Origin of the sequence: Clostridium sp. DFI.1.208 (assembly GCF_024463855.1) — a bacterium.
In the GTDB taxonomy this organism is placed as follows: domain Bacteria; phylum Bacillota_I; class Bacilli_A; order Erysipelotrichales; family Erysipelotrichaceae; genus Clostridium_AQ.
Window position 1 is genome coordinate 1 of the sequence record NZ_JANGCA010000002.1, and the last position, 115,343, is coordinate 115,343.

At 44.0% G+C, this 115,343-nt stretch carries 116 protein-coding genes, 5 tRNA genes and 1 riboswitch (1 of these 122 running past the window's edge); of the genes, 88 read left to right on the forward strand and 33 right to left on the reverse strand.

What is annotated here, in order from left to right:
* The first annotated feature begins 1,468 nt into the window (after positions 1-1,468).
* From NE665_RS01395 to NE665_RS01430, 8 genes are all read left to right on the forward strand, one after another.
* Positions 1,469-1,774, forward strand: a complete 306-nt coding sequence (locus tag NE665_RS01395) for a hypothetical protein (RefSeq protein ID WP_117444395.1) — start codon at positions 1,469-1,471, stop codon at positions 1,772-1,774.
* Positions 1,775-2,012: 238 nt separating this feature from the next.
* On the forward strand, positions 2,013-2,666 hold the full coding sequence (locus NE665_RS01400; protein WP_117444394.1) for a hypothetical protein: 654 nt from the start codon (positions 2,013-2,015) through the stop codon (positions 2,664-2,666).
* A gap of 418 nt (positions 2,667-3,084) precedes the next feature.
* Entirely contained in the window at positions 3,085-3,489 is a 405-nt protein-coding gene (locus tag NE665_RS01405; RefSeq protein ID WP_117444400.1) for a hypothetical protein, read from the forward strand.
* 71 nt (positions 3,490-3,560) lie between these two features.
* Positions 3,561-4,124, forward strand: coding sequence for a DUF5714 domain-containing protein (locus tag NE665_RS01410; RefSeq protein ID WP_117444393.1), 564 nt, complete (start codon positions 3,561-3,563; stop codon positions 4,122-4,124).
* Positions 4,117-4,518: an arsenate reductase ArsC gene (locus tag NE665_RS01415; RefSeq protein WP_117444392.1), complete on the forward strand. Its 402-nt coding sequence runs from the start codon at positions 4,117-4,119 to the stop codon at positions 4,516-4,518. The genes NE665_RS01410 and NE665_RS01415 overlap by 8 nt, the downstream gene beginning before the upstream one ends.
* Before the next feature lie 589 nt (positions 4,519-5,107).
* Positions 5,108-6,220 carry a C45 family peptidase gene (locus NE665_RS01420; protein WP_117444391.1) on the forward strand — a complete coding sequence of 371 codons (1,113 nt, stop codon included), beginning with the start codon at positions 5,108-5,110 and terminating at the stop codon, positions 6,218-6,220.
* 13 nt (positions 6,221-6,233) lie between these two features.
* Positions 6,234-7,100, forward strand: coding sequence for an AraC family transcriptional regulator (locus NE665_RS01425; protein ID WP_117444390.1), 867 nt, complete (start codon positions 6,234-6,236; stop codon positions 7,098-7,100).
* Positions 7,101-7,200: 100 nt separating this feature from the next.
* Positions 7,201-7,740 carry a methylated-DNA--[protein]-cysteine S-methyltransferase gene (locus NE665_RS01430; RefSeq protein WP_117444389.1) on the forward strand — a complete coding sequence of 180 codons (540 nt, stop codon included), beginning with the start codon at positions 7,201-7,203 and terminating at the stop codon, positions 7,738-7,740.
* Between the two features lie 416 nt (positions 7,741-8,156).
* Here NE665_RS01430 and tgt read toward each other — a convergent pair whose 3' ends face one another.
* Both tgt and NE665_RS01440 read right to left on the reverse strand, forming a co-directional pair.
* Complete coding sequence (gene tgt, locus NE665_RS01435; protein ID WP_117444388.1) at positions 8,157-9,377, reverse strand: tRNA guanosine(34) transglycosylase Tgt; 1,221 nt, start codon at positions 9,375-9,377, stop codon at positions 8,157-8,159.
* Positions 9,364-10,008, reverse strand: a complete 645-nt coding sequence (locus NE665_RS01440) for a queuosine precursor transporter (RefSeq protein ID WP_117444387.1) — start codon at positions 10,006-10,008, stop codon at positions 9,364-9,366. The genes tgt and NE665_RS01440 overlap by 14 nt, the downstream gene beginning before the upstream one ends.
* Before the next feature lie 396 nt (positions 10,009-10,404).
* Here NE665_RS01440 and NE665_RS01445 point away from each other — a divergent pair, with 396 nt between their 5' ends.
* Both NE665_RS01445 and NE665_RS01450 read left to right on the forward strand, forming a co-directional pair.
* Positions 10,405-10,776, forward strand: a complete 372-nt coding sequence (locus NE665_RS01445) for a molecular chaperone Hsp90 (protein WP_117444399.1) — start codon at positions 10,405-10,407, stop codon at positions 10,774-10,776.
* Positions 10,777-11,031: 255 nt separating this feature from the next.
* The gene (locus NE665_RS01450) at positions 11,032-11,352 is read left to right on the forward strand and encodes a hypothetical protein (RefSeq protein ID WP_117444386.1); all 321 of its coding nucleotides are present in this window, start codon (positions 11,032-11,034) and stop codon (positions 11,350-11,352) included.
* Between the two features lie 87 nt (positions 11,353-11,439).
* On the opposite strand, the gene NE665_RS01455 is transcribed toward NE665_RS01450, so the two are convergent.
* Both NE665_RS01455 and NE665_RS01460 read right to left on the reverse strand, forming a co-directional pair.
* On the reverse strand, positions 11,440-13,056 hold the full coding sequence (locus NE665_RS01455) for an exosporium protein (protein ID WP_233104520.1): 1,617 nt from the start codon (positions 13,054-13,056) through the stop codon (positions 11,440-11,442).
* 289 nt (positions 13,057-13,345) lie between these two features.
* On the reverse strand, positions 13,346-15,601 hold the full coding sequence (locus NE665_RS01460) for an excinuclease ABC subunit UvrA (RefSeq protein ID WP_117444397.1): 2,256 nt from the start codon (positions 15,599-15,601) through the stop codon (positions 13,346-13,348).
* Positions 15,602-16,051: 450 nt separating this feature from the next.
* On the opposite strand from NE665_RS01460, the gene NE665_RS01465 reads away from it, so the two are divergent.
* Positions 16,052-17,152, forward strand: coding sequence for a glycerol dehydrogenase (locus NE665_RS01465; protein WP_117444385.1), 1,101 nt, complete (start codon positions 16,052-16,054; stop codon positions 17,150-17,152).
* A gap of 119 nt (positions 17,153-17,271) precedes the next feature.
* On the opposite strand, the gene NE665_RS01470 is transcribed toward NE665_RS01465, so the two are convergent.
* The gene (locus NE665_RS01470; protein WP_117444384.1) at positions 17,272-19,056 is read right to left on the reverse strand and encodes a diguanylate cyclase; all 1,785 of its coding nucleotides are present in this window, start codon (positions 19,054-19,056) and stop codon (positions 17,272-17,274) included.
* 274 nt (positions 19,057-19,330) lie between these two features.
* On the opposite strand from NE665_RS01470, the gene NE665_RS01475 reads away from it, so the two are divergent.
* The gene (locus tag NE665_RS01475; RefSeq protein WP_117444383.1) at positions 19,331-19,861 is read left to right on the forward strand and encodes a dihydrofolate reductase family protein; all 531 of its coding nucleotides are present in this window, start codon (positions 19,331-19,333) and stop codon (positions 19,859-19,861) included.
* 43 nt (positions 19,862-19,904) lie between these two features.
* On the opposite strand, the gene NE665_RS01480 is transcribed toward NE665_RS01475, so the two are convergent.
* Positions 19,905-20,501 (reverse strand): S24 family peptidase, encoded by a 597-nt coding sequence (locus NE665_RS01480; protein ID WP_117444382.1) that lies wholly within the window; start codon positions 20,499-20,501, stop codon positions 19,905-19,907.
* 164 nt (positions 20,502-20,665) lie between these two features.
* On the opposite strand from NE665_RS01480, the gene NE665_RS01485 reads away from it, so the two are divergent.
* From NE665_RS01485 to NE665_RS01495, 3 genes are all read left to right on the forward strand, one after another.
* Positions 20,666-21,919, forward strand: a complete 1,254-nt coding sequence (locus NE665_RS01485) for a DNA repair protein (protein WP_347285916.1) — start codon at positions 20,666-20,668, stop codon at positions 21,917-21,919.
* A complete protein-coding gene (locus tag NE665_RS01490) occupies positions 21,909-22,256 on the forward strand; it encodes a YolD-like family protein (protein WP_117444380.1) in 348 nt (115 codons plus the stop codon). The genes NE665_RS01485 and NE665_RS01490 overlap by 11 nt, the downstream gene beginning before the upstream one ends.
* 477 nt (positions 22,257-22,733) lie before the next feature.
* A complete protein-coding gene (locus NE665_RS01495) occupies positions 22,734-24,203 on the forward strand; it encodes a GntR family transcriptional regulator (protein WP_117444379.1) in 1,470 nt (489 codons plus the stop codon).
* A 223-nt stretch (positions 24,204-24,426) separates the two neighbouring features.
* On the opposite strand, the gene NE665_RS01500 is transcribed toward NE665_RS01495, so the two are convergent.
* The gene (locus NE665_RS01500; RefSeq protein ID WP_117444378.1) at positions 24,427-26,373 is read right to left on the reverse strand and encodes an FAD-dependent oxidoreductase; all 1,947 of its coding nucleotides are present in this window, start codon (positions 26,371-26,373) and stop codon (positions 24,427-24,429) included.
* Between the two features lie 139 nt (positions 26,374-26,512).
* Entirely contained in the window at positions 26,513-27,580 is a 1,068-nt protein-coding gene (locus NE665_RS01505; RefSeq protein WP_117444377.1) for a helix-turn-helix transcriptional regulator, read from the reverse strand.
* A 204-nt stretch (positions 27,581-27,784) separates the two neighbouring features.
* Between NE665_RS01505 and NE665_RS01510 the strand changes: the two genes are divergently transcribed.
* The 14 genes from NE665_RS01510 (at position 27,785) to NE665_RS01575 (ending at position 40,379) form a co-directional block, all read left to right on the forward strand.
* Positions 27,785-28,198 (forward strand): peptide deformylase, encoded by a 414-nt coding sequence (locus NE665_RS01510; RefSeq protein WP_117444396.1) that lies wholly within the window; start codon positions 27,785-27,787, stop codon positions 28,196-28,198.
* A 327-nt stretch (positions 28,199-28,525) separates the two neighbouring features.
* Positions 28,526-29,524 (forward strand): diguanylate cyclase, encoded by a 999-nt coding sequence (locus NE665_RS01515; protein WP_117444376.1) that lies wholly within the window; start codon positions 28,526-28,528, stop codon positions 29,522-29,524.
* 147 nt (positions 29,525-29,671) lie between these two features.
* Positions 29,672-29,853, forward strand: a riboswitch (cobalamin riboswitch).
* Positions 29,854-29,928: 75 nt separating this feature from the next.
* Positions 29,929-30,420 carry an ATP:cob(I)alamin adenosyltransferase gene (locus NE665_RS01520; RefSeq protein ID WP_117444375.1) on the forward strand — a complete coding sequence of 164 codons (492 nt, stop codon included), beginning with the start codon at positions 29,929-29,931 and terminating at the stop codon, positions 30,418-30,420.
* Positions 30,417-30,929, forward strand: coding sequence for a hypothetical protein (locus tag NE665_RS01525; RefSeq protein ID WP_008818658.1), 513 nt, complete (start codon positions 30,417-30,419; stop codon positions 30,927-30,929). Before NE665_RS01520 ends, NE665_RS01525 begins: the two co-directional genes overlap by 4 nt.
* On the forward strand, positions 30,913-31,347 hold the full coding sequence (locus NE665_RS01530) for a DUF4430 domain-containing protein (protein ID WP_117444374.1): 435 nt from the start codon (positions 30,913-30,915) through the stop codon (positions 31,345-31,347). Before NE665_RS01525 ends, NE665_RS01530 begins: the two co-directional genes overlap by 17 nt.
* A gap of 121 nt (positions 31,348-31,468) precedes the next feature.
* A complete protein-coding gene (locus NE665_RS01535; RefSeq protein WP_117444373.1) occupies positions 31,469-31,651 on the forward strand; it encodes a hypothetical protein in 183 nt (60 codons plus the stop codon).
* A 113-nt stretch (positions 31,652-31,764) separates the two neighbouring features.
* Complete coding sequence (gene vanR, locus NE665_RS01540) at positions 31,765-32,460, forward strand: VanR-ABDEGLN family response regulator transcription factor (protein WP_220431410.1); 696 nt, start codon at positions 31,765-31,767, stop codon at positions 32,458-32,460.
* Positions 32,457-33,653, forward strand: a complete 1,197-nt coding sequence (locus tag NE665_RS01545) for a HAMP domain-containing sensor histidine kinase (protein ID WP_117444371.1) — start codon at positions 32,457-32,459, stop codon at positions 33,651-33,653. Before vanR ends, NE665_RS01545 begins: the two co-directional genes overlap by 4 nt.
* A 416-nt stretch (positions 33,654-34,069) precedes the next feature.
* Positions 34,070-34,990 (forward strand): D-alanyl-D-alanine carboxypeptidase, encoded by a 921-nt coding sequence (locus NE665_RS01550; RefSeq protein ID WP_117444370.1) that lies wholly within the window; start codon positions 34,070-34,072, stop codon positions 34,988-34,990.
* 904 nt (positions 34,991-35,894) lie between these two features.
* Entirely contained in the window at positions 35,895-36,266 is a 372-nt protein-coding gene (locus NE665_RS01555; RefSeq protein WP_117444369.1) for a GntR family transcriptional regulator, read from the forward strand.
* A 2-nt stretch (positions 36,267-36,268) separates the two neighbouring features.
* Positions 36,269-37,120: an ABC transporter ATP-binding protein gene (locus NE665_RS01560; protein ID WP_178760228.1), complete on the forward strand. Its 852-nt coding sequence runs from the start codon at positions 36,269-36,271 to the stop codon at positions 37,118-37,120.
* On the forward strand, positions 37,117-37,773 hold the full coding sequence (locus tag NE665_RS01565; protein ID WP_117444367.1) for an ABC-2 transporter permease: 657 nt from the start codon (positions 37,117-37,119) through the stop codon (positions 37,771-37,773). The genes NE665_RS01560 and NE665_RS01565 overlap by 4 nt, the downstream gene beginning before the upstream one ends.
* Before the next feature lie 348 nt (positions 37,774-38,121).
* Positions 38,122-39,075 carry a helix-turn-helix transcriptional regulator gene (locus tag NE665_RS01570; protein WP_117444366.1) on the forward strand — a complete coding sequence of 318 codons (954 nt, stop codon included), beginning with the start codon at positions 38,122-38,124 and terminating at the stop codon, positions 39,073-39,075.
* A gap of 146 nt (positions 39,076-39,221) precedes the next feature.
* Positions 39,222-40,379, forward strand: coding sequence for a GGDEF domain-containing protein (locus NE665_RS01575; RefSeq protein ID WP_117444365.1), 1,158 nt, complete (start codon positions 39,222-39,224; stop codon positions 40,377-40,379).
* A 38-nt stretch (positions 40,380-40,417) separates the two neighbouring features.
* Here NE665_RS01575 and NE665_RS01580 read toward each other — a convergent pair whose 3' ends face one another.
* Entirely contained in the window at positions 40,418-41,488 is a 1,071-nt protein-coding gene (locus NE665_RS01580) for a peptidoglycan-binding protein (RefSeq protein ID WP_117444364.1), read from the reverse strand.
* A complete protein-coding gene (locus tag NE665_RS01585) occupies positions 41,482-41,862 on the reverse strand; it encodes a carboxypeptidase-like regulatory domain-containing protein (protein ID WP_117444363.1) in 381 nt (126 codons plus the stop codon). The genes NE665_RS01580 and NE665_RS01585 overlap by 7 nt, the downstream gene beginning before the upstream one ends.
* 162 nt (positions 41,863-42,024) lie before the next feature.
* Here NE665_RS01585 and NE665_RS01590 point away from each other — a divergent pair, with 162 nt between their 5' ends.
* A complete protein-coding gene (locus NE665_RS01590; RefSeq protein WP_233104521.1) occupies positions 42,025-42,711 on the forward strand; it encodes an N-acetylmuramoyl-L-alanine amidase in 687 nt (228 codons plus the stop codon).
* A gap of 187 nt (positions 42,712-42,898) precedes the next feature.
* On the opposite strand, the gene NE665_RS01595 is transcribed toward NE665_RS01590, so the two are convergent.
* Both NE665_RS01595 and NE665_RS01600 read right to left on the reverse strand, forming a co-directional pair.
* Complete coding sequence (locus NE665_RS01595; RefSeq protein WP_233104522.1) at positions 42,899-43,150, reverse strand: hypothetical protein; 252 nt, start codon at positions 43,148-43,150, stop codon at positions 42,899-42,901.
* Between the two features lie 425 nt (positions 43,151-43,575).
* Positions 43,576-44,424, reverse strand: coding sequence for a tyrosine-type recombinase/integrase (locus tag NE665_RS01600; protein WP_117444360.1), 849 nt, complete (start codon positions 44,422-44,424; stop codon positions 43,576-43,578).
* A 334-nt stretch (positions 44,425-44,758) separates the two neighbouring features.
* On the opposite strand from NE665_RS01600, the gene NE665_RS01605 reads away from it, so the two are divergent.
* The 5 genes from NE665_RS01605 to NE665_RS01625 all read left to right on the forward strand — a co-directional run bounded on the left by NE665_RS01605 (position 44,759) and on the right by NE665_RS01625 (position 45,650).
* Positions 44,759-44,835, forward strand: a tRNA-Ile gene (locus NE665_RS01605).
* Between the two features lie 18 nt (positions 44,836-44,853).
* Positions 44,854-44,929 (forward strand) — tRNA-Ala (locus NE665_RS01610).
* A 235-nt stretch (positions 44,930-45,164) separates the two neighbouring features.
* Entirely contained in the window at positions 45,165-45,374 is a 210-nt protein-coding gene (locus NE665_RS01615; protein WP_117444359.1) for a hypothetical protein, read from the forward strand.
* A gap of 105 nt (positions 45,375-45,479) precedes the next feature.
* Positions 45,480-45,556 (forward strand) — tRNA-Ile (locus NE665_RS01620).
* An 18-nt stretch (positions 45,557-45,574) separates the two neighbouring features.
* Positions 45,575-45,650, forward strand: a tRNA-Ala gene (locus NE665_RS01625).
* 107 nt (positions 45,651-45,757) lie between these two features.
* On the opposite strand, the gene NE665_RS01630 is transcribed toward NE665_RS01625, so the two are convergent.
* A complete protein-coding gene (locus tag NE665_RS01630) occupies positions 45,758-46,267 on the reverse strand; it encodes a hypothetical protein (protein ID WP_117443247.1) in 510 nt (169 codons plus the stop codon).
* 105 nt (positions 46,268-46,372) lie between these two features.
* Here NE665_RS01630 and NE665_RS01635 point away from each other — a divergent pair, with 105 nt between their 5' ends.
* The 4 genes from NE665_RS01635 (at position 46,373) to NE665_RS01650 (ending at position 51,236) form a co-directional block, all read left to right on the forward strand.
* The gene (locus NE665_RS01635; RefSeq protein ID WP_178760229.1) at positions 46,373-47,017 is read left to right on the forward strand and encodes a hypothetical protein; all 645 of its coding nucleotides are present in this window, start codon (positions 46,373-46,375) and stop codon (positions 47,015-47,017) included.
* 213 nt (positions 47,018-47,230) lie between these two features.
* Positions 47,231-48,169 (forward strand): MoxR family ATPase, encoded by a 939-nt coding sequence (locus tag NE665_RS01640; protein WP_117443246.1) that lies wholly within the window; start codon positions 47,231-47,233, stop codon positions 48,167-48,169.
* On the forward strand, positions 48,166-49,098 hold the full coding sequence (locus NE665_RS01645) for a DUF58 domain-containing protein (protein ID WP_117443245.1): 933 nt from the start codon (positions 48,166-48,168) through the stop codon (positions 49,096-49,098). Before NE665_RS01640 ends, NE665_RS01645 begins: the two co-directional genes overlap by 4 nt.
* Positions 49,095-51,236 (forward strand): transglutaminase-like domain-containing protein, encoded by a 2,142-nt coding sequence (locus NE665_RS01650; protein ID WP_117443244.1) that lies wholly within the window; start codon positions 49,095-49,097, stop codon positions 51,234-51,236. Before NE665_RS01645 ends, NE665_RS01650 begins: the two co-directional genes overlap by 4 nt.
* Before the next feature lie 214 nt (positions 51,237-51,450).
* On the opposite strand, the gene NE665_RS01655 is transcribed toward NE665_RS01650, so the two are convergent.
* Positions 51,451-51,849 (reverse strand): thioesterase family protein, encoded by a 399-nt coding sequence (locus tag NE665_RS01655; RefSeq protein WP_117443243.1) that lies wholly within the window; start codon positions 51,847-51,849, stop codon positions 51,451-51,453.
* An 86-nt stretch (positions 51,850-51,935) separates the two neighbouring features.
* Here NE665_RS01655 and NE665_RS01660 point away from each other — a divergent pair, with 86 nt between their 5' ends.
* The 7 genes from NE665_RS01660 to NE665_RS01690 all read left to right on the forward strand — a co-directional run bounded on the left by NE665_RS01660 (position 51,936) and on the right by NE665_RS01690 (position 58,701).
* Positions 51,936-52,622 (forward strand): manganese catalase family protein, encoded by a 687-nt coding sequence (locus NE665_RS01660; protein WP_117443242.1) that lies wholly within the window; start codon positions 51,936-51,938, stop codon positions 52,620-52,622.
* A 266-nt stretch (positions 52,623-52,888) separates the two neighbouring features.
* Positions 52,889-53,896, forward strand: a complete 1,008-nt coding sequence (locus NE665_RS01665; protein ID WP_233104523.1) for a hypothetical protein — start codon at positions 52,889-52,891, stop codon at positions 53,894-53,896.
* Positions 53,897-53,984: 88 nt separating this feature from the next.
* The gene (gene deoC / locus NE665_RS01670; RefSeq protein WP_117443240.1) at positions 53,985-54,647 is read left to right on the forward strand and encodes a deoxyribose-phosphate aldolase; all 663 of its coding nucleotides are present in this window, start codon (positions 53,985-53,987) and stop codon (positions 54,645-54,647) included.
* A 254-nt stretch (positions 54,648-54,901) separates the two neighbouring features.
* Positions 54,902-54,977: transfer RNA gene (locus NE665_RS01675), tRNA-Asn, on the forward strand.
* 473 nt (positions 54,978-55,450) lie between these two features.
* A complete protein-coding gene (locus NE665_RS01680) occupies positions 55,451-56,065 on the forward strand; it encodes a DJ-1/PfpI family protein (protein WP_117443239.1) in 615 nt (204 codons plus the stop codon).
* A 68-nt stretch (positions 56,066-56,133) separates the two neighbouring features.
* Positions 56,134-57,201: a M42 family peptidase gene (locus NE665_RS01685; protein WP_117443238.1), complete on the forward strand. Its 1,068-nt coding sequence runs from the start codon at positions 56,134-56,136 to the stop codon at positions 57,199-57,201.
* A gap of 159 nt (positions 57,202-57,360) precedes the next feature.
* Positions 57,361-58,701, forward strand: a complete 1,341-nt coding sequence (locus NE665_RS01690; protein WP_117443237.1) for a hemolysin family protein — start codon at positions 57,361-57,363, stop codon at positions 58,699-58,701.
* A gap of 176 nt (positions 58,702-58,877) precedes the next feature.
* On the opposite strand, the gene NE665_RS01695 is transcribed toward NE665_RS01690, so the two are convergent.
* Positions 58,878-59,420: a CDP-alcohol phosphatidyltransferase family protein gene (locus tag NE665_RS01695; RefSeq protein WP_117443236.1), complete on the reverse strand. Its 543-nt coding sequence runs from the start codon at positions 59,418-59,420 to the stop codon at positions 58,878-58,880.
* A 322-nt stretch (positions 59,421-59,742) separates the two neighbouring features.
* On the opposite strand from NE665_RS01695, the gene NE665_RS01700 reads away from it, so the two are divergent.
* Together NE665_RS01700 and NE665_RS01705 are read left to right on the forward strand one after the other, a co-directional pair.
* Complete coding sequence (locus NE665_RS01700) at positions 59,743-60,150, forward strand: DUF6323 family protein (protein ID WP_117443235.1); 408 nt, start codon at positions 59,743-59,745, stop codon at positions 60,148-60,150.
* A gap of 2 nt (positions 60,151-60,152) precedes the next feature.
* On the forward strand, positions 60,153-61,508 hold the full coding sequence (locus tag NE665_RS01705; RefSeq protein ID WP_233104524.1) for a DUF6179 domain-containing protein: 1,356 nt from the start codon (positions 60,153-60,155) through the stop codon (positions 61,506-61,508).
* A gap of 207 nt (positions 61,509-61,715) precedes the next feature.
* Here NE665_RS01705 and NE665_RS01710 read toward each other — a convergent pair whose 3' ends face one another.
* Positions 61,716-62,600: a PHP domain-containing protein gene (locus NE665_RS01710; protein WP_117443233.1), complete on the reverse strand. Its 885-nt coding sequence runs from the start codon at positions 62,598-62,600 to the stop codon at positions 61,716-61,718.
* 210 nt (positions 62,601-62,810) lie between these two features.
* Between NE665_RS01710 and NE665_RS01715 the strand changes: the two genes are divergently transcribed.
* From NE665_RS01715 to NE665_RS01750, 8 genes are all read left to right on the forward strand, one after another.
* Positions 62,811-63,575 carry a DeoR/GlpR family DNA-binding transcription regulator gene (locus tag NE665_RS01715; RefSeq protein WP_117443232.1) on the forward strand — a complete coding sequence of 255 codons (765 nt, stop codon included), beginning with the start codon at positions 62,811-62,813 and terminating at the stop codon, positions 63,573-63,575.
* Between the two features lie 4 nt (positions 63,576-63,579).
* Positions 63,580-64,206, forward strand: a complete 627-nt coding sequence (hxlA, locus tag NE665_RS01720) for a 3-hexulose-6-phosphate synthase (RefSeq protein ID WP_009270525.1) — start codon at positions 63,580-63,582, stop codon at positions 64,204-64,206.
* 13 nt (positions 64,207-64,219) lie between these two features.
* Positions 64,220-64,780: a 6-phospho-3-hexuloisomerase gene (gene hxlB / locus NE665_RS01725; protein WP_117443231.1), complete on the forward strand. Its 561-nt coding sequence runs from the start codon at positions 64,220-64,222 to the stop codon at positions 64,778-64,780.
* Positions 64,781-64,959: 179 nt separating this feature from the next.
* Positions 64,960-66,114: an MFS transporter gene (locus NE665_RS01730; protein ID WP_009270523.1), complete on the forward strand. Its 1,155-nt coding sequence runs from the start codon at positions 64,960-64,962 to the stop codon at positions 66,112-66,114.
* Between the two features lie 84 nt (positions 66,115-66,198).
* Positions 66,199-66,732 carry a hypothetical protein gene (locus tag NE665_RS01735; RefSeq protein WP_117443230.1) on the forward strand — a complete coding sequence of 178 codons (534 nt, stop codon included), beginning with the start codon at positions 66,199-66,201 and terminating at the stop codon, positions 66,730-66,732.
* A gap of 21 nt (positions 66,733-66,753) precedes the next feature.
* Complete coding sequence (locus tag NE665_RS01740) at positions 66,754-67,575, forward strand: HAD family hydrolase (protein WP_117443229.1); 822 nt, start codon at positions 66,754-66,756, stop codon at positions 67,573-67,575.
* Positions 67,553-68,359: an HAD-IIB family hydrolase gene (locus NE665_RS01745; protein ID WP_233104525.1), complete on the forward strand. Its 807-nt coding sequence runs from the start codon at positions 67,553-67,555 to the stop codon at positions 68,357-68,359. The genes NE665_RS01740 and NE665_RS01745 overlap by 23 nt, the downstream gene beginning before the upstream one ends.
* Positions 68,360-68,406: 47 nt before the next feature.
* Positions 68,407-68,733, forward strand: a complete 327-nt coding sequence (locus tag NE665_RS01750) for a hypothetical protein (protein WP_117443227.1) — start codon at positions 68,407-68,409, stop codon at positions 68,731-68,733.
* 139 nt (positions 68,734-68,872) lie between these two features.
* On the opposite strand, the gene NE665_RS01755 is transcribed toward NE665_RS01750, so the two are convergent.
* Positions 68,873-69,766, reverse strand: a complete 894-nt coding sequence (locus tag NE665_RS01755; protein ID WP_117443226.1) for a sugar phosphate isomerase/epimerase family protein — start codon at positions 69,764-69,766, stop codon at positions 68,873-68,875.
* 157 nt (positions 69,767-69,923) lie between these two features.
* Here NE665_RS01755 and NE665_RS01760 point away from each other — a divergent pair, with 157 nt between their 5' ends.
* From NE665_RS01760 to NE665_RS01785, 6 genes are all read left to right on the forward strand, one after another.
* Positions 69,924-70,865, forward strand: a complete 942-nt coding sequence (locus NE665_RS01760; RefSeq protein WP_117443225.1) for a type I phosphomannose isomerase catalytic subunit — start codon at positions 69,924-69,926, stop codon at positions 70,863-70,865.
* A gap of 496 nt (positions 70,866-71,361) precedes the next feature.
* Positions 71,362-71,790, forward strand: a complete 429-nt coding sequence (locus tag NE665_RS01765; protein ID WP_002611084.1) for a PTS fructose transporter subunit IIA — start codon at positions 71,362-71,364, stop codon at positions 71,788-71,790.
* Positions 71,791-71,823: 33 nt separating this feature from the next.
* Entirely contained in the window at positions 71,824-72,315 is a 492-nt protein-coding gene (locus tag NE665_RS01770; protein WP_055200532.1) for a PTS sugar transporter subunit IIB, read from the forward strand.
* Between the two features lie 64 nt (positions 72,316-72,379).
* Complete coding sequence (locus NE665_RS01775) at positions 72,380-73,219, forward strand: PTS sugar transporter subunit IIC (RefSeq protein WP_117443224.1); 840 nt, start codon at positions 72,380-72,382, stop codon at positions 73,217-73,219.
* A 2-nt stretch (positions 73,220-73,221) separates the two neighbouring features.
* Entirely contained in the window at positions 73,222-74,112 is an 891-nt protein-coding gene (locus tag NE665_RS01780; protein ID WP_117443223.1) for a PTS system mannose/fructose/sorbose family transporter subunit IID, read from the forward strand.
* 73 nt (positions 74,113-74,185) lie between these two features.
* Positions 74,186-74,497 carry a hypothetical protein gene (locus NE665_RS01785; RefSeq protein ID WP_117443222.1) on the forward strand — a complete coding sequence of 104 codons (312 nt, stop codon included), beginning with the start codon at positions 74,186-74,188 and terminating at the stop codon, positions 74,495-74,497.
* A 429-nt stretch (positions 74,498-74,926) separates the two neighbouring features.
* On the opposite strand, the gene NE665_RS01790 is transcribed toward NE665_RS01785, so the two are convergent.
* From NE665_RS01790 to deoC (NE665_RS01800), 3 genes are all read right to left on the reverse strand, one after another.
* A complete protein-coding gene (locus NE665_RS01790) occupies positions 74,927-75,802 on the reverse strand; it encodes a beta-1,6-N-acetylglucosaminyltransferase (protein WP_117443221.1) in 876 nt (291 codons plus the stop codon).
* A 608-nt stretch (positions 75,803-76,410) separates the two neighbouring features.
* Positions 76,411-77,280 (reverse strand): sugar nucleotide-binding protein, encoded by an 870-nt coding sequence (locus NE665_RS01795; RefSeq protein WP_117443220.1) that lies wholly within the window; start codon positions 77,278-77,280, stop codon positions 76,411-76,413.
* A gap of 2 nt (positions 77,281-77,282) precedes the next feature.
* Positions 77,283-77,978 carry a deoxyribose-phosphate aldolase gene (gene deoC / locus NE665_RS01800; protein ID WP_117443219.1) on the reverse strand — a complete coding sequence of 232 codons (696 nt, stop codon included), beginning with the start codon at positions 77,976-77,978 and terminating at the stop codon, positions 77,283-77,285.
* Between the two features lie 106 nt (positions 77,979-78,084).
* Here deoC (NE665_RS01800) and NE665_RS01805 point away from each other — a divergent pair, with 106 nt between their 5' ends.
* The 6 genes from NE665_RS01805 to NE665_RS01830 all read left to right on the forward strand — a co-directional run bounded on the left by NE665_RS01805 (position 78,085) and on the right by NE665_RS01830 (position 83,587).
* Positions 78,085-78,843, forward strand: a complete 759-nt coding sequence (locus NE665_RS01805; RefSeq protein ID WP_117443218.1) for a GntR family transcriptional regulator — start codon at positions 78,085-78,087, stop codon at positions 78,841-78,843.
* Positions 78,844-79,011: 168 nt separating this feature from the next.
* Positions 79,012-79,788, forward strand: a complete 777-nt coding sequence (locus NE665_RS01810) for a glucose-6-phosphate isomerase family protein (RefSeq protein WP_117443217.1) — start codon at positions 79,012-79,014, stop codon at positions 79,786-79,788.
* Positions 79,785-80,339, forward strand: a complete 555-nt coding sequence (locus NE665_RS01815) for a glucose-6-phosphate isomerase family protein (RefSeq protein WP_117443216.1) — start codon at positions 79,785-79,787, stop codon at positions 80,337-80,339. The genes NE665_RS01810 and NE665_RS01815 overlap by 4 nt, the downstream gene beginning before the upstream one ends.
* Positions 80,340-80,341: 2 nt before the next feature.
* Complete coding sequence (locus tag NE665_RS01820) at positions 80,342-82,081, forward strand: class I mannose-6-phosphate isomerase (protein WP_117443215.1); 1,740 nt, start codon at positions 80,342-80,344, stop codon at positions 82,079-82,081.
* A gap of 43 nt (positions 82,082-82,124) precedes the next feature.
* Positions 82,125-82,856, forward strand: a complete 732-nt coding sequence (locus NE665_RS01825) for a GntR family transcriptional regulator (protein ID WP_117443214.1) — start codon at positions 82,125-82,127, stop codon at positions 82,854-82,856.
* A 128-nt stretch (positions 82,857-82,984) separates the two neighbouring features.
* Entirely contained in the window at positions 82,985-83,587 is a 603-nt protein-coding gene (locus tag NE665_RS01830; RefSeq protein WP_117443213.1) for a GNAT family N-acetyltransferase, read from the forward strand.
* A gap of 267 nt (positions 83,588-83,854) precedes the next feature.
* On the opposite strand, the gene NE665_RS01835 is transcribed toward NE665_RS01830, so the two are convergent.
* Positions 83,855-85,081 carry an EAL domain-containing protein gene (locus NE665_RS01835; protein ID WP_117443211.1) on the reverse strand — a complete coding sequence of 409 codons (1,227 nt, stop codon included), beginning with the start codon at positions 85,079-85,081 and terminating at the stop codon, positions 83,855-83,857.
* Positions 85,082-85,214: 133 nt separating this feature from the next.
* A complete protein-coding gene (locus NE665_RS01840) occupies positions 85,215-86,327 on the reverse strand; it encodes a hypothetical protein (protein WP_256302444.1) in 1,113 nt (370 codons plus the stop codon).
* A gap of 135 nt (positions 86,328-86,462) precedes the next feature.
* Here NE665_RS01840 and NE665_RS01845 point away from each other — a divergent pair, with 135 nt between their 5' ends.
* From NE665_RS01845 to NE665_RS01885, 9 genes are all read left to right on the forward strand, one after another.
* Complete coding sequence (locus NE665_RS01845; protein ID WP_117443210.1) at positions 86,463-89,174, forward strand: sigma 54-interacting transcriptional regulator; 2,712 nt, start codon at positions 86,463-86,465, stop codon at positions 89,172-89,174.
* A gap of 576 nt (positions 89,175-89,750) precedes the next feature.
* Entirely contained in the window at positions 89,751-90,161 is a 411-nt protein-coding gene (locus NE665_RS01850; RefSeq protein WP_117443209.1) for a PTS sugar transporter subunit IIA, read from the forward strand.
* A gap of 16 nt (positions 90,162-90,177) precedes the next feature.
* Positions 90,178-90,921: a BtpA/SgcQ family protein gene (locus NE665_RS01855; RefSeq protein WP_117443208.1), complete on the forward strand. Its 744-nt coding sequence runs from the start codon at positions 90,178-90,180 to the stop codon at positions 90,919-90,921.
* Position 90,922: 1 nt separating this feature from the next.
* The gene (locus NE665_RS01860) at positions 90,923-91,393 is read left to right on the forward strand and encodes a PTS sugar transporter subunit IIB (RefSeq protein ID WP_117443207.1); all 471 of its coding nucleotides are present in this window, start codon (positions 90,923-90,925) and stop codon (positions 91,391-91,393) included.
* Positions 91,394-91,409: 16 nt separating this feature from the next.
* Positions 91,410-92,186: a PTS sugar transporter subunit IIC gene (locus NE665_RS01865; protein ID WP_178760230.1), complete on the forward strand. Its 777-nt coding sequence runs from the start codon at positions 91,410-91,412 to the stop codon at positions 92,184-92,186.
* A complete protein-coding gene (locus tag NE665_RS01870; protein ID WP_117443205.1) occupies positions 92,170-92,991 on the forward strand; it encodes a PTS system mannose/fructose/sorbose family transporter subunit IID in 822 nt (273 codons plus the stop codon). The genes NE665_RS01865 and NE665_RS01870 overlap by 17 nt, the downstream gene beginning before the upstream one ends.
* A gap of 1 nt (position 92,992) precedes the next feature.
* A complete protein-coding gene (locus tag NE665_RS01875; RefSeq protein ID WP_178760231.1) occupies positions 92,993-93,628 on the forward strand; it encodes an HAD family phosphatase in 636 nt (211 codons plus the stop codon).
* Positions 93,629-93,742: 114 nt separating this feature from the next.
* Positions 93,743-94,045 (forward strand): hypothetical protein, encoded by a 303-nt coding sequence (locus NE665_RS01880; protein WP_002607780.1) that lies wholly within the window; start codon positions 93,743-93,745, stop codon positions 94,043-94,045.
* A 197-nt stretch (positions 94,046-94,242) separates the two neighbouring features.
* Positions 94,243-95,166 carry a patatin family protein gene (locus NE665_RS01885; protein WP_178760232.1) on the forward strand — a complete coding sequence of 308 codons (924 nt, stop codon included), beginning with the start codon at positions 94,243-94,245 and terminating at the stop codon, positions 95,164-95,166.
* A gap of 87 nt (positions 95,167-95,253) precedes the next feature.
* Here NE665_RS01885 and NE665_RS01890 read toward each other — a convergent pair whose 3' ends face one another.
* From NE665_RS01890 to NE665_RS01915, 6 genes are all read right to left on the reverse strand, one after another.
* Positions 95,254-95,613, reverse strand: coding sequence for a hypothetical protein (locus NE665_RS01890; RefSeq protein ID WP_178760233.1), 360 nt, complete (start codon positions 95,611-95,613; stop codon positions 95,254-95,256).
* Complete coding sequence (locus NE665_RS01895; protein ID WP_117443201.1) at positions 95,610-95,870, reverse strand: hypothetical protein; 261 nt, start codon at positions 95,868-95,870, stop codon at positions 95,610-95,612. Before NE665_RS01895 ends, NE665_RS01890 begins: the two co-directional genes overlap by 4 nt.
* Entirely contained in the window at positions 95,860-96,489 is a 630-nt protein-coding gene (locus tag NE665_RS01900; protein WP_178760234.1) for an ABC transporter ATP-binding protein, read from the reverse strand. The genes NE665_RS01895 and NE665_RS01900 overlap by 11 nt, the downstream gene beginning before the upstream one ends.
* Before the next feature lie 11 nt (positions 96,490-96,500).
* Positions 96,501-97,940, reverse strand: a complete 1,440-nt coding sequence (locus tag NE665_RS01905; RefSeq protein WP_178760235.1) for an FtsX-like permease family protein — start codon at positions 97,938-97,940, stop codon at positions 96,501-96,503.
* A 216-nt stretch (positions 97,941-98,156) separates the two neighbouring features.
* Positions 98,157-99,641, reverse strand: coding sequence for an ATP-binding protein (locus NE665_RS01910; protein ID WP_178760236.1), 1,485 nt, complete (start codon positions 99,639-99,641; stop codon positions 98,157-98,159).
* Positions 99,638-100,303 carry a response regulator transcription factor gene (locus tag NE665_RS01915; RefSeq protein WP_117443197.1) on the reverse strand — a complete coding sequence of 222 codons (666 nt, stop codon included), beginning with the start codon at positions 100,301-100,303 and terminating at the stop codon, positions 99,638-99,640. Before NE665_RS01915 ends, NE665_RS01910 begins: the two co-directional genes overlap by 4 nt.
* 349 nt (positions 100,304-100,652) lie before the next feature.
* Between NE665_RS01915 and NE665_RS01920 the strand changes: the two genes are divergently transcribed.
* Positions 100,653-101,312 (forward strand): CPBP family intramembrane glutamic endopeptidase, encoded by a 660-nt coding sequence (locus NE665_RS01920; protein WP_178760237.1) that lies wholly within the window; start codon positions 100,653-100,655, stop codon positions 101,310-101,312.
* 123 nt (positions 101,313-101,435) lie between these two features.
* On the opposite strand, the gene NE665_RS01925 is transcribed toward NE665_RS01920, so the two are convergent.
* The 3 genes from NE665_RS01925 to NE665_RS01935 are packed head-to-tail and all read right to left on the reverse strand — an operon-like array spanning position 101,436 to position 103,108.
* The gene (locus NE665_RS01925; RefSeq protein WP_178760238.1) at positions 101,436-102,215 is read right to left on the reverse strand and encodes an HAD hydrolase family protein; all 780 of its coding nucleotides are present in this window, start codon (positions 102,213-102,215) and stop codon (positions 101,436-101,438) included.
* Positions 102,190-102,312: a hypothetical protein gene (locus NE665_RS01930; protein ID WP_256302445.1), complete on the reverse strand. Its 123-nt coding sequence runs from the start codon at positions 102,310-102,312 to the stop codon at positions 102,190-102,192. The genes NE665_RS01925 and NE665_RS01930 overlap by 26 nt, the downstream gene beginning before the upstream one ends.
* Before the next feature lie 16 nt (positions 102,313-102,328).
* Entirely contained in the window at positions 102,329-103,108 is a 780-nt protein-coding gene (locus tag NE665_RS01935; protein WP_178760239.1) for an HAD family hydrolase, read from the reverse strand.
* Between the two features lie 1,002 nt (positions 103,109-104,110).
* Here NE665_RS01935 and NE665_RS01940 point away from each other — a divergent pair.
* The 8 genes from NE665_RS01940 (at position 104,111) to NE665_RS01975 (ending at position 112,174) form a co-directional block, all read left to right on the forward strand.
* Positions 104,111-104,911, forward strand: a complete 801-nt coding sequence (locus NE665_RS01940; RefSeq protein ID WP_178760240.1) for a Cof-type HAD-IIB family hydrolase — start codon at positions 104,111-104,113, stop codon at positions 104,909-104,911.
* A gap of 1 nt (position 104,912) precedes the next feature.
* Complete coding sequence (locus NE665_RS01945) at positions 104,913-105,875, forward strand: type I phosphomannose isomerase catalytic subunit (RefSeq protein ID WP_178760241.1); 963 nt, start codon at positions 104,913-104,915, stop codon at positions 105,873-105,875.
* Between the two features lie 515 nt (positions 105,876-106,390).
* Positions 106,391-107,140, forward strand: a complete 750-nt coding sequence (locus NE665_RS01950; protein ID WP_117443190.1) for a DeoR/GlpR family DNA-binding transcription regulator — start codon at positions 106,391-106,393, stop codon at positions 107,138-107,140.
* The gene (gene pfkB / locus NE665_RS01955; RefSeq protein WP_178760242.1) at positions 107,137-108,054 is read left to right on the forward strand and encodes a 1-phosphofructokinase; all 918 of its coding nucleotides are present in this window, start codon (positions 107,137-107,139) and stop codon (positions 108,052-108,054) included. The genes NE665_RS01950 and pfkB overlap by 4 nt, the downstream gene beginning before the upstream one ends.
* An 87-nt stretch (positions 108,055-108,141) precedes the next feature.
* On the forward strand, positions 108,142-108,816 hold the full coding sequence (rpiA, locus tag NE665_RS01960; protein WP_256302446.1) for a ribose 5-phosphate isomerase A: 675 nt from the start codon (positions 108,142-108,144) through the stop codon (positions 108,814-108,816).
* A gap of 67 nt (positions 108,817-108,883) precedes the next feature.
* Entirely contained in the window at positions 108,884-109,864 is a 981-nt protein-coding gene (locus tag NE665_RS01965) for a Gfo/Idh/MocA family oxidoreductase (protein ID WP_178760267.1), read from the forward strand.
* A gap of 367 nt (positions 109,865-110,231) precedes the next feature.
* Complete coding sequence (locus NE665_RS01970; protein ID WP_178760243.1) at positions 110,232-111,347, forward strand: radical SAM protein; 1,116 nt, start codon at positions 110,232-110,234, stop codon at positions 111,345-111,347.
* Positions 111,344-112,174, forward strand: a complete 831-nt coding sequence (locus NE665_RS01975) for a hypothetical protein (RefSeq protein WP_178760244.1) — start codon at positions 111,344-111,346, stop codon at positions 112,172-112,174. The genes NE665_RS01970 and NE665_RS01975 overlap by 4 nt, the downstream gene beginning before the upstream one ends.
* A 16-nt stretch (positions 112,175-112,190) precedes the next feature.
* On the opposite strand, the gene NE665_RS01980 is transcribed toward NE665_RS01975, so the two are convergent.
* Positions 112,191-112,751: a manganese efflux pump gene (locus NE665_RS01980; RefSeq protein WP_233104527.1), complete on the reverse strand. Its 561-nt coding sequence runs from the start codon at positions 112,749-112,751 to the stop codon at positions 112,191-112,193.
* A 132-nt stretch (positions 112,752-112,883) separates the two neighbouring features.
* A complete protein-coding gene (locus NE665_RS01985; protein ID WP_178760245.1) occupies positions 112,884-113,651 on the reverse strand; it encodes a DeoR/GlpR family DNA-binding transcription regulator in 768 nt (255 codons plus the stop codon).
* Positions 113,652-114,285: 634 nt separating this feature from the next.
* On the opposite strand from NE665_RS01985, the gene NE665_RS01990 reads away from it, so the two are divergent.
* Both NE665_RS01990 and NE665_RS01995 read left to right on the forward strand, forming a co-directional pair.
* Entirely contained in the window at positions 114,286-114,717 is a 432-nt protein-coding gene (locus tag NE665_RS01990; protein ID WP_178760246.1) for a PaaI family thioesterase, read from the forward strand.
* A gap of 47 nt (positions 114,718-114,764) precedes the next feature.
* Positions 114,765-115,343: the 5' portion of an alpha/beta hydrolase gene (locus NE665_RS01995; protein WP_178760247.1), read on the forward strand. 237 nt of this gene lie beyond the right edge of the window; 579 of the gene's 816 nt are visible here — the first part of the coding sequence; the start codon lies at positions 114,765-114,767; its stop codon lies off the right edge, out of view.

Below are 115,343 nucleotides of genomic sequence, written 5' to 3' on the forward strand. Positions count from 1 at the left end.
ATTTTATCGTCATATCAAGGCTCGTTCAATCGTGGTATATTCGTGGTAAAATGAGTGTTTTTCTATACTTCGAAATGCTTGAAAGTGTAATATTTATAGGGATAATCAAAAATCAGATATAAAGTTTAATATAAAACTTCTATATTTATTGGGAGGTGGTTAACTCCTCTTGAGAGAGTTTATTCATGGTAATTCTATTTTAAAATGAAATATGTATGTGGACGATTTCACCCAGTAACAGCCTATTAGAATTATTGGAAGAATAGATTATTTACGCAATCTTAGAAAATTAATCTTTGAAATAGCGTATTGTATTTTGTTTCTCTTAAATATATTATTGTTTGCTAGTTAGAAATGAGTGTGTGTAGTTGGAAATAAGCGCTGCAGAGGTTCTAGTTAGGTTCTAAAATTGAAGGAATTCCTTTGTTTATAGGGGCTTGCAACTAACAAAACGTTAGTAATAATTGTTGTGAGAAGATTAGAGAAGTATTTAGACTTTGTGAGAAGTTTAGATGCTTCTTTTTTTTATAAAATACAGGACATATAAAATTTGTTCAAGTAATATGATATCTATAGATTTTATGAACTTTGCTTTGATGAAATAAGAGGAAGTTGATGATATAGTGATTTAATCAATAAAACTATAAATAAAGAAAGTGACATTATGAACGATACAGTAGAAAGAAATGAAGTTGTTCAATTTAAGGAGTGAGATTTTGTATGATGTACTGTTTCACCTAATAATGAAACAGTATGGTTAAATTAAAAGCAAATAGCTAGTTTGTTTGGGATTGATAGAGGTGTCGTTACGAGACATATTAAAATATTTTTAAATCAGGTGAACTAGTTGAAAATAGCATATGTGCAATTTTGCACATATGGGGAAGCTTGGTGTTTAAGAATATAATGTAAAATACTATAATTTGGACGTTATTTAGCTGTTGGCTATAGAACAAATTCAACTAAAAATATTCTTTTTAGAAAATGGGCTAATACTATATTAAAACAATACTTATAAAAAGGGTATGTTATTCTGATAGACACTTTCAAGATATTAAATATGTTACAAAAATGTTGGAGCAATACAAAGAAGCTGGTGGTCAATTACCAACAAGTGATTCTATATTAGAATTTTTAAAAGCTTATTAAGGAGGATTTAAAATTTCAAGATCGAAAGATAAAGATATCATGATGCAGCTTATTAAGACAATTCTTAAAGAAGACTAATACCTTTAGTGTTTTTTTGTGACATAAAATCTGACGTAAGTTTTTGTGTATAATATAGGATGTTTTCATAGGAATTTATTTGGTATCCGATTTAAACATATAGTTAATCAGATAGAAATAAGTATTAACAAACGAATATATCTGTAGAAGTATGTGAAAGATAATAAGTAGTGAAAGTGAAGATAGCATATGGTATAATATCGATAAAGAATTGATAAATTAAAGAGGATGGTGAGAAAAGATGGAATTCAGATTAATGAATAAAGATACAGCGGTCTTGGATTTTTTATATGATAAAGAAACGCATAATATAGATAAAGTAACTAATTTGATCCATCCTGAATATGCACCTTTAGGTATTATAGACTATAAGACTGGAATCTCAAGAAAGTCTTTCAATAACTGGTGGAGAGATAGAGCTATTCCTGCGTCACGCAGCAAATTTAAAGACGTGTTGGAAGAGTTAGATATCACCAATTCGATTGAGTTATTAGAGAGATGTTTTGGTTTGAGTTTGAGTGATCAGTATTGGATAAAAGAAAAGTAGTCATCTGCAACATGGGAAAAAGTGAATTTCTTTACGAATGATTTCAGTGAAGATATGGGAAAACTTTTGATGGGTGAAATTGAATATACCGATAGCCTTGATATGTTCAGTCCGGATAATTCAAGCGATGGGAATCTAAGAAAAAAAATGGAAAATAATCAATGGCAAGAGATGCCTGATTAAGAGCGGAAATACACTAAACAATCAGGAGCCTTATAATGAAGTCATTGCAACCAAATTGTATGAGCGAATTCTAGATGAAGATGAGTTTGTACCTTATTGGTTGATAGAAGAAAAGGGAATCGCTTATTCCTGTTGTGAAACGATGGTTAGTGAAAACGAAGAATTAGTACCTGCCTTTTATATTGATGCCACGCATAAATTACGAGGAAGTGAGTCCTTGTATGAGCATTATATAAATGTGTGTTGTGAACTTGGAATTCCTGATGCAAGAATAAAAGTTAATAAGATGCTGGTATGTGATTATATACTTGGAAACTATGATCGCCATTACCGAAATTTTGGTGCAATCAGAAATGTCCTTGATTTAAAATGGGAAAGAATAGCACCTATATACGACAGTGGTAGTTCATTATGGGCAACTACACCTACACAGTTGATCGGTACAACATATAAGAGTAAGCCATTCAAAGCAAAGGCAGAAGAACAGCTGCATTTGGTAGAGGAGCTGTCTTGGCTGAATAAAGATAAGTTAATTGATTTTGATAAAACGGTTTATGAAATGCTTGATAAAAATCCTTTCGTGGATGAAGAGAGAAAGTCAGCAATCTCTATTCAGGTCAAAGGTAGAATTGAAAAAGTTATTGAAAGACAGGCAAGCTTAAATAGAATAAATGAAATGGGCTTGCAGGAGCTACTATTTAGATTATAATGATAGGAGATATTTTATTTTTCTATCATTATCTTTTTGTGCTAAATTGCTTAATAGGAGCTTATGAGTTATTTATAAATCCTTTATGAAGTAAGGGATAGAAAACTATGGATTCAATGCGTATGTGCAACTATGTACACACATGAAAGCCCATTTTATGGTTTTTTTTGTGTTTCCAGGTGAGGTATTGGAGTATGTGTTTAAACAGGTAATAGGCAACGAACGTTAGCCTAAGTAGTATAAGATACTTACAGCTCTATATAGGAAATTGCAAAAGATTCACCTTAAATTGATTGGTAATCTTATAGAAAGAAGCTGTATTATTATTGATCTGGTGAAAATACATTTTACGAAATAAGCCATTCTGTTATAATGAAAGTAGATGAAACTAGAATTCGATAAGGGAGAAAAGCAGATAATGAACAATAAAGTAAAGCCCAAAAAGGTAACTAAAATTGTATATAATTGTTTGATTTTCTTTATCGCTATACTAGCCTTCATACGTTGGATGAGTGCCTTTGATAAAAGCATCGTGGTTATAAATGCAGAAATAAATTCTCATATTTCAAACTTTGCATTAAGCTTGGTGTTCTATTTGGGTGTTGGCTTTCCTTGGATTTTACAAAAAAAGCCATTTAATAAGATAATATTATTGGGCTTGTTTATTATTATCGCAAATGTTATATGCGAAACAGTAATGGGCTTTATGAACACAACTGATATCCTGGATGCTATATATGGGATAGCCGGAACTTTCATAGGCTTTTGTTACTTCTTCGTGATAAACAAATACGGACTAGAAGATATTCATGAGGAAAGGTAAGCACATATAAATCCATGTTTATGAGATTGGTATAGAGCGTAATAAAAATTGGAATTTTATGAGGTAATTATATGGACGAAGAATATACGTTAATAAAAAGTGAATGTTTGAAATCAAATACGAGAAATCCTATTGAATTGATAGTAAGCATAATGGAAAAGGATTATATAAATATACATGGACCTGAACATCATGTTTTAGATGGTTCCTGCTTTTTGACTGCTATGCATAATGCAGGTGTTGAATTTGAGTTAGATCAAGCATTAGACGAAATGATAGTCAGAGGTAAAAAAATGCCAGGAGCCACCTGTGGTCAATGGGGGATGTGTGGTTCTTCTGCTTCTGTTGGAGCAGCACTAGCAATTATTCATGAAACTGGACCTTTAAGCAATACTCAATATTACAAAGATAACTTAAGCTATGTATCAAAAGCATTAGGAAAACTTGCTGATGTAGGTGGACCAAGGTGTTGTAAGAGAAATGCATTCTTATCTATATTAACAGCTATTGATTTTGTTAATGAACGATATGGGATTGCATTAGCGAAACAAGAAGTCGAATGCACATTTTTTGATAAAAACAAGCAATGCATCGGTATGAGGTGTCCATTTTATAAGGGGGTAGCTAATGATTAAAAAATTAAAAGTCGCATTTGTATGTGTTCATAATTCTTGTAGAAGTCAAGTTGCAGAAGCATTAGGAAAGTTATTAGCTTCTGATATATTTGAATGCTATTCAGCAGGAACTGAAACAAAGCCACAAATCAATCAGGATGCTGTAAGATTAGTTAAGGAAATTTATAATGTTGATATGGAAAAAGCACAATATCCTAAATTATTAAGTGATATTCCTAAAGTGGATATCGTGATAACTATGGGATGTAATGTTGATTGTCCTTATCTTCCTTGTTCGCATAGAGAAGATTGGGGATTAGAAGACCCTACTGGTAAAAAGGATGAGGAATTCATTAAAGCTATCAAAACGATCGAAACAAAAATCTATGCTTTAAAAGCAAGCTTCAAGTGTTAAATTCCAGTTTATATATTCCACATAGCTAGCATCCGATAAGAGGTTACAGACGATTACCTGAAGCTTTCTAATAGCATATCAGAAAACTTCTGAGATATAACTTTTATTGTATTATCATTTCATGAATACTCTCTCCAGCTTTTCTTGAAATGGAGAGCACGAAAAAGCCTTTGTGTATAACCTTTACAAGTGATCCGATTTTCTATTCACACAAGCATATATGTCATTGTTGCGAACCATCTTAAACTGATCATGGGAAATATGAAAGCTACTCCTATCTCAATAGATTTGCCGCCTACGTGTCCCCTTGCCAGAACCTGCCCACACGCGCTTCAGCTGCCACGATACGCTCTATAGAATTTAAGATTCCTTCGTTTAAAGAATCAGTATACATCTAATACTTATCATCTTCAGATAAAACAGACAGTGCTGGGGACTATCGCCTCCTGTCCTCAAATAGAAAAAGGAAACGATAAGATCTGGAATCATGAAGTATTCTCATACGTAGAATAGCATAAAATATCATGCATGAAAATGAAAATACTGTTAAACTTTTTCTATAAGAAACTTTGAAAAAGGAAGGGATTCTATGAAGTATACAAAAGCAACAGCACGCATTTTAAATTTAGCCGGTTCAAGCTATGAAATTGGCTATCGTCTTGGAAAGGTGATTTCAAAAGACAATGTATGGCGGGAAAGGTGTGTATCTCACCATTACACAATGAATCAGAATAGGTTTGAAAACATAAATCGTCTATTGGATATCTGGTGTCCGGGGCTACGTGATGAATTAAGAGGAATTGCAGATGCACTTCACATGGAAGCCAAGGAATTATATTTCTATCATATGACACATCTCGTACCGAATTGTTCACAAATCGCGGTATGCTCCACTGTCACAAAGGATAAAAAGCCTCTGCTTGGACGCAATTTTGAGTTTTCCAACGAAATTGAGGATTTTACTTTCATGAAAACCTGTGTAGCTGGCAAATACCGGCATATGGGTACCTCAATTTTGGCATCAGGGCGAGATGATGGCATGAATGAGCATGGATTGGCAGTTACCATGACCTCCTGTGGAATACCCGTTGTGGATTTGCCATATATGCAAAAGCCCAGCATAGAGGGCCTGCAATATTGGGTTGTTGTAAGAGCTCTTTTAGAAAACTGCCGCAATGTACAAGAAGCATTATCGTATATAAAGGATATGCCAATCGCCTTTCACATGAATATGATTATTCTTGACCGGGAAGAGCATGCTGCTCTGGTTCAAACCTTTGCAGGTAAGAAAGCTATCCGCTGTATAACAGCAGAGGATGCGCTGTTGTTCACAACAAATCATGCAGTATTGGAGGATTTTAAGCATCTGGAATCAGGTGCCTTTAAGCACAGTCTGCATCGGTATCGCTATATTGAAGAGAAATTATCCGATCAAACGGATATCACACGAAATACCTTAAAGGAAATGCTGTTATCCGACTATCCTGAGGGGCTGTGCTTTCATCATTATAACGAAAGCTTTGGTACAACAAAAAGTATGATACTGTCTCCTTTTGATAACACGATTGAGTTATGCTGGGGCGGACTTGCCAGGAATACCTGGACATGCTATTCTTTAGATGCTATACAGGAGGAACAAAGGTGTATTTCCCTTGCTGTAGAAACGGATCATAAGGATATTTTGGAATGGATTCCCCTATAAAAAGGAGCAGCTTATGGACTATAAAAGAGTGCTGGAGCAGGCAGTGATTTATATAGAGCAGCATCTGAATGAAGCATTGAGTGTCGAAGAGGTCTCCAAAGTTACCGGCTATTCCTATTATCATTTGAATCGTCAGTTTATTGCTATCTTAGGGGAAAGTATAGGGAGCTATATAAAGAAGCGCAGACTGGCGAATGCTGCACAAAGGCTTCTTTATACAGATGATAAGATCATCACGATTGCTTTTGACAATAATTTTGAATCGGCTGAAGCATTTAGTCGTGCATTTAAAACGGTTTATAAAGTGAATCCATCAACGTATCGAAGAAATCGCATTCACACCTTCACCTCCGGAAAACAGCGATTGGATGACGAGAAAATAACGCACTTACTGGAGCATATCAACGTTCATCCAAATATTGTAGAGCTGCCGGAAATTGAGATTGCAGGCATACGCACTGAGGTATACCTTCATCAGGAAGAGCTGAAGGGGCATTGGGAAACCTTTTATAAGCTGCTTCCAGCACAATACAGAATGCGCAGAAGGTTTGGTATTTATGAATCCTTTGACAAACTGAACCATTATATGATTCATGAGGATATGCAGTTTCATGAAGTGTTCGGTTTCGAGGTAAACACAATAGACAGAATTGCAGATGACTTTGTGCGTAGCACGATTCAAAAAGGGCGTTACGCGGTATTTACGCATCACGGCAGTTTACATACACTTTCGCAGACGATTGATTATATCTGGGGAACATGGATTCTTTCAACGAAAGAGGTGCTTGATACCAGAGATTCTTTTGAGCTGTATGATGATCGGTTTCTCGGATATGATGAGCCAGATACAGAAATTGATATTTATGTAGCGATACGATAAATGCAATTATGCAGAATGAAGAGCGCAAACGTATGATGATGCTCTCTTGATAATAATTAAATATGGAAGAATTGTTGATTTAAAGAAAGGAGGATACCTAATGCTGTATACGGCAACATATCCATCACCTGTTGGAAAAATGATATTGGCTTCTGATGGTGATAGCATCATCGGATTGTGGATAGAGGGACAAAAGTATTATGGCAGTACTCTGTCAGAAAAGAGCATCATGCGGGAGGATATACCCGTATTGGTATCCGCAAAGAAGTGGCTGGACAGATACTTTGCGGGTGAAAGACCTTTGATAGAGGAACTGCCTTTGTCAATGAATGGTGGAAAATTTCGACAGAGCGTGTGGAAGCTTTTATGTCAGATTCCATACGGAGAGGTGGTCACCTATGGGGACATTGCAAGGAAAATGGCAGTTATCATGCAGAAGCCAGGGATGTCTGCGCAGGCAGTAGGCGGTGCTGTTAGCCACAACCCGATATCCATTATCATCCCCTGTCATCGCGTGGTTGGCACAAATGGCAGCTTGACTGGCTATGCAGGAGGAATCGATGTGAAGATCAAATTGCTTGCATTGGAGGGCGTTAATATGAAGAAGCTGTATATTCCAAAGAAGGGTACGGCTTTATAGCGGATAAATTTCTTATAGAAACAGCAATATGGTGATTATGATATGCATGCTGCAGCTTCTTACAGCTAGCACTTACATCACAAAAAAAACAGCTTCCTAAAGGATATGCTGCTGAAAAAACAGTGCAATTGATAACAGGAAGCGCTTTTGATTTAGGGCGAAGGAATCTAAGATGAGACAAGCGTTTCATATACTAAGTTGACATGACTGAAGATGTGCTATGTGAGAAACGCTAGCATGCTTTGAACAGCATGCTTCCAATCCTGATATGTACAAAAAAATAGTGGAAAGCAGGATGTTGTCATATGAGCAATGCAAAGATAAGCACATGTCTTGTATATGATTGATAAATCTCTATAGTAAAAGGAATGCATGCATGAACCTGTAAGAATGGATCAGCATATATTCCTTTTCGTTTATTTGTTTTTTTGCGGATAATAGCTTTTCAAGAAGGCTTCCTTAAATTCCGTAAATCGATCCTCTAAAATTGCCTGTCTTGTATCCTCCGTCAGGCGAATAATAAAGCGTAGATTATGTAGAGAGGCAAGGCGATAATATTTTCGCTTATCCTCAATATTACCAGATTTCCACAATGCACGAAGCTCTCCGCGAGTCCATCCGGCTTTACAGGTAGGACAGTCACAGTTCTCATCCAGCAGCAGCGGGCTGTCTGTAAACTTCGCCAGATTGAACGGACCGTGCTTCGTATACAGCTTCCCATGTCTTGCTTCACGGGTTGGTGCCACACAATCGAAGGTATCTGCCCCCATTTCTGTACCAATCAGAATATCGTCAGGGTGGGAAAGGCCAAGCAGATGCCGCGGCTTGTTTTCCGGGAGCTCTTCACAGCACCAGCGCAAAATTTCACCAAGGCTCTCCTTCAAAAATGCGCCACCAAGACCATAACCGTCAAAATCCATTTCGGCAAATTTTCTGGCAGTGGAGCGTCGCAGGTCCTCCCAGCGCCCTCCCTGTAGGACGCCATAAAGAGACTGATGATAGCCAAGCTCATCACAGTGCTTTTTATGTTCCTTTATACTGCGGATTGCCCAGCGCTCTGTACGAGCCAAAGCCTCTACGTTGTATTCGTAGCTATCCGCAAGGGATGTCAGCTCATCATAGGCCATGTGAATATCAGCACCGATTCGACATTGAATTTGCATGGATTCCTCAGGCCCGATGAAATCCTCCTGCTCTGTAAACGGATCATGGAAGTGAACGCCATCCTCTGTAACATGCGCAAGTCGATCCTTGGGGTCTGTATTGATCACATCATTTTCTCGTTTCATACTGACAACTTTTCCCATGCCGGATCCCAGCGACATCACCTGAAAGCCTCCGGAATCTGTCAGGGTAGGTCCGTTCCAGCCAGACCATGCCGCAAGTCCTCCATGCTCGGCAATCTCGAAGGAGGCATTGCGTAGGTGATATCCATTACTCAGCATAGCCTGTGCCTGAATCTGGTACATATCCTCCATAGCCACAAACTTTACTTCACCCTTTGTTCCAACACTCATAAATGCCGGGGTTTTGATATCCCCGTGCGGTGTATGAATGATGCCGGCACGACCAAGCTTACCGGGAATTCGCTTTGTTATTTCAAAGCTGAATGTATTGTTATTCTTATATTCTGCCATCTGTCATCCTACCTCGTAAATGTTTTGCTATGAATGCCTCTATCGGAGAGAATACGATTTCAAAGCCAATTCCCAGAACATAGGCAAATACTGCCTGTGCCAGAAATTCCTGAAAAGTAAGAACGCCGATAAATGCAATTGTCTCGAATATGACACAATCGATAATATGCGCAAAGGCAGAGGAGCCAAGTGCACGCGCGATAAAGCTGGAAGCGAAGAGTCCGTTTCCATTTTTTAATCTGGTGAATATATAGTTGTTCAGGAAATTCGAACAAACATACGCACTCAGAGAACCGATAATAATGCGGGGGGTAAACCCCAGAACGCTCGCCATTGCAGTTTGCATAGTCCAGCCTTCATAGGGAGGAAGTGCAATTACTATATAAAATACGATAATCGCAAGTACATTTATAAAGAATCCAGCTAGGATAATATTTTTGGCAATCTTTTTTCCATAAAATTCAACAATCAAATCTCCGATAATATATGTAATCGGAAATACTACGACACCTCCATCAACAGCGATACCAAAAAAATTCCATAGCTTTACTGCTGCCAGGTTGGAAATCAGCAGCGTACTCGCAGAAATCGTTGCGAAATAGATCAAAAGCTTTAGTTTAAAATTTGACATGGAAGTATTATAACATAAAATTTTTAGAATGCGAACTATTGAATACTGTTCTGTAAAGTGATAATCATTTATCGTATTTTTTATTCGTGACTGTCTGGCGTGTTGTAAGGATGATTAGGCTCAGTCTATAACTGTCTTGTCCTTGCGAAGTGCTGCTCGTGGAAAACCTGGAGGGAGTGTGAATCGGTTACTGTATGAATGCTGTATGCATTCATATTGAAGCCAGTTTTATAAGGGAAGGAGCAAGCGATGAATCTGGGTTGTGCACAGACCTTTGTATATGGCAGCATGCTTGATAATAGAGCTATTAGAAACATCAGAATTATAAACTTAGAAAATGACATTTATAAAGGAAGCATGTATAATGAAAATATACATAGGAAAGAAGGTAAGATTATGGATCAAAAATTGATGGATGCTATTACAGAAAAAACAAAGGAGCTTAGAGATGCAGTAACCTGCAGTGCAGAAGCAAAGGCAGCGGCGCAGGCATGGCTGGATGCGGTAGGAACCCAGCAAATCGAGTCAATGACACAGGCATATCTCAAAGAACTGGAGGAGGATATCGTTGCAATCGATGATTTGATAGCACTGGCCGAATCAGAGCAGGGAAAACAGATATTCGGTGAAGAAAAGGCTTCCCAGGTGGCGGAGCATGCAAGAAAAATCAAGCAGGAGGGAGCGGTTTATTGCGACTGTCCGGCGTGTGCAGCAGCGGCCTGTATTCTGGAAAAAAAGGAAGAGCTTCTTGAAGCTGTGAAAAGTTAAGAAGGAGCAGCTGGTCGATTCGTCTGTAACCCATAAGGATAGCAGGAAAAAAGGTTTCTGATTTCTATTGAGATAATGCAATAGAGCTGAAGCCTTTTTTATGCATAGATGTTTTGGTTTTACATGCTCTTTCGTGCATGCTGCGTATGTAACATAATGAATTATGAAATGGATGAATAAAAAAAAACAATAAAAAGCTGTCACAGGAAAAGGTATTTCCCGTCAAATAAGGTGTAGGAAAAATAAGGAGGATGTATGGAAAAATTTATTATAACCTGTATGATGGGAATTGTAATTGGAGCTGTCGATATTCTGCCAATGGTGAAAATGAAGCTGGATAAGTATTCGATAGCATCGGCGTTTGTATTTTATTTTACCTTGCCATTTATCATATTGAATACGGAGCTGTTCCATATGGTATGGTGGATAAAGGGAGGACTGCTTGGTGGAATACTTGCTCTTCCCATGATTATCATCGTATCCAAGGAGGATAAGAAATCTGGACTCCCCATGCTGATCATGTCAACCATGCTGGGAGAGGTTATCTCAATTCTGGCATATCTTTTCTCATGGTAGATGTAGTTGCTGTATAAAAAATCCCGGGCTGCTGTCAAAATGCACAGTGTCCGGGATTTTTAATAGCAAGGCTAAGGCTTTGGCGTGCTACTGCACCTGTAGTACACTGAAGACACCAGCCGGAGAGTTGGCAAGCAGGGAAGAGGTGTAAAGAAAGGACACCTGGACATCTGCGCTGATCAGTGTATTTACAAGAAATGTTCCGCTGACACTTACTGTCGGTGCAGTTAATGTGGCATTTGCACTTGTCGCAAAGCCTGTTTGGGAAACACCGTTAAGCTGTGGTATAACACTGATTGCTCCTGCTACTGTTACTGATGCTTTTACGAGAAAGGAAACCTGATAGACATGTCCAGCGGTAAGATTGATTGCGGTTGTGCTTGCTGCTGAAATCGTTGTTCCATTGATAAAGGCGGTGGAAAACGTGATGAGAGAATTGCTGGCTATGGATGATGCGTTGACAGGAAACTGTCCATTCTGCGCTGTTGCTGTCGCTCCCGTGCTGCCGGTTGCCCCTGTTGGCCCGGTTATTCCGTTTGCTCCGGTTACACCGATATTGCCTTGTGGCCCGGTTGCACCAGTGGCTCCGTTCATACCTGTTGGACCAGTATTTCCAGTAGATCCTGTCGCTCCTGTTGCCCCTGCTGGACCTATGCTTCCATTGGCACCGGTATTTCCAGTTGCACCTGTTGCCCCCTGCACGCCGGTAAGTCCGGTCGCTCCCGTGCTGCCGGTTGCTCCAGTTGGTCCTGTGATACCGTTTGCCCCTGTGCTGCCGGTGGCTCCGGTAGGTCCTGTTGCACCATCAGCACCAGTTGCACCGCTAGCACCGGTCGCTCCGGTTATTCCATCTGCTCCAGTTACACCAGTTGGACCGATTGGCCCTGTTGCTCCCTGTATACCGTCAGCGCCAGTATTTCCGGTTGCCCCCGTCGCCCCAGTATTCCCATCACTGCCGGTAGCGCCGGTATTCCCTGTAGGACCGGTATCACCGGTTGCCCCTGTCGCTCCGGTATTGCCAGCAGCACCTGTTGGTCCTGCTTCTCCATTTTGTCCCGTAGGTCCAGTTGCGCCTGTTCCGCCAATAGCTCCTGTAGGACCAGTATTACCGGTTGCCCCTGTGGGACCACTAACACCGTCAGCCCCTGTCGCGCCTGTCGCCCCGGTATTGCCAGCAGCACCTGTTACCCCAGTTGCACCTGTTACGCCATCACTTCCTGTCGGTCCTGTGCTTCCTGTCGCGCCTGTGGGGCCGCTTGCCCCTGGTAAGCCAGGCTCTCCGCTTGCTCCGGTAGGCCCCGTTGCTCCATTCTCTCCCGTGGCTCCTGTCGCTCCCTGTATGCCAGTATTTCCATCTGCTCCAGTTGGTCCAGTATTCCCTCTAGAGCCTGTCGGTCCTGTTATCCCGTTCGCGCCTGTTGGTCCTGTCGCACCGCTGATTCCTGTCGCTCCTGTTAAACCTGTTGCTCCGGTTGAGCCTTTCGGTCCTGTTTCTCCAGTTGCTCCATTCGCTCCTGTTGCACCTCTAGCTCCGGTAGGCCCTGTACTCCCGTTCGCACCGGTTGGTCCCGTCGCACCACTGATCCCGGTTGCTCCGTTTGCGCCAGTGCTTCCTGTAATGCCTCGCGGCCCTGTCGGTCCTGTGGGGCCTGTTGGCCCGGTTGGTCCTGTAATACCTGTTTCCTCTAGCATAGTTATCGGCATGCTGTTCACCTCCAGTCTATCTTATGTAGCTTTGCTTGAGTATCATAGGTATTCTGCTAGGTAAAGCGAAGGATTCCGCATGCTTAAAGCTGATTAAATTTGATTCTGTTATAAAGGGAAGCTCTTGTAATTACGTAAATAGCTTCAAGGTTGATGGCTCTGTGCCTTGCTGTAAGCAGGAGATGGACACAAAGACTTTATAAAGATGAAAAGAGAAGATCTCCTTCTCTTCTTTACAGTATGTATGGCATAGGTTCTTACTTTTCGTATGTGAAAACAATCACCTTGTTTATTCACAACAGGATTTTCTTAGGTAGCGTGCAGTAATCGTATCTGCATGTTCAAGCATCTGCTTTGGAGTTCCTGTGAATACGACCTCTCCACCTGCTGTACCGCCATCCGGCCCGATATCTATAATATAATCGGCCTGCTTCATCACATCCAGATTATGCTCGATGATAATAACTGTATTCCCTCGCTCTACAAAGCCTTCCAGCAGCTTCATGATGCTTTTGATATCTGATGCGTGAAGACCAGTGGTCGGCTCATCCAGTATAAAGATATTTCCTTTATTTTTGAGATGCTTTGCAAGCTTGATTCGCTGACGCTCGCCACCGGAAAGGGTTGAAAGAGGTTGTCCAAGAGATAGATAGGATAAGCCAACCTCATGCAGGGTACGTAATTTTCTATATATCTTTGGCTGCTCATTGAAGAATTCCAAGGCATCTTCTACAGTTAATTCCATAATATCGGCTATAGTATGACCACGATATTCATAAGATAATGCCTCCTCACTATAGCGCTTTCCTTCACACAGTTCACATACGGTTGTTACAGGATCCATAAAAACAAGCTCTGTGACCACAATTCCCTTTCCGTGGCAATGCGGACATGCGCCTTTGCTATTGAAGGAAAACATTCCGGCATCTATTTCATGCACGCTTGCCAGCAGCTTTCTGATATCATTACTGAAATCAAGAAAGGTTGCAGGTGTGGACCGACCGGTTGCAGTTATTGGCGTCTGATCCACAAGGACGACACGCTCTTCATATTGCTTTGCAAAAACATCGCGGATAAGGGAGCTTTTTCCGGAACCTGCCACACCGCTTACCACTGTAAGAATATGCAATGGTATATCCACGGATACATGCTTCAGGTTGTGCAGGGTTGCATCCGTTATGGAAAGATATTCGGTTGGAATTCTCGGCTGTTGTTTTATGCTGATTTGTTCACGCATTGCGTTTCCGGTGAGTGTATCCGAACATAAAAGCTGCTCATAGCTTCCCTGAAACATAATTTGTCCGCCATTTCTGCCTGCCAGTGGACCTACATCAATTACTTCATCTGCTATACTGATAACATCCTTATCATGCTCTACGACCAGAACAGTATTTCCCCTATCTCTTAGCTTGCGAAGCAGATTCGTCATTCTGTATACATCTCTTGGATGCATGCCTGTGCTCGGTTCATCAAATATATAGGTAAGACCTGTTAGGGAGCTTCCCATATAACGCACCAGCTTCAGTCTTTGTGCTTCTCCTCCTGAGAGTGTAGAGGATTCGCGGTTCATGCTTAGATACGGGAGTCCGATATCAATCATGCGGGTCAGAGATGCAGTTAGAGTCTCTATGATAGTGACTGCTCTTGCATCCTTGATTTCCCTGAGAATATCCCGTAATTTAAGAAATTCCATATCACAAAGATCGGCTATTGAATAGCCGTTGATTTTACAGGCCAGAGCATGCTCGTTTAAACGTTTACCGTGACATAGTGGACATTCTCTTTCCTGAATCATCTCTTCTAACCGCTTTTTTGAAACCTCAGAGGAACTCATATGATCACGATTGATAAGAAGACGTGAGAAATGATTGTGAATACCTTCAATGCGCTTATTCAGCCGTTTATCTCCACGGTTGTACGCACCGTATAAAAGAAGATTATATTCCCGCTCGCTATAATTTTTAAGCGGTTTTTCAAGATCAAATAAACCGGATTCTGTGTACTGGCGATAATACCAGTTTCCAGGATGGAAGGCAGGGAGATCGACCATTCCCTCCTTCCAGGATTTTTCGGGATCCAGAGCTTTGCTTATATCCAGTTCGATAACTTTGCCAAGTCCTGAGCATTCCGGGCACATACCACTTGGATCATTAAAGGAAAAACTGGAGGCACTACCGATATAGGGGGAGCCTATCCGGGAAAATAACAGTCGCATAGCAGAGTACAGATCACTGATAGTACCGACTGTTGATCTGGCATTTCCCTGCAGTCTGCTCTGGTCAATAATGACGGAAGCGCTCAAATGATCAATGTGATCCACTTTTGGTTTTTCGTATTTTGGAAGGCGCCCGCGAATGAAAGCGGTATAGGTTTCGTTCATCTGGCGTTGACTCTCTGCGGCTATCGTATCAAATACAATACTGGATTTTCCAGAACCGGAAACTCCGGTGAATACGACAATTTTATCTTTGGGTATGGTAAGAGATACATGCTTCAGGTTATTTTGGTGCAGTCCTTGAATCACAATGCTGTTATGTTTTGCCATTTTTAACTCCTTTGCTATTTCCATGACAGAAATATATGTCATAAATCATTATAAAGTCTCCCCTAATGGTAGAGTCAATAGGAGTTTTACAGTTTTTTTGATGCAGGTATCAACGAAAGCCATGGGATAGCATTACTGTGCTTTCTTTTGATTGAAAGACGTTATGATCGACTGCTTGACGCACGTTGATGCTCATTGTTTCAACATATTGCATTCGCATGACTGCTTTCTGATATGAAAATAACTATGATATTGGTAGATAGCAACATTTCATTTATATGGTGCTGTCTATTTTCTATAAGGATACTTCAATGTCCTGCATAATCGGTAATGCTTACAGAGGCAAATAAAACTGAAAATGTTTTTTACAGAAGATTCATTGACTTTGTGAAAACGCTATCTTACAATAGGTATTGAAGTAAATTGCCATAGAAAAAGGAAGGTGATAACATGGCAAAGATTTTAATTAGCCCTGGGAAATATGTGCAGGGTGCTGGTGAAATAAAAAAACTGGGAGCATACGCAGAAGGGTATGGAACAAAGGCACTAATCTTAATCAGTGAGGGTGGATATCGCAGAATTGGGAAAGATATTGAAAGCAGCTTTGCTGGTACTGGCTGCACGTTTGTTTTTGATTATTTTCATGGAGAGTGTTCAAAGAATGAAATAGAGCGATTACGTGGAGTAATGAAGAAAAACACATGTGATCTTGTAATTGGCGTTGGTGGAGGAAAAATTTTTGATACTGCCAAGGCGGTTGCATATTACGAGAAAACTGCTGTTTTGATTTGTCCAACCATAGCATCAACGGATGCTCCATGTAGTGCACTTTCTGTTATTTATACAGATGAGGGGGTTTTTGAGGAATATCTCTTTTTACCCGCTAATCCGAATCTGGTGTTGATGGATACAGATATTATTGCAAAGTCTCCTGTAAGGCTTACCGTAGCTGGAATGGGGGATGCACTTGCAACATATTTTGAAGCTCGAGCATGTGAGCAAAGCGATGCGGTGAGCTGCGCAGGTGGTAAGGTCACCGGAGCTGCAATGGCACTTGCAAAGCTGTGCTTTGAAACATTGATGGAGGAAGGTGTAAAGGCAAAGCTTGCCTTGGAGGCAGGTGTGTGTACACCTGCGGTTGAAAAGATTATAGAGGCCAATACACTGCTCAGTGGCATCGGTTTCGAGAGTGCTGGTCTTGCAGGTGCTCATGCGATTCATAATGGACTGACCGTATTGGAAGAATGCCACCACATGTATCATGGCGAAAAGGTGGCGTTTGGTACCATCGCACAACTTGTTTTAGAAAATGTTGAAGCTTCTGATCTGCAGGAGATCATTGAATTCTGTATTGAACTTGGATTACCGGTCACTCTGGAGGAACTCGGCGCTGCTAAAATCACAAAAGAGAAAATTATGGCTGTTGCAGAGGCGGCATGTGCGGAAAATGATACACTGCATAACATGCCGTTTGAGGTTACTCCTGATAAGGTATATGCAGCTATTATGGCAGCAGATGCATATGGACATTACTTCCTAGACGAAAGCTGATATACACCGTTTGGAAGCGGGAGTGAGATAATGGTATATAGAAAACAGATAGAACGGTTATTGATGCTAGATATGATCATGCCATTCTGTCTGTTTTTGATTTTTTGCATTTTCAGAATTTAACGCTCTTGGAATAAATACAGTTGAAGCAGATCACTGATTGTTTTCAGCGTATAACGTTCCTCCCCGCTTGCATTCCGGAATCCATGGCAGTCCTCAAAGCAGATAAGTCCATGAAGCGTAGAATGCTGCATCATAATGCAAACAACGCAGGCTATGGTCATACGGTTCATAAACCAGGCAAGGAGCTCTGGATCACTTATATTTTTGATGTTTGTGAAGGTACAGATTTTCTTGCCGTTATCCAGATTGCTGATAAATTTATCGGCAATCAGTAGCTCTGTATCATCGATATTATACATAGGATCACTATACCATGCTTTGCTGACATACAGGCTGCCTTCCTCGTTCTGGTAAAGTGTAATGCGATCACAATCAAAAATCTTGCCGATCAACTCCAGAATTTCGGTTATCGCCTGCTCCCGATTTTGGTTCTCCAACAGAATCCGCATAACATATTCAATGATATGATCATGAAAGCTCTTCTGCATATATTTTTGTGGATTGGCGGCATATGCTTTTTTGACACCCTCGCCCTGATAGATTTGAAATTGGTTTTTGCCATTTTTCTTAGATTGGTACATAGCGATATCGGCATGCTCCAGCAGGGTTTCAAAATCATTACCATCATCAGGATAAAAGCTGATACCGATACTGCAGTTGATTTGATAGCCAAGCTCTGAACGTAGACTTTCACCAAAAATATCCTGAATCAGCTCCACCTTATTTATAGCAATTTGCCGATCTGGTATATTCATTAAGCAGATTACAAATTCATCTCCGCCAATTCTTGCAGTAAGATCATTTTTACGGATAATAGAGGATATCTCGACACCTACCCGTATTAGGGCTTCATCACCCTTTGCATGACCATATACATCATTGATCATTTTAAAATCATCAACATCAATTAGAATAAAGGCAAAGGGAGCGTCATTAACAGCAATGTAATTTTCTATACGTCGAATGCACTCTCTACGATTGAATAAGCCAGTCAGAGGATCCAAGGCTGCCTCCTCTCTCGATTTTAAAAGCTCCTGCTTTTGATCGTGAATATCAGTAATTACACCGATTATTTTGATAATATTGTTTTTATCATCACGCAAACCGGTCGCCTGTGCATACACCCAGCGATAGCCCTTATTCCTGTACTTCAGACGATATTCACAGGACATTTCCTCCTTTCCATGCAAAATGGATTGGAATCCGTTACGAAGAGGAAGAATATCGTCTTTATGGATAATATTAGAGGCAAACATGGAGTCAGGAAAGCCTTTGACAGGGATTTTATAGCCGTATTTCTTTTCTAGATTATCTGAGTAATAAATTTCATTTGTCTTACAATCATACTCAAATACAACATCCTGTGTCTGGGAAAGAATAAATTGAAGGCGCTTTTCGCTTATGAGCAGGGCTTCCTGTATTTTCTTGCTCTCAGTTATATCATGAAAAATACAGTGGAAGTATGGTTCGTTGCATTCGTTCTTGTTTAGTTGAGCACTGATCCAAATCCATTTGAGTATACCATCTTTACATTTTAAGCGATTTTCGTACATAAAGACACCGTCTTTTTGTACCTGGCGTCCTATTTCTTCTAGAATTTTGCTTCGCTCCTCTTCATGAATAGCATAGAATAACTGATTCTGATAAATGTCTGAGAATTCTTTCTGTGTATACCCCAAAAAACGATAGAGAGATTGATCTGCTCGGATGAGTGTAAACGTTTCATTGCATTGACAATCAAATACACCTCCGGTAATCATTTCAGCGTCCTTATACATCATAATCGCTTCCTTTACATTTTTGTTAAGTTAAGTATACTTTATTATAACATTTGTAGTATTCATTTTGCGTTTTTCAAAAAATTATTTGAAAAAAAGAAGAAAAGAATGGTAAAATTCAGAGCACAATAATGATAAGAATATTATTCTGATTGGATTTTCTTTGAGAAGCAATCTATTGAAAACTCACTCTTCCTGTATATAATTATCTTTTATAAGGGCATACTCCTGATACAGAAGCTCTTATGATATGCTTATACAAAGGAGACGAGATACTATGAGAAATGTAGCATTATTTATTGCAATGAGCCTTGATGGTTATATCGCGAAAAAGGACGGTTCTGTTGACTGGCTGCAGGGGCAGGAAACCGGACAAAATGATATGGTGTCCTATCAAAAATTCATACAGGATATTGATACCGTGATTATGGGCTGGAATACTTATCATCAGATAGCAACAGAGCTTTCTTCGGATCACTGGTTTTATGAACATCTGGATAGCTATATATTTACACATCGAAAATTAGCCGGTAAGGAAAATATTCATTTCATCCAGGGAGATATATGTGAAAGTATCCTGCATATGAAAAGGCAGGAGGGTAAAGGTATTTGGATATGCGGTGGCGCAGATATTATTCAGCCCTTAATTGAACGTGATATCATTGATACTTATCATATCTCCGTAATACCGATTATTTTAGGAAATGGAATTTCTTTATTTCAAGGGCGCAAAGCATCCTTGAAATTAAAGCTCATGGCTTCTGAATCATATAACGGTATTACAGATTTAATATATAAACGCAGATAAAGCAGATGGGCACCGCCTGCTGCAGCGGTGAAGGATTTTGAATTTATGCGATATCAGAGCGGCTATACAGAACCTTTCCAATAATTTTTACAGGTAGATTTTTCACTTCCTCCTGCGTAAAGTAGCGGGCAGGTACCGCTGGATTAGCTGCCTCCAAAATAAGGAAGGGTTCTTTTTTTATAATTCGTTTTATAGTTACCTCAGTATTTCCAATCAGGATAACAGCGATTGTACCACTCTTTGCGTCATCACACTGCTTTACATAGATAAGATCCTGGTCATGTATATGCGCGCCTGTCATAGAGTCTCCGCAGACACGAAGAAAATAATCACCGCGATAATAATCGCTTTTTGATACCTCCTCATAGCCTGCAAAATTTTCTTCTGCAAATAATCCATATCCGGCCTTTGCTGTTCCAAGCAGCGGCTTTTCAAACCTATCAGAATCTTTTAATAGAGATTCTACATCTGTACCCAGCAGATAGGATAGCTTTTCGATAACAGCTGGCTTCATGACCTTTGTTTCGCCCTTCATCCACCGTGAAACAGTCGATTTGTTGACTCCAACCTGTTCTGCAATATAGTCGTTTGTAACGCTCATCCGACGCTTATATTCATTTAATAAATCCTTTAGCTGCATAATAGCTCACCTCTTTTTAACATTATAAATCAGATTTGCAAAAGTTGCAACAATTTTCACTTCGATTTGTAATATCAATTATTTTTTATAAAAAAGTTGCATTTGATATTGATAAATGCAACATACGGTAGTATAATCGCAAGTAAAGAAGAGGTGGCGATATGATGAAGACTTATCTTTGCATTGATTTAAAAACATTTTTTGCTTCTGTTGAATGTGTGGAGCGAGAGCTTGATCCGTTTGCTGCAAATCTGGTTGTCGCCGACCCTTCCAGAGGTAGAGGTGCACTCTGTCTGGCGGTATCACCCAAAATGAAAGCACAGGGAGTTCATAACCGCTGCAGGATTTTTGAAATCCCGGATAACATCTCCTATATCACCGCCATGCCGCGGATGAATTTATATATGCAGTATTCCGCTGATATTTACGGCATATACCTAAAGTATATATCCAGTGAGGATATTCATGTGTACTCCATAGATGAAGCATTTCTGGATGTTAGCGAATATCTGCAAATGTATAATGTCAGTGCAAAGGAGCTCGCTCGGATGATATTGCAGGATATCTATGCCACAACAGGTATCACGGCAACCGCAGGTATCGGTACAAATCTTTATCTTGCTAAAATCGCATTGGATATCACCGCTAAGCATACCACGGATAATATGGGGATACTTGACGAGAAATTGTATCGGGAGACGCTTTGGCATCACAAGCCTGTAACTGACTTTTGGCAGGTTGGCCGTGGAATTTCTAAGCGGCTGGAAAAATATAGTGTATGTGATATGTATGATATCGCCCATCTGGATGAACGAATTCTCTATCGGGAATTTGGTGTGAACGCGGAATATCTGATTGATCATGCGTGGGGCAGAGAGCCGACAACCATCAGAGAAATCAAGGCATATAAGTCAAAAAGCAACTCATTGTCAAACAGTCAAATTTTATTTGAGGATTACAATTATGAAGAGGCTCTGCTCGTATTGAAGGAGATGGTTGAGCTAAATGTACAGAGTCTTGTGGAATCTCATCGTGTAACTGATCATATCGGTCTGTATGTTGGATATTCAGCGAGTGGTGTAAAGGCGACCGGAGGATCCAGAAAGCTTTCCAATGTGACCAATTCATATGCTTATCTGCGCAAAGCCTTCATTGAGCTGTATACGGAAACAGTAAATCGGCAGGAGCTTGTGCATATGCTATCTATCAGCTTTGGCAACGTAGTCGATGAAATGTATGAGACATATGATTTATTCACAGATTATAATGCTCTGGAGAAAGAGAAGAAGCTGCAGCTGGCTTTGCTTGATATAAAACACAAATTTGGAAAGAATGCTGTGATAAAGGGGATGAATCTATTGAATAAGGCAACGACAATTTCTCGTAATAAGCTTGTAGGTGGTCACAATGCAGAATGAACAGAATCACGCAAATCGCGCTAAATTATTTTTGCCCTTTGATTCCCTGAAAGGCTTTCGGGACTATCTGAAATGCAAGGAACGTGTTGTAGTTGACAGAAAACAGCTTTCTTCAGATGCCTGTGAAGAACTAAATCGGAAGCTGCAGAAAATTCAAAAGGGCCAGATGGTCAAAATTATCTATTATGATCAGCAGGACTATGTTGAGCTGGAGGGGATGGTGTCTAGGTTTGATCCTGAATATTTGCACATCATTCAGATAGTGGATAAAGTGATTCACATACGTGATATAATTGAAATCGATACGGAAGATTTAAAAAATCTTTATAAGAAATAGGAAGATGCAAGTCTTTTCTCTTGGATAGAAAAAACAGCCGTCCTGCAGTTTCTTAAATTGATGCTTTATATTGAGAATTCTGTTTATAAATTCTTATGAGCAGATTGGTCTAAATATAGGAAATCTCTGGTTGAGGTGTCAGATAATACCACAGCAGACATATATCTTTTGACAGATTACGTGAATAACAATGAGTATACGTAGAATGCATACGAAGCTATTGCCGAGCTTTTGTTCACTTCGTTTATTAAGCAGGAAAGAACGAAAAAGCTACACGAAAAATTTTGAAATCTGCCTGTATGCATCATATGAAATCAGGAACAAAGCTGGATTGTATATATGCTATCATTCATTATCACTCCACATGCTTTTACATAACAGAAATCAGGAACAAATGCTTTTCTCATAAAATCATTTGTTGACAGGTTAATGGTATGTTAAGATAGGGATGAAGAAAGCACTAAGGAGGATGATTGGGTGAAAGAAGAAATGAGTCTGCATGAGTGGATTTATAATTATATCGAGGAAGCAATCCGCTTTGGGATATTCCGCCAGGGAGAAAAACTCCCAACGATTTCACAGTTTGCTGAACGCTTCCAGGTTTCCAGGCGTCCTGTTATACATGCTTTTAAGCTATTGGAGGAGAATCATTACATAGAGATGTCACGTGGAAGGCATTCACGACTTACACTGGGGCTTGATGAAGCAGAATGCAGAGAGAATTGTATCCAGTTTTTTCTGGCAAGAAAGGATGCTGTACAGGACTTGTGTGAGATACGTGATATTTTGCTTCCTGATTTGCTTACACAAGCCTTGTGTTTGCTTACAGAAGAGCAATATGCTGCAATCCATGAGAGCATTGATCATATGCAGGGAGAGCGTACAGTAGTCGCATTTGTGGAAAAGGTGCTGTCTGTATTCGGAAATCCTCTGGTTTGCAGTCTTTATATGGAGGTCGCTATATTTGGAAGACTGTCTTTTTATGAAAATATAAAGGACTCAATGGTGCTTCAAGGAACTCATGCGCACAGCGATCTTGCGAAGACACATGCTTTTGTTGATGCAGTGTTTCAGAAGCAGCTGACATATCCGGATATATATGAAATAACAAAAAAATACTTTGCGGATGATTCCAGAAAAACTCAGGAACGCTACGCAAAGCTTCCACTGCGGGAACCGAAGCAAAAGGTAAGCTTCCGCTGGAATATTTATCGCGGACGGCCACGGCAGATTTATAACGTGGCAAGCAGTTTACTCAAAGATATCATCTATCAGAAATATCCGGTAGAAAGTCGTCTTCCGCGCGTTTTGGATCTTTGTGAAATCTATCAGGTGAGTGAGCCAACCCTGCGTAGAGCCATGTCAATTCTTCAGGCAACTGGTGTCATAGAACCTATTGGCGGCAAGGGAATGAAAGTGATTCGATGTGATGAAAACAGAATTTGCGACATGCTGGAAGACAACGGTGTGAGAGAGCGGGTGATTGAAGGCATGCAGTGTCTTCAGATTCTGCAGATGACTTGTCAGACGTTCACATCTATTTCCTTTACCAGTATGGTGCAACGCTTTGAACAGATCAAACAATCACTATCCGATATAGAAATCACCAGTATAAATTGGGTAAGGCTAATTTGTGAGTATTGTGACTCCATCATGGATGTAAATGAGCAGGAAAGCCTAAAGAGCATTTTTGAGGAATTAAAACAGCATATTCTATGGATATATCCATTTATTTGTCATTTGGATAAGGAGCGATATTCGTCATTATTTTTCCATGCCCTTGATGTGCTTCAATATGCAATGAAATCACAGGATGAGCGATTATATGTGAATGAAATGAAATATCTGTTTTATCTGGTGCTTGAAGAGCTTCGCAGTCAGTTGGAGAATGCAGGAGTAAAGGAAGCAAAGGATTTGAAAATGATTTCATTTAGAATGAATATATGAATCCATTATCCAAAGCAGAGGCTTTATAACTTTTAAAGGCGAAGAAGTCGGATAAGGACAGACGACATGCACGCAGAAAAAGACTGTTTGCAGATCACATATCACATTCAATCAATGTGGCGCTAGCAGTCTTTTAGTATTTAGCGAAAATTTTAACACTGCATGTACGAAATTCGTTTTCTAAGGCTTTGCCAAAAGAAATTTTTGCAGCTGTGGGGGTGAATCAGATGCTCCGTGCAGTTTCATAACCATCATGAATTGCATCTTTAATGGTTCCTGTATGATTTGCATCGCCTATCATGTGATAGGTCATACCACACTCCTCTAACAGAAGCTTCAAACTTGGATCACTGTGATAGCCGACTGCAAAGATAAGCGTATCAGCATCTTTGATACATTCGGTTTTACCATCCTTTGTATAATAGATGTTATCCTCTTCGACCTTTTCTACCATGGCATTACAAATCAGATTCACATGCTTTTTCAGCATACGCTGTACAAGCAGGCTACGGCCAGGACCGGACTCTGTTGCCATGATATCCTTTGTCATTTCCAAGACGGTTATCGTCCGATCTCTAGGATAACGGTCATATACAAGTGGAGCAAGATAGTCCGCAGTTTCGCAGCCTACCGAACCGCCTCCCAAAATGACAATATTTTTACCTGGGAATGCTTTTCCTGCCAGAATATCATCTGCTGTGGTCCATTGCTTAAATCCGGTAAAGGCTTTTATTACAGATGGAACGGCACCATTGCAGGCAATAACCTCATACTCAGCAAATTCTTTTTGCAGCATCGCTTTATCGACTTTGCAGTTCAGGCGTACTTCAACACCTGCCTGCATAAGTCGACGTGTCATATATTTAATGACTCTGGTAAGATCCTGCTTGGCGATCGGAACTGCTGCTAGCTTCATCAGTCCTCCCAGCGTATCACTTTGTTCACATAGAATGACATGATGACCTTTTCTTTTCGCCACAAAAGCAGCCTCCATGCCAGCAGGACCTCCGCCGATCACCAGAATTTTTTTCTTAACCTCGGCAGGCTTGAGCGTGTCTTCATTTTCCAATTCAAAGGACGGATTTACCGTACAGGCTACCCTTTTGCCGAACATGATTCCATTCAGACAGCGCAGACAGCCAATGCATGGACGGATATCATCATCCTTTCCGCACTGTGCTTTATTGGCGAATTCAGGATCACACAGGTTGGCCCGACCAATCATGCAAATATCTGCCTTTCCATTTGCTATGAGTTCGTCTGCAATCCAAGGCTCTGTAATCCGTCCTACCGTTGCGACTGGAATGCTTACGTGCTTTTTTATTTCCTGTGATAGATGAGCATGCGCTCCAGGCTTTGTTCCTGCCGCAGGAATTGCGCTGCCACGCTTAATCGTTGTACCGCCGGATACATGCAGCATATCTGCGCCGTGTGCCTCCAACTGCTTGGAAACATAAATCATATCGTCGAGATTCAATCCGCCATCACTATATTCATCTCCCGAAATTCTCACATCGATAATGAAATCAGGACCGCATATAGTGCGAACCTGTTCAATAACCTCCAGTGTCAGCTTCAATCTTCCGTTGATATCTCCGCCATATTCATCACAGCGCTTATTGTAAAGCGGTGTCAGAAAACCGCCAAGAAGACCATGCGCATGTGCAGCATGAATTTCCACACCGTCGCCGCCTGCTTGCTTGACGCGATAGGCTGCTTCACCAAACTGTCGTATGATAACCTTTAGCTCTTCAACGGTAACAGGGCGGGGTGCTTCTTTCGCATAGGAAGGTCCAACATTAGAAGGGGCAATTAGACGTGGTGTACCTGGAATAGGGAATGCCATATAGGCTGGATGAAACAGCTGTGGAAGAATTTTCGCACCGTATTGATGTACTGCATCTGTAAGCTTCTTCCAACCGGGGATAAAGGAATCATCATGAATTGACATATCTCCGGGTAGATAGATGTAGGTAGGCTCCACGGTTGTCACCTCGGTGACAATCAAGCCGACACCTCCCTTGGCTCTGGCCTCATAATGCTTTACCAGCTCATCTGTAACATATCCCTTATCTGCCAGATTTGTAGAAATCGGAGGCATAAACAAGCGATTTTTTATGGTTGTATTCCCAACCTTAACTGGTGAAAATAAATGGTTATAGGTATTCATTTTAACATCTCCTTTACTGATATTTTATCACGAATCAGAAATGTAATCGCTGTCATGTGTTGATGATGTCCGGCATATTTTGTTGTGTTTTTACATTTTTGGGATGGGTAAGGAACAAAAAAAAGGAGCTGATGGAAAGCTATTTGCGAATAACCTCCAGGACAAGCTCCTCATCAGTCTGTGTTATTGTCGTTTTTGCCGTTAGCTCGTTATGAATTCGACATCGGATATGACCTTCATGCTGAGTGATTTTTATACCGTCATTTTCATATAATACCTCCTGCGTATCTGTTACCAGATGCTCCAGTAATTCTTTTTGTTCGTTATCAAGGGTCATACTCTGCTCTTTGTGATCCTCATTCATTTTTATATTATGCGTGAATTTTTTACGATAGTCACTTGGAACAATGCCATATAATTCACGAAAAGCAGCTGTATACGATTTGGAATTCGGCATGCCGCAGGCTGCAGCAATCTGCTCAATGGAATCCTTCCCCTCCAGCAAGTCTTCTAGGGAAGCTCGGATTCTGACATATGCCAGATATTTGACAAAGGAAATACCGGTATATTTTTTAAACAGCTTCGATGTGTAGGATACACTGAAGGACAGGGTTTTAGCGACATCCTCCAGGTGCAGCTCACTTGAATAATGGCGGTCAATGTATTGAATAGCCTTCATATAATTTTCATGATGGACAGATTGTAATGGGAGACGCTCTACCGGATACTGCTGATGATTGCTGGCAATGTAGACAAGCTCCATCATGATGGCATTCATCTGAAACATACTGCTTTCCCCCTGTAGCAGCATCCGGACCAGTTCACCTATTTTATTTCGCAGCCTGCAAAGCAGCCGGTAGTTTTTTGTTCGCGTACAGATCATGGATTCAAAGGCTTCCTCGACGTTCCCGCACATGCTGGAAGAGAACCGGGAGAAATCAATATGCAGAGTAAGAATAACGTTCTTATCACTGTTCATCTGTTTAATCATGTGAATATCATTGGGGGCAATCATAACCAGTTCATGTTCCTTTATACTTGCAGTAAAATGCTCTGTAACTGCTACATATGCTCCCTTCAGCACATATGAAATTTCTAAACTTGACTGTCTGGAGAAAACCTGCCGCTTAAAGCTGTTAATGCTCAAACTTAGTGGGTAACCGAATTTCTGTCCGGAAAAATCATAATAATGCTGCATGTTCTGCATACTGCCGCCTCCCTTGTATCTATCTCTATCTTAGTGTTTTTTTCATCGGGAAACAAGACCTATTAAATGTTTCCTTGTAAATATCGAGGAGGTAGCATTCATTGCTTGGCAGTTCTCACTGTGATGCATTTGCTAATGCGCGCTGTTTCTGCGATAATACATACAGATGTTGAAATTGAAGTAAATGATATTGGAGGAAGCTATATGATCAAGGAAATTGTGAAGGATACATTTTTGCTCAGCCGTCGTAGTGAAGCGGCCACGCTGCAGGATATGCAGACGGTTTTAGATCTGCAGGATACATTGCAGGCACATGCAGACCATTGTGTCGGAATGGCAGCGAATATGATTGGGGTTCTGAAACGTATTATCGTATTTCAGGATGGCGGAAGCTATGTCACAATGCTGAATCCTGTGATAATGAAAACAGGTGATAAGCGCTATACAGCTGAGGAAGGCTGTTTATGCCATAGTACACAGAAAAAAGCTTTGCGGTATGAAAAAATCAAAGTATCCTATATGGATTGCAGTGGAAAAAAGAAAATTAAAACCTATGAGGGCTTTTGTGCGCAGATTATTCAGCATGAGCTGGATCATTGTGACGGCATTCTGATTTGATAAATAGGAAAGGCTATTGTATATTTGCAAAGCCAACCATCGACATTGCGTTATTGTGTCTGTTTAAGCCTATGGTTCCTTTGTAAGCGCTGAATAGCCTTATACTCACACCCGATCAGGGAGCATAAAGAGACAAAGTCGTTAGGAGCTCAGCCTCGTGTTACAAGGCATCGGATCTTTTTTTGTTTCACCTAGGGTCTGCCTTTCACTCGCGTAAGAATACGTCCTATCGTTTTGGGTTTCTATAAAAGATTACATTTGCGATATGGTGACGGATACAAAAAAAGTGTGTATAATGAAGATAACCCAATAAAGAAGGATGATAGTATGAATCATAAAGCTGATGCACAGAAGTTTTGCCATCTACTCTGGCACCAATATCTGGAAGAGCGCACCTACGAGGTGGCTGGTGGATATTTCAGCCCGCAGATCAGCGTGATCGGAACTGGTAAACATGAGGTTTCACACTCTTTACAGGAATTTGCTGTATTACTGGAGAAAGAAGAAAGCCAGTGGAACGGCACCTTTGTTATCGAGGAGGAAGGATACCAAACCAGACAGCTGAGTGATGATGTTTATTTGGTATATGGTGAACTGGACGTAAGTGAGGATGCGAGAGATCGAATCAATTATGAGCTGCACTTTCGCTTTACGATTATTTTACAATTTACGCCGTCTGGCTGGGAACTGCTTCATGTACACCAGTCTGTGCCGGATATCAATCAAAGCAGTGATGAATTTTTTCCGAAGCGTCTGATTGAACAGAGCAATGAGCAGCTGCGTGAAAAAATCGCACAGAAAACAAGAGAGCTGCAGGAAAGCAACAAGGCAGTCCTCTATTACTCTCATCATGATTATTTAACAAAGCTTACGAATCGCTATTATTGTGAAAAGCAGATTGAAGAACAGCTGCGAAGCGGAAAGCAGGGGACAATCCTCATGATGGATGTTGATCACTTCAAATCTTATAATGACACGTATGGACATCCGGTAGGAGACAGGATTCTGATTGCGCTTGCACAGGCTTTGCAGAAAACCTTTCCAAACGATATCGTATCAAGAATCGGCGGGGATGAATTTCTCATTTATTGTTCCCGGCATTTGGACAACACGATGCTGGAACACATTCTTGCACAATTCCGTGAGTATTGGGAGGCTGGACAAAAACAGTTTTCCTTTACACACCGCATCACGCTCAGTATCGGTGTCACTTATTTTCCAGAGCACGGACGTACCTATCAACAGCTGTTTCAGAAGGTGGACACCTCCATGTATAACTCCAAGAAGGGGATGCACAGATACCGGATATACGCTGATGAGGAATAGAGAATATCGCATCTCTTAAACTGGGGATGCTTTTTTTACCTTATCATAGGCTAAGGCTGCAGGACGCATGACAACAATGGGAAGAATGAAAGCAGTATTTACTATAGACAGAAGAACGCTATGCCTTTATAATTAAGAGCGAATGAATGAAAAAAAAGCATAACAGGTGTATGAAAATTACCGAACAAGGAATGGAAGCGAACATCTTCAGCTGCCCCAGCAACCGTGATATGGACGAAATTCAGATACCATTGTACCGATTTGGTATGAGAAGGTGAAGAGTAGGATGAAATTAAGCCGGGAGACTTGCCTGTTATGCAAACAGAGTTTTCTGCTGGGTGTGGAGAATATAGTTTTTTTATATGTTTTCTGCCCGCTATCGTTAAGAAAGTGAGGGTGAAAAAATGAGTGTTGAATATTGTGCATATCCTTTTCTGAAGGAAGAAAGCCGACTATGTGATTATGAGATAGCAACGGATCGTCTGGCATCCATGCTGTCTGTGGCAAGACACCACATTCGTCATATTCCGCAGGAGGATCTCCTTCAACTGATGGAAATGATCTATCACGCCAATGGATCCATACGGGGAGCGTGTGCCATAGGGGAGCCTGAGCTGAATAAGCTGAATGTCTTCTATGCCCGCTACAGTATTCCGATGGATCGTTTTGTCCTGCCCGACGGCTGTATCGGTGCGAGTCATCTGCATGTGCTGCGTGCAGAAGTCAAGGCGGTTATCCGCATTATGCACCAGATTCAGTGTGAGGGAAAACCGGTGGAAGCCAACCTGTTTGATTTTATGAATCTGCTGTCCAATACCTTTTTTATGATGTGCCTGTATGAGAATGCACAGAACGGCACAAAGGAAAGGGAATTTATAAGCAGGTCCTATGTATGAAAGCAAGAGAGCTTTGCTTCATAGCCGTTATCGCTTCGATTGAAGCTGTCGTGTTTACATCATTTTCATTCATTCTATATTTGGAATGCATTACCTTTACCATTGTGGTATTTGCAATGACATTTCAAACAAGGCAGGCTGTTCTTGGGGCAGTGGTGTTTACCATACTCAATCTAAGTACCCAGGGGGTAGCGCCATGGTCGATGATGTATTGTCTGATTTATCCGCTGTACAGTCTATTCGTAGGCTGCAGCAGGAAATTCTTAAACAGACATTTCTTCGCACTGGTATTCACCTGTGGCTTTCTGTCATTTTTGACAGGTCAGCTGGTACAGCTGCCGTTTATGCTGATTTCGGGAAAAATAACAGCGATTTATATTCTTATGGGATTAAAGACCTCTCTTATTCAGGGCTTTATGTCCATGGCGCTTTGTGCCATCTGTTATAAACCGATAGCAGCTGTTTTAAACCATATGGAAAGGAGATTGCAAAATGGGAAAGCTATGTAAAATTTTATTGGTATCTGCCATGCTGCTTGTTGGCGGATGCTCTTCAAAGGAAAGTGAAAAGAAAGAGCCTGTAAATAACAATACGGAAAAAACAACGCTTAAAATCACGATTCAGGACGAGGTTAACAAAAAGGAACTATTCAGTGGGGATGTGAGTGTAGAGGGGAAAGTCGAAACACTTGCGGATTTTCTGGAAAAGGCGAAGGATTTGAATGTTGTAATGGAAGACGGGCAATATGGAAAAACCATTATGGCTATGAAGGGTGTGGAGACCAAGGACTTCAACAAGGGGCCATGGTGGCTGTATGAATCAGAAAACAACGAATCCTGCAAGGCTGCCGGAAGCTGTGATGCCGCAAGCAGTCTGAAAATAAAGGATGGGGATGCGTTCACCTTTACATATACAGCATCCTATTAAGTAGCTGCTTGCTTTTGCAAATGCAAAAAAGGCGGATGCTTCGCTTTTATAAATCGCCCTGTAAAAAAAGGCGGTATGTTGAAGGGCACTTCCAAGCATTTCTCAGACAGTGTCTAGTAACATGATGCATCGAAAAAAAAGCCGTATCCTTGGTCAGGAAAGAACGTTACAGGATGCGGCTTTTCATATGCGCATACACACGCAGATAAGTGAACGATTGCAGCTTCTGGAAGATATTGTGAAATTTCAGTCTGCGTTGATGAATACGTACGGTTTGGCGATGCTGGATTCCGGAATTAAGTGAAATGTAAGGAAGTCTTTGAAATGGCTCTGGTATAATGTGTGTGAATGATTGCCGCAAAATCCATTTATGAATAGCACAGTGCGGTATGATGAGCAGATGAAGTACGGGAGGAATTGAACATGAATATTTTGGTTGTGGATGATGAAAAGGAAATTGCAGAGCTTGTGGAGATTTACTTGAAAAATGAAAATTATAATGTGGATGTATGCTATACAGGTACGCAGGCGCTGCACAATATACGGACACACTCCTACGATCTGGCCATATTGGATGTGATGCTTCCGGATATGGATGGCTTTCACATCTGTAAGACCATACGCCTGCAATATACATGGCCCATTATCATGCTGACGGCGAAGGAGCAGGATATTGATAAAATCAACGGACTGATGATTGGAGCCGATGATTATATGACCAAGCCGTTTCAGCCGCTGGAGCTGATTGCACGAGTCAAGGCACAGCTGAGAAGATACAAGCGCTATAATGTACAGCAGAAGGCGCAGGAGCTGAGCTATTTGGGACTCACCATGAATCAGGAACAGCATATATGCAAATTAAATGAAAAAGAACTGAATCTTACACCGATTGAATTCCGTCTTCTCTGGTATCTGTGTGAGCGTCAGGGAAAGGTTGTGAGTGCTAAGGAGCTGTATACTGCGATATGGCAGGAGGAATATCTCTCATCCAGCAACAATACCCTGATGGTACATATCCGCCATATCCGTGAGAAGATGAAGGATCGCGGAGAACACCCGCGTTACATACAAAATGTCTGGGGTGTCGGGTATAAGCTGGGAGAAACACTATGAAACGCACCGCCTGGATTATCAGTATAGCAATCGCAGCGGTCGGCATCGTTTATCTTGCTGCGGACATGTTTGGAAATGGCATGCTGAGGGATTTTTTGTCAGAACAATTTTTCTATATGGATGAATATACCGATACAACCGGTATCCTGCATCAATATCTTTCTCCGAACTGGTACCGGATCAAGCAGCTGCTGTTTTTGCTGACGGCATTGACAGCTGTAATTTGTATTGTCTGTGTACGGACACAAAGCAATCGTATCGCTATGCGATACAAGGCAGAGCTGGAAAAAGCGATGGAAACGGCGCTGCATCAGTTTTTGGAGGATCGCGATTTTTATCTTCCGGAGGGTTTCGGCAATATCGAGGCACTTTTGCTGCAGATTCGTGCTAAGGAGCAGAAGCAACTGGCATTACTGGAGAAACAGACGCGGCAGAAACATGATTTAATATCATATCTGGCACATGATATGAAAACACCGCTAGCCTCAGTAATCGGATATTTGAACCTGTTAAATGATGTGAAGGATATTCCGGCAGTACAGCGGGATGCCTATATCCGCATTACCCTTGATAAGGCTGACAGACTGGAACAGCTGATTGATGAATTTTTTGATATAACGCGCTTTAACCTGCATGATATCGTCATATCCAGAGGAAAGATTGCACTGGATTTTCTATTGGAACAGCTGAAGGAACAGTTTTATCCGACACTGCTCGCACAGCATAAGGAGCTTCAGCTGGAGATTGCTGAAGGCTCTATTTGTTATGGAGATGCGGATAAGCTTGCCAGAGCGTTCAATAATGTATTGAAAAATGCTATTTCCTATAGCTATCCTGATACCGTGATACGGGTAGCTGTTAAGCAGGAGGAACAGCATATCCTGCTGGAATTCCACAATCAGGGAGATGAAATTCCGGCACAGAAGCTGGAAATGATATTTGAAAAATTCTTTCGGCTGGATCAGGCAAGGTCTACAGCATCCGGCGGCGCTGGTCTTGGTCTTGCTATCGCAAAGGAAATCATCGAAGCACACGGAGGCAGCATCTATGCGGACAGCAATGTGCAGGAAACTGTTTTTTATATAAAACTTCCAATTCCTGCAAAGGATACAGAGCTGCAAATACCATCTGCTGATGTGCCGCAGCAGGAGGCAACAACGGCGCAAGGCACACAGACGATTCCCGATAATTGACCCTCTGATTTTCAAAGCACCTACGGGTGTTTTTTTTTGCTTCTAAAAAGCTGTTGAACAAACGGTGTCCAGAGTAGAAGACTCTAAGGGCGGCAGTGCATTTATAAGGATTGAGCGTTCATGTAGGCAGTCTGCTTTCTGTTTGCATGTCAGACTGTTTAAAAATAGTTGTATTGCGAAGTGCAGCATGTGAAAGCACGCAGATGGTTATGGTCGCTTTGCACTGTCTTCTTTGCCATGGATTTGTTTGATTTTAACTGGCTGGAGCATTGCATGCATTTTTATGAGCGGTTTCCAACGTATGGTGTAAATGGCATCTATCAAGGTATTAAGTGATATTTAAGTAAGTGCTAAGTCTGTGTTTTCAACTATCCGTGCAATTCATGGTTCAATAGAGTCATGAAGGAGCTGATATGATGAAACGATTAAAAAAATTACTGCTGGCTGGTGTCCTGCTCACAGGTCTTATCTGCTATTTGCGGCCGATGATTTCTAAGGAGGATAAGGCGAATTCTCAGCCCAGACCCACAGCAGAGCAGCCTGTCCATATAAGCAAGGAATTATATAGTAAGAATTATATTCTCATCCGGCAAAGGGATAACAAGGTGATGCTGAAGGAAGGGGAAGATGAAGTGATTGCCCCGGCATCTCTGACAAAGCTTATGACGGTATATACGGCATTGCAGCATATCGATGACTTACAGAAAACCGTAAGCATTCCGGCTTCTATTTTCCCGAAGCTGGAAAAGGAGCAGGCATCAATGGCCGGTTTCTTACCGAATGAGGTGGTAACCTATGAGGATTTGATCTACGGAGCATTGCTGCCAAGTGGGGCGGATGCCTGTATGACTCTGGCCATAGCGCTGTATGGTAGCGAGGATGCGTTTGTTGCGGAGATGAATGCGCAGGCTGAAAAGCTACAGCTGGAGCATACCAGTTTTCTAAATTGTACAGGACTTGATGAGGCAGGACATGTGAGCAGCGTCCGTGATATTGCAGTAATACTGGATGAGGCTTTGAAGCTTCCTACGTTTGCAGAGGCCTTTCATGCCCTCAACTATGTTATGGCTCCCAGCAATATGCATCCCGAAGGCATGACAATCTATTCCACGATGCGGATGACCATGGATCAAAACGAGCTGCATGCGGATGATATCCTTGGGGGGAAAACCGGATATACGAAGGATGCCGGTCTATGTCTGGCCTCACAGGCGCGCATCAATCAAGAATCCTGGCTGTTTGTCAGTGCTCATGCGGCAGGCTCTGCGACTACAAAGCCCTACCACATTCTGGATGCAATCAACGTGTATGAAGCGCTTGCTGCATCTCACACATAAGTGGGATGCGGGAATTAACGCAGTATGGAGGTGGTTGTGTGATACAACATAAAACCTGTCCGGATACAGGTAGACAGACATACAGCTTATAATTGTGTTTGCCGGTGTCTGCTTCGCTTTATTGTTGGACATGATATTCTTTCTGCTTTGGCACAACCCAAGGGGAGGGACAGGACGGGAAAAAGCTGGTCAACTGCGATATACAACGTGTGTTGACTGCTTTTTTGTTTTTGTAACAATGTAAGCAAATACAGTCTTATTTGCTTTTCTGAATCAGCAGGCAAACGATGCCTTATTTGTTTTTCTGACGAAATCGGCATTCACTGCCATCTGCTGTCTAATGCCCATACAATGATAATAGGTATAGATGCTGTTTTTCCTTATCTTATAAAGGCTAATCAGAGGCAAGAAACAATAGGCTGTATAGGAAATTCACTGTGCCATTAAGAATAGCAATGGATAAAGTGAGGATACGCTTTGATGAGGTGCGGTTAGGACACATAGCCATAAGACACGAAGATTAAGGAGCCTTATAAAAACAGAAGATTGTTTCTTTTTCTCTATGAAAGCCTAAAGTGCAAGAGAGCCTGAAGTTAGGCTATCCATGTAAAAATGGGAGATTGCTCCCTTTTCTCTTTTTATGAAAGCCTAAAGTGTAAGAGAGCCTGAAGTTAAGTTAGCCATGTAAAAACAGAAGATTGTTTCTTTTTCTCTTTCTATGAAAGCCTAAGGTGCAAGAGAACGTGAAATCATATTAGCCATCTCTGCCCTGTTTTCATATCCGTGGTTTTCGGCTTTTATATGTGGCAGATTTTTTAGACTATTTTTTTTTGATAAACAGTATATAACAGTTGACAACAGTTATATACTGTTATATACTGTTTATGAACAGAGGAGGTATCTCATGAAAATTATTATCAACAATTCTTCCATGACTCCAATATATGAACAGGTCGTAGAACAAATAAAAGCTATGATCCTGAATGAGGAGTTGAAGGAAGGCGATATTCTGCCATCTGTTCGTTCTCTGTCAAAGGAGCTGAAAATATCCGCCCTTACGGTCAAGAAAGCGTACGATAATCTGGAAGCCGAGGGCTTTGCGGTTACTGTTCATGGCAAAGGCACCTATGTAGCCGGTTTGAACAAGGCACTGGTGATGGAGGAACATAAGAAGGAAATCGAAGCCGATTTGGACAAGGCCATTCAAAAAGGCAGAAGCTGCGGGATGGAGGACAGCGACCTGCTGGAACTGTTCCATCTGCTATTGGAGGAATGAATATGCTGAAACTGCAAAATGTTGTGAAAAACTACGGTGCCTTTTCTCTGCACTGCAGTCTGGAGCTGAAAAACGGACAAATCAGTGCGCTGATTGGGCAAAATGGTGCTGGCAAAAGCACAACCTTTAAAGCTATCCTGGGATTGATTTCCATTGATGGCGGAGAAATAGAGGTGTTTGGAAAGCTTGTTCAGAATCTGACACTGGAGGAAAAAGAATGCCTGGGTGTCGTGTTATCCGATTCAGGCTTCAGCGGATATCTGAATATCAAAGATATCCTGTCTATTATGGAACACATGTATACGAAATTTGAGAAAGCGGAGTTTCTGCGGCAGTGTCAGAGATTTGCCTTGCCGATGGATAAACAAATCCGTGATTTTTCAACCGGAATGAAGGCCAAGCTGAAGGCATTGATTGCCCTTTCCCATAATGCGAAGGTGCTTATCCTTGATGAGCCGACGGCTGGTCTGGACGTTGTCGCAAGGGATGAACTGCTGGATATGCTTCGTGAATATATGGAACAGCATGAGGATGCCTGCATGCTGGTAAGCTCCCATATCTCTTCTGATTTGGAGGGGCTGTGTGATGATCTGTACATGATCCACGATGGAAATATTGTCATGCACGAGGATACGGATGTTCTGCTGAGTGATTACGCTTTGCTGAAGATGGACGAACGACAGTATGCGGATTTGGACAAACGCTATTTGCTGCGCCGCCGCAAGGAACCCTATGGCTGGGCTGTATTGACCAATCAAAAACAGTTTTATATGGAAAACTATCCGGGACTTGCAGTGGAAAAAGGCTCGATCGATGATGTGATTATGATGATGATACGAGGTGAAAAGATATGAAGGGGTTATTGATCAAGGACTTCAAGCTGATGAAAAATCAGAAGAATTTCTTCTTTATCATGATATTTATAGCGGCAGCCATGCTGTTTGCTGAATTTGAATCTACCTTTGTAGTCAGCTATTTTACGATGATTGCTTCTATGTTTGTATTGAGTACGATCAGCTATGACGAGTATGATAACGGCTATGCCTTCTTATTCTCCTTGCCATTTTCCAGAACCTCCTATGTGAAGGAGAAATATATATTCTCAATCCTTATGGGAGGCGGTGCATGGCTGCTTTCCGTTGTACTGTCGGGGATTCTCATTACCGTTCGCAACCCGCAGCTGAGCGTCATGGAGTGGCTTCCGATCGATCTTATTTACATCTGTATCGTCTTTCTGTTTGCGGCTGTTATGATTCCTGTACAGCTGAAATTCGGTGGAGAGCGAGGAAGAGTGGCATTGCTGCTTACCGTCGGTGTTGCTGTGCTGGGTGGTATGGGAATCATAAAGCTTTTTGAAATTTTGCAGATTGATCTGGATGCTGTCCTGACATCCATGAGTACGCTGAATATGGTGCAGATTGGTTGTGCAGCAGTGATATTCTCTGTTGTGCTACTTGCAATATCCTATCGCATCAGCTGTCGTGTTATGAAAAACAAAGAATTTTAAACAGCAAGAAAACAATATAGGGATAGCCAAACACGAGCTGTCTCTTTTCTTTGATTATAATGAAAAACAAGGAATTCTAAACAACAAGAAAACGATATAGGTATGCCCAAACACGGGTTGTCTCTTTTCTTTGTTTACGGGAAAAGGAAAAACAAAAGAAAAAGCAAATCGTTATCGTAGGAAAACAAGTTACTTTCATAAAGCACAGCGTGCCTGTGGTAAAAAAGAAACCGGAGGAGTTTGTCTGACTGGGAGGATGTCTTTTTGGCAGAAATAACGCGGCGCAACAAAATGTATCGTGACAAATTGTGTATTTTTGCTAAGATGGTGATAGGAAGGTGAGCACTTATGGAATTTCATGAGCATTTGAAACAGCTGCGTACAAACAGCGGATATACACAGGAGCAGCTTGCGCGTCAGCTGCATGTTTCCAGACAGACGATTTCCTCATGGGAGCAGGGACGCACCGAGCCGGATATCACGGCATTACAGCAGTTGTGCGAATGCTTCTCTACATCACTGGATACGCTGCTGCTTGAACGAATGGAGGGCTATGCAGTACCGTATACATTTCATCGTAGGTTGCTGCTTGCGCATATTCCTGCTGCTCTGCTGTTATCTGCCGCTCTGCTGTATCAAAAAATTGCGATTGGAGGATGGCTTGTGTCCTTCAGCTACCTGCTGCTGCACCTTATGCTGTATGTCATTCTGACGTATTGTCTGAAGCATCATGACTATTCCTTTCTGGCTGGCTATGATGAGACCTTTGCCTATCGGGAAGATACCATACAGCGCATGCTTAGCTATATGCTTGGAAATATTGGAATCACCTCTCTTCTTTATACCCTTCTGCAGCTGATTCTGGTGATGAGTATGCAGGGAGCACTGACTCCGTATATCTTTATCTGTTATATCGTTCAGTTTTGCGGAGCCATTGTATATGCCAACCGGAAGTATCAAAGTGAGCTGCTACAGGATCGCAGTCTGTATATCTATCTTCGCTCCTTGAATAAGCTGACCATGGCGATGCTGGGAACGATTGCCCTTATTGTATGCAGTGTGCTGACCTGCTTTACTGTCTTTGATATAAAAAATAATTCACCGCAGGCTGCTTATCTTTTATTCATCCTGCTTCCCTATTTGTTTTTGAATACAATATGGGGTGTTGTACAATCCCTGCAATCAAAGCAGCTGCTTGAAAAACGCCAGCTTTTTGCGTTTCACTGGAAAAGCTATCTGTTGTTTGCGGTTGATATTCTGCTATGTCTGCTGCTGTTCTTTATCTGCTGGTGGCTACGATAGTTCGTTAAACAAATCTGTGAACCAATCGCAGCTGTCGTAGAAAAGCAACCGGCAGGGCAATAGACACTGTGCCCTTTTCCAAATATCTTACGGTTTTGCTTTTTTACACAGTATGGTAAGATAGAGGGGACAGGGCAGGTGATCTTATGAATCCATTCTTTATGATTCGCCGCATTGCATTAACAGATGCGCAGGAACAGCAATTTCATGCCATGCTGGCAAAACGCATTCAGCACTTTCTGTGGGCTCCGCTTCTTCTGATTCAGCTCTTTCAGGTCTATAATATGATATATGTCAGCACGTATACGAATTTTCAATATCATACCACCTCCAGCCGTGTGTATATGCTGCTGTATACGGTGATGTTCTTGCTTTGCGGTATCGCTTTATTCATTCTCTGGGTTTCACGGCATCATGAACATCTGCTGCCATACCTGGAAACATTGCAGTACGGTGCAGTGATTTTGCTTTATCTGTGGGCTTTGTGCATCACCGTTTATGATCAAAGGGTATCTGCCAATATCAGTGTTTACATCATTACCGTACTCAGTATTGCTGTCCTTGTTTACATGCCGCCCAAGCTGTTCATTCCCTTATATCTGTGTGCACAGTGTCTGCTTATGGCAGGAGTCGCCTATGTACAAAAGGATAGCTCACTGTATGGCATTTATGTGAATTCTGCCTGGATGATGATCATTGCTATGTTTATCAGCAGCTATCTGTATTACACATTGCGTCAGGATTTTCAGAATCACTGCGTGATTGCTCAAAAGAATGCGGAAATTATGGAAAAGAGTGCAGAGCTGGATTTTATCGCCAATCATGATTCCCTGACCGGCCTTTTGAATCGTCGCTTTCTATCCTCCTGGCTTCCCGGCATCATTGCTGCAAAACAGCTGGTTGGCATCCTTATGATAGATATTGATGATTTCAAATCTTATAACGATGCCTACGGACATCCGCAGGGTGATGAATGTCTACGGCGGGTTGTCCGAGCCATGGAGCTTCATTTTGACAGTGGAAAGCTGTTTCGATATGGCGGAGAGGAATTTTTGTATGTACGTCAGGGGGCTGATTTACAAGCGATGCAAAGGCTGGGAGATGCCTTGTGTGAGCATGTGCGAAAACTGCAGATACAAGGTGCTGAGCAGACACGCAGTGTTACCGTCAGTGCAGGAGGATCTTGCGCTCTGGTGAAGGATGCGGCTGCTTGGGAAACGCTGCTGAAGACAGCGGATGCGGCACTTTATGAGGCCAAGAGCAGCGGGAAAAATAAAACAGCTGTAAAAGCATGTTCGGTTTAGATGATGGAAAAGCCATTCCTTTCACGGGAATGGCTTTTTCAACCTACGATTGCTGCATAGGTTTCATAGATGGAATTCCATGTATAGCGTCCGACCAGTCCATCCACTGCTAGCCCGAATTCCCGCTGATAGGCACGTACAGCACGATCTAAGCCAGGCCCAAAGCGGCTGTCAATGGTGACAGAGGGGATGGATGGATAGCTTTCTGAAATAATGGAAAGGAAATACTGCAGCTGTTGAACCTCGATGCCGACATCGCCCTGACGCAGCACCTTCCCCGTCCAAAGACCGGTGAAATACCCCTCCAGTCTACCCAGACTTCCCAATTCCGCCAGCTTGCGGACTGCAACATAGATTCGTGAAATCTGATACCAGGTGGATTGCCCGACAATCCCATCCACGGTGAGATCGAACTGTCGCTGAAAGGCTCTTACCGCACTCTCTGTCTGTGGCCCGAAGATAGCATCCGGCGGATAGATCAGTGGAATATTGGGATAATTGACAGCGATTCCATTCAGCAGCTCCTGAATGATGAACACCGGCTGCCCGCTGCTTCCAAGGCGCAGGGCATAGCCCGGATAGGATGGCGTATAGGGCTGCCAGTTATCCGTTTCCAGAAATTGCATCTGATCACCGTAATAATAACGGATGATGCCATAGGAATCGTACCCGCGGTTTGCCAAATCTAACGTTCCCCATTGTTTCAAGCCCGGACACTGCGCGATTTTGCCATCACAGTATTCGGCATAATACGGCTCACGGTAAAATGGCTTTTTCAGATAATCTCCCATGACCTCATCCACAACAGCGGCGATATTGTCATATATATTGCGCCCTGGAACAAAAGCCTGATCAAAGGCGGTGGAATTGGTGATGTCAAAGGAATAGCCCCTGCTGCGATACCATTCCGTATAAATACGGTTTAAGGCAAGAGACATTTGACACCAGATATTCGCCCGCAAGGCCTCATACGGCCAGGTTGGATAAATTTCACTGGATGCGACATTCTTGATATAGTCAACGAAGCCAACAGTAACATTTTGTGCACTTGCGGTCGGTCTTCCCAGATGCACGGTAATCGTGGTCGGAAGGATGATTTCTTCTAGCATGAGCGGCAGCCTCCTCCCTCATGAAGCTGATGCTCACCGATATCCAGCGTATTGTTCACACCTCGAACATTGCTGCTTTGCATAACAACGGTAAGTGTAGAATCGGTTTCCGCAAATATCTGAACACCATTGCGGATTTCCGTATCGTAGCCTTCTTTGGAAACATGAATATCATACTGACCATACGGGCGTGTCAGCGAATGAATATCCGTCGAGTGCGAACCATCCGGAGCCTCCAATTCAATACGCTGTGTCTTGCCGAATTCATCCGTACTGCATTCCATGATAAATACAGATCCGCGCTCATCCCGGCGAAAAACACTGATCTGTGCATTGGGAATCGGTTGTGCGGTTTCCTCCATGGTTTCAACCATGACATATCCTGTAGTGATAGTATCACCTCCTTTACAGCGTATGCCGCAAATGCCCGGGGTATCGGGTCAATCGCCTGTCTGCACAAGCGGGAATCACAAAAATATTTTCTAACAATGATATTTTTATGATTAACATTACATATACTTGAAAAGGTGAAGATGATGAAAAGAAAAAAATACCTGCTGGGTGCAGGGCTGCTGTGTACCATACTGGCAGCGTCCTTCTGTCTGTCGCATATTACCTCTGTTTCCGCAAAACGGGCCTTTCATGCACTGGATGGTGTGGAAATCGTATTGGATCCCGGTCATGGTGGGAAGGATGATGGTGCCCGCAGCAACGAGGCAAAGGAACAGGAAATCAATCTGAAGATAGCACAGAAGCTGAAAAAGCTGCTGGAGGATGGAGGTGCACATGTGACCATGACTCGAAATGGAGCCTATGATCTGGCAAGCGAGGGTGCTTCCAATCGCAAGCGTGAGGATATGAAAAAGCGCATCGAGCTGATCAATCAGGATAAGACGGATTTGTTTATTAGTATCCATTTGAATTCCTATCCCAATACAAGCGTGAAGGGAGCGCAGGCCTTCTATGCCCCGAAGAATGAAGTATCCAAGGTGTTTGCGGACATTTTGCAAAAGCATTTTCGGGCACTGACACAAACGAAGATGACAAGCAAGCCAGGAGATTACTATATTCTGAATAATGCGCAGAAAATCGGTTCTCTTGTGGAGTGCGGATTTCTGTCCAATGCAGAGGATCGTGCAAAGCTGGTTACGGATGAATATCAGCAAAAGGTGGCGCAGACGCTGTATGACAGTATCCTGGAGTATTTCAATTTCCTGTCCTAGAGCAATATAGCAAAAGAAAAAATAGACAAGCAAAGCTGTGAGTGCCAGCATATAGCCTGCATATCAAAATAGAAAATGTACACAGCTGCAGTTTGCTGATCGGATGATACAAGGACAGGGATGCAATAGAAGGTGTCATGGCGATGCATTGTTCGCTGAGTTCTTCACACTGCATATAGCATTGTGTTTATTTGGTTTCTTGGAAGTACAAAACAAGATGCTGTTGCCTATGTGCGTCTTTGATTACAATGGTTCCGTTTTGAACGGTATCGGTTATATCCCTGTCGTTCAGGCGGATTTGCAATGAAGACTGTGTATGCTCTGTATAGAGACGAAATGCTTTCCGCCTTCCCTGATAGAGCACATAGCGTTCACTGCTATTTCGATGGTGCGTTTTGCCATCGAACAGGGTACCACTGCCCCGCACGTCAATCTGCATCAGACAATGCTTGTATCTGCCTTGTGGTTCCAAAACTATTGTGAGAGTTGAACAGAGGCCTTGTGCTTGGTGCATGTATACACAACATGTAAGCAAAAGTATCACGGCGCAGGCAAAAAATTTGGTCAGATGAAAAAACGGATTCCTCATAAGCTTCCTTTCCTGTGTAAAATCAAGTGACACATCAAGAACATGAAAAGCCCTGTACCACATAATATGCATTATGTGGTACAGGACAATATGGCATAGAGAAGCAAACACGTCGTGGGAAGGCGGGTAAGGCTGTCTGTTGAGGAATACCGTCTGTGGATGCACAATCAGAGAAAGAGGATAATGTAGTTGCGCATTTTGTAAAAATATATGGTAAACTATACCTGTGAACAGAACATGAAGGATACCACATAATGCATATTATGTGGTATTTTTCAACAAAGGCGTACAAGGTCCATGCGGGATAGTGTTTTTTCGTATTCCTGAAAGCTGGTCATCGTATAGACTCTGGTAGTTTCAATGGATGAGTGGCCGAGAATATCCGCCAGCCGCACCACATCCTTTTCCATACTGTAAAAGGTGAGGGCAAACAGATGCCGCAGATTATGTGGGAAGACCTTCTTGCTGCTGACATTGGCGTGTAGGCACAGCTTTTTCATCGCCTTCCAGATATTGCTGCGATCCAGTGGTTTTCCGGTATTTGTGATAAAGATGCTGCCATTCTTAATCTGCTTTCTTCGGCAATATGCCAGCAGCTGCTTCCGCAGTCTGGAGGGAAAGAAAATATAGCGGAGCTTCCCCTTGTTTTGTACGGCGGCTTTTCTGCTTTTGACAGCCTCTACGGTAATGAAGCGATGCTCGGATACACGGATTCCGGTTGCACATATGGTTTGTAGAAGGAGATACATACGCTCGTTATGCGTATCCTGTGCTGCTCTTAAAAGTCTGGTGTATTCTTTTTTTGTCAGCTCCTTGTCTTTTTCAATACAGGTTCTTTTCTGTATTTTCAAGAGCTTGACCCTATACTCGGGCTGCTTGATAAAAGTGAAGAAACAGTTGATTGCAGCTAGCATGCTGTTGATGCTTGCCGAGGTATAGGATTTCAGCAGCTCCTCCTTATACTTTATGATTTGCTGCTTCGTCAGGGTCTTTCCGTAAGAAAGGTATGCAAAGAGTTTTGTAATATCGCGGATGTATTTCTGTACCGTCAGGGTACTTTTTTCTTCCTCGATCAAATAGATTCTGAAGTTCTCGATTTGCGCAAATGCTTCTGTATAGTCCATGCTTGCTCCTCCTGTGATTGTTGTAATGTCTTCCTATCATAGCATAGTTTTCGCATTACTCTCACCAAATTGGCTTGTGGAAAAGAGAAAGCTATTTGGTATTTCGTTTTCCATTGGCCATTCCAGCAGAAAGGAAATCATAAACTGCAATAACATAAGGGAACATTCGGTTATAACAAATTGATAGCCATAATATCTTTTAGCGTTTGTGCAGGTTCTCTCAGATATCAGCCAATGAACTGTAAGGTATGTCAGAATTCTGTGATAAAAAAATTAAAAATATGTTGACATCATAAATGGGTTGTGGTATTATTAACAGGCATTCGATGGAAATGGGCCTGTAGCTCAGGTGGTTAGAGCGCACCCCTGATAAGGGTGAGGTCGTTGGTTCAAGTCCATTCAGGCCCACCATCGAATTTACATATACATGGGGTGTTAGCTCAGCTGGGAGAGCACCTGCCTTGCACGCAGGGGGTCATCGGTTCGATCCCGATACGCTCCACCATGATAGCATATTCCGAACTTTATTTGTTGAGGTTCGGTTTTTTTTATGAGAGCAGATGTACATGCTTTGTAAAAGTGCCTGCGATGCTGTGTGTCATACGAATCCTATATAACGAATACTGCCGCGGTAAGACTTGAAGCTGACCGCATGAATTTGCATCACTTAGCTTCCTGATGATTTTGATATAGAGCCTTGCCGAATATCTGTTCACCACTTATGAGACAGGCATACAGTAATGAAGCTACGAGAGCAGCGTAAGGGCTGCAGAAAGAAAACGATGCTTTGCAGAAGCCTTCCTTCTTCTGTTTGCCTGCTTGCATCAACAAAGAACCTAGCACAGGGTATGCAGGCAGTGGGGGAGGGGAAAGCTGTACATGGAAATATGTGCAGTGTGTATCATAAAATAAGCCTGCAAAACAGGATCAACAATCGGCTGCATCGGTAAAATTACCGGATTACATAATTCTATAATCATAATGATAAAAATGATAAAAACCTTGTTGACACACGAAAAAAGTAGTGGTATTATATATGAGCATTCGATGGAAACGGGCCTGTAGCTCAGGTGGTTAGAGCGCACCCCTGATAAGGGTGAGGTCGTTGGTTCAAGTCCATTCAGGCCCACCATCGAATTTATATATACATGGGGTGTTAGCTCAGCTGGGAGAGCACCTGCCTTGCACGCAGGGGGTCATCGGTTCGATCCCGATACGCTCCACCATGATAACATATAGAAGGATTCCAATTCTAACGGTTGGAATCCTTTTTTTAATATTCTGCATAGCGGTATCTGAATGTGGATGCCAGCACGATGCAAATTGTTTGTTCTCAGGTCTTTTTCACAATAAACAACAGCTGTACTTTTGCTGTGTTCGGCCTTCGATATATATCCTCAGGCTTTATATTCTCATCGTCACAAAGATACCAGTACCAGTATTCTGCAGGATTGTTCGCAAAACAGATACATAGATCGTCAAGCTTCATATCCGCAATACGCTGTCCATCCATGCGGATGAGATGACGATAGGTGGCTGTATTCCTGTGCTCCTCCTTTCCTGTCACAGTATAGCTTTTCGCTAATGCATCATAGCTTATCAGGATATCCTGTGAGGAATCCAACGCGTCCTGTATGTGTATTGTAGATAAAGAAGCAGTATGCAATCCCTTTAAAAAGGAAATCCACGACGCTCCGTCCACCAGCTCCAGCTCGGCATTGCGTGTGATATCCGGGCACCTTCTCGCGATATCCGGATAAGCCGTTTCCACCGCCGTCTGCTGAAGGAGATAGCCGCCCATGGAATTTATAAGCATATAAAATACAAACAGCATAGACTTCATCACAATCGCCTCCCTCTAACTGGAATACGATAAAGTCATGGAAAATATTTCAACTGTATTTCTTTTTATCTGAAAATAGTGTACCATAGGTCATGGTGATGAAAAATGAAATATATTAACAGCAGAGATCTGATGATGTTTTTACCGCAGCCAATCACAAAGCTGGGCGTATTTGAAGCGGAAACGGTGGATGCTGCACTGACCATGTGTGCAGATGCGTTCCCTAAAATCGAGCAGGAATTCAATGTGACGATAGATTTTGCCACCTTTAAGTTTCAGCTGCTGAAAACGATGAGCGAATTCTTATATAAATGTGCGGAATGTCCGCATGAATGCCTGAAGAATCCGCGCCAGCATGTGGAGGAGGAACGCTATATCAGAAATCATATCAAGCTTCCTCTGTGGCCGAAGCGTATGCAGAAAAACAATGCGGAAAACTTTTTCCTCATGGAATATATTCTGACCTATGCAGATATCCTGTTTCGCTATCTTCTCGATGCGGGAATACCGCAGGAAAATGCAAATCTTATAGCAACCAATGCACTGGATCAGCTGGCGCTGTGGGTGGATGAGAACTGTATCCGAAAATGCGGATATGCGTGTATCCGCCGTAGTGCTTCCTCCGGCTATTGTACGCTTTGTTCCTATATGCTGCAGCCGCTTGCCTGTCCAAACAAAAAGGAAATCAGTATCAGACAGCTGGGCATGCAGGAGGAAGACCTTGTATGCATGCGTCGGGAATTCAAATAGCTACGAAATGCAGCCCAAATGCAGGTGAAAAAGCTTTGGCTGCTTTTTTTACGCATTCCTGTTGCAGACCAAAGAATTGCGGATGCATCGTCTTCATAAAAAGTTAAGAAATCTTTTGTTGACCTAATGTGCACTCCATTGTATACAATAAAGGTATATATATGGTTTTTTATAGGTGAAAGCCAGAAAGCATACTGGCTGAAGGGAGATCGGATGAGAACGAGTGAACGAATATTGCAGGAAGTTAAAAAGGCAGTCATTGGAAAGGATGAGCTGCTGGAAAAAATCCTGATGGCGATATTGGCCAACGGACATATTCTCATGGAGGATATGCCGGGCGTGGGGAAAACGACGATTGCGCGGGCATTTGCGGATGCCATGCAGCTGGATTGTCGCAGAATGCAATTTACGGTGGATGTATTACCGGCGGATGTTACCGGCTTTAGTGTAATTGATCCGCAGACCGGAAAGACACAAATCCGCAAGGGAGCGGTTTTTACCAATCTGTTTCTTGCGGATGAAATCAACCGGACCTCCTCCCGTACACAGGCAGCTCTGCTGGAGGTAATGGAGGAGGGGAGTGTCAGTGTGGATGGGGTTACCATGATGCTGGAACAGCCCTTTCTGGTCATTGCGACACAGAATCCTTATGGCTCAGCAGGAACACAGCAGCTTCCGGAAAGCCAGCTGGATCGTTTCATGATCCGTTTGGAAATCGGTTATCCCGCAGAGCATGATGAAATTGAGATTCTCAAGCGCAAGCAGAATCCGGAAAGCTATCGTGTGCAGTGCGTGGCACAGCGTACGCAGATTTTGGAAATGCAGAAGGCCTGCGCAGAGGTGTTTGTACACGACTCTCTTTACCATTACATCATTCAGCTGCTGCAGGCGACAAGAAATAATCAGCGCATTTATCGCGGAGCAAGTCCCAGAGCAGGGGTGTCACTCCTCGATATGTCCAAGGCCTGTGCACTGCTGCAGGGACGGGATTATGTAGTGCCGGAGGACATTCAGAGGGTTTTCGTGGATACCATCGCTCATCGTATCCTCATGCAGCCATCCCACAGCGCAGATGCCGCAGCCGCAAAAGAGGTACTGACACATCTGCTGCATCACATACAGCCTCCGCATACCAGAAGGAAGGGCCTATGATTCGATCCTGGCTTACATATCTAATCCTGCTGCTTCTGGATGCACTGCTATGGATAAGCATTGACGGGTATATATATTACCTGCTGCTGCGCGTGCTTCTCATGCTTCCTCTTCTCAGCCTGCTTCTGTTTATCGTTGGAAACAGACTTGTGAAGCTGCAGCTGAAAACGGATAAGGACGGCTGTGTGATACGTATGGCAACCCGGTTTCCTTTGCTTGTGTTCAGCTGTATCCAAATACAGGGAACGTGGAGGAATTGCTTTTATGAGACGAAAGAGGCTGTGCGTCTGGAGCTGAATCAAATAGAAAGGAAGCTGTATATGCCAAAGCTTGGAAGCGGACAATATCGGCTGCGGCTGACCTCCATACAGACCAGAGACCTTCTTGGATTGTTTCGCAAGACCCGGGTATGGGAAAAGGAGGAAGCAGCCTTTCGGTTTCCTCAGCCACGTCCTGTTTCACAAGTACAATTTGCAAGAATCATACAGGAATCCCGTCAGCGCCCCATTGGACCATTGAGCAGTGATTATGAGCTGAAGGAGCATCATGAGGGAGAGCCTGTACGCCGTATTCATTATAAGGCGAGCTATCGGCTTCAGAAAACGATGGTGCGTGAATTTCAGAAGGAGGAGTCCGCTTATCTGCAGCTTCATCTGCGCTTTCCTCAAGAGCAGGAAGCGTGTGAGCGCATTCTGGCAATCGCCTGTGGGTTTTGTCTGAAAGCAAGCGCGCAGGACATGGTGCATATACGCTGGCAGACTGTTGGCGGTATTCAGGAGGTACAACTGCAAAGCCCGCAGGATATGGAAGGCTTTTTGCGGAAGCTGCTGTCCATGCCGCGTTTTTGTGAAGCATCCTGTGATTCGCAAAGTGCACTGTATCTGGATGAAGCATTTGCGGCTCTTTTTGAACGGGAGGCTGATGTATGAAAAAACAAGTGATTTCCAGTCTGCTGCTTTTGATAGGAATGCTTTCCTGTCTTGGTGTGTTTCTATTTGCCTTCCCCTTTTGGGACGTGGTTCTCTGGCTGCTATACATACCGGTGCTGCTTTTTGTGGTAGCAGGATATCATCACCTGCTGCTTCGTCGCAGGAAAAAGGTGATTCTGATATTGGCCGGCTGCATGATTACTGCAGGTGTACTCAGCTTTCCATTGCTGCAAAAGGGGGCTTATATCGCCTATAATATTATTACTGAGGTTTATCACAATGCGAGCGGCTATGTGTTTTATCCCTATGATGTGACAGATTCTACCATGCTGTACCAGCTGCAGTTTACCTGGCTGCTGCTCTATGTAAGCATATGGCTGTTTTGCGGTATGCTGACCTTCTGGCGCACACGCCATTATTTTGCGCTATTCATGCTGTCCTTTCTCCCTGTGTTTTTTACACTGCTCTATCAGACACCGATTCCATGGCTGTTTGCCATTATGCTAATCATATTCTGGTTTATGCTGTTTCTTTCACGCATTGGAGTGACAAACGGGCATGGGGGATATGTACGGTTAAGTGCCTTTGGATTGAGTGTTCTCTGTGTGCTGTTAACCTTTTTTACCTCACTGCCAGATGCCTATGAGCTACGAAGCAGTAGCGGATCACTTCGTGAGCGGCTGCTGCAGCGTGTGGATGAGCTTGCCTACTTCCTTACCCATGCCGGTGAAGAGGAGGGGGAGGTGGACTTGGGCAAAGCAGCGAATCGGTTTTATACCGGTGCAACGCAGCTGGTTGTGCGCTCCGATGATGCACGGGGTACTATTTATCTGAAAAGCTATAGCGGTGCGCTGTATGAAGATAATCGCTGGCAAGCACTGCCGGAATCCAGCTATGCTGCGTTACCATCCTATAACTGGCAGGATGTGGATACGTGGCTTGATAAAAAAAATCCCGCCTTTACACAGATTTTGCAAAAAACGGGAGCTTTGATGCATCTGGAAATAGAAGATCACCGTGCATCCAAACGCTATGCTCTGACGCCGTATCTGATGAAAGAGGCATTACCAAAAACAACGCCATGGTATGATGCATACCGTCTAAAGCAGGAGGATTCCATGAGCTGTACTGCCTATGCATTGTCCAGTACGAATATGACGGGGGATTCCACAGTGAACGCAGATGCATATCCCGCTTTTGTCAAAGAGCACTATCTTCAGCTACCTGCCAATCTCAAAAGGCTGTTTGATGAGCAAAAGCCCTTTAAAAATCTGCATGCTCTGAATAGTGAAAACTTTACATACGATGTCCAAACAACCATACAGGAGTATTTAAAGGAAACGACCAGCTATACGCTGAAGCCGGGGAGAACACCGGATGACCGTGATTTTGTGGAATTTTTTCTGACCGAGAATAAAAAGGGCTATTGTGTGCATTATGCTACCACGGCAGTTATGCTGTTTCGCTATATGGGGATACCTGCCCGCTATGCCGAAGGATTCTCCTTTCAGGCTCAAGCTATGTCTGGTGGCAGTATGGAGATACCGGATGAGAACGCACATGCATGGGTGGAAATCTTTGATTCAGAAAAAGGCTGGATTCCCATCGAGGTGACGCCGGGCTTTGCGAGTGAAAGCAAGCCGTCCTCTCAGGCAACGCATGTCCAGAAGCAGGAACAGGGTGGTACAGACACACCGGAACAAAACACGCCGACTGAGCAGAAAACTAAGCAAACAAAGAAAGCTGCGCAGCGTGATCGAAGCAGAGAAGTACAAGAGGATACGCTTTGGCACTTCGGTACAACAGGTGTTGTTGCTATGCTGATTTTATTCCTGCTGCTAACCGTCATTCTCCAGCGCCGAATGCGTATTGCTTACAGAGAAAAGCAATGCCTGCAGCGTGATGCGAACAAGGCGGTTTATCACAGCTATCGTTATCTGCTTATCTTTATGAAGGATGAGGAGCTGCCGAAAACAATACACTCCCTGTGTGAGAAAGCCATATATTCTCCGCATACGATGACAAAAGAGGAGGCAGAGCTTGTTTACGGCTATGCGCAAAAGCAGGCAAGGAAGCTGTTGCGGCGATCCTCTTTCATAAAACGATGGAGGCTGCGCTATCTTCTGGCACTTGGCTGATGATTGCTTGCATACATGATCAGCAGATGTGTGATGCGAAGCATAGAACAAAAAAGAGCCTTGCACAGGATCGGGTTTGCCTTTGCATATCTATTATAAAATTTCTGTATTCTATTTACATACATAACACAGCGATACAATACCGTATCTGTATACAGATACGGAAAAGCTGTTATAAAAAAGGCAGCTGCTTACATAGCGGCTGCACATTTGCTTATACGTTTTCCAGCTTGCTGAGAGCCTTTGCTTCAAAGGCTTCTTTTTTTACGATGAAGCGCTCATGGTCAGCGGTACCGATCAAATCCTTTTCATCCCTTGCGACGATGTGAAAGGACACCTTTTTACGGTCTACGGCTGTGATTTCCACTTCCGCCTCCACCGCCATGCCAACAGGCGTTGCTGCATCGTGCGTTGTCTGCATCATCACACCGACACTTGTTTCTCCATCCTCCAGAAACTGTTCCAGACAGGCTGCAGCGGTATTTTCCATAAGAGCAATCATCATCGGCGTCGCATAGACATTGACAATTCCGCTGCCAACATGAGAGGCCAGCATGCTTTCCTCCACTGTGAGCTTTTTGGTTAGCTTTGTATGCAGTTTGATTTCTTTCATAAATGTACCTTCCTTTTTATGCTTCATATTATAGCATAATCTAAGGAAAAGCTTCCATACTAACGGTAGAAATTGGAGGTATGCATATGTTTATTTACGATACAAAACTGCCCTTTGAGGTACAGATTACACGACCGGATATGAAATACTACCTTTTGCTGGATCGTCAGCTGAAGGGCTGCAGCAGCGGTCTGAAGCAGGCGGCCGTCTATATACGACAAAGCTTCATGATCAACAATCCGACCTTCCATGATATTTTTATGCGTCTGGGTGCACGACAGATCAGTGATATGGAGGTTCTCAGCTGTATTATTCATCAGATGCATGGCGAGGATGACCGTTACTATGATGAATCCAACGATGATACACCTGTTTTTGAATTTATCAAGCCGTGTCATACGCAGGAGGAGCGCTGCAGCTGTGAGCAGGAATCAGAAGAGGAACAGCACCATGTGAACAATGATTTAACCGCTGCGGTAATGCGGGATATGCAGTATGAGGAAGAACAGATTCACATTTATGAAGAGCTGATTCGCTATATTCAGGATGATGGTGCAGATGAAGCCTTTTCCTATTTGCTGGACAGTGCGAAAAAGGCGATGGATACCTTACGCAATCTACTGCATATTCTGACAACACATACGGAAATGAAGGATTTTGGAGAAGGGGATACCCATAATGCATGGGATCTGGATACATCCAATTATTTTGATAAGCCGAATCCGACCTTTGTGAATCCATCGGATATTGAGGATTTTCCCTTTAAACGATAAATTGTCCCGATACGCTTCTCCATGAGAAACAGAAGCTATACCACACATTGACAGGATTTCAATCATGAAAATAAGAAATCGCAAACAGAAGACGCAGGTGCAGCCTATGACGTAAGCATCTGCCTTTTTGTGCTGTGGCAGACTCACACAGGAAGCTTATAGGCGTTCCTGTTCCTTATTCTTTACCGACAGCTGTATGAGTGCGGCTCACATGCATATGCAAACGATGCGCATTTCCTGTATAATAAGGACAGGTGATGATTTTGATGAAAGAAGAAGCTCTGCATGCACATAAAAAGCAGCGAAAAGCCTGTATACGCCATTTGCGGATATTACTGGTGCTGTTCTATATATTTCTAATCGCTTATATGGTGTTTTCCTATTTTCTGCTACAGCTGATGCTGGAGGATACTCATATCGCTTTTTTGCGCAGTTTCCTGTTTCACGGAGCCGCTTTGCTGGTATGGCTTGCAGTGATTCGTATGCTGTGGAGCTGCCGCAGACTGGGCAGGCTGTTATTTCAGCTGTTGTCTGTTTTAAATCTCTATACGCTTTATGAGCTGCTTGCGCTTTTTCAAATTGATATCGCAAGGGAGAATTTCCTTCTGCGAATCGTCTATGCACTTATGGTGGTAGGAAAAGCATGCCTGATGCTGTATATGGCGTGGAGCCTGCAAAGAAATCCGCAGATCATCTATATATGGAAGCCGCATGGTACAAAGGCGGATGATGAAATGCAGGAGGAAGCGGTGAATGCGGTTTGCCTTCCTCAAAAGGAGCACATTCCACATGACCAGCGGCTGGATATGCGAGCGAGAGGCCGCATACGTGGCTGTGCTGTCGCTTTGCTTCTATATCAGTACAGTATGCTGGTTCTGCTGTATCTTCTCATGTTTGTATGCCGCTATTACAGTGAAGATAATGAAGGCATGCAGTTTATGCAGCGGACGTTGCTGTTGGCTTCCCTGTTTTCTGCCTTGATCTGGTCTCTTCCGGCGGTATCCCTGTTTCTTTATAAGCCATGGAGTCGCTGGATTGTTCCTGTGATGTGGGCAGTGGAGCTGGTGCGCTTGCTGCTGACACTGCCGCAGCTTGTGGATGTATTTCAAACCCAGAACTATCAGCTGCTTTCCTGGATGGTTCTTGCTGTGGCGGAGCTGGTACGTTACGTATTGCTGTATCGCCTTCTGCAGTATTTTCTAAAGGACCCCTTTGTTCGCGTCTATTGGATGCGCAGATATCATGAAGGGATTCAAGAAGACCAGGAATTGTAAATTGTGATGAAGACAAATGAACTTCATATTCTAAAGGTTCCATGATATACTAAAAGTACATTGGAAAGATAATGCAGGAGGATATTTTATGGAAATGAACAAGTATATCGACCATACACTGCTGAAAGCAGATGCAACGTATGACAAAATTGAAACACTATGTGCAGAAGCAAAGGAATATGATTTTGCCAGTGTATGCGTAAACAGCTACTGGGTATCAACATGTGCAGAGCTGCTGAAGGGAACGGACGTTAAGGTTTGTACCGTTGTGGGCTTCCCGCTGGGTGCCATGAGTACCAAAGCCAAGGCTTTTGAAACAGCCAATGCGATTGCTGACGGCGCTAAGGAAATCGATATGGTTTTGAATATCGGAGAAATGAAAGCAGGAAACTATGATGCAGTACGTGCAGATGTGAAGGCCGTTGTGGAGGCAGCAGAAGGGAACTGTGTGAAGGTTATTCTGGAAAACTGCCTGCTGACAAAGGAAGAAATCGTAAAGGCGTGCGAGCTTTGTGTAGAGGCTGGTGCGACATTTGTGAAAACATCAACCGGATTCTCAACAAGCGGAGCCACTCCTGAGGATGTCAAGCTGATGAAGGATACCGTGCAGGGGCATTGTCTGGTTAAGGCAGCCGGCGGTGTTCGCTGCTATGAGGATATGGAGAAGATGGTGGAAGCCGGAGCAGATCGTATCGGTACAAGTGCCGGCGTGAAGCTGATGCAGAAAGAAACCAGTGACGGAGGATATTAACAGCGGGAAGCCGCTGTTTTTGTTTGAAGGATACGCTGGAAGCTGTTGCTCTAAATTGCTCTTCATCGGATGCTGCTGATGCAGTAGATGGCAGCATTCGGTTTTAAATATCATTTAATTTGCGGTTAACTTTCCATGGCAAGGTCTCCGCTTTTATCTGCATGACTGTGAACAGTAAAAATCCTAAAAAAATTTGCTGTTTTTTCTTGCCAAACACAAAATCTTATGATATTATATCTAAGCAATTAAGAAACGCCTTAATAGCTCAGTTGGTAGAGCATCCGGCTGTTAACCGGCAGGTCACAGGTTCAAGTCCTGTTTAAGGCGCCATGATAACAGGTAACCCCGTAGATATCGGGGTTTTTTAATTTTCAGGGAAATGTTGACGTTCGTTTTGACGTACGATGGGCATATGCTAAATGCATGGAGAATCGATTACTGGAAAGACGGTACTGCCGCGGATGGCAGATGCAGTTAATACTGTATGAAGGATAAAGCGCTACATTGCATGTTGCATACGATGGCTCCCGTTTCATTGCCGCAGTGTGGTGCTTTTCTGTGAACGCTTGCAATTTGCTTTTTCCTTCTGTATAATGAACACAAGAGGTGATGTGAAGTGAGCAAATAATCCAGACGGTTTTTTTGAATCAGACATACAGATGTACGCCTGTTCACCAATGGATTACAGACTCTTTTTCACATGACATTGCCAAGCTTTCTTACCATAGCTTTTTACGTGAAACCAAAGAACCTTCGGATCCTTTTTGAACAGGTGCAGAAAGTTTTTTTTAGGAGGAATGTATATGAAGGCAGCAGTTTGTTTATACGACGGATTTTGTAATTTTGAATTTAGTGTTTTGCTGGAGTCCCTTGCTTTGGCAGATTGTCAGATCGACTACATAGCCAAGACCTTGAAACCGGTACGTGCGGAGGAGGGCTTCCTCGCTCTTGGTGAGTATACTTGGGGAACGATTTGTGCAGATGATTATGATGTACTGATTTTAACCGGTATCGGAGCGAAAGATGACAGCAGTGACTGGATATTGGCAGATGAGGAGCTGTTATCCTTGATTCGCGCCTTTGATCAAGCAGGAAAGCTGATTGCGGCGATTTCCTGTGCACCCATTATTCTGGTGAATGCCGGCATTATGAAAGAGCGGCGCTATGTTGCTTCCGTTGACCGAGAATGCTTCATGGCGGGCGGTGCCTGTACCTCGGTGGAGCTCAGCGCTGAGCAGCTGAAGGGATTGCTTGATATGAGGGAGCAGGAAAAGCATCCTGAGCTTCACGGCTATGTGCAGGATGGAAATGTTATAACCGCGAACGGCTGGTGGTTTCGGGAATGGGCAATGGCTGTATGCAGGGCCCTGCAGCTGCCCTTTTATCCAAAATCATTTGGTCTGGAGATAGAAGAGTAGGAGTTGCGGATGAACTCTTTCGCATTCTCTGCTATAATAAGGAATAGAAAAGAGGATGAGAATACGATATGAAACAAATTGATAGAATTAAGAAATTTTCGGATGCCTTTGGACCGAGTGGTTTTGAGGATGCTGTGATTGCATATGCACAGGAAGAGATACGTGATATCTGCACGTGTAAAGAGGATCATATGCGCAACCTGTATATGGATTTGAAGGGAAACACACAGGGTGGTGTAAACATCATGCTGGATGCACACAGCGATGAGGTAGGGTTCATCGTTCAGGCGGTGAAAAGCAACGGGCTCCTGCGGTTTCTGCCGTTGGGCGGCTGGGATGTGAAGAATATCATCGCCAATAAGGTTCTGATTAAAAACAGAGACGGCAAGCTGATTCCGGGAATTGTCTGCAGCAAGCCGGTACATTTTATGAATGCTTCCGAGCAGGGAAAGGCTCTGGATTTTGCCGATGTATTGATTGATGTCGGTGCTACAAGTGCACAGGAGGTACTAGAGTCTTACCGCATCGGGATCGGTGCACCGATTGTGCCTAGCGTTACCTGTACCTATGATGAGGAGCATCAAACGTTTATGGGAAAGGCGTTTGATAATCGTATCGGCTGTGCCGCAGTTGTAGAAACGCTCTTCCGACTGCATGGACGCACACTCTCTAACACCGTCAGTGCAACCCTGTCCTCTCAGGAGGAGGTCGGCGAGCGCGGTATGACCTGTGTTATGCACAATGTGAAGCCGGATGTTGTGATTTGCTTTGAGGGTTGTCCGGCAGATGATAGCTTTGAAGAGGAATATATGATTCAAAGTGCCTTAAAAAAAGGTCCGATGCTGCGTCACTTTGACCGCTCCATGATTACATCACCGAGGTTTCAGCGCTATGCGTTAGAGCTTGCCCGCGCAAATGACATTCCTGTTCAGGAGAGTGTGCGAAAAGGAGGAGGGACGAATGGCGGCATAACACATACAGCACGATTTGGTATTCCCACAATCGTCATCGGTGTACCGGTTCGCTATGCGCATTCCTCCTATGGGATTCTGGCATATCAGGACTATGCACATGCTGTTGAACTAGCAGTTCAGATCATTGATAAGCTGGACAGGGAAACTGCAGAGAGCTTTTGATTCCTGCCGTTTCCCCAAAGGAGTAGGATACACCCTAGATACAGAAATCCCGATTTATAAAAAATTTACAATTCCATCAGCGGCTGGCTCTTTACATATGCCGCAACCTCTGATACAATAGCAATCAAATTCATAACAGAAAAGGAGAGATATTATTTTATGGACGCAGACCCCGCGCAATCTTCCATTACACTGCAGCTGCTGCTGATTGTCATTCTGACATTGATCAACGCCTATTTCGCAGCGAGTGAAATGGCCATCGTATCCGTCAACAAAAACAGGATTCACCGCAAGGTGGAGGAGGGAAACCGCAAGGCTATGCTTGTGGAAAAGCTTCTTCAGGAGCCTACCAGCTTTTTATCCACCATTCAGGTGGCGATCACCCTTGCTGGCTTCTTCAACTCTGCCAGTGCCGCAACCGGTATATCCGTACGCCTTGGTGCTGTTTTGGAAGGGTGGGCCATTCCTTATGGAGAAACGATATCCATGGTGGTGGTTACCATCCTGTTATCCTTCGTGACGCTGATTTTCGGAGAGCTTGTTCCCAAGCGAATCGCTCTGCAGAATGCGGAAGCCTATTCCATGTTCTGCGCAAAGCCGATTCTCATTATTTCAAAAATCGCATCGCCCTTCATCAAAATTTTATCCTGGTCAACACGGTTTGTACTCCGTCTGTTCGGCATGAAGGATGAAAATGTCGAAGAATCCCTTTCCCGTGAGGAAATTCGTTCCATGGTGGAAAGCGGACAGGAGAGCGGTGTCTTCGATGAGGATGAAGCGGATATGATTGACAGCGTATTCGCATTCGATGATATTCTGGCAGAAGAGGTTATGACCCCAAGACCGGATGTATTCTGCATCGATATTGATGATCCGCAGAGTGAATATCTGGATGAGCTGATGGAAATGCGCTACAGCCGTATTCCGGTTTACCGGGATTCCATCGACAATATCATCGGAATTCTGAACATCAAGGATTTTGTAGTCGAGGCTAGAAAAAATGGCTTCGAGCATGTTGATATATCGTGCATCCTGCGCAAGCCGTTCTTTGTTCTGGAAAGCAAGAATATTGACGATCTGTTTCGGGAGATGCAGAGCAAGCATCAGCATATTGCCATTTTGATTGATGAATACGGAGGCTTCAGCGGTATCGTTACCATGGAGGACCTTGTAGAGGAAATCATGGGAGATATCGAAGATGAGTACGATGAGGATGATGAACCGCAGATTGAAAAGCTTGATGAGCATACGTATGTGATGGACGGCGGCATGCCGATCGATGATATCAACGAGGAGCTTGGACTGCAGCTTGAAAATGATAATCATGAGACCATATCCGGATTTCTGCTGGATCTGATTGGACAGATTCCCGAGGATGGAGAGGAACGTGAGGTTATCTGGAACAATATTAAATTTCAGGTAAAGGAAGTGAAGTACAAGCGGATTCATAAAGTAAAGCTGTTTCTTATGAAGGATGAAGAACACAGCGAGGAAGTATAAACAGTGGAGTCTCTGCCAATAAGGGCAGGGACTCCCTTTTGTTTTGAAGCATAAAATCTGCAGAAAAAAAGCCTGCATTCATACAGGCAGATGATTAGGTAAAGCAAGAAGGTAGCGTCATGGCTGCAAGCATCCCTCTTCCCAATACTTTGATCGAATTCCGTATACCGGCTTTCCTATTTTTTTAATAATGACTTCGTATTGATATCATACGTATTTCGTGACAGAATCAGCAGCATTTCCTCAAAGGTAGCTAAGTAGGAACAGACGATAACCAGGGCAACCGGAATCAACGGAAGACTTTTGGTCAATACACATAGTGGTACCAAAAGAAACAACAGCAGGCCGGTCAGCTTATTGCCAATCGTATGCATGCTCGCCCACAGGTGATGCTTCCATCTTGTCAGCAGCAGCGCCGCAAGCTTCAGTACGAAGACACACAGCACCAGCATGGAAATCAGATTCATGATTTTCAAATGCATCTGAAAGAAAACGATGTACAGTGAAATACAGTAAAATGCCAGATCACCAATAGAATCGAGATGGGCGCCCAGCTCACTTTGCACATGCAGTGATCTTGCGAGCCATCCGTCCAGAATATCGCTGATTCCTATGATGAGGTAGACAATCAGAAACAAGGCTGTATCCTTTGTCAGAGCCAGCAGTAGAAATGACAGGGCAATCCTGACTGCGGACAGTATATTCGGTATTTGCTTCATAATGTTTCGCACCTTCCCAACAGCATGTACATTATATCATATACGCTCGTATTACACTATCACAAAAATGTAAGGCTTTATGTAAACAAATGAGGCAGCTTTTATTTTCACTGGAAATCGCTTGGAGGAAGATGCAGACCGAAACTATGCGTTTTGAAATATGATGAACCATTCAAATAATAAGTAAAAAAAAGCACACAAATCGTATGCCATCTCTTTATTTCTGTCTATATCATACCACAAATTCACTGATTTTTCCAGTCTTGTATGCAAACGGTGTCCATGATATATCTATTGGACACGGATAAAGGAGGTGTGCAGCATGCGCTATCAGCACAGGCTAAAGGTATTACAGGAAGGGGAAAGCTGGCTCAGGCAGGAGCTTGCCTGCATTGGACTAGAGCTGCGAAAGGAGCAGCTGCAGGAATTGTATCATACACAGCAGCTGGCATTGCGACGGTATGAATGGGTGGAAACAAAAGAAGACCGCCTGTTTGATATTCTTACGCCGTTTTTAAAATCTCCAACGATGGCGCTTCAAACGTATATGGTGCAATTCAAGCAGGCGATATGGCTGTATTACCATGTACGGAGCCATGTGGACTGGCATGTATCGGATGAGGAGCTGTGTGAAATACTATATGAAGAATATCTTCTTCATCACGGGGAAATTAACCGCCAGCTCGCCTTCCACATCGTACGGCGCTTACATACGCTAGAGGAGGAATAAGAATGGCATATACCGTTGGAAAACAGCGGCCAAGCGGTTCGCTGTATGTCTGGCTGCAAAGGGCACAGGAAGCAGGAGAAATCAGTGAACGGCGCAAGGACGATTTGTTGAAGCAGTGCCAAAGGCTGGCACAGGAGCTTGTGCGTTTGATCAACCACAACCAGAGCACCTCGTTGAGTAGTGCAGACCATAAACGTATTCTGAACACGATCAGCTATGTGGTGTTACAGGGGCTGGAGCAAAGGGATGCTCTGGTACTGCAGGAACTGGAAATTGATGCAGGCTTTGAGCGCGGACTGCTTGTTCTACAGGAAAAGGAGCAGCAGACAAGAAATCTGCTGCATCAGCTGCGCAGAAACCGTCTGCCGTTTTCCAATGAGCGCTACAGCAGCTTGCTTGATGAACAGATTCCGCACTATCTTGAACAGCTGAATACCTATGAGGGGATTTTATATTACAGTCATACCGAAGAGGATTTGGATTATCCACTGCTGGATGGTATCCCTCTGTTTCATGATATGTATCACCTTCACGGGATGGATTTGGTGCTGTATTACATGGAGCGCTTTGCGCTGGAGCATACCTTTTGTGAATACTTCCGTGAAGAGCTGCCGGAGTTTATCAGGCGCTATGAACAACAGAAGGGAGTAACGGTGGAATATTTAGGTCTGAATCTTTGCGAGCTTCTCTGGTATCAATGCTTTGCTTCTCTCACGCTGTTTCAGCAGCCCTCACTTTTGTTGGCGGAACAGGACGTAGAGCGTCTGCGGGCACTGCTGCAGCACCGGTCAATAAAGGACGCTGTTCACCGGGTCAATCAGGCACTGGAAGCCAGCATGGGAACCAGTGTGGCAGACTATCTCACACTGTTTGAAGAACAGCTGCAGGCACAGCTTCAGGCCTTTGTGGATGCAGAGCATGCCTTACTTGTATATGAAGAGGCTGTGGATGATTGCTTTGTGCTGGAGCTGACACAGGGAAGAGATGAGGAAACGTTTCTGGAGCTGCTGGAGGAGGTTGAACAGTATAGCTGTCTGCAGGATAAAATCCAGTATTTGCGCAACAGGGAAATCAGTGCCTATGACCTGATTTCCCTGTTGGAGAATGCTGTCTTTATGAATGAGGAATACGATGCATATTATGAACAGCTGTCCCTGGAGGAGACTGCTGTATTGTTAAAGCTGCTGCATCCTGCCGGTGGTAATTTTCATGAAGAATGGAGACTGGATAATGCTGAACTGGCTGAGATTGAGCAGGGGCAGGAATGGCAGTACCGGTTCATCGATCACATTCGTCATCGATCACAGGAGGAGCGCGAAAGGCTGTGTGGGCTGTTGAATAAGCTGCGTATACGCTAGGAGCCTGCTTTTGTTTTGGCAGGACAAAGGTCAATAGCTGCAAAATAATCATAGCGGTTGTATGCGTCTTTATGCGTATATGCTGTGGAAAAGGAGCAGCTGCTCTTACATGTGTGGAAAAACAGCTTCTGACGTTTGTACGAAAAAGTCAATGCCTGCGGGACAATTCCATGTTCCTGTAAGCATTGACTTTTCCTTTGTATCCTTTTATGTTGCCAGCCGTTTTAAAAAGGTATGTAGAATTTCTTCCCCGTCATCCTTTTCATAGCCATATTCACCCATTCGGATTTTCGGCTTCATCTTTCCATGAAAATCACTGCCGCAGGTCATCAGAACACCATGCTCCCTGCAATAGGCGTCATAATAGCGGTTATGCTTTGCTTCATGATAATTGCTGTAGGCCTCAATTCCATCGATCCCCTCATCCAAGGCTCTTTGCAGCCGTTCCTCCTTTTGATAGAAGTTCAGCCATGGATGCGCGAGTACGGCAATTCCCCCGGCATCGTGAATATGCTGAACGGTATCCTTTAAAGATGGATATTCAACGCGCACATAGCAGGGCTTTCCGGCACTGCACATATCCCAGTAGAAATTCACCGGCTGCGGCTCACAGCGTCTGCCTCCGGGCTGGTAGTCTGCGAATTCCTCCTTATCCTTATACTGCTCCATGATATGGTGTACAATCGAGGGAAACGGATTTTTGCCTGCGTATTGCTGCAGTAATGCCGCGGGATCGATATCCAGGTCAAAGACCTCCCTGATTTTTTCCACACGTTTTATCTGCACGGCTTTTTTTCGTTCACTTAAAGCATTAAAAAGGCTTTGAAAATAAGGCTGCTCATAGTCGATGCCGTAGCCGAGCACGTGTACCTCCAGCTCCTCAAACAGCGTATCAAATTCCATGGCGGGAATTACGCGGATGCCCTTTGCCTCTGCCAGACGGACCATCTCCGCAATTCCTTTCGGCGTGTTGTGATCACTCAGTGCAATCGTTGTTAAATGGGCTTCCTCAGCCATATGAATCAGCTCCTGTGGTGTAAATTCACCATCGTTGCTGTAACAGGAATGCATATGTAAGTCAAAAGAATTCATGCGATTTCCTCCTTTAAACCAAGAGTATTATAGCACAGTCAACAAAAAAGAATATGTTTCAAATACCAAAAACCAAAACTTTGCGATTTTTCGCAGTATTTCGTCTTAAAACCAATTTTTTATGCTTCTTTTTTTGGAAAACTGCGAAATCAGATTGACGATAGGCAAAGAAAAACGTACACTAACCATGTGCAAAGGTGGTGAAGCGACATGTCGAAAGCAAGTGAAGCCAGACGAAACGCGCTGTATCAGCGAGTTTTGGGAGAAGGCAGAGTACGGGTCGGAGAGCTCGCCCGGCAGCTGGATGTGACAACGGAAACGATACGTAAGGATCTCAAGGTGCTGGAGGAACGCGGCGTGCTGACAAAGAAGCATGGGAGTGCAGTCGTTCGCAATGCCTATTATCAGCTGCCCTTTGATGTAAAGCTGCAGGAGCATACGCTGGAAAAACAGCTGATAGCCCGTAAGGCGCTGGAATTTATTGAGGATGACGCCATTGTCTATATGGATCCTGGCAGCACCTGCCTGCAGCTGGCAAAGCTGCTGCGTCTGAAGAAGAATATCACGGTGCTGACCAATTCTCTGCCGATTGCGGATATCATCTGCGACAGCGGGCTGGATTTGATTATGACCGGAGGTAAGCTTCAGAAAAAAGGACGTGCGCTTGTCGGGTATTACGCCACCAATGTCATTGATACGGTTCGTATTGACATTGCGTTTATGGGATGTGACGGCTTTATGGATATGGATGGTCCGATGACCTTTTCCATGGAGCATGCGGAGGTTAACCGCCATATACTGGCACATTCCAGAAAGAATATCCTGCTTTGTGACTCCAGTAAATTCACAAAGACGGCAACCTATCAGTTCGCCAAGTTTTCAGACTATGATGTCATGATTACCAACGAGCTGCAGGAAGGTCAGCAGGATTGCGTGAACGAGGTCGGACAACTGCTTATGGTAAAGGAGAACTAGGATTATGAAATTACAGCTGGCATTGGATACATTAACACTTGAGGAATGTATGACCCTGCTGCAAGAAACAAGAGGCAGCGTTGATATTGCAGAGGTGGGAACACCGTTTATCATTGAGGAGGGCATGCGCCCGGTGAGAGAGTTTAAGCAACATTTCCCGGAAATTGAAATTCTGGCAGATGCGAAAATCATGGATGCAGGAGAACTGGAAGCGGAAACAGCATTTAAAGCCGGTGCAGATATCGTTACTGTTTTGGGAGCGAGCAACGATGAAACCATTCTGGGTGCTGTGAAAGCCGCAAAGAAATACAATGGAAAAATTATGATCGATATGATCGCGGTAAAGGATTTGGAAACAAGAGCAAAGGAAATTGATGCCATGGGTGTGGATTATATCTGTGTACATACGGCATTTGATGTACAGCAGACCGGAAAGAATCCGCTGGATGAGCTGATGATCGTCAACCGTGTGATTACCCATGCGAAATCTGCGGTTGCCGGCGGTGTGAAGCTTGCGACCATTGATGCGATTGCATCCGAGGGTGCTGCGGTTGTCGTTGTCGGCGGTGCCATCTGCAATGCAGAAGACCGTGCAGCTGCCGCAAAAGAGATGAAGCAGCATCTGAAATAGGAGGACAAGGTTGATGAACAATAAAGAATATGCAGCAATCGTTGTGCAGGAGCTTACACACACGCTGACCTCCATTGATGAGGAACAGGCAGAAAAATTCGTAGAGCTGATCGATGAGGCAGATGAGGTATTCTGTGCCGGAGCAGGAAGGAGCGGCTTTCAGGTAAAGGGCTTTGCCATGCGCCTGATGCATATGGGAGTGGCTTCCTATGTCGTTGGGGAAACGTGTACACCGAATATCAAGGAAGGTGGCGTACTGGTGGTATGCAGTGGCAGCGGAGAGACAAAATCACTTGTCAACCATGCTGCGAAAGCAAAGGAAATGGGAGCACGGGTAGCACTCATCACCATCAATCCTAACTCCAGCATTGCCGGTATGGCGGATGTCGTCATCGAAATCAGCGCACCTTCACCGAAAAGTGCGAAGCAGGGGGATATCAAATCCATTCAGCCAATGGGATCTCTGTTTGAACAAAGTGAGGGAATCTTCATGGATATTGCTGTTATGATGCTGATGGAGCGAAGAGGCAAGGATTCCGATACGATGTTTGGAAGACATGCCAATATGGAATAATTCAACAAACGGATAATCGTGAAAGCCTGTACAGGGAACTGACCATTCCAAAGCGCTTCGGCTGTCGTCCGTCGCAAGACGCGGGTACAGGATAAGAAAATATCTGATGGGAAAACGCCATCAATGCGGGCTGGCGGATGCAGATTCGCCGGTCCTTTTCTATAAAAGGGAGAATAACTATGCGAAGTCAAAAGAAAAACGTGGCCATGCTGTGCCTGTTCTACTTTCTGTCTTATATCGCTTTTGTATTGCCTTACGGCTATATGCAGACCTTTCTGGAATATGTCGGCTATGATGTTGTAGAGCGCGGTATCATTTTGTCCGGGACGGCTGTTGTGGCCATTATCACGCAGTTTTTTATCGGTTATTTATGCGATAAGTATAAAACGGATAAGAAATTCTTTAACCTCTGTCTGATTGTCTTTGTGCTATCCACGCTGGTGATGTATCAGGTGACACAGCGGAATTTCTTTCTGCATCTGATTTTTATATCTCTGGTAGGCGGTATGTTTCGTACCACGCTGGCTGTACAGGATACCTGGACATTGGAGACAAGTGAAACCTGCCGCAATAATTTTGGCCCGATACGTGCGTTCGGGGCGATTGGCTGGATGATTGGCAGTCCAATCGGTGCTCTGGTTGTCGAGCATTACGGCTATCCAGCTCTGGGGTATGTGTTTGCGGGTCTTGCTGTTTTAAACATCGTACTGACAATGTTCATGCAGGATGCGGTCAAGGTGGAAAAAAGCGGTGGGATTCATGCAACGGATTTAAAGGAGCTGCTGCTGGATAAGAAATATGTTGTCGTGGTTCTGATTTTTCTGTTTATCAATGTGATTGCGACTGCGGATATCTACACGACGGTGGATAAAATGATGGCGCTGGGCGCAAAGGAGGGCATGGTCGGTGCCAGATGGAGCATTCAGGCCTTTACCGAGCTGCCGCTGTTTTTTGCGGGAACCTGGCTGTTAAAGAAATTCGGTGATTATAAGCTGATGATGTTTGGTACCTTTATGTATATCATCCGCTTTCTGGGCTATGCCGTTGTACAGAGTCCGGAAATGATGATCGTGGTGACGCTGATGCAGTGTATCACCTATCCGCTGATCATGATTACCAGCAAAACACTGGTGGATGATACAACACCGATTCATCTGCGAAGCAGCGGGCAGACGATCGCTTCCGCCTTTTATGTGGGACTTTCCCTGCTGATCACCCCGGTGATTGCCGGAGCGATGGTATCCTCCCTGGGTGCCGATTTGACACTGGCGCTGATCGGTCTGAGTGGATTTGTACCGCTGGGACTTGGTATTTTATACAAACGTCTGGATTAACAAATGTAACCGGTTATCACCTGCTCCTTAATTTCTGTGAAAAAATAGTGTATAATACGAATTAGAAATGTGAGGAGAGTTCATATGAGTAAATTTGATACAATGGATTATATTATCTGTGCCGCAGTTCTGTGCTATGGAATTTATCTGACCGTACAGAATGTGCGCCTGTTTCTTGCCAATCAGAGGGTGAGAAAGGAATATCTGAAGAAGCATAAGGACGGCTATACCATGGTGAATCAGTATCTGCCGTATATGATTTTTTTCCTGGGCTTTTCTGTGATTGGCATCATTGGTATCTTTGTGATGGAAAAGAATACGAAGGATGAGCTGTATGTTTGCTTTGCGCTCGCATTGATGGCGATTATCTGTGCGGGAATGGCACTGGATTCCATCGTGAAGCGGCGGGCAATCGTGGATGATGACGGCTTTGTATATGAAAAAGCGCATTATCGCTTTCGCTCCATTCTGTCAATGGATCCCATGAAATCCATTATCAAAAATATTGATATTCTGACAACGGAGCGCCAGCATGTTGTGGTATCCAAAAAGATGGGTGTCTATCTGCATGAATGCTTTCTGGAATGGAAGAAACGAAAGAAGAATAAAAATAAATAAAGAAATCTGGAGGAGGAAGCTATGATTAAACTAGCGGTATTTGATGTTGACGGTACTCTGGTAACGAAAGGGAACCGCAGGGTTCCTGCATCGTGTGTCCATGCTCTGAATGAGCTTTCAAGGAAGGGAGTGAAGTTGGCAATCGCCAGTGGCAGACCTCCTTTTGCTATGGAACAGAGTCTGCTGGAGCAGGTGAGCTTTGATTACTTCGTCTGCAGCAACGGCGCATTTGTGCGCAATGCACAGCATGAGGTGCTCTATCATTACAGCTTTTCCATGGAGGAAACACGAAGCCTGATCCATGCCTTTAAAAAGACGGATAATGCATTGATGTTTCAGTGTCAGGATGCGGCACACTGCTATCACGGCTATAAACGGATTGCCAATATGCTGCAGAATTTTCTGGGAAGACTGGATATTCTGGTGGATGAGCGAGAATCCGAGGGCTATCTGCAGGATACCATGCCGTTGGCAGCTGTCGCCAAAATAGAGGATGCTGATCTGGCCACGATGAAGGAGCACTTCCCGCAGTTTATGTTTACACCGTTTGATACCTGCTTTTACGATATCAACGGAACGCATAACAAAGCAACGGGCGTGTCGCATATATGTAAGGCGATGGGCTGGAGCATGCAGGATGTCATCAGCTTCGGAGATGATTACAACGATTTGGAAATGCTCAAGTCATGTGGAATCGGGGTTGCGATGGGGGATGCAAGAGAGGCTGTGAAGGAGGCCGCAGATTATGTGAGCGGACTGTGCAGCAAAAACGGAATTGCACAGGCGCTTTTACATTACGGATTGATTGACGGAGTGTGTGATGATGAAGCTGTTTCTGAGTGATCTGGATGGAACGCTGATGGATGTGCACGGCAATATACAAAAGCAGGATGTACAGGCGATTCATACGCTGACAGAGCACGGCATTGCTTTTGGAATTGTAACAGGACGGGACTACGGCTTCTGTCAGAAGCTGATCAGGCGTTATAGGCTTGCTGCGGATATGATTATCGGAAATAACGGGGGCTCTATCTGGATTCGTGATGAGAAGGTCATGGAGGAGCAGATCGAGGCCAGGGATGTCATACGCATTATGGAGTTTTTAAAGGATCATGTGGATGAGATAAACCCCTTTGTGTGCAATGAGAAAAGCACCTTCTTTTTCATGAAGGAGCAGTATGCACCGAAGCACTGGGACGAGGTAAGAGAACAGCTTTCCTATCTTGGGGATATTGCAGAGCAGGATCTGCTGCGATATTTGAAGGAGAAGCAGGAGCCGGTGGTGAAAATCAGTATTCACACATATACACAGGAACGCCGGGATATCTGGCTGCCGATATTGTGTGCGCAATTTCAGGATACCTATGAAATCCTACCGACATCCTTTGATTATATCGAAATCACCCGCAAGGGAATCGATAAGGGAAAATCCTTTTTACAGGCATTGGAATATGTAAAGCTGTCACAGGAGGAAGTCGCATTCATCGGAGATGGTGCCAACGATATTCCACTGTTTCATGAGGTGGAAAAAAGTTTCTGTATGGCTGGTGCAGCGCAGGAAGTGCGCAGAGAAGCTGCACATGTTGTAAAAAGTGTTGCAGAAGCTGTGACTTTTGTTATAGAATAGAGTACAAACAACAAACAACATAGTAAATAACTTAAAGGAGTGTTTTTATGGCTAAGAAAAAAACGACAACAGGGCAGACATCGGCAAGAATGGTTATGGATGTTCTGAAGAAGCACTATGCATTCACACCGGATACGGCCGTTGGATACAATGCATTCAAAAATCTGCGACTGTCCACCTCTGTGATTGCGTACACCATTGCCAATCTGATGGAAACCGATGTCATTATGAAAACCGATGATGACCGGTATTATTTCGTAGAGAAAAATTGGAACAAGGTCGTGCATAAGGTGAATTTTGCCTATGTCATTCTGCTGGGACTTCCCATCATAATCCTGCTTATTTTCTTAGGCATTCAGATGCTGATGAATTGATGATAGAAAGAAACCCGCTTATGGAAAAGGCGGGTTTTATCTGTGATTTGTATACGTAACTATTTCTCATAAAAAAAACCGGTTCTTCAAGGCAGCTTATTGCTCTGCTAACGAAAACGGGTTTTTTTTAGTTTGTGCATCAGGTATGATCGGATAATGTAACCCAATCCTGCATGCGTTTCATACTCTCGAGTGTTTCATTATAATCGGTCTCTGCTTCCAGCGATACGGCATTCTCATATCCGAATTTTCGCAGATTGGAAAAGATCATCATGAAGTCGATATCGCCCATATCGAAGGCAACGTGCTGAAACGGCTTTTCCAGCTCCGCATGGTATGCATAATCCTTAATATGAATGTGATCGATCCAAGGATAGATATAGTGCAGTTCTTCCTCCAGTGAAAAGGTCAGATACTCTGCGGGGACATTTTCCTTATAGGCGCGATAGCTGTTTGCCGGATCCCATAGCAGTTTAAGATAGTCACTTTTTATGGCCTTTACGATCTGAATGCTCATATGTCCCTTTGGAAGATGGGAATACGGACAGTTTTCCAGCACCAGCGTCACATGCTCCTCCTCTGCAATCTGCACAGCCTGGCGGACATATTTCATAATCAGTGCAATATGCTCCTGTGTGCCATAGGCAGGCGGCCGGTTATCCGGGAAGCGGAATGGAAAGATGCGTACCCTTGGACAGTTCAGCTTTTTAGCGATGCGGCATGCGCTTTTCAAATAGCGAAGATGTGTACTGACATCCCCTTCAATCGCATGAAATGCCGGATTAAACAGACTTACTTTATCGTTCTCCATCAGCGGACACAGAAAAAATACGGTACTTGCAATACAGGAAACCTTCAGATCATAGGTATTCAGCAAGGTGCGAATGGTGTTGATTTCCTTCAGGCTGCACTCTTCAATACTTTTTCCAAACACATTATGCAGCTCTACGTGCGTATAACCATAAAGTCTGGCTATGCGTAAGGCGGTTTCCAGATCCTCATCAATCTGGTCTGTAATTACAGATGCGTACATAAGCTCACCCCTCTGCAATTATTATAACAATATAACAATAGACTTGCAAACGATTTCAAACAAATTGATAAAAATATGTTATAATGTAATTACAATTAGTTGCTTTTCGGAAGCTTCCATTGTATAATCAGTTTGAAAAAGGAAAGAGGTAGATAGTATGTATCCTATGAAGCTAAAGCCTGTATATGATAAAACCATATGGGCAAACGATCGTCTGACAACCATGCGCGGTATGGAAGAAAAAGGGCTGGGTACCTGCTGGGAGATCAGTGCCCATCCACATGCAAAAAACGTGATACTGAATGGGAAATATGCAGGGAAAACGCTGGATGAGCTGATTCAGGCGGATCCGCAATCCATACTGGGAGAAAAACAGCTGCATCAGATGCTGCGCCTTGCATATCTGGACGCCAGAGAGGATTTGTCCATTCAGGTGCATCCGTATGATGAATATGCAAGAGCGCATGAAAACGATGAAGGAAAAACGGAGTCCTGGTATATTCTGGAAGCAGATCAGGGAGCTACGCTGGTAGCCGGAACGACTGCATCGGATGCAGCGGTAATCAAAGCTGCTGTTGCAAATGATCAGGTTGAGGATTATGTGCGCAAGGTCGAGGTGGAGGCCGGTGATTTCGTATGCATTGATGCCGGTATGCTGCATGCACTGGGAAAAGGCATTCTCGCACTCGAGGTTGGACAGAATTCCAATACGACCTATCGTTTTTATGATTACCATCGTAAGGATGCGAATGGCAGAGAGCGTGAGCTGCATATTGATAAAAGCTTTGCTGTCGCAGATTTCGGACTTCGCTGTGAAAAGGTGGCATCGCCTTTTACGGATGCGGATACCACGCAGGAGAAAATGCTGGTTGACCGGCGGGAATTCAGCGTGCGTCTGGTTGATGTTGCGGGAAGCTATGTGCTGCCGCAGGATGAGAAGCGCTTTTACTGTCTCAGCAATGTTTCCGCAGACTGTGTCCTTCGCTATCAGGGCGAAGAGCTTCCATTTGCGTTTACAGAGAATATTTTCGTACCGGCTGGCTGCCCGGATATCGAAATCTGTGGAAAGGCGCGTATTCTGGTAAGTTTTGTAAGATAAATTTTTCACACAATATTCACATAAAAACGTGTATGTGGCTAAAAATAGCTGTAAATATGCGTTTTTTTCTATTTCAGATAGAACATTTTGGTTAAAATGTGTGATTACATTTGTAATTATGTGAGAAAAATTTATCAAAACAGTTGAAATTACGAGGAACGTGGTGTAAGATTACAATGTAAATAGCGGAGGTAAGCGATTACATTTCAACGAAAGCTGGTCACTTCGAAATGTGAAAGCTGCCATAACACAGACAGAGCTGGTATGGTCTGGTGTTTCAAAACGTATACCTTATGAGACATACTGAAAAATCCCTGTTTTCTATGCAAACGCATAAAAAAACAGATGATTTTACAGGAATATCATCTGTACTATTAAGTATAGGTTCATGCATAAGGCGGGTAAGAAAAAGGATTTGGTAGGGAAGCCAAAATATTTTTTTGGCCTTTCGCACCGTAGTTTTGTTCTGTGTCCGTGAAAAAAAGGAGGACGACAAATGAAATACGTGATTATGGTAAGTCATGGTGAATTTGCACCGGGACTGCATTCCGCTGTCAAAATGATGACAGGCGAACGTGACGATGTCCTGAGTACAAGTCTGAAGGCTGATATGAGTGCTGATGAATTTGCAGCAAACTTCAGAACTCTGGTAGAGCCGCTGAATGCAGACGACAGTGTTATTCTGCTGGCAGACATTCTAAGTGGATCTCCATTCACCAACGCACTGGCTGTTCTTGATGAAAAAGGCCTGATGCCGAACACATTAGTGATTGCAGGTATGAATATGCCGCTGGCAATCACCGCCGTATTGATGAAAGATAATTTTGACGATGCAGAGCTGTTGAAAGAAACGCTGCTGAGCGAGGGTCATGCCGGTCTTACTGAATTCAAGGTAGAGAGCGATGACGCGGAAGACGATATTTAAACATCGGAATTTAATCTAAGGAGGACATAAATCATGATTAGTTTTGTACGAGTTGACGATCGTATCATTCACGGTCAGATCATCACACGCTGGTCCAAGGAATATCCTTGCGACGGTATCATTGCAGTAAACGACAAGGCTGCTACTACACCTGTTCTGAAACAGTCATTCGTAGCATCCACAGACAAAAAAGTATTTGTATGGACAAAGGAACACTTCCTTGAAAAAGCACAGACAGTGCTTGACAGCAACAAGCGATACTTCCTGATTACGAAGAATCCGGTTGACATGAAAGAGCTGCTGGTTGACAACAAGTTTGTACCAAGTGATGTAAAACGTGTTGTTATCGGTCCTTGCAACGACCGTCCAGGTGCTACCAAGCTGGGGCAGAACCAGTCCATCACACAGGAAGAAGCAGAAGCATGCGAAGCAATGACAAACGCTGGTTTCGATGTATTCTTTGCACTGCTGGAAGAAACTGCTATCGGTTCCTGGCCAAAATTCAGATCTAAATTCGGATACTAATAAATTGGGAGATTTGTGTTCGAATTAGATTAGATAAATTCAAAAAGGAAAAGGAGATGAATTTATGATTTCTTGGGTACAGGCTGCTTTACTCGGTCTTATGAGTTGTTGTGCGGCCTCCACAATTGCATGTTTAGGTACTACAGTTGGTAACTACACATTGAACAGACCATTGATCGCATCCGTATTTGTAGGGTTGATCCTTGGTGACGTTAAGGGATGTATTCAGATTGCAATCCCTATGCAGATTATTTATATCGCGCTGGTAACTCCAGGTGGTACCGTAGCAGCGGATTTACGTGCCGTTTCTTACATTGGTATCCCTCTGGCTTGGGCTCTTGCGAAATCTCAGGGTCTTGACCTTGGTGGTTCTGAAGCAAGTGGTCTTGCAGGTGCTTTAGGTGCCATGGTTGGTACTGTAGGTACTGTACAGTTCTACGGAACTGCGATGATGAACCTTGTTTGGCAGCACATTGGATGGGCTCGTCTGGACAAGAAAGATTTCAGTATTATCGGTAAGGTTGAAGTTATTTTCCCTCTTATCTCTCACTTACTGATTTCCTTCATCCCTGTTATGCTGATTGTTTACTATGGTGCAGATGCTGTTGACCAGTTCAAGGAAGCACTGCCTATGGATTCCTGGTATATGAAATCCCTGTTTACATTAGGTAGCTTGCTGCCTGCAGTCGGAATCGCAATCCTGCTGAAATCCGTTGTAAACAAGGCAACTGACCTGATCTTCTTCTTATTTGGTTTCACACTGGCAGGTTCTATGCACCTGACTCTGATTGCTGCAACTGCAGTTGGTGCTGTATTTGCATTGATTAACTACCAGATGACGATGATTAGAAACAGAGCTGCAGCAGGTCCTGCAGGAATTGACGATGATGAGGAGGACATTTAATTATGAAAAAGGTATCGAAAAAGTCATTAAATAGTTCTTTCTGGCGTTGGTTCTATGGTAACCTGACTTGCTTCTCTCACGAGCACATGCAGACATTCGGTTACATGTGGTCCATGTTACCAATTATCCAGGAATTATATGAAACAAAAGATGAGCAGGCTGAAAAGCTGCAGACATATTATCCATTCTTCAACACTGAGCCTCAGATTGGTTCTATCGTAGTTGGTATTACCGCTGGTCTTGAAGAAGCTCGTGCAAACGGTGCTGAGGAAATCGATGATGAAATGATCAATGGTATTCGTGCAGGTCTGATGGGTCCTCTGGCTGGTATCGGTGACTCTCTGATCGTTGGTACGTATATTCCAGTATTATTAGGTATCGCATTAGGTCTTGCTGAAGGCGGATCTATTATTGGTCCTCTGTTCTATATTGTTGTATGGAACGTGACAAGTATTTTCTTCCAGAAATGGATCTATAACAAAGGTTATGAACTTGGTGGTTCTGCTGTAGAAGTTATCGTTGGTGAGCAGGCAACTGCATTACGTGAATCCGTAATCGTTATGGGTCAGGTAATCGTTGGTGCTATGGCTGGTACTTGGGTATCTATTACTACTTCTGTACAGCTGACAACTTCTATTCAGGATAAGAAAGAACTTGTTATCGAAGGTTCCAAAGTAATCGAAAAGATTACAGGAACTCAGGAAGTACCTGTATTACTGCAGGAAAAACTGGATGGCGCATTCCCTGGCGTATTGACTCTGCTGTTCGTACTGGGCTGCTGGTGGTTAATGGCTAAGAAAGCAATTAGTCCAATCAAAATTATGCTGCTGATGGTTGTTGTAGCTATCGTCGGTGTTCTTGTTGGATTCTTCGATCCAAATCTGTCTTACTAATCAACAAAAAAATAGAAATATCATCCCTGCCTCCCAAGTGGGGATGATTTCTTTATAACAGGAGGTATAAGCGATGAAGAAATCAGAGAAGGATGCATTGAAACAGAAAATACAGTCTGAAAATATACTGGTACGCCGGCTTGGAAGCTGGGTCAAGGTTGGAGGAATTATCTTCCTTGTGACTGCAGGCCTTTGTGTCTGGGGATTTACCGGTATGAAAGATCCTATTTTACCGGATATCAGTGATACAGTCCGTAATGTGATTAAGTGGATTGCTCTGGTTGGTGCAATTCTATCTGGTGGATTCACCATTATGTCCTTCATGAGCTTCCGTAATGGGAAGAAGCATGTTTTGGCAATGATTGACGAATTGAAAGGGTTTTAAAAATATCCCAATCTAATTTAGATATCCGAAAACTTCCTATGGGAAGTTTTTTTGTGCTCGATCGTGCGTATGAATGCATTTATACACATTTGTAACATAGGCAGCAAGGGAGGGCATATGATGCCGATGACTTCAAAACAGATCGTTAAAGCTTAAACAGAGCAGGTTTATTGATATGAATGGTAGGTTCTCATAAATTATGGAAAGAAGCGGTGTTGTTCCTTTTCATGCATAAGTGCATCCGTTTGCACGAGATATGAGCGATCCAGTAATCCAAAAGCATTCTGATATTCTGTCATTTAAACATACAAAAGCCTAGAAAAGGCGACTATATGCTATACAGTAGGCAACCAAGGAACGTCATAGCTGGACCATCTTAATTGAAAGTGATATTTATTTACGAATAAAAAAGAATAACCGAATACTCAGTTATTCTTCCGTTTCTAAATTAGCATTGTATGCATCGAAATATTTTTCATATAGAGTGAAATCTTCATCAACGAGAATAGCACCCGCAAACAGTGCCTCCGGATATCGATCAATCGCCTCCTGTGTAGTGGGGCGTGTATTTTGACTGCGTTCCCATTTTCCGTTTCCTACAACACGGTAATCATTATTTACATGTTCAACGCATTTGTTGCCAAACTTATCCAGCATCATAGGGATATACATTTCCTCGGCATACCAGGATAATTTGAATGTCGTGGAGCAATAGTCAAAGTTATCCGCAAGAATCTGTGCACTGGTATGTGTCAGCATAAACCATGGGCTGCCAATTTGAATGACATCATGCAATGTTCTACGGATGTGCAGAGCATACAGTAAGCTTCCGAAGCCTCTGGTTATTGCACGCGTCGCTTTTCCTCTTGGAAAGGCCAGAAGATTCGTGAAGGGATAATACTTTAAAGTCTGTTTGCGAAGCGCAGGCTCCTCTTTCTCAGACGTTTCAACATAATAGAAATCCTTACCATTCTGTTCTTCCAGAAATGCGGTAATTTCCTCCCTTGTTTTTATCGGCATCATACCATCATTCAAATTTATATAATAATCAAATCCGATCTGAACAGCTTCCTTCATCTGAATCAGTGTACCCCTTGCCATTGACATATCGCCTTCCTGAGCGAATTCCTGTGTGTGGGAAATATGTACTCTGGAATAATCCATGTAAACAAATTGAACCTGTTCTCTCAAATCATCATCATTGATCATAATAAAAACGTGATCCCCTTGTTTGGTAAGCTGATTGATCGTTTCTACAACCTCATCGTATTTCCGGTCTGAATGCATCAGATATGCTATTTTCATAATCATTCCTCCATATACTACCTGTCTATTATATCATTTTCAGATGAAAATTGTAGTGATAATCGTCATTAGAAATTCTCACAGGATGAAAGCAATATCATTTCTACAATGGAAAGTATGCGGAAGAGGTATGGCAGGGCTGGATTTGCTGTACGTAAACATAAAACTGCTGAATTACTGAGGGAATCGTGCAGAGCATAACGCCATACAAACGCTGCGCTATTGTTATTTTTACGCTGAAGCTAACAAAGGACTACCGTTCAGTCGAAAAGATGTTTCTACGGATGTGCTTTCATGCTTTCTCACATAACAGAGTGGATGCAGAAGATTTCACTCCCTATAGGATACAGAGCAGAGATAAAGAACGCTTTCACCTGCTTTTGATTCAATATATAGGTATTCACTGCTGCTGAACATCTACATGTGAGGATGGCACCGGTGTAAATCCAGATGTCAGGATATGCTGGAGGGTACTGCTCAAATTGGTATGGAAATCAGAAAAGCAAAATGAAATTCGAGATATTGTATATTCTGGTTTCATGGATTATATTTTTGTATAAGCTGATAAAAAAATATCCCGTTATTGGTGACAGGATATTCTTTTCGTGTTATTTCAACCAGCCGAAATCCTTTAGACAGGCATCCACATTTTCTTCAAAGGTGCCAAAATCAATACCATGTGCTTTCAGTTTCCGGGTATCCAGACGATAATCCCGGAAGCGGTCTGCATAGCGTTCATGATTTGGAAGAATGCAGGCATCGATTTGTTCCTGTGTGAATCCCAGCTTCTGTGCTACGATTTTTGCGGACTCATAGGTGTTATGCGTGTTGGTATCAGATACATGATAAATGCCGGAAGGCAGCTCGATAATTTTATCAAATACATCTGCCAGCTTCTGTGCATACGTCATTCCTCGAATCTCGTTCACCGTAAATTTAGCAGGGGCCTGATAGAACATGGCATTCATAACATTACGGATAATGTTCGGTGATGCCTTGATTCCCGGGCGGCTCATGCCAAGCATCCAGGAAAAGCGCAGTATGATATAGTCTTCCAGCGATGAGGTTATAAAGTCTTCACATTCCACCTTGTGATTGCCGTATGCCGTAACCGAGCATAACGAAGTGTCCTCTGTGAACGGCCCTTCCTCTGTTTTGCCATTAAAGCATTGCTCTGTACTGATAAAAATCAAGCGGGCATTTTTTTCTTTGCAGGCAGTCGCGATTTCCTTTGTACAGTCCACATTGATACGGTGTGTTAACTCCGGATACTTCTCACAGTCCGCTGTCTGAGCCATGGCTCCGGTATGAAAAACATAATCATAATCATGGGATTTAAACCAGCTGCGCACAGCATCGGTATCCCCTAAATCCAGCTCTTTTCTAGTAAGTGAAATGATCTCCATAGAGCTTTGCAGAGCCTCTTTTACCAGGGAGGCAATATAACCGTTCCCTCCAGTGATAACTATTTTCTTCATTTTTATTGCCCTCTTTCGTTTCGGAAGCCTTCCAGAATAGCGATGGAGCTGCTGGTACCGATTCGTTCAGCACCTGCCTCAATCATAGCCTTGCACGTTTTCCAGTCACGTACACCTCCGGCAGCCTTGACCTTTACATCATCACCCACGGTCTCCTTCATCAGACGGACATCCTCCAGGGTAGCTCCGCCGGTTCCAAAGCCTGTGCTTGTTTTGATATAATCCGGCTTCACCTTTTTTGCGATTTCCGCCAGCTTCCTGATTTCATCCTTTTCCAGATAACAATTTTCAAAGATGACCTTACTGATTACCTTATGCGCACGACAGATTTCTGTAATCTGTCGCATTTCCTCTTCGATATAGTCCCAATGTCCCATCTTTGCCTCTCCGATGTTGATGACATAATCAATTTCATCAGCACCATCCTGTATTGCCTTTTTTGTTTCCTCCACCTTGATTTCCAAAACACTCTGCCCCAGCGGGAAGGAAATTGCAGCGCCCACATGCACATCGCATCCCTCCAGCAGCTCCTTGCAAACGCGCACCTGTGCAGAATTGATTGCGACCATTGCAGTCCCCAGCTCTCTTGCTTCCTTACAAAGCTTTTCAAAGTCTGCTCTTGTCGCATAGGCCTTTAAAAAGGTGTGGTCGAAATATTTGGCGAGTGATGCTTCTGTTAGCGTATTGATGATGTTCATATGATACCCTCCTTTAATGTAATTACATTATAACATTGTGAACTTATGTTGTCAAATGGTACGCTATCCGTTATAATTAAGATATTGTGAAAAGGAGTCAAACATTATGGATGAGCGAATCGCAAAACAGTTTACAATCAGTAAGGCATCACCGGTGCCCTTATATTTTCAGCTGAAGACACAGCTGGTGGAGCTGCTGAAGCAGGGGATCTTTCAAGCCGGGGATAAGCTGCCGACCGAAGCAGAATTCTGTGAGCTGCTGGATATTTCGCGTCCTACTGTACGGCAGGCCTTTTCTGAATTGATCAATGAAGGCTACATCACACGGCATAAAGCAAAGGGCACCTTTGTATCACGCCCGAAAATTGAAGGCTACTTCTTTCAGAAGCTGGGGAGCTTTGACGAGGAAATGCGCAGTCTTCATCTGACCCCATCCACCAGAGTGATTGTCAGTGAGGTGATTGAGCTGCCGGAGGAATGTGTGGAAATTTATCCAAAAAGCAGAAAGGTATTTCACCTGCAGCGTCTTCGTTATGCGGATGAGGAGGAGATGGTGCTCGTCAATACCTTTGTACCATATGAGCACTTTTTGGATATTGAACTGGAGGATTTTGAACAGTCTTCCTTATATGATATCTTCTCACAGAAATATCAGACCGAAGTTGCCTATGTCGATCGCACAGTGGAGGCAAGAAAGGCGGGACAGCGGGAGCGCACGATTCTGAATATGGAGGAGGACGGCGTCTTGATGCATGTGGAAACGGTTGCCTATACACAACAGGATGAGCCAGTGGAATATTCGATTGCGGAGTACCGCGGAGATCGTAATAAGTTTAAGATGCGATTGATTCGCAGAGAGAAGTAACTGTCATCAGAGTGGCGGTTTTTTTCTTTTCAGATGAATTGTGAGCTGTATGCAAAGGGATGTGGATTTTGCATGCTTTTTTTCTTTTTTGCGGTTGACAGAAGAAAGGAAACAGGATACAATACAGGTGTAAATGACATAATGATATAACAACTAGGAGGTGGTTATATGGAATTCTATCCTGGCTTTGATATTGAAAGCAGAGAGAAGGATATGGAATTCATCTATGGACCGGATGTGTTTGGTCCAAAGCCGGAGAAAAGAACACTGGAAGCAATCCGCTCCTCCCTGCAGGATCCATCCTGTACAGGCCCTGAAATTCTATACAGTATTGTTATGGATGTAGGAAGAAAACAGGATCTTGCAGCGATTACAGAACGCAACCTGCTGTATGGTGCCGTAACCTATGCAAAGGGGATTCTGGGAAAGGAACCGGTCCGTTCTCAGGGACACATACACGCAATATCCCCATCGTGTCAGTCATCAACCTGTGAGGTGTATGAGATATGGGATGGCGAAGCCTTTATCTATATGCAGGAATATGGAAAGGACGATGCGGGAAACTGTTATGCAGTACATGCGAAGGCAGGGGAAGTCGTCATCGTTCCACCGGGCTGGGTACATGCGACCATCAACGCCAATGTGGAAAAACCGTTAACCTTCGGGGCATGGTGTGTACGGGATTTCGGCTTTGATTATGAAGATGTGCGTGCGCATCATGGTATCGCTTATTTCCCGGTCGTAGAGGCTGGTAATATTACCTGGGAAATAAATCCTGCATATAAAAAAGCGAAGCTGCATGTGATAGCTGCACACGATTATCCTCAATTTCATCTGGAGCCGGGCAAGCCGATCTATACGCAGTTTATTGAAGACCCGGATCGCTTTCTGTTTGTATCAAGACCGCAGCTGAAAGAAAAAGAATGGGAGGAATTTCATAAATGAACATAAGGGAACCAAAAGTCATTCATGATTTTCAGGATGTAATCAAGGGCAGTGAAGTGAACACCTCTGCCAAGCTATATAAGGATGCAAAGGGCTTCTATCGTAATACTGCTGCATTGGCGGATGATACGTTGATGTATGAGGTTTATCACTATACACAGGGAAGCGACAAACGCGCAGGCAATCTGAACTGGGGACTGACTGTATTGTATCCCGTACTGGTAAACGGTGAATGCAATATGACCCGCGGACACTGGCATGAAAATCGGGAATGTGTAGAATTTTATTTCTGCATTGCCGGAGAGGGATTGCTGATGCTGATGGATGAGGATGGTACAACCTGGGCAGAAAAAACCTATCCCGGCTCGCTTCACCATATCGACGGACATCTTGCACACCGTCTGATCAATACCGGTGAAAAGCCTATGAAAATCGGTGCCTGCTGGCCATGTGATGCCGGACATGATTATGCCGCAGTGGAACGTCAGCCGTTTGGATATCGCGTATATAAAGAAGAAGGAACCCTTCGTTTTGAGAAAGTAGAGGACTAGAGATGAAAAGCAATTACAACAAATTTCCATCAACAAAAATCAAAGGACACGAGCATGCTGCCGTTGTCGGCTACAACAATATTCTGGATACATTGAAAAAGGAAATCCCATCCGGAAAATACATCCTAACCTGTGATGTGTATCCGGGAGTACGGGATGAAGAAATCCTTATGGAGCTGAAGAAGCTGGAGCCTGCTATGCTGATCAATATGATCGATGTATTCAAGGAAGAAAAAACGATTACGGAGCAGCTGAAGTATATCCTTACCGATGACCGTGTATTCGGTAAGATGTATTATGGCGAGGTTTCTGATTTTATCGATATGGAAAAGCTGGGGGCTGCAAAACAGCAGGTGGAAAAAGCCGATGGTCTGGTGATCGTATACGGCTTTGGCGCATCGCTGGTACATCCTGGCGATAAGCTGGTGTATTTCGATATGGCACGCTGGGAAATTCAGATGCGGTATCGTGCAGGCATGGGAAATTATAAATGCAGCAATTATGATGAAGATCCGCTGCGTAAGAACAAGCGCGGATTCTTCATTGAATGGCGGATTGCCGATAAACACAAGATGTCAGTGTTTGAGGATATCGACTGGTTGATTGATACCAATAAGGCAGATGATCCGAAAATGATTCCGGGTACTGCTCTGCGTGATGCACTGAAGCAGATTGCTCAGCAGCCATTCCGTACCGTTCCATATTTTGATCCGGGTGTATGGGGCGGACAGTGGATGAAGGAGGTCTGTGATCTTGACCGTGAAAAATCCAATTTCGCATGGAGCTTTGACGGTGTACCGGAGGAAAACTCCCTGTATCTGGAATTTGCGGATGCTGTTGTGGAAATTCCGGCAATGGATTTGGTGCTGTATCAGCCAAAGCCGCTGCTTGGTGAACAGGTTTATGCACGCTTCGGTGCGGAATTCCCAATCCGATTTGACTTCCTGGATACGATGGGCGGACAGAATCTTAGCCTTCAGGTACATCCGCTGACAGAATATATCAAAAAGCAGTTCGGTATGCAGTATACACAGGATGAGAGCTACTATATGCTGGATGCCGGAGAAGGCGCTTGTGTATATCTGGGTCTGAAGGACGGTGTGGATCAGAAGCAGATGATAGAAGATTTGCGTCGTGCAAACAAAGGTGAGATTGAATTTGATGCAGAGAAATACATCAACAAATTCCCTGCGAAGAAGCATGATCACTTCCTGATTCCTGCCGGTACCTGCCACTGCTCCGGTAGTGAGGCAATGGTGCTGGAAATCAGTGCAACTCCGTATATCTTTACCTTCAAGCTGTGGGACTGGGGACGTGTCGGTCTGGATGGCCGTCCAAGACCGGTACATGTGGAGCACGGAAAAGAGGTTATTCAGTGGGACCGTACGACAACATGGTGTGAGGAGAACCTGGTGAATGCGATTCATGAGGTGAAACGTACCGAGGACTATGTGGAAGAGCACACAGGTCTGCATGAGCTGGAATTCATTGAAACAAGAAGATACTGGACAGAAACCATCACACATCATGATACTGCTGGTACTGTCAATATGCTGAACCTTGTGGAAGGAAGAGAAGCTGTTGTGGAAAGTGAAGAAGGAAAATTTGAGCCATTTGTTGTCCACTATGCAGAAACCTTTATTGTTCCGGCAAGCACCGGCAAATATACGATTCGTCCTTATGGAGAGTCTGTCGGCAGCAAAATCGGAATTATGAAAGCTTACGTAAGAAATAACTCCTAAAATATACGCATACATGATATAATAATCACATGGAGGTGACTTCATGGAAAAGCTGGATTTTGGCAAGGGAGCCGTTCCGTTATATATACAGATAAAGAAGATCATCAAGGATAAGATTTTATCAAAGGAATATGCGCCTGGTGATTCCATACCGAGTGAGGCACAGCTGCAGGAAATCTTTCATGTGTCCAGAATCACTGCGCGGCAGGCAATCGCACAGCTGGAGAGTGAAGGTCTGGTTGAGCGTGCCCGCGGAAAGGGAACCAGAGTTCTGTTTCAAAATAAAATCGAAGAGCAGCTCGCAGGTATCAAAAGCTTTACCAATGAAATGCTGGAGCGCGGTATACAGCCGGGGACACGCTGGGCACATATCGAGCTGGTAAAGGCGGATCAGCATGTGGCGGATATCTTTGGATGCAAAAAGGGAGATCCTGTGTATCGTCTGGATCGTGTTAGAACCGGGGATGATGTGCCGATCGTATATTTCGTCAGCTATTTTTCCAGAGACAGAAATCTGCCACTGGAGGATGAAAAATATACAGGAAGTATGTATGCACTGCTGGATGAACTAAATATTCGCAAGCCGGTGAAAACACGTGAGAATTTCAAAGCGATAACTGCAAGAAAAGAAGAAGCGGAGAAGCTGGATATTAAAAAAGGCGATCCACTGTTAATCAGAGAACGTGTATCCTATGATCATGAAGGCAACGTTCTGGAGTATACGATTTCCTATTATCCGGGAGAGCGTTATTCCTATTCTATTGAGCTAGGATAAGGGTGCGATTGTAACGCATCCTTTTTTCAGGATAGTGATGATATTCAACTGCATGGATAAAACAGCAAATGAATAGCGCTGTTCATGCGATCATTGTACCCACGCAAAGTGTGGGAATGGAGGAAGCTATGACAACTTTAGATAAGCGTATTCCCTATTATCCGGTGCTGATGGTATTGACACAGCCGCCGGTGATTACGGATATCCCATTGGCAAAGGGATATTCCTTTCACCCCTATGAGCCATCCTATAAGGAGGCATGGATTGCATTGCATGTATCACTTGGTCAGCTGGAAAGCATGGAATCTGGCAGACGCTATTTTGCGGAAACCTTTGAAACTCATCCAAAGGAGCTTGCGCAGCATATGATTCTGGTGGTTGATGAGAACGGAAACCTTGCAGGAACGTCATCGGTCTGGGAGGGATTTCATTTCGGTGAACGGCGTATGCGGGTACACTGGGTCGGTGTTGATGAGCGTCATCAGAGAAAGGGACTAGCGAAATCCCTGATGCTGAAAACGATTAAGCTCTACAGCAGCCTGCATTGTGAGCATCCTCTGTATCTGACGACACAGACAAACAGCTATGTAGCTATTTCTATGTATCAGCGTCTCGGCTTTACGGCGTATAGGGGAAGTATGCCGGTGAATTTTCATGCAAATGCCGATACCTTTGCACAGGATAATGAGACTGCCTGGAGAATCATCGAGGAACAGCTGCACAAGCTGTGAACAAGGATTACGTATAGAAAGCAGAAGAAAGAGCAGGTAGCGCTGAATACATTGTTTATCAAAAAAAGGAAGCATGGACGGTACGCTTACGGCGCCAGAAATATGCTTCCTCTTTTTCATTTCTGTATATTTTTCTTGATGTGGATAAGCCCGTGATACTGCTTATTTGCATATGTGCAAGGCTGTACAAAAGATAGGGTTGACTGGATATGCTTTTGATGCCCAAGGTGATCGAAGCATATGGTATCAGGTCCTGCACATGTATCCTTAGAAGGAGATCTTGTTTTCTTTGAAAAATTGATGAACAGGAACCGGTGGGGAGTAGTAATAGCCCTGAATCAGCGTGCAGTGCAGCTCTGCGAGAAATTGTACCTGTTCCTTTGTTTCCACACCTTCCGCAAGGACGGGAAGGTGAAGCCTGTGCAGCAGGGGGATGATGTGCTGTAAGGTTATCTGCTGGCGAGTGTTCCATGGCTTGGCAAAAAAGGAATGGTCCAGCTTTACCATATCCACATCGATCCAGCTCAGGATATGCAGATTGCAGCGTGCACTTCCAAAATCATCCAGAGAACAGCGCAATCCCGCTTCCTTCAGTCTTTGTATAAATATCTGTACCTGTTCTCTCTGTTCAAAGGGGATATCCTCATGCAGCTCCAGTTCCAGTAAGGAAGGAGCGATGCCATAGCGTTGGCAGATAGCGAGGATTTCTCCGAGATAATAGTGCCCGTCCTCGAAGGATGCCTTGGATACGTTAATACTGATAGGAAGAGGCGGCAGTCCCTGTGCATGGCGCTGTGCAAGAAGCTGACAGACGCGTTCAAACATATAGGTGTCCAGCAATCGAATGCAGGTATTCTGATCTGCGATAGGAAGAAATTCCTGCAGGGGTATACAGACGCCGTTGTGAATCCAGCGAAGCAGTGCCTCTGCACCAACGACCTGTTGTGTTTCGGTATTGATCTTTGGCTGTAGAAACAGCTTGAATTCCTGTCTGTGCAGGGCGTTAAGAATGTTTTGTTCCAGCTGATAGCGGTGATGCAGCACATCCTTTGCCTGTCGAGAATAAAATGCATAGGATGTGGAAAACCGTTCGCTGTCTCGATCATGCAGACGGCAATATTCCGCATACTGTATGGCATCCTCCAGTGTATCCGAAGCATAGGGCTGACAAATGCCGAACGAAAGAGCAAGCCGTGCAGCATACAGCTGCTGTGCAATGGCATCGCAGGAATCATCCAAATCATAGATCAGACGCAGCGCATCCAGTCGTGTACAGGATGGCAGCAGAAAAAGCAGACGATAATCTGAAAGCTGGGCAATCTGCGCTTTTTGGGGCAGCAGGTGCTGTGCCTGTTCAAAAAGCTGATTCATAAGCTGAAGCACTCGCGTTTTTCCAAACAGCAGCACCAGCTGTTCTGCATGCTTGATTCCCATGGTCATGACACAGCAGTTCACCCGTTGCTCCTGTGCATGGCTTGTATTTGTTTTTTTCATAGCGACACCTCTGCTGTAAAGTGTTGCCGCTTTTTCTTTTTTTATGTATGCTTTCTTTGTATACTGCTTGGAATATGCATCAGCTTTCGATACTTCGTGACGGTTCTGCGTGATACACTGATATCCATCGTCCTCAGCTTGATGACGAGCTGCTGATCGGAGAGGGGATGTGATGTGTCCTCATGGTGCAGGATATCTGCGATTGCACGTTGTACGGCATCACTGCTGTCACCCTGTGCAGTTGTTGTACGCAGCAGGCTGCGGATCGGATAGCATTCCCCGTGAAAGAGATAGTATTTGTGCTGTAAGGCTCTGGATACAGTTGAAACATGCAGACCCATTCGATCTGCCAGATTCTGCAACGTGCAGGGCTGCAGCTCATATGATGCTTTTGTATAGTAACCAGCTCATTCATAATCAGCAGAAGTGTGGCATTTCTGCGGTTCAGTGTTTCAAACAGCAGATTTGCCTCACGGAAATAGGCTTTCAGCTGCTCATTTTGTTCGATTGCCTGTATATACTGCTCCTGCACAAGCGTAGCGCCATAGCGCATCGGTATGATTTGAAGCTGCTTGTCCTGTACACAGATTTCCACCTCGGGCAATATCGTTTCCACGCGATCTTTTGTATACTCTGCACAGGGATTCGGATTACAGGTACGAAGGGATGCAATGACCTCCCTTACCTCCCTGACGCTGATCTGCATCCCTCTTGCAATAAGGGCTATATCACCCTCTGCAAGCTCCTGTGCATATTCTGACAGGATTTGTTCCCCAAGGGGATTATGGCTTCGCCTGCATTGCAGAAGCATAGCTTCACGGATACTGCGTGCTGCGACTCCGCAGGGCTCCAGGCTTTGCAGGATTTCAAGCTGCTGCAGTAGCGTTTCCTCATCGGTATGCAGGTCTTCACAATAAGCACGAATAGAACCGCTTAAAAAGCCGTGTTCATCCAGTGATTCAATCAGATAGGAGCACAGTGCTTCATCATAGGGCTGTCGCAGCGTGTGCAGCTGCATGTACAGATCCTCCTGTAAGGATGGCTGCCGTATTGCATTTTGCAAAAGATAGTCGTCCCCCTGTACACAGGGATGAAAGTCGAGAAACGGATTTTGCTGTACACTTTCTGAAATCAGCTCCAGCAATTCGCGGCTGTCCATTTTCAAAACCTCCAGTGCCTGCCGATTCTTCTGTGTGAGGATGTGTGTCTGTTTCATTGTCTGGTTCTGCTGCAGGAATTGCGTCATATCATCACCTCTATCATTCTCTTTTATAACCTAGCAAAAATCGTGCCAACATTTGTACATTTCCATAAGTTTCCACATTGACTTTCAAATCTTTGCCCTATACACTTATCATAAGGAAAGGAAGTCGGTAACAGAATGTTGGAAAAGGTATATGCCTATGTGGTGGAGGCTACAAAACATGGATTGAGCGATCAGGGGAATTCGCTTTATATCAGTGAACAACTGCAGCTGAGCCGCAATATGGTATCTCAGTATCTCAATCAGCTGTTTACCGAAGGACGTCTGTTGAAAATCAATACCAGACCGGTCGTATTTTATGATGGGGATACGATAGAGGATAGGTATGATGTTTCACTGCATCAGCGTGAGTTTACTTCCATGGAAGAGTTTCAGAAGGCACTGCAGCCGCATCAGCCGCAGGATTTTGAGAAGCTGATCGGCTATGATGAAAGTCTGTCTTCCCTGGTGAACCAGTGTAAGGCGACCATTTCGTATCCTCCTTCCGGTCTTCCGCTTCTGCTGTATGGACCAACAGGAACCGGAAAAAGCTTTCTGGCACAGCTTATGTATGAGTATGCAATAAATCAGGGGCTGATCGCAGAAGACAGAAAATTTCTGATTGTAAACTGCAGCGAGTATGCGAACAATCCGGAGCTTTTGACCGCAAATCTCTTCGGTCATAAAAAGGGGGCATTTACAGGAGCTGACAGGGATAATCCCGGTTTGATCAAGCTGGCAGAGGATGGTGTTCTGTTTTTGGATGAGGTGCATTGTCTGAAGGCGGAATGTCAGGAAAAGCTGTTTCTGTTCATGGATAAGGGCATCTATCATATGGTTGGCGATAATGAGAAATGGTATAAATCCAGTGTCCGTCTTATTTTTGCGACAACAGAAAAGCCGCAGGAGGTCCTTTTAAAAACACTGCTGCGAAGAATTCCGATGATCGTCACTGTCCCATCCCTTGCGGAGCGCGGCTCTCATGAACGTCTGCAGCTGATTCATTCCATATTCGAGGATGAGGAAAAGCGTATTCATAAGTCAATTCATATCTCTTCACTTGTTTATCGGCTCCTTTTGAGCTGCGAATTTGAAGGCAACATCGGAGAGTTAAAAAATGCGATACAGGCAAGCTGTGTGAACGCATTGTTTGCTTCGGATCAAAAAAGCGGCATACTGGAAATACGTGCTTACAATCTTCCTGAGAAGCTGCGGGAAAGAAAGGATACAGGGAAATCGGTATCCAGAGAAGGGCAGCGCATGATTCCTGTCCATGAGCTGAAAAGCTTTGTGCTGAAGGAGCGTCCCATCATTCAGCTGTTGGAGCATATCCTTGCGGCATTTCAGACACCGCATGAATTTGCTGTCTGCTTTGATGAAGCAGGAAAAGCAATCCATTCCTATCAGGAAGCAACGATGCTGCGCAGCAGTGCTGCCTTGTCGGGGAATGAGTATGTGCAGGGGATTGTTACGAGTATCTTCGATATGCTGTCTCTGCGCTATGGCTTTAAGTATGTGAACAATGATCTGATTGCCATTACGGCATGTATTGTGGATTGTATGCAGAATACCTTGGAGCTTGGCAACTGGCAGGAGGCAAATCGCAAACAGATGGCTGCCCTGCAGAAATTTCTGAAGCAGAAGCTTCCCAGAGAATATGCGATTGCGGAGGAAATCCGCGAGCATCTTGAAAATAATCTGGATGTAAAATTTGAGGATTTGATTCCCATGATTCTATGCCTGCATTTGAAGCTGCTGAATCGCATGCAGGATTTGAATAAGCGAATCGGTATCATCATCGCACACGGCTTTTCCACCGCCAGCTCTCTTGCGGATGCCGTGAATAAATTTCTAGGACGCTATGTCTTTGATTCCATCGATATGCCGCTGCATGTTACGACACAGGAGATTACCGAGCGTCTGAACCGTTATCTCAGCAAAATCGGTCGTTTTGAGGAGCTGTTTCTGCTGGTGGATATGGGCTCTTTAGAGGAATTGTATAAGGGAATAGAAAATCAGAATGCCAATATCGGTATCATGAATAATGTGACAACCAAGCTGGCGCTTGAGGTAGGAAGCGGTATGATTCAGGGAACCGGCATGCAGGAGATATTTGAAGCGGTGCAAACCTACAGTGCATATCACTATCATATTGTAGAGCATCGCAGAAAGGAACAGGTGATTTTATGCTCCTGCGCCAGTGGAATCGGTACGGCAGAGAAGCTGAAAACAATTCTGAAGGATTCCCTGCCGCATAATTTCCCGATTCAGGTATTGACCTATGATTATAATACCCTGCTGGAGAAGCAGATGCACGATGCCTTTTTCGATACATATGAGGTGATTTGCATAGTAGGTACCCTGAATCCCAATCTAGAGGGAATTCGGTTTATTCCGATCGAGGATTTGATCATCAATGATACACTGGATGAATTGAAAATCTATTTCCAGGACTATATGCGGGAGGATGAGATGAAAACCTTCCAGCAAAACATACTGAAGAATTTTTCTTTATCCAATATTATGAACAATCTGACGATTCTAAATCCAAACAAGCTTCTGGAGCATGTTGCGGATGCGATTGATAAGCTGCAGCTGGAGCTGGGACTGCGCTTCACCAACAATACCTGCTTCGGACTGTATGTCCATATCTGCTGTCTGATTGAACGTCTGGTGACAAGAAGAGAGATTGAAATTTTTACGGATATCGAGGATTTTGCGCAGCAGGAGGCAGCCTTCATTCAGTGCGTAAAGCATGCGTTCAGTGTTGTGGAGAGTTATTACGGTGTGGAGATTCCGGTTGAGGAAATCGGATATATCTTTAATTATGTAGAGCATAATGACGGTTAGTAGAAGCCCTTTACATCAGGAAGGTATTCCTGTGTAAAAGGCTTTCGTTCTGTAAGGGGATGATGGCACGCAGCTTTTCATATCCTTGATTACACAAAGCAGCTTCATAAGGATCAAAAGGTCTGCACGATACATGCCTGAAAGATCCTTTATTTGAAGAAGTCCGATGTCGTTTGTAAGTGGCAGAGAGAACTGTTGTCAGTGAGTAGAGCTAAGATAATAAAAAGGATGATGTACAGGAAGGAATGATTATAATTTAAGGGCTGATACGTAACCGATGTGATTGCGTCAGCCCTTTATCTTGTTTGGCATGTAAGTGGAAGCGTACAGGGGCATTATTATGGCAGTGATAGCTGGAAGAAATAGCGTCGATGCAAAGCAGGATAGCGTCGATGCTGAAGCCCTTGCGGATATACTGGCATGCTGTATGCTTCATAAATGGGTTCACATAAGAAGGATTAACAGGGCAATATAGAAGGAAAAGGGAAGAAATCGGCAGTTTTCCAGTTTTTTTTAATATGTAAGCAAGGTTGGCACACCTTTTGCTACGTAAATAAGTGAAGGGAGATGAAAGATATGGCAAACATAATTCTGGCATCACATGGTGAGCTGGCAAAGGGTATGCTGCATTCCGCATCCATGATCATCGGTGATCTTACAAAGGGTGTGGAGGTGTTCTGCCTGTATCCGGGGCAGAATCCACAGGATTATGCAGATCAGCTTCGGATAAAGATAGAAACCAGCGATGATGCGTGGATCATACTGGCTGATATTCTGGGAGGCAGTGTGCATACGGCTTTATCACAGCTGACAGCCTTTGGCGATGTGACGGTTCTGTCGGGCATGAATTTGAATCTGGTGCTGAGTGTATTGCTGGGCGATCATGATGATGTCAGTGAGAAGCGTATGGTGCACATGATGGATGAGGCTAAAGCAGGGATTACCTGTAGAAAAAGCATAGATAAACAGGAAGAGGAAGATTTTTAGGAAAGGACAAAGAGACATGAAAAAAGAATTTTTGGATGTATTCAAAAGCAGGAAGCCGATTTTCGGCATGCTGCATCTGCTTGGTGACAATGATGAAGAGGTGATGGAGCGAGCGAAAAAGGAAATCAGTATCTATTATGAAAACGGGGTAGATGCTGTAATTGTGGAAAACTATTTTGGCACCTATCGGCACATGGTGCTGGTTCTAACGTATTTGCAGCAAAATTATCCCAATCAGATTTATGGAGTGAATTGCTTGGATCAGGACACCATGAATTTTGAATTGGCAATCAAATACGGAGCAACATTCGTACAGCTGGATTCCGTTGCCGGGCATTTGGAGGAACGCAATGACATCACCTTTGATGCCTTTATGAAGCTGTATCGCTCCAGGTTTTCCGGATATGTTTTGGGAGGTGTCCGGTTTAAATATCAACCGTATCTTTCCGGAAGAAGTCTGCAGGAGGATTTAAGAATCGGTATGACACGCTGTGATGCCATCGTGGTTACGCAGGATGCAACCGGTCAGGAAACAAGCATGGAAAAAATTAAGGAATTCCGTGATATTATAGGGGATTTCCCATTGATAATCGGAGCTGGTATGACACCGGATAACTGTGAAAAACAGTTGCATGTTGGAGATGCCGCCATCGTTGGAAGTTATTTTAAGGATACCTATAAGGATCACGGAGAGGTGGATGCACAGCATGTGAAACAAATGATCAGTGCAAGGAACGCCTGTTTGAAAGGGGGAGATTGACATGCTGAAGCTGCTGCGTGTCGATCACCGTCTGCTGCATGGTCAGGTTGCATTTTCATGGACAAAACAGCTGGGGGCGGATTGTATTTTGATTGCCAATGATGAGGTTGTGCAGGATGAACTGCGTATGACGGCGATTCGCATGTCAAAACCAAACGGCGTCAAGCTGGTAATGAAAAGTGTGGAGGATTCCATAAAGGCATTAAACAGTGGAGTAACAGACAAGTACAAGCTGTTTATAATTTGTGGGAACATACCGGATGCAGCAAGGCTTGTGAAGGGATATCCGTGTATTTCTTCAATCAATCTTGGCGGACTGAAAAATGAACCGGGGAAAAAGCAGATTTCAAAGGCCATATCGGTTGACGAGCAGGATGTGGAAATTCTAAAGGAGCTGCATGCCTTGGGTGTGGAGCTGGAAATACGTATGGTTCCAGGTGATCCGAAGCAGGATGCCCTGCAGCTGATATAGTAAGGAGGAAAGAAAGATGAATTTACTGATACAATCACTGTTGATCGGACTGGTCGCATTGTTCGGCTATGCAAATGCAATTATGGGAAGCTCCATGCTGGATCGTCCGCTTGTGATTTCACCACTGGTGGGACTGGTTCTGGGGGATTTACAGATGGGTATCATAGTAGGGGCAACACTGGAGCTGGTTTGGCTGGGAGCTTTTCCGGTTGGTGCCAGCAATCCGCCGGATATGGTTTCCGGGACGATTATCGGGGCATCCTTTGTAATCTCCAGCGGCAGTGAAGCCGGAACAGCAGTTGCACTGGCAGTTCCGATTGCAACGCTGGTATTGATGCTGAGCAATATCCTGATGATGTTTGTAATACCGCAGGTTAGCTGTGTTATGGCCGACCGTAATGCTGCAAAAGGAAATGTAAAGGGTGTTGAACATGCGCATTTGCTGGCTGTGTGCACCTTCCTTGTTCCTCTGTCTTTGCTGGTGGCAGTTTCCTACTATCTGGGGGCACCCTTCATTGCGGATATCGTAAAATCCATTCCTGCCTTTATCACACATGGGCTGGAGGTAGCTACCGGCATTATCCCTGCCATCGGATTTGCCATGCTGGCCAGAATGATTATGACAAAGGATGTCGCAGCATTTTTCTTCGGCGGCTTTCTTCTGAGTGCCTATCTGCAGGTGCCTGTGCTTGGCGTGGCATTGATGGCCTGCGTGATTGTCGTTGTGATTATGACAATTAAGAAGGATACAAATATGAAAATGGAGGGATTGCAGGATGACAACGAATTCTAATATGAAAAAGCTGAATAAAAAAGATCTGATGAGTATTTTCTGGAGATCCTGCCATCAGGATGCCTCCTGGAATTATGAGCGTCAGCAAAATCTTGCGGCCGGCTATACGATGTGCAAGGTCATCGGAAAGCTGTATGCGGATGATGCGGAGGGCAGAAGCCGTGCTTTACAGCGGCATCTGGAATTTATGGCGATTACTCCCCATCTATCCACCCTGCTGTATGGAATTCTTGCGGCAATGGAGGAAGAAAACGCAAACAATGAAAGCTTTGATGAAAATTCAATCAATGCTGTCCGCGCTTCCTTAATGGGACCGCTGGCCGGTATTGGAGATTCTCTGATTTGGGGCACTCTGCGAATTATTGCTGCAGGAATCGCGATTTCCTTTTCCAAAGATGGAAATATTATGGGACCATTGATTTTCCTTCTGATTTTCAATATTCCAGCCTGGCTGTTACGCTATTTCTGTCTGAACAAGGGCTACAGTCTTGGTGCAGATGTTTTCAAACAGGTAACGGAATCCGGTTTGATGGAGAAGGTGACCTATGCTGCATCTGTGGTCGGCTTGATGGTCATCGGCTGTATGAGTGCTTCCATGGTGTATTTTGAATTACCAATCAAAGTCGGAAGCGGCGATTTTGCACAGCCGCTGCAGGATTATCTAAATGAGGTTATGCCCTGTCTTCTGCCGCTGGCTATATTCGGTATTCTGTATTATTTCCTCGGTAAAAAAGTAAAAACCACGACCATTCTGCTTATCATTATCGCTTTGAGTATTGCACTGGCATTCTTTGGTATCGTCTGATATGTTTCATGCAGTCATCTTCGATATGGATGGGGTTCTGATTGATTCAGAACCTCTTTATCTGCAGGATATCGTTCGGTTTCTGAAGCATGATGGGATACAGGTGGAACCGGCCTCCCTGTATCATCTGGTAGGTAATTCCATGCATGCGATTACCAATGCTGTTTATGCATATTATAAAAGTCGTATGGACTATGAAAGCTTTTTAATACATTATGAGCAGAACGCATATATGCCTATATCGTATGCGTCTATTCTCAATCCCGGTGTGAAAAAAACGCTGGCGGTATTGAAGGAGCGAAAAATAAAAATCGCGCTTGCCTCCTCCTCAGATTTGGCGGATATCAATGCGGTACTCACACAATGTGAGCTGCATCCGTATTTTGATAGCGTATTGAGCGGGGAGATGCTTCAGAAAACAAAGCCGCACCCGGAAATTTATATACGCACTGCACAGAATCTGCATACAGACTGTGCAGAATGTCTGGTGCTTGAAGACAGTCCGTATGGAATTGAAGCTGCTAAAAACGCTGGAATGTACGTGCTGGCAAAGAAAGATACCCGCTTTGGCTTTCAACAAAATCAGGCGGATGCAATCATAACAGATGTGGAAGAGGTTTTAAACTATCTTGATTGACTTCCGGTTTTCCGCATAGCAGCAGCATCAAAACAGGGGATTCCAGAATTTACCTTAGCCTTCTTCTGTATATTTTTTCTTCTCTATAATACAATATAGCAAGGAGAGTGAGATATGGAAGAAGAAATCAAGATTGATGATGCATGGCATATGCTTATGCACTATCCAAATGTTTGGCTAGGCGATTATCCGGAAGAACTATATCAGGCTTTTCTGGAAATCGGAAGAGAAGAGCTGGTTTTTCACAGCAAAAAGCAGAAGACCATTGAGGAAATTACAGAGTTGATGATCAGAGTAAAGCCGGGACTTCGCATTCTGCGTGATGAGGTGGTCAGCGCAGGAAGAATGGGAGAGCATATTCTCCTGTATGATGAAATGTTCGTGTCGGTATTCCGATTAAACAAGGCAGCTTTGTAAGCTCTCTGTTTGATACGTAGTTATAAATGAACCGAAGGTGATGCTTTCGGTTTTTCATTTCCTATCGTTTGACTATGGGATAGAGTTGTGCTAGTATTGCTTACGTAAAATTCCAACGGATGAATGACGGTAACCATGAGCTGTGCCATTGCCATAATACGCAGCTGCTTCATTCTTGGATTGTGAGAGGTGATGGAATGAATAAAATATATTCCGGCTTTCATCAGCTGCCGCACGGAAATGCATCCACCATGGTACAGGAGGGCTGCATTGTTCTGGAGGGCGGTGCATTTCGCGGGCTGTATGGTGAGGGTGTGTTGGATGCTCTCATGCTGGAAAACATCAATCTGCGCTGTACGATCGGTGTATCCGCAGGAGCCATGAATGGATTGAATTATGTATCCGGTCAGATTGGAAGATCAATCCGCATGAATTTGAAATACCGCCATGACAAACGGTATGTGGGAAGAAAAGCACTGCAAAACGGGGAAGGTCTGATTGGCTTTGCATTTGCCTTTCATCAGGCAGATCAGGAATACCCGTTTGATAAGAAACGGTTTTTTCAATTCGACCGTCGCTTTATTGCTGTTGCGACCAACTGTGAAACAGCAGAGCCGGTATATTTTGAAAAGGATCACTGCCGCGATATCTTTCAGGCGGTGCAGGCATCAGCCTCTATGCCGTTTATTTCCAAAATGGTATGGATGGAGGGCTATCCGTATCTGGACGGCGGCTGCAGTGATAAAATTCCCTTTGCCTGGGCTTTGCGGGAGGGCTATAAAAAAATTATCGTCGTGCGGACGCGACCGCTGTCCTATCGTAAGAAAACGGACAGCATCACCCGAAAGCTGCCATTGGAAAAGACGATCTACAGGCCGTACCCGAAATTTATCAAAGCGCTGGAGGAAATGGATGTCAATTATAATCGGCAATGCGAGGCGCTGGAAATGCTGCAGGAGCAAAAACGTATCTATGTCATCGCACCTTCACAGCCGGTTACCGTGGGAAGGCTGGAGCCGGATCTAGAAAAGCTGGGCAGTCTGTATTGGATGGGGTATTATGACACCAGACGGCAGATTCAGGACATTCGCCGCTATTTAAAGGAGAATGAAAGTATTTGAATCCTGCATAAAAAAAGACCTGTATTCAATATGGAGAATGCTTCTTCCATATCGCTACAGGTCTTTTCTGCAGGACGAGATTGCGGTTTAAATTGATTTCAGATATGCATCGATATCATCCTCATTTTCCACCGCTTCCTGTTTCTCTTTCTTTTCCACAGGCGGCTGATTGACGAGTATATCCCTGCAGCCTTCATAGCGTTTTTGGAGTATAAAGCCAAGGGCAAGCAATATGAGGGCATAACACAGACTTGGCAGACTGCTGTCCAGATAGGTGATGAAAACCTTAAACAGCTGCTGGGATACAATCAGCTGATTCGCATCGACCAGACTTTGGATATACTGGTGTATATTGAAGATACTGAGCAGTGTGTAGAATACCATAATGGCGGATAATATATAGCAGGCATGAGCTACCTGTGCAGCCTTGCTTGAAATGTTTTTCATGAATGTTCTTCCTTTCTGTTAAGCTGTGCACTTTCCATCAGCGTTTTCTGAATAAGTGGCATCTGCTGAACGATGACATTATGAATATGCATATCCAGCGTATCTGCGCTGAGATCACAGAGATGATAGACCAGGACGGTAAGGGAGCACAACAGCTCTTCCTCCAGATAGGTATGCTGCTCCTTGATATGCAGTTCCTCCCGGATTTTTCTGCGTACAAACTGATACAAGCAGCTCTGATCCATATCAGATTTCATAAAGCATTCCATGGCGCAGTCGTACTATGACATCCGCAGCCTTTGCCAGACGCTTGCTGTGTGTAACAACGATAACGCATTTGTTCAGCTGAGAGGCACTTGTCTTTAGTACACGAATAATATCGTCTGCTGTTTCACTGTCCAGATTACCTGTCGGCTCATCTGCAAGAATGATGGGGGCATCGCTTGCCAGCGAGCGGCCAAGTGCTGTTCGCTGCTGTTGTCCCCCGGAAAGCTTCATAACATTGCGGCGGATTTCATCCTCAGCCAGACCCAGCGAATGCAGCAGGGCAGGATCAGCCTTGCGTTTGGTAAGACACACGTTTTCATAGGGGGTTAAATAGTCAATCAGGTTATAATTCTGAAACACAATGGATACATGGTGTCGACGATGATAGCTCAATCCTTTTCTCTGGATATCCTCCCCCGCATACAGTATCTGCCCGCTCTGCGGCTCATCAAGACCTGCAAGCAGAGAAAGCAGTGTTGTTTTCCCGGATCCGGAGGTGCCGACAATAACATAGAATTTTCCTTCCTCAAATGTCATATTGATATCCGTCAATATCTGTCGGTTTCCCTTTCCCTTATACGTATAGCTAATATCTTTCATTTCCAGCATAGTATGTCCTCCTAACTCATTTTGGAAAGAATTTCTTTTGGCTTCAACCGCAATACCGCCGCACTGGACAGCAATACAGATATGACAATCATAACGGTGCCGGTAGTGTATACGAGCAGCAGCTCCTGTGCATCAACGGAAACATCAAGCTCCGTGATTTCATCCGCTTCCTTTTGCAGTCCTCCGCGCATGGAATTACCGGTGATTGATATGCTGTTGGCAGCCTGGCTATTTTCCTGCTGCTTCTGAATCTGTGCCATCATGCGATCACCAAGTGACTGTGACATCGCCTTTCCAAAGAGAAAGGACAGACCAAATGCAAGTACCGCTATAATCATCAGCTCGCAGATATACTGTAGTACGACTCCTGTTTTGGATATACCCAGCGATAACAGAACACCTGTTTCGTAAATTCTTCCTTTGATCCATAAGGACAGAAGCAGTGTCAGTATGACACAGGATATAAGGAAGACCGCATACAGAATCAGTGTGACCATCTCATCCAGATTTTCGATTGATCCGGCAATCTGTTGATATTGCTCATCGTTGGTATCCAGTAGATACTGGTCCCAATCCAGGTCCAGCTTCTTCACCTGAGCGACTACCCTGTCGATCTGCTTCGGATCCTTTACAAGGCAGTAAATTGATTCAAATTCGATTTGATCCATACCTAGCAACAGTCTGCCTGTTTCCACATCGGTAATCAGATTATTTTCCGGCATCATAAAGGAAATGGGATTCTGCTCAGTAGCAGCATTTTCAAATAGTCCGACAATTTCCGCCTCTACGGCCTTATCAGGGAGACCCTTTTCATTTCGGTCGCGATCACGCAGCTTTAATGGCACCTTATCACCGATTTTCAGTTTGTTCTTTTCTGCAAGCTCCTTATGCATCAGCAGCTTACGTTTATCATCCGGCTTGATGTGACGTCCCTCTACCAGCTTGATGCGTTTATTCTGAAACATCGTATCCAGTGTAGAATCCATATTGATTCCCAGCTGGAAATTCGGCAGAGCGGCAGTATCATCACCACCGCCGGATACAGAGAAAGAAAAGTTATGATCCTTCTGCGCCTTGATATATTTCAGACCGTTATCCTCCAGCATGGCGACTGCATTGCCATTTACTGCTTTCACACCTTCAATAGCCTTCAGCTGCTTTGCGATTTTCTCTGTCAGCGGTGGCCCTGTATTCTCCAAACGCGCACCGGAGCCATATGCATTGCTGGTCTCCTCACGTTTTACATTCGGGTTGCTTTCATCATAATTCAGATTCATCGTGAAGCTTCCGCCAACCGATTCCCGTGCCTGCTGCATCGCTGCCTGTGCGGCCTTTTTAATGGAAATGCCGCTGAGAATTCCGCTTGCCATCGCGAATAGAATGCAAAACATAATCAGTGTCTTTCCGCGTTTTCTTGTTATATAAAGCCATGCTCGTTCAAATAAGCTCATATAGAAACCTCCTTTTGTTTCCTGCACCTACTTTATCATCACAATATAAAGGCTGTATGAAATGAAACGGCGTTGTTTATGAATGACGTAATATGATACAGGAAATCCAAGGATGCTGCAGGCATATGGAGGCAGTATTTGTGTGAAGACCTGTGGAAAAATCTTTCACAATTTCATAGGAGGAAAAACGGCGCAGCCTGCGAAAAAAAAGAAGCACTAGGCTTCCTTCAAATTGATGAGAAAACGCATTCCATCCGCATAGGGCAGGAAATCAAAGGGAATTCTTAGCTGCTGAAGAATCTGCGCTACAAAATAAAGGCCGAGGCCGTTTCCGCCGGTTTGCTTATTCCGCGAGAAATCCGGGCGGTAAAAGGCTTCCATGATATGCACAAGATGCTCCTGGGGAATGGGGATGCATGTATTATCGACGATAAGCGTGGTCTTTTGAAAATAGATGTGAATAGAGCCTCCCTGATCGGTATAGGAAACAGCGTTTGAGAGAATATTGGAAATTGCTTTTGCCAGCTGATTCGGATTTGTGTGAAGCTGCTGTGTGCTGTCAGGTTCATATAGAACATGGATTCCCTTCGCTTTCGCGATTCGGATATAGGGCTCCAGAACAGCAGTCAGCCAGGGAACGCAGGCGTATGGTGCTACAGGCTCCTTATCAGGAATACCTTCCATGGCGGAAGCATTCAGAATATCGTGAATCATGACAGAGAGATGCTCCACGATTTCCTGACATTTCAACAGCCAGGTATCGCGGTCCTTATACTTTCCTACCTGCAGGCTCATATTTTCCAGTATTACATGCAGACTTGTCAGCGGTGTCTTCAGCTCATGCGATGCGGAACGCAGGAAGTCTACCTTCATTTGCTCCGCCTGTGACACATGATGGATTTCCTGCTCCAGTGAGTGGATGGTATCCTGCAGGGACTGATACAGCGAATTGATATTATCTGCAAGCTCTCCGATTTCATCCTGTGTATGTACACGGCAGCGCTCTGTTGGCTGAAGCTGCTCCATTTGCTTTGTAGATGAACAGATGGATTGAATCGGCCGTGTCAGGGCACGGGCATATAGGTAGGCGGCGAGCAGGGAGATCAATATGCAGATACCTAGCGTATAGGGTAAGATACGGAACATGACGCTGCTGGCCTCCTGAATGGATTGCAAATTCATATTTAACGTGAGTACGGCGGTGCTTTTGTCCTTCAAACGGATCTGCAGCTCACGCTGCAAAACAGTGGTAGCATGTTCGCTATCACCCAGCCCGATGATGGAGGAAAGGGCAAGACCGGTAGAATACGTACTTGTTATTTTCTTTTTATCAGCATTCTTCTGTTTGTCCTCTGCGTTTTCCTGCTGCTGTATGGACAGGGCAGAATTCTTTTGACTGCTTGCTAGATTGTTCAGCACGGTAAAGGAGGTATACATATACGATTTATCCTTCAGCTCGATATGCAGATTGATTTCAGAATCCTCCAGATAGCTCTTCGCCTTTTCCAGCAGCTTTTCCTCTGTTAAGCCATTCAGCTCCTGCTTCATTTCCTCGCTCAGTTCATCTGCCTCGCGATTTTTCTGCTTCACATACTCACTGGGCAGAAGGAAATACAGGAGTGCATGGGCTACCAGAATCACCAGACTCATCAGCAGCATGGTATATACAAAGGTTTTGGTAAACAACCGCATTTTCTTCATAGGCGTTCCTCAAATTTATAACCGATGCCCTTAACGGTTACAATACAATCCAAGCCTAATTTTTTACGCAGATTCTTTATATACACATCAACAACTCTGTCCATGGGGGCTTCCTCCTTCCAAAGACAATCAAGAATCTGATCTCTTGTGAGTACCTGATTGGCATGCTCCAGCAAAAGCTTTAGAAGAAGAATCTCCTTCGGTTTTAAATCGACGGGTTCCTTTTTGATAAATGCCTGAAACCCATTGAAATCCACTTCAATATCCTGATATTGCCACATCCCGGTACTGATCTGCGGACGCGCTCTGCGAAATAAAGCCTCAATGCGTTTCTGGAGCAGACGAAGAGAGAACGGCTTTGTAATATAATCATCCGCCTGTTCATCAAAGCTCATAAGCTGTGTATATTCATCATGCATCGCCGTCAGCATCAAAACAGGAACCTGACTCCGCTTTCTGAGCCAGTTTAACACAACAAAGCCGTTTACCTTCGGCAGCATGATATCCAGAACAACCATATCATACAGATTATTGCGCAGCAGCTCCATAGCGATTTCGCCATCCCTTGCTGCTGTAACCCGATAGCCATATTCATTTAAAAATTCTGAAACAGCCTCTCTTGTATCCTCCTCGTCCTCAACAAGCAGTATCCGTTTATCCATCCTGTTCAACTCCTCTATCTATCCTTAATAGTAACACAGGTATATGAAACATATATGAAATTTCTGTATGGAAAATCCTGCAAATATCTGAGATGAGGATTGCGTAGGATCAAATCATTCCACCACGGCTTGCAGGTATCCTGTTTTCATGCTTTAGCAATATGCAAGCTGCATGAAATGCCGTTCATATCTGAAAAGCGATTTACAGGAGTAAGGGAGCATGCGATAATGAACATAGTGAATATGCTACAGGCTATCTCAGGGAAGCAGGCAGGGTAATGAAAAAGCAGGGCGGTTTATCCAGCATAAGGATGTATGGAGAGTAGGTAAGGAATAGGAGTAGGTGTATATGTGGCAGAAAAAACATTTGCAGTATAAGCAGCTTTGCGGTTGTATCGTCATAGGAACCTGGTTCTTTTTCGTACCTGCATGTTTTCATGACAGCCTTACTTCAGCTCTTCGCATGTTTATAAAGGTCCCATACCCCTTTTTGAAGGGGATTGTGGATGTAAGTGTTCTAATCGGCGTATGCCTCTTGTGCGGGTATCCTTTTCTGGCTGATAAAATCACCAAAGCAGGAATTAGGAAACAAATACAAGGGGGAAGTCTACTTTTTGGCATTCTGCTACTGTGCTCATTGCCCTTTGTCACATATACATGGGTATATCAGGAAACAATGCCATTCCTGCAGTTTATGATATATCAGATCCTATGCATCGGGTTTACGGAAGAGCTGTTATTCAGAGGCTTCCTACGATGGGTTCTGCAAGCATATATTTCATCCGAAATGCTGGTAATCGTTCTGTGTGCTCTGCTGTTCTCACTTGCACATATAGGCTCGGAAGTGTTCTCCATGCTGCAGTTGCTCACCAGCTTCATGATCGGAGGAGTATTTACAGCACTTATGATCAAGCTGCCGGATCATTTCTCTATTTATTCGTTAGCAATCCTTCATGGATGTTTTAATGTGCTGATTCTCGGCTTCACCACATATATGCAAACCCTGTAATCATATGTGTTTCTTTCAGACAATACAAAAGCAACAGAGCCTTTCTGTCCGCTCTGCTGCTTTCTTTCTATGAAGTACGGTACTTAACCCATACAGTAGACCTGAAAAACAGTGTACCTCGTCCTAATCAAGCATGTGCAGCTCCTTCAGGGTCTGATAAATGACTGCTTCGTTACTTGGTCCGATGACCAGATCGGCATAGGGCTTCAAAGCATCCTTTCCATTTCCCATGACAATGCCATACTCTGCTTCCTGTATCATTTCCATATCGTTCAAAGAATCGCCGAATGCCATGTAGGAATTGTGAGGAAATCCCCAGAACTCCATCAGCTCTCGAATTCCGGTCGCTTTGTTGATGCCGCTTTGCATGAAATCCACGCAGGTGTCGTTGGGATGCTGCAGCTCGATGCCTTCAATATCATCGAACATACTCCAGTCAAAGCCTTTTTTCTCATATGCGCTGATGGCAACCAGAGGCTCATCGTGCCAGTCCCGCACCTCGGGGACCTCGCAGTGAAATTCCGCGAAGGTTTGCCGGGAATACGGATTCAGAGGCTTGGTCATGAATTCATACGTTCCATGCGACTGAATACAGATATCATATTGCCTGCCAAGCTCAAAAATACGTGCCGTCTGTTCTCTGGTAAAGGCATGCTCGCTGATCAGCTCCATACGTTCGTTGTAGACACTCACTCCGGCACCACCGACATAGCTATCCCATGCACTCATTTGTAAAACCCCCAGCTGCTCTGCCATTTCCTTGGCACGGCCGCTGCACAGGCATACCTTATAGCCGTTTTCTCTTAGCTTTTTTACAGCTGTCAGAGTTTCAGGAAGTACCATACCGCTCACATGATCAAAAAAAGTACCGTCGATATCAAAAAATACAGCATTTATTTTCATACGTTCCTCCATCCCACCGCTCTTCGTCCACGGCACAAATACTGTATGAAAGTTGCTTCAAATGCATTAAATTATAATGTTTTTGATTTTCTTTCACACTTCACGCCTCCTGTTTATACGATGAGTCCGTAAGCCAGCAGGGTGTCATAAATAGCAGGTGTATCACTGCTTCCACAGATGTGATCAGCATAGGACTTTACAGCATCCATGGCATTCCCCATGGCAACACCGATGGCAGCCTCCTGCAGCATTTCACAGTCATTCATACTGTCACCAAATGCCATATAAGCCTCATTATCCAGTCCCCAGTACGCCATCAGCTGTTTGATGCCGGTCGCCTTGCAGGTATCCTTTTTCAAAATATCCATAATGTAGTCACAGGATGGCTGCATGCGGATGTTTTCCACCTCCTGAAACATTCCGAAATCATATTGTTCATTTTCAAAAATGCTCAGCACATCCACGCGTTCATGATTCCAGCTTCGTATTTCCGGCACTCCCAGATGAAACAGCTCCAGTATGAATTCTTTATTTGCGGGTAGCGGCTTTGTCAGAAAGGTTTTCTCCCCATTTACATATAAGGGAAGCCGGTGTTTTTCTGCAATCGCAAACAGCTTTTTCAGCTGATCCTCTGAGAATGCATTTTCCCATATCAGCTCTCTGTTTTCATCATAGACACTAATACCGCTCCCACCGATGAATCCATCCCAGCAGAATTCATCGAATACCGGTAATTCAGCTGCCAGCTGCAGAGGTCTGCCACTGCATAGGGCAACTTTGATTCCCTGTTGCTTCAGCTTTCGTACCGCTTCTTTTGTGGACGGCAGTACACAGTTGGTCGTATGGTCGTAAAAGGTGCCGTCAATGTCAAAAAATACTGCTTTTATATTCATATAAATCCTCCCAGTTATTCACCCTTATTGTAAGGGATTTTTTTATAATGTCTAGTAAAATCAAATGAGGACTTTATAAGTAGAAACCATATACAACAAAGATAGCTTTACAAACATTAAAATCATGTATATCATTATTTTAATGAGATGAGCACGTATGTGATTTCTAAACATATAGAAAATAGCGGGGATGAAAGATATATATGAAAAAAAGAAGCTCTGTGTATATACTTATTCTAGTGATACTAGCATTTATTTTTATATGGCTTGTAACGTATTTGATCGATGTGTATAATGCAAAGACAGCATCTGATCAAGCGATTGAAGAATACCTCAAGTATCATAGCACAAATAATAATGATCTGAGTAATCAGGATATTCCATGGCAGTTTTTAATAAGTCCTTTCTTTATTTTATTCACATATTATTTTATTCCGTATCTTATTTTTATTTTAGCTTTTTTAAGAAATAAGCATCATGCGATAAGTAGAAGAATGCAAAAACATAATAAAATATATATAAGCTCCTACTTTGCTATATTATCTGCCTTTATCTGTATTTTCTATTATATGCTTATGAATATAATGGAACTCTTTGAACTTTTTGAATACATAAATTTCCTATGTTTATGTTTTATTATTTATATCGTGATTTATTATATTGCTTATCTTCTTGGAAAGCATTTTGCATGTGCTATGAATATACTATGCAAACACAATTTTAAATGAAGTCTTATTTGCCTATATGGGTAAATGGCTTTGTAAAAAGTCAAATTTAGAATGAAAGTACATTGCGTATAAGCTATCCGATAGCATGAACATAACCAATGCTTTTTTTATGAATACAGATGAAAATTTTGTGTGATTTTGGAATACTGGCAGTATATTTTATGTGTATTTCTTTTCAAATCTCAAACAAAATCTTGTTCTTTCAGAAATGTCGAGATTCCTGTTTGCAATCCGAACCTGTTTCTCCTATAATTAAACTGTACGGAGGATGATTATGGTAAAAGGACTCGTATTGTACGATTATGACGGAACGCTGGTAGATGAAAGAGATGAAATCTATGTTCCCACGCTTATGACAAAGGCTGCCATCAGCCACCTGCAGGATTTGGGATATCTGTGTGTGCTGGCAACCGGAAGAGCATTGAGCTATATTCCAAATGGAGCGAAGGATTTGCATCTGGATGGCTATGTAACAAGCAATGGTGCGTATGTAACTGTGCATGGTAAGGTGATCCACAACGATGTTTTTTCCGAAGAGGAGCTGCTGTCTCTGCTTCAGTATATGGATAGCTTATCGATCAATTATATACTGGAGGGAACGAATTTCTGTTATGTAAAGGATCTGAAAGAGTCGGAATATCTGCATTTTATGGATAATTTTAAGATACCGGAAGATAACTTCGTCAAATACCGCAGCTTTGAGGATGTCAGAGGCAGGATTGGAAAAATCACGCTGACATTCCCAAACCGGAAACAGCTGGAAACAAGCGGCGCAGAGCTGGAAAAAACGTATCTGTGTTCCTATCACCGCAACTGCAATACCTTTGATATCGCAAAGAAGACGATACACAAGGGGGTAGGAGCCAGAGCGATTATTGATCATTATCACATTCCCATGAATGCGACAATCGCGTTTGGGGATGGGGATAACGATGTGGAGCTGCTCGCTGGTGTGGCGCACGGTGTCGCGATGCGAAAGCATGATCCAAAACTGGATGCAGTGGCAAGCATGGTCACCGGAACCGTAAAAGAAGAGGGGATTTATAAGGCCCTGAAGAAATTGGAGGTAATTTAGTATGGCATTGGTAAGACTGCTCCCTGCATTTAAGGATTATTTGTGGGGTGGAACGAAATTAAAAGAAAACTACAACAAGAAAACCGACCTTGATATTGTGGCGGAGAGCTGGGAGTTATCCACACACAAGGACGGACAGAGTATCGTGGACAGCGGCGAGTACAAGGGACTGCCACTGAGTGAGTATGTGGAAAAGTTGGGAAAGGATGCTTTAGGAACAAAGGGGAATGCGTTTGAATTTTTCCCAATTCTGATTAAATTTATCGACGCAAAGGGCAATCTGTCCATTCAGGTTCACCCGGACAATGAATATGCGCTGCGTGTGGAAAAGGAATATGGAAAAACCGAGATGTGGTATATTCTGGATGCCGAAGAGGGTGCCAGTCTGTATTATGGTACAAATAAGGAAATCACAAAGGATGAATTCCGTGCGCGTATTGAAGACAATACCATTCTGGATGTATTGAAGAAGGTGCCGGTACACAAGGGAGATGTGTTCTTCATTGAAGCGGGAACCATTCATGCCATCGGTGAAGGAATCGTAATCTGTGAAATTCAGCAGAATTCCAATACTACCTATCGCGTATATGACTTCGGGCGCGTAGGTAAGGATGGAAAACCGAGAGAGCTGCACATTGAAAAGGCGATTGATGTTTCCAATCTGACACCGCTGGAAAGTGATTTCAAGCCGATTGGAGAAGAAAAGGATTACGGTACCTATAAGTGTGCCATGATGGCTACCTGTGAATATTTCACAACCTATGTGTATGATGTGAAAACAGAGTGCAGTGTGAAGGTGGACGAGGAAAGCTTTGCGTCCTTTGTCATCGTGGATGGAGAGGGCAGCATCGAAAGTGATGATACCATGCTGAGCATCCGCAAGGGAGATTCTGTATTCGCCAGTGCAAATACAGGCAAGGTGACCATCAAGGGAAGCTGCCGTTTCATCCTTTCCAAGGTATAAGCAAGAGGAGCAACCCATATAAATAGAAGAAATTCGTATCATGGAGCATAGAAGCAAGGAAGATAACCGTTGTCTATACTGACCGCGTTTCTTCCTTCTTTTTAAAGGTAATGCGAACAAAACCAGTACCTATAGACAAGGCTGTACCTTTACCGTCAGGTTGAAGCTGTAGGTACTTTTTTCATAAAGATTGCTATGAGGCTCTTGGACGATAACAGAAACGAAAGAAGCTGTAAAAAGAAGAAATAAAGTATCTGGAATCACAGGGACATTTATTTCTTCTTTTTATCGTTATCTTTCCTCATATCGAACGTGAATAAGGAGCATGCCCCTGTTTCCCTGTGTTGTCGTTCAAAAGGATGCGAAGATTACCGGGATGTCTGTTGCGGGCTACAGATGAAGGAAATCCGCAGATATATCCATAAACGGTCAAATAACGTTGGAATAATTTGACTGAATGTGATTGACAATGGCGGTTATAGAACGTATACTTATAACAAAGAGGAGGAATGACGATGCTTGCTGAAGAACGCTTTGCGGCAATTCTGTCCATTCTGCAAAAGCAGAAAACCGTCACGGTTCTGGAACTGACACAGGCACTGTCCATCAGTGAATCCACCATACGGCGGGATCTGGTGGCCCTGCATAAGATGGGAAGACTGAAAAAGGTACATGGCGGTGCAACGCTGCTGCATAAGGAATACGGGTTATATGAAACAGAGGTATCTGCACGCAGTGAGGAGCATGTAGAAGAGAAAAAACGGATCGCCCGTTATGCTGCATCGCTGGTACAGGCACATGACTTTGTGTATATCGATGCGGGGAGTACGACCCTGCACATGGTGGAATATCTGAAGGAAGAGGAAGCTATTTATGTGACAAACGGACTGGAGCATGGAAGACGGCTGGCTGCGCAGGGCTTTCGCACCTTCCTGCTTGCCGGTGAGCTGAAAAGCAGAACGGAGGCAGTGGTAGGTCTCGGTGCTGTTTCCTCCCTGCAGAAATACAATTTCAACAAGGCGTTTTTCGGGACAAACGGCATAACGGTGGATAGCGGCTTTACGACTCCGGATACCAATGAGGCCTATGTCAAAATGGAGGCAATGAAGCATGCGCAGAAGTGCTATGTGCTTGCGGACACTGCGAAATTTGGAACCTGCACCTCTATTACGACGGCGGATATCAGTGATGCGACAATTATCACGGGTAAGGGTGTGGAGAAGGAATATCTGGAGGAAGCGGATATTATCGAGGTGGAAGAATGATCTATACAGTGACATTGAATCCTTCGATTGATTATGTAGTTGAATTACATGAGCTGACGGCCGGTGAAATCATGCGGACCAAGGCGGAGGATTTGATTTTTGGAGGCAAGGGAATCAATGTATCCAGTATGCTGGCACAGCTTGGAATGAAATCAACTGCGCTGGGCTTTATCGCAGGCTTTACCGGTGAGGCACTGGAACAGGGCGTTGCGGCCATGGGGATTCAGCCGGATTTTCTAAGGGTGGAGCAGGGCTTTACGCGAATCAATGTAAAAGTGCATGCGCAGGAGGAAAGTGAAATCAACGGACAGGGACCACTGATTCGTACCTCACATATAGAGCAGCTGGTAAAAAAGCTGGATCGCTTGAAAAAGGATGATATTCTGGTGCTGTCGGGAAACGTGCCTGCTAGTATTCCACAGGATATCTATGCGGATATCATGCAGCATCTGCAGGGAAGCGGCATCCGAATCTGTGTGGATGCAAGACAGGAATCACTGATGTCTACGCTTGTCTATCATCCGTTTCTGATCAAGCCCAATCACAAGGAGCTTGCGGAAATGTTTGAGGTAGAGCTTTCCAGCAGGGAGGATCTGCTTGTCTATGCGAAGGAGCTGCAGGCGATGGGCGCACGCAATGTGCTGGTATCCATGGCGGAGCAGGGAGCTTTGCTGCTGAGTGAAACACAGGAGGTATATCATACACCTGCCTGCAAGGGACAGGTTGTAAATTCCGTTGGTGCCGGAGATTCTATGGTCGCAGGCTTTCTGTACGGGTATTTGCGTGAGAACTCCTATGCAGAGGCACTGCGATATGGAACCGCCTGCGGAGGTGCCAGTGCATTTTCCAAGGGAATCGCCAATAAGGAAAAGGTTGCGGAGCTGCTGGAGCAGCTGACGGACTGTGTTTGCTGAAGCATGGCAGACATGCAGCCAGCGGTACCATGAGGGCTGCATACGCAAAACATACAGGTTTTTAGTTTTGGATAAGGAGAAAAGAACATGATGAAAAAACGATGTGCACAGGAAGCTTTGGCATACATACAGGATGGCATGGTGATTGGTTTGGGGGGAGGCTCAACCATTGCTCATCTTGCGCGCTTTATAAAGGAAAGTGGAAAGCAGGTACAGGTTGTAACACCTTCTCAGGAAACGGAAGCACTTTGTGTAGAGCTGGGACTATCGCTTCTTCCCCTGCGTCAGATCGCCCATGTGGATATCGCCTTTGACGGCTGTGATGAGGCAGACCGTCAATTCTATGCATTGAAGAGCGGGGGCGGTATTCATGTACGCGAAAAGCTGATCGCCAATATGGCGGATGAATATATGCTGTTGATTGATGAGAGCAAGCTATCGGATACTCTGCAGTTTCGTGTACCAATCGTCATCGAACTGCTGGAGGATGCTTCAGCCTATGTAAAGCGTAAGGTGGAGGAGCTGGGAGGCCGCTTTGTGTATAAGCATGGGGAAGGAAAATATGGAGCATTGATGAGTGATCATGGCAATGTACTGGCAGATGTATGGTTTGAGCGGGTGGAGGATGCAAGGAAGCTGAATCATGCATTAAAATGCATTGCAGGGGTTCTTGACACCTCCCTGCTGACCAGAGAAGTCACCGCGATTCTGGTTGTTTCCGATCAGGGCTTTGAGGTATTGAAAAAAGACAGTGATAAATAAGGAATAAGGACATGTGATGGTATTGCATCACTTGTTGGAATGTGAAACATAAGAAAGGGAAAATATGATGAAAAAATGGAACTGGGGTATTCTTGGTCAGGGGGCGATCGCAGCGCAGATGGCTGAGGCGCTGATGAAGGAGCATGGTACGATTTATGCTGTTGCAGGCCGTCATATGGATAAGGTAACGGCATTTGCAGGCTCATATGCTGTAGAGCACTGTTACGATATTGATCATCTGCTTGCGGATGAACAGGTGGATATCATTTATATCGCAACACCGCATACCTACCATTATGACTATATCATGCGTGCATTGCAGCATGGCAAGCATGTGCTTTGTGAAAAGGCGATTACGGTAAATCACAAGCAGCTGCAGGAAGCGATGGCACTGGCACAAAGGAAACAGCTGATTCTGATGGAGGCGATGACGATTTTTCATATGCCGGTATTTGCCAAAGCAAAAGAGCTGGTTGAGCAGGGTGCGATCGGAAAGCTGAAAATGATACAGGTCAATTTTGGAAGCTGTAAGGAGTATGATGTTACGAATCGTTTCTTTTCTCCGCAGCTTGCCGGAGGAGCCCTTCTGGATATCGGTACCTATGCATTGTCTCTTGTCCGCTGGTTTCTGCATGCACAGCCGGATATCGTTCTCACCAATATGCTTCCCTTTGAAACGGGGGTGGATGAAATGAGCGGTATCATCCTGCGCAATTCCCTGGATGAAATGGCAACGGTTACGTTGACCATGCGGGCCAAGCTGCCAAAGGTAGGGATCATTGCCGGAGAAGAAGGATATCTGGAAATCAGGGAATACCCAAGAGCAAGCAGCTTTCAGATCCGGTATACAAAGGATGGCTGGACGGAAACACTGGATGCGGGTACACGCGGTGATGCACTTGTATATGAGGTGCGCGATATGGAAGCCGCAGTCAGCGGGACAGCGAAGAATACCACGCTGGACATATCCAGCGATGTCGTAGCCCTGATGGATGAGGTTCGCAAGCAGTGGGGAATGCGCTATCCCTTCGAGGATGAAGCGGTTTAGCATAGGGGACAATTTTGTAAAATAGATGATAGGCATTGTGCTTCTGGATATAAACAAAAGCACAATGCTTTTTTTGTTATACAGGCATTCTGTTTTCTGAAGCTTTGTTATAAACTGTTATGTATGAATGAAAAGTTATATAAAGAGGTAAAAAGACGAGAGAGAAAATACAAAGATAGTACAAAGAAAACAGACAGTGAAAAGGAAAAGACGATCGACACTGGAGTGTGGAGCCTGGCAGCAGGCTGCTATCTTTATATAAATCGGTAGTTATAAGGCATTGCATACAGAGGAGGATAAAGCTGCCGCTGTCTTGTGAGATACCCTAAAGACATGCTATACTTATCGATGGAAATGAGGGATGCACATGAAGACGTTGTCTATTCTGATGAAACCGGTATCCGCAGGCTGTCAGATGAGCTGTACCTATTGCTTCTATAAGGATGTCGCAGAAAATCGAAGCCAAAAGGACTACGGACTTATGCGTGAGGAGGTAGTTGCCACACTGCTGGAGAAGGTGTTTGATGCGGCGGATGAGGATGCTGCTGTCACCTTTGCTTTTCAGGGAGGAGAACCGCTGCTTGCCGGTTTCGTCTTTTATGAGCGATTTGTGGCTGCCGTCGAACAACTGCGCCAGCCAAAGCAGTGTATTCAGTATGCAGTTCAGACCAACGGCTGTCTGCTGGATGCGGCATGGTGCTCTTTTTTTCATAAACACAACGTTCTTGTTGGTATCTCTTTGGATGGATGGCGCAGCCAGCATGATCTATACCGGAAGCGCAGGGATGGCGGTACGTATGTGGAAGTAATGCATGCCATACAGCTTTTACGCAGGCATCATGTGGAATTCAATATTTTGAGCGTTTTGAGCAGGCAGCTGGCGAAAGAGCCAAAGAAGCTGTATGCCTTTTATAAGGAACACGGCTTTTCTCATGTACAGCTGATTCCCTGTCTTGCCCCCCTGCAGGAGGCTCAAAACACATATTCTCTGACACCGGAGCTGTTCTATCAGTTTTACCGCAGCTATTTTGATTGCTGGATACAGGATGTACAGAAAAAACGATATCAAAGCGTTGCTCTGTTTGATAATCTGCTCCTGCTTTTACAGGGAAAGACTCCATGCACCTGCGGGATGCTGGGAGAGTGTCAGTTTCAGTATGTCGTGGAAAGTGACGGTTCGCTGTATCCCTGTGATTTTTATGTGCTGGATGAATATCATTGCGGGAATGTTCTGGATACCGATTTACGTTCGGCACGCGATTGCAGCCGGGCGCAGGCTTTTCTGTGCAGGGAAGAGGAGCAGCTATGCAAATCCTGTCCGTTTCAACCGATGTGTCATGGCAACTGCAAACGCCTGCGCAGTGCTTTTATGGATGAAGCGCAGTGCGGCTACCAGCGGTTTCTTCTATACGCCTATCCAAAGCTGAAGGAGCTAATAGAAAAAGAGGCACGAAAACAAAAACGGCGGGAGGTGAGCGGATGAGAAAAGTTCTCTTATGGAGCAGCTCTCTGCTGTTTCTTTGTACTGCATTGCTTCTTGGAGGAGCTGTGACACTGCAGCAGGGGAAGAAACAGGGAATGAGCGAGCTTGTTATCTCCCATCTGGATATCAGAGAGCCGGTGAAGGAAGCACTGGAACAGGTGCCTGGCGGCTTTCTTCTGGAACAGCCGATCCTACAGCAGCTGGATACGCTGCAGCAAAATCTTATGAAGCGATCAGACTGGACCGCGTTTCTGGATACTGTCGGACTGAGCTTTCTACAGTGTGTAGCAGATGAAACAGCGCAGCTGCCGGATTTGGATGGACAGCTTTCTGAGCTACTGTCAAAAGAGCAGGATACGCTGTTTCAGAATATGGATTTGAATGCCTCCCAGCAAAAGCTGCTGCTTCAGATTCTTTCCCATCAGCTGCATCTGAACACCCGTCTGTCAACGCTGGCGGAAGATACAAGAGCATCTCTCAGCGCACCCGCTCTTTTGGCAATGCGGATTGTGTATATCGGATTGCAGAATGAAACCATCTGGCTTCTGTGTGGTGCTATGCTTGTATCCTTCATAATCATGCTGGTTTCTGCATCCCCACGGTATCGTGCCTTTCGCAATGCAGCATGCAGTTATTTGCTTGCGGCTTTGCTGTTTCTGTGTGTCGGCTATGGGCTTCCCTACCTTTTGCGGATATCCTATCTACAGACAGAGGAGCTGCTGCATACAGCATTACAACAGCTGCGTGTGCTGGCAGTCTGGTATCTGGGCGCGTTTGCTGCAGTGACGCTGTTGTCTGTACTCATGAAAAAATGTCTGCGTGACTGATTCCCTCGCAGGCATTTTATATGCATTCCAGTATTCCCAGCAGAATAATCATCCACGCTGCCGTATCTCTTGCATATTTATGAATGAAAAACGCCAGCCAGCTTTTCCCTGCGGCCTGTGAAGCAGCGATGAACAGCAGGGAGCACAGAAAGGTAAACAGACAGGTTACAGGTATCGGCAGACCGGTAATACTGCCGGATATACCTAATCCCATGTTATTGATTGTCAGTGCAAACGCCAAAGCGACGGCTTCTTTCAAATCGATCGTGCAGGAAGCATCCCGATCATATGCCTTTAGACTCTTTTGCTGTGTCCAGTGATTTTGAAGCAGAATCCACAAGCCGATCAGTATCAGCAGGACAGCTCCGATTCGATTGGCAGTATCCGCTGAGCACAGTGCTGCCAGCGGTTCTCCTAAAAGCATGGAAAGCAGTGTACCCGCAGTGGAAATAACGGCGATGATCAAATTGCTTCGGGCATCGATTTTTACAGACTGGATACCATAGGACAGACCAATGGCAAGACAATCAATATTCGCAGATACGGCAAACAGCAGGGCAGATAGCAGATGCATCATTATTCCCCCTTACAGCGTATACTATGCAGAAGTCGTGAGGGAGTTAGTATTGGGAGTGCAGCTGCTGATAAAAAACGATGGTTCTGCATCTGACAGTTCCTATGGGGAATAAAAAAAGAACTGCGAAGAGTTCTATTTACAAAGGATGAAATGCTCGGGGAGCTCTGTTTTGTCCATGGCTTCAAAGGCATTGATGTATACATCCTGAAAATCTGATAATACAGCCCATGTGCATAGCGCACGTATGGAAAGCTTGGAATCGTCAATCAGAAGATGAGAGGCACGGGAGCGCTGCAGAACCGTGCTTTTTACTTCACTTATTGTGAAGTCAATAGCCAGAACCTCCTGAGAATCCAGCTCAACACCACTTGCACTGAAGAAAGCATGATCAAAATGAAATTTCCGTATATGCTCGGTTGTGAGGTAACCGACACTCATATCATAACGCATATCGTATTTTCCACCAATCAGGAAAAGCTCGCCGGGAAAGGAAGCCGGCAGCTTTCGTAATGCATAGATGCTGGAGGTGACAAGCTTGATATTCTTGCTGGCAATATAGGGAATCAGATAGCTGGGGGTGGTACCGGAATCCACATACACACAATCTCCGTCCTTTACGATTGCTGCAGCCTGACGGCAGATGGTATCCTTTTCTGCACTGTGTATATGTTCTTTATCCATAACGGGCAGTTCTCTGTAGCTGCTGAGTGTCGCAGGCATTTCTTTCTTGATGGCACCGCCGCGTTCCCGTTGGATCAATCCCTGCTTTTCCAGCTCAATCAGATCCCGGTTTACCGTGGATTTGCTTGTGTTTAAAACCTCCATCAGTTCCTGTATGGTGATAAATGATTTATGATCAAGCAGCTCCAATATGCGAAAGAAACGCTCTTTTGTCAGCATGGGATCACCTCCTGTCAGTAAGACACTATCAAATATTATTCAGGATGTCAATAGACTTTATACATGGTTGGATATCCGAGGACGAGAAAGACGCCGCTCACGAAATGAATTGCAGACCAAACCATACATCAGTGGAAGCCTTGGCTTCTGACACCATGTATTCCTCAATGTGATAAAGCACAGGCTGCTATTGTGTTTTGAAGGCGTGATGTAAATGTTCTTCTTTTCTAATGAAAGGATGGAGCTGAAATAATAAGCGATAGGAAAGCTATGGAAAGCGTGATGCAATGCTTATCACCTTTTGTGTGTCTGTAACGAGATGATTCACAGGGGAAGTCGTGTTGACTATTTTAAAGTCTGTTAACGTTCATGATGCAGTTAAGCACATCGACAACAGAAGACAGAGGAAGCGATTGCATAAAACCGGAAGAAGAGAGCTTCTGGTTTTCTTATCCCACAGTGAATCGTTTTGATAAGTCCTATGGTATGCATATGCATGCGAAAACACTCGATTGTCACGATACCTGCATCTTTTTATTTTGCTGCTTGTAAATAGCTGCGCATTTTCAGGGCATCGTGGTATAATGGAGTGCATATAGAAGGTAATCATAGTGTGTAAAAAGGAGATCTACCCATGGAAACTATGGATGAATTAAAGAAGCGACTGAATTCTTCTTCCCAATATCTGCAAAGCAATGATATGCAGGTCGTGGAGGTGAAGGAAGGATATGCAAAGGTCGAGATGGTCATCGATGAACAAATTCTGAATGTACATGGCTTTGTACACGGTGGCGCACTCTATTCACTTGCAGATACGGCAGCCGGGGCAGCGAGCTTTACCTCAGGCAGAGACAGTGTTACCTTATCCGGAACGATCAATTATATAAAGCCCGGAAGAGGCGGCAAGCTGATCGGAATCGCACAGAAAATATCAGCCGGCAGAACGACCGGGGTTTATGAGGTTTTTATTTTTAATGATGAAGATGTTCTGCTGTCACGGGCAACCTTTACCATGTTCTTTCTGGATCAGGAACGATATCGTAAGATAGACGAGGAAGATAAGTAACCATCGCTGGAGATATCCGGCTTTTTGTATTTGTATAGGAGGAGCGTATGCGTACAGAAACAATTCAGATACAGCTGCATGGAAAAGCAACCGGAGCAATCCTGCAGACTTATTTTATGGATGCATCACAGGAGCTGTTGAACAGTACGAAGCGTCCGGCAGTGCTGCTGATGCCTGGAGGAGCATATCGCTATACCAGCGATCGGGAGGCGGAACCACTTGCCATACGGTTAAATGCCATGGGCTTTCAGGTAGCGGTGCTTCGTTATTCCTGTGCTCCGGCTGCCTATCCGCAGGCACTTCTTGAGGCTGCGGCGGCGTTTCAGCTATTGAAGGATAACAGCATTGCATGGAATATTCGGCAGGAGCGTATCTTTCTTATGGGATGCTCTGCGGGCGGTCATCTGGCTGCCAGTCTTGGTATTAACTGGAATCAGCCGATTATCACACAATATTTCCAAAGGCAGGACCTGCGTCCGTTTGCCCAGATTTTATGCTATCCCGTTATCACTGCCGGTGCGTATGCACATGAGGAAAGCATACGCAATCTCTTACAGGAGCATGCGGAGGATGCGCAGCTGCGAAAACACGTATCGCTGGAGCTGCACGTACATAAGGATGTCCCC

What these genes read in the sequence shown, in the direction of transcription:
- NE665_RS01395 (WP_117444395.1), top strand. Translation starts at nt 1,469, where the DNA reads ATGGAATTCAGATTAATGAATAAAGATACAGCGGTCTTGGATTTTTTA.
- NE665_RS01405 (WP_117444400.1), top strand. Translation starts at nt 3,085, where the DNA reads ATGAACAATAAAGTAAAGCCCAAAAAGGTAACTAAAATTGTATATAAT.
- NE665_RS01410 (WP_117444393.1), top strand. Translation starts at nt 3,561, where the DNA reads ATGGACGAAGAATATACGTTAATAAAAAGTGAATGTTTGAAATCAAAT.
- NE665_RS01415 (WP_117444392.1), top strand. Translation starts at nt 4,117, where the DNA reads ATGATTAAAAAATTAAAAGTCGCATTTGTATGTGTTCATAATTCTTGT.
- NE665_RS01420 (WP_117444391.1), top strand. Translation starts at nt 5,108, where the DNA reads ATGAAGTATACAAAAGCAACAGCACGCATTTTAAATTTAGCCGGTTCA.
- NE665_RS01425 (WP_117444390.1), top strand. Translation starts at nt 6,234, where the DNA reads ATGGACTATAAAAGAGTGCTGGAGCAGGCAGTGATTTATATAGAGCAG.
- NE665_RS01430 (WP_117444389.1), top strand. Translation starts at nt 7,201, where the DNA reads ATGCTGTATACGGCAACATATCCATCACCTGTTGGAAAAATGATATTG.
- tgt (WP_117444388.1), bottom strand. Translation starts at nt 9,377, where the DNA reads ATGGCAGAATATAAGAATAACAATACATTCAGCTTTGAAATAACAAAG.
- NE665_RS01440 (WP_117444387.1), bottom strand. Translation starts at nt 10,008, where the DNA reads ATGTCAAATTTTAAACTAAAGCTTTTGATCTATTTCGCAACGATTTCT.
- NE665_RS01445 (WP_117444399.1), top strand. Translation starts at nt 10,405, where the DNA reads ATGGATCAAAAATTGATGGATGCTATTACAGAAAAAACAAAGGAGCTT.
- NE665_RS01450 (WP_117444386.1), top strand. Translation starts at nt 11,032, where the DNA reads ATGGAAAAATTTATTATAACCTGTATGATGGGAATTGTAATTGGAGCT.
- NE665_RS01455 (WP_233104520.1), bottom strand. Translation starts at nt 13,056, where the DNA reads ATGCCGATAACTATGCTAGAGGAAACAGGTATTACAGGACCAACCGGG.
- NE665_RS01460 (WP_117444397.1), bottom strand. Translation starts at nt 15,601, where the DNA reads ATGGCAAAACATAACAGCATTGTGATTCAAGGACTGCACCAAAATAAC.
- NE665_RS01465 (WP_117444385.1), top strand. Translation starts at nt 16,052, where the DNA reads ATGGCAAAGATTTTAATTAGCCCTGGGAAATATGTGCAGGGTGCTGGT.
- NE665_RS01470 (WP_117444384.1), bottom strand. Translation starts at nt 19,056, where the DNA reads ATGATGTATAAGGACGCTGAAATGATTACCGGAGGTGTATTTGATTGT.
- NE665_RS01475 (WP_117444383.1), top strand. Translation starts at nt 19,331, where the DNA reads ATGAGAAATGTAGCATTATTTATTGCAATGAGCCTTGATGGTTATATC.
- NE665_RS01480 (WP_117444382.1), bottom strand. Translation starts at nt 20,501, where the DNA reads ATGCAGCTAAAGGATTTATTAAATGAATATAAGCGTCGGATGAGCGTT.
- NE665_RS01485 (WP_347285916.1), top strand. Translation starts at nt 20,666, where the DNA reads ATGAAGACTTATCTTTGCATTGATTTAAAAACATTTTTTGCTTCTGTT.
- NE665_RS01490 (WP_117444380.1), top strand. Translation starts at nt 21,909, where the DNA reads ATGCAGAATGAACAGAATCACGCAAATCGCGCTAAATTATTTTTGCCC.
- NE665_RS01500 (WP_117444378.1), bottom strand. Translation starts at nt 26,373, where the DNA reads ATGAATACCTATAACCATTTATTTTCACCAGTTAAGGTTGGGAATACA.
- NE665_RS01505 (WP_117444377.1), bottom strand. Translation starts at nt 27,580, where the DNA reads ATGCAGAACATGCAGCATTATTATGATTTTTCCGGACAGAAATTCGGT.
- NE665_RS01510 (WP_117444396.1), top strand. Translation starts at nt 27,785, where the DNA reads ATGATCAAGGAAATTGTGAAGGATACATTTTTGCTCAGCCGTCGTAGT.
- NE665_RS01515 (WP_117444376.1), top strand. Translation starts at nt 28,526, where the DNA reads ATGAATCATAAAGCTGATGCACAGAAGTTTTGCCATCTACTCTGGCAC.
- NE665_RS01520 (WP_117444375.1), top strand. Translation starts at nt 29,929, where the DNA reads ATGAGTGTTGAATATTGTGCATATCCTTTTCTGAAGGAAGAAAGCCGA.
- NE665_RS01525 (WP_008818658.1), top strand. Translation starts at nt 30,417, where the DNA reads ATGAAAGCAAGAGAGCTTTGCTTCATAGCCGTTATCGCTTCGATTGAA.
- NE665_RS01530 (WP_117444374.1), top strand. Translation starts at nt 30,913, where the DNA reads ATGGGAAAGCTATGTAAAATTTTATTGGTATCTGCCATGCTGCTTGTT.
- NE665_RS01535 (WP_117444373.1), top strand. Translation starts at nt 31,469, where the DNA reads ATGATGCATCGAAAAAAAAGCCGTATCCTTGGTCAGGAAAGAACGTTA.
- NE665_RS01545 (WP_117444371.1), top strand. Translation starts at nt 32,457, where the DNA reads ATGAAACGCACCGCCTGGATTATCAGTATAGCAATCGCAGCGGTCGGC.
- NE665_RS01550 (WP_117444370.1), top strand. Translation starts at nt 34,070, where the DNA reads ATGAAACGATTAAAAAAATTACTGCTGGCTGGTGTCCTGCTCACAGGT.
- NE665_RS01555 (WP_117444369.1), top strand. Translation starts at nt 35,895, where the DNA reads ATGAAAATTATTATCAACAATTCTTCCATGACTCCAATATATGAACAG.
- NE665_RS01560 (WP_178760228.1), top strand. Translation starts at nt 36,269, where the DNA reads ATGCTGAAACTGCAAAATGTTGTGAAAAACTACGGTGCCTTTTCTCTG.
- NE665_RS01565 (WP_117444367.1), top strand. Translation starts at nt 37,117, where the DNA reads ATGAAGGGGTTATTGATCAAGGACTTCAAGCTGATGAAAAATCAGAAG.
- NE665_RS01570 (WP_117444366.1), top strand. Translation starts at nt 38,122, where the DNA reads ATGGAATTTCATGAGCATTTGAAACAGCTGCGTACAAACAGCGGATAT.
- NE665_RS01575 (WP_117444365.1), top strand. Translation starts at nt 39,222, where the DNA reads ATGAATCCATTCTTTATGATTCGCCGCATTGCATTAACAGATGCGCAG.
- NE665_RS01580 (WP_117444364.1), bottom strand. Translation starts at nt 41,488, where the DNA reads ATGCTAGAAGAAATCATCCTTCCGACCACGATTACCGTGCATCTGGGA.
- NE665_RS01585 (WP_117444363.1), bottom strand. Translation starts at nt 41,862, where the DNA reads ATGGTTGAAACCATGGAGGAAACCGCACAACCGATTCCCAATGCACAG.
- NE665_RS01590 (WP_233104521.1), top strand. Translation starts at nt 42,025, where the DNA reads ATGAAAAGAAAAAAATACCTGCTGGGTGCAGGGCTGCTGTGTACCATA.
- NE665_RS01595 (WP_233104522.1), bottom strand. Translation starts at nt 43,150, where the DNA reads ATGCAGATTGACGTGCGGGGCAGTGGTACCCTGTTCGATGGCAAAACG.
- NE665_RS01600 (WP_117444360.1), bottom strand. Translation starts at nt 44,424, where the DNA reads ATGGACTATACAGAAGCATTTGCGCAAATCGAGAACTTCAGAATCTAT.
- NE665_RS01615 (WP_117444359.1), top strand. Translation starts at nt 45,165, where the DNA reads ATGAAGCTACGAGAGCAGCGTAAGGGCTGCAGAAAGAAAACGATGCTT.
- NE665_RS01630 (WP_117443247.1), bottom strand. Translation starts at nt 46,267, where the DNA reads ATGAAGTCTATGCTGTTTGTATTTTATATGCTTATAAATTCCATGGGC.
- NE665_RS01635 (WP_178760229.1), top strand. Translation starts at nt 46,373, where the DNA reads ATGAAATATATTAACAGCAGAGATCTGATGATGTTTTTACCGCAGCCA.
- NE665_RS01640 (WP_117443246.1), top strand. Translation starts at nt 47,231, where the DNA reads ATGAGAACGAGTGAACGAATATTGCAGGAAGTTAAAAAGGCAGTCATT.
- NE665_RS01645 (WP_117443245.1), top strand. Translation starts at nt 48,166, where the DNA reads ATGATTCGATCCTGGCTTACATATCTAATCCTGCTGCTTCTGGATGCA.
- NE665_RS01650 (WP_117443244.1), top strand. Translation starts at nt 49,095, where the DNA reads ATGAAAAAACAAGTGATTTCCAGTCTGCTGCTTTTGATAGGAATGCTT.
- NE665_RS01655 (WP_117443243.1), bottom strand. Translation starts at nt 51,849, where the DNA reads ATGAAAGAAATCAAACTGCATACAAAGCTAACCAAAAAGCTCACAGTG.
- NE665_RS01660 (WP_117443242.1), top strand. Translation starts at nt 51,936, where the DNA reads ATGTTTATTTACGATACAAAACTGCCCTTTGAGGTACAGATTACACGA.
- NE665_RS01665 (WP_233104523.1), top strand. Translation starts at nt 52,889, where the DNA reads ATGAAAGAAGAAGCTCTGCATGCACATAAAAAGCAGCGAAAAGCCTGT.
- deoC (WP_117443240.1), top strand. Translation starts at nt 53,985, where the DNA reads ATGGAAATGAACAAGTATATCGACCATACACTGCTGAAAGCAGATGCA.
- NE665_RS01680 (WP_117443239.1), top strand. Translation starts at nt 55,451, where the DNA reads ATGAAGGCAGCAGTTTGTTTATACGACGGATTTTGTAATTTTGAATTT.
- NE665_RS01685 (WP_117443238.1), top strand. Translation starts at nt 56,134, where the DNA reads ATGAAACAAATTGATAGAATTAAGAAATTTTCGGATGCCTTTGGACCG.
- NE665_RS01690 (WP_117443237.1), top strand. Translation starts at nt 57,361, where the DNA reads ATGGACGCAGACCCCGCGCAATCTTCCATTACACTGCAGCTGCTGCTG.
- NE665_RS01695 (WP_117443236.1), bottom strand. Translation starts at nt 59,420, where the DNA reads ATGAAGCAAATACCGAATATACTGTCCGCAGTCAGGATTGCCCTGTCA.
- NE665_RS01700 (WP_117443235.1), top strand. Translation starts at nt 59,743, where the DNA reads ATGCGCTATCAGCACAGGCTAAAGGTATTACAGGAAGGGGAAAGCTGG.
- NE665_RS01705 (WP_233104524.1), top strand. Translation starts at nt 60,153, where the DNA reads ATGGCATATACCGTTGGAAAACAGCGGCCAAGCGGTTCGCTGTATGTC.
- NE665_RS01710 (WP_117443233.1), bottom strand. Translation starts at nt 62,600, where the DNA reads ATGAATTCTTTTGACTTACATATGCATTCCTGTTACAGCAACGATGGT.
- NE665_RS01715 (WP_117443232.1), top strand. Translation starts at nt 62,811, where the DNA reads ATGTCGAAAGCAAGTGAAGCCAGACGAAACGCGCTGTATCAGCGAGTT.
- hxlA (WP_009270525.1), top strand. Translation starts at nt 63,580, where the DNA reads ATGAAATTACAGCTGGCATTGGATACATTAACACTTGAGGAATGTATG.
- hxlB (WP_117443231.1), top strand. Translation starts at nt 64,220, where the DNA reads ATGAACAATAAAGAATATGCAGCAATCGTTGTGCAGGAGCTTACACAC.
- NE665_RS01730 (WP_009270523.1), top strand. Translation starts at nt 64,960, where the DNA reads ATGCGAAGTCAAAAGAAAAACGTGGCCATGCTGTGCCTGTTCTACTTT.
- NE665_RS01735 (WP_117443230.1), top strand. Translation starts at nt 66,199, where the DNA reads ATGAGTAAATTTGATACAATGGATTATATTATCTGTGCCGCAGTTCTG.
- NE665_RS01740 (WP_117443229.1), top strand. Translation starts at nt 66,754, where the DNA reads ATGATTAAACTAGCGGTATTTGATGTTGACGGTACTCTGGTAACGAAA.
- NE665_RS01745 (WP_233104525.1), top strand. Translation starts at nt 67,553, where the DNA reads ATGATGAAGCTGTTTCTGAGTGATCTGGATGGAACGCTGATGGATGTG.
- NE665_RS01750 (WP_117443227.1), top strand. Translation starts at nt 68,407, where the DNA reads ATGGCTAAGAAAAAAACGACAACAGGGCAGACATCGGCAAGAATGGTT.
- NE665_RS01755 (WP_117443226.1), bottom strand. Translation starts at nt 69,766, where the DNA reads ATGTACGCATCTGTAATTACAGACCAGATTGATGAGGATCTGGAAACC.
- NE665_RS01760 (WP_117443225.1), top strand. Translation starts at nt 69,924, where the DNA reads ATGTATCCTATGAAGCTAAAGCCTGTATATGATAAAACCATATGGGCA.
- NE665_RS01765 (WP_002611084.1), top strand. Translation starts at nt 71,362, where the DNA reads ATGAAATACGTGATTATGGTAAGTCATGGTGAATTTGCACCGGGACTG.
- NE665_RS01770 (WP_055200532.1), top strand. Translation starts at nt 71,824, where the DNA reads ATGATTAGTTTTGTACGAGTTGACGATCGTATCATTCACGGTCAGATC.
- NE665_RS01775 (WP_117443224.1), top strand. Translation starts at nt 72,380, where the DNA reads ATGATTTCTTGGGTACAGGCTGCTTTACTCGGTCTTATGAGTTGTTGT.
- NE665_RS01780 (WP_117443223.1), top strand. Translation starts at nt 73,222, where the DNA reads ATGAAAAAGGTATCGAAAAAGTCATTAAATAGTTCTTTCTGGCGTTGG.
- NE665_RS01785 (WP_117443222.1), top strand. Translation starts at nt 74,186, where the DNA reads ATGAAGAAATCAGAGAAGGATGCATTGAAACAGAAAATACAGTCTGAA.
- NE665_RS01790 (WP_117443221.1), bottom strand. Translation starts at nt 75,802, where the DNA reads ATGAAAATAGCATATCTGATGCATTCAGACCGGAAATACGATGAGGTT.
- NE665_RS01795 (WP_117443220.1), bottom strand. Translation starts at nt 77,280, where the DNA reads ATGAAGAAAATAGTTATCACTGGAGGGAACGGTTATATTGCCTCCCTG.
- deoC (WP_117443219.1), bottom strand. Translation starts at nt 77,978, where the DNA reads ATGAACATCATCAATACGCTAACAGAAGCATCACTCGCCAAATATTTC.
- NE665_RS01805 (WP_117443218.1), top strand. Translation starts at nt 78,085, where the DNA reads ATGGATGAGCGAATCGCAAAACAGTTTACAATCAGTAAGGCATCACCG.
- NE665_RS01810 (WP_117443217.1), top strand. Translation starts at nt 79,012, where the DNA reads ATGGAATTCTATCCTGGCTTTGATATTGAAAGCAGAGAGAAGGATATG.
- NE665_RS01815 (WP_117443216.1), top strand. Translation starts at nt 79,785, where the DNA reads ATGAACATAAGGGAACCAAAAGTCATTCATGATTTTCAGGATGTAATC.
- NE665_RS01820 (WP_117443215.1), top strand. Translation starts at nt 80,342, where the DNA reads ATGAAAAGCAATTACAACAAATTTCCATCAACAAAAATCAAAGGACAC.
- NE665_RS01825 (WP_117443214.1), top strand. Translation starts at nt 82,125, where the DNA reads ATGGAAAAGCTGGATTTTGGCAAGGGAGCCGTTCCGTTATATATACAG.
- NE665_RS01830 (WP_117443213.1), top strand. Translation starts at nt 82,985, where the DNA reads ATGACAACTTTAGATAAGCGTATTCCCTATTATCCGGTGCTGATGGTA.
- NE665_RS01835 (WP_117443211.1), bottom strand. Translation starts at nt 85,081, where the DNA reads ATGAAAAAAACAAATACAAGCCATGCACAGGAGCAACGGGTGAACTGC.
- NE665_RS01840 (WP_256302444.1), bottom strand. Translation starts at nt 86,327, where the DNA reads ATGACGCAATTCCTGCAGCAGAACCAGACAATGAAACAGACACACATC.
- NE665_RS01845 (WP_117443210.1), top strand. Translation starts at nt 86,463, where the DNA reads ATGTTGGAAAAGGTATATGCCTATGTGGTGGAGGCTACAAAACATGGA.
- NE665_RS01850 (WP_117443209.1), top strand. Translation starts at nt 89,751, where the DNA reads ATGGCAAACATAATTCTGGCATCACATGGTGAGCTGGCAAAGGGTATG.
- NE665_RS01855 (WP_117443208.1), top strand. Translation starts at nt 90,178, where the DNA reads ATGAAAAAAGAATTTTTGGATGTATTCAAAAGCAGGAAGCCGATTTTC.
- NE665_RS01860 (WP_117443207.1), top strand. Translation starts at nt 90,923, where the DNA reads ATGCTGAAGCTGCTGCGTGTCGATCACCGTCTGCTGCATGGTCAGGTT.
- NE665_RS01865 (WP_178760230.1), top strand. Translation starts at nt 91,410, where the DNA reads ATGAATTTACTGATACAATCACTGTTGATCGGACTGGTCGCATTGTTC.
- NE665_RS01870 (WP_117443205.1), top strand. Translation starts at nt 92,170, where the DNA reads ATGACAACGAATTCTAATATGAAAAAGCTGAATAAAAAAGATCTGATG.
- NE665_RS01875 (WP_178760231.1), top strand. Translation starts at nt 92,993, where the DNA reads ATGTTTCATGCAGTCATCTTCGATATGGATGGGGTTCTGATTGATTCA.
- NE665_RS01880 (WP_002607780.1), top strand. Translation starts at nt 93,743, where the DNA reads ATGGAAGAAGAAATCAAGATTGATGATGCATGGCATATGCTTATGCAC.
- NE665_RS01885 (WP_178760232.1), top strand. Translation starts at nt 94,243, where the DNA reads ATGAATAAAATATATTCCGGCTTTCATCAGCTGCCGCACGGAAATGCA.
- NE665_RS01890 (WP_178760233.1), bottom strand. Translation starts at nt 95,613, where the DNA reads ATGAAAAACATTTCAAGCAAGGCTGCACAGGTAGCTCATGCCTGCTAT.
- NE665_RS01895 (WP_117443201.1), bottom strand. Translation starts at nt 95,870, where the DNA reads ATGAAATCTGATATGGATCAGAGCTGCTTGTATCAGTTTGTACGCAGA.
- NE665_RS01900 (WP_178760234.1), bottom strand. Translation starts at nt 96,489, where the DNA reads ATGCTGGAAATGAAAGATATTAGCTATACGTATAAGGGAAAGGGAAAC.
- NE665_RS01905 (WP_178760235.1), bottom strand. Translation starts at nt 97,940, where the DNA reads ATGAGCTTATTTGAACGAGCATGGCTTTATATAACAAGAAAACGCGGA.
- NE665_RS01910 (WP_178760236.1), bottom strand. Translation starts at nt 99,641, where the DNA reads ATGAAGAAAATGCGGTTGTTTACCAAAACCTTTGTATATACCATGCTG.
- NE665_RS01915 (WP_117443197.1), bottom strand. Translation starts at nt 100,303, where the DNA reads ATGGATAAACGGATACTGCTTGTTGAGGACGAGGAGGATACAAGAGAG.
- NE665_RS01920 (WP_178760237.1), top strand. Translation starts at nt 100,653, where the DNA reads ATGTGGCAGAAAAAACATTTGCAGTATAAGCAGCTTTGCGGTTGTATC.
- NE665_RS01925 (WP_178760238.1), bottom strand. Translation starts at nt 102,215, where the DNA reads ATGAAAATAAATGCTGTATTTTTTGATATCGACGGTACTTTTTTTGAT.
- NE665_RS01935 (WP_178760239.1), bottom strand. Translation starts at nt 103,108, where the DNA reads ATGAATATAAAAGCAGTATTTTTTGACATTGACGGCACCTTTTACGAC.
- NE665_RS01940 (WP_178760240.1), top strand. Translation starts at nt 104,111, where the DNA reads ATGGTAAAAGGACTCGTATTGTACGATTATGACGGAACGCTGGTAGAT.
- NE665_RS01945 (WP_178760241.1), top strand. Translation starts at nt 104,913, where the DNA reads ATGGCATTGGTAAGACTGCTCCCTGCATTTAAGGATTATTTGTGGGGT.
- NE665_RS01950 (WP_117443190.1), top strand. Translation starts at nt 106,391, where the DNA reads ATGCTTGCTGAAGAACGCTTTGCGGCAATTCTGTCCATTCTGCAAAAG.
- pfkB (WP_178760242.1), top strand. Translation starts at nt 107,137, where the DNA reads ATGATCTATACAGTGACATTGAATCCTTCGATTGATTATGTAGTTGAA.
- rpiA (WP_256302446.1), top strand. Translation starts at nt 108,142, where the DNA reads ATGATGAAAAAACGATGTGCACAGGAAGCTTTGGCATACATACAGGAT.
- NE665_RS01965 (WP_178760267.1), top strand. Translation starts at nt 108,884, where the DNA reads ATGAAAAAATGGAACTGGGGTATTCTTGGTCAGGGGGCGATCGCAGCG.
- NE665_RS01970 (WP_178760243.1), top strand. Translation starts at nt 110,232, where the DNA reads ATGAAGACGTTGTCTATTCTGATGAAACCGGTATCCGCAGGCTGTCAG.
- NE665_RS01975 (WP_178760244.1), top strand. Translation starts at nt 111,344, where the DNA reads ATGAGAAAAGTTCTCTTATGGAGCAGCTCTCTGCTGTTTCTTTGTACT.
- NE665_RS01980 (WP_233104527.1), bottom strand. Translation starts at nt 112,751, where the DNA reads ATGATGCATCTGCTATCTGCCCTGCTGTTTGCCGTATCTGCGAATATT.
- NE665_RS01985 (WP_178760245.1), bottom strand. Translation starts at nt 113,651, where the DNA reads ATGCTGACAAAAGAGCGTTTCTTTCGCATATTGGAGCTGCTTGATCAT.
- NE665_RS01990 (WP_178760246.1), top strand. Translation starts at nt 114,286, where the DNA reads ATGGAAACTATGGATGAATTAAAGAAGCGACTGAATTCTTCTTCCCAA.